The 115,343-nt window shown below is 52.3% G+C and carries 79 protein-coding genes and 1 tRNA gene (2 of these 80 only partly in view); 33 read left to right on the plus strand and 47 right to left on the minus strand.

All coding sequences use genetic code 11. The features are described 5' to 3' along the window. From SH668x_RS11995 to SH668x_RS12025, 7 genes are all read left to right on the plus strand, one after another. Window positions 1-2,327, plus strand: partial view of a PVC-type heme-binding CxxCH protein gene (locus SH668x_RS11995; protein ID WP_437185298.1) — the 3' portion only. 790 nt of this gene lie to the left of the window's left edge; only the last 2,327 of its 3,117 coding nucleotides appear in the window; its start codon lies off the left edge, out of view; its stop codon occupies window positions 2,325-2,327. Between the two features lie 399 nt (window positions 2,328-2,726). Continuing rightward, window positions 2,727-5,477 (plus strand): aconitate hydratase AcnA, encoded by a 2,751-nt coding sequence (gene acnA, locus SH668x_RS12000; protein ID WP_437185299.1) that lies wholly within the window; start codon window positions 2,727-2,729, stop codon window positions 5,475-5,477. Between the two features lie 293 nt (window positions 5,478-5,770). After that, window positions 5,771-6,619 (plus strand): hydrogen peroxide-dependent heme synthase, encoded by an 849-nt coding sequence (hemQ, locus tag SH668x_RS12005; RefSeq protein ID WP_437185300.1) that lies wholly within the window; start codon window positions 5,771-5,773, stop codon window positions 6,617-6,619. Between the two features lie 116 nt (window positions 6,620-6,735). Further along, window positions 6,736-7,047 carry a hypothetical protein gene (locus tag SH668x_RS12010; protein ID WP_437185301.1) on the plus strand — a complete coding sequence of 104 codons (312 nt, stop codon included), beginning with the start codon at window positions 6,736-6,738 and terminating at the stop codon, window positions 7,045-7,047. A gap of 476 nt (window positions 7,048-7,523) precedes the next feature. Next, window positions 7,524-8,144, plus strand: coding sequence for a sigma-70 family RNA polymerase sigma factor (locus tag SH668x_RS12015; protein ID WP_437185302.1), 621 nt, complete (start codon window positions 7,524-7,526; stop codon window positions 8,142-8,144). After that, window positions 8,134-9,672, plus strand: coding sequence for a serine/threonine-protein kinase (locus tag SH668x_RS12020; protein WP_437185303.1), 1,539 nt, complete (start codon window positions 8,134-8,136; stop codon window positions 9,670-9,672). The genes SH668x_RS12015 and SH668x_RS12020 overlap by 11 nt, the downstream gene beginning before the upstream one ends. A 272-nt stretch (window positions 9,673-9,944) precedes the next feature. Beyond that, window positions 9,945-10,757 carry a TatD family hydrolase gene (locus tag SH668x_RS12025; protein ID WP_437185304.1) on the plus strand — a complete coding sequence of 271 codons (813 nt, stop codon included), beginning with the start codon at window positions 9,945-9,947 and terminating at the stop codon, window positions 10,755-10,757. 116 nt (window positions 10,758-10,873) lie between these two features. Here SH668x_RS12025 and SH668x_RS12030 read toward each other — a convergent pair whose 3' ends face one another. From SH668x_RS12030 to SH668x_RS12045, 4 genes are all read right to left on the minus strand, one after another. After that, window positions 10,874-12,526 carry an Nramp family divalent metal transporter gene (locus tag SH668x_RS12030; RefSeq protein WP_437185305.1) on the minus strand — a complete coding sequence of 551 codons (1,653 nt, stop codon included), beginning with the start codon at window positions 12,524-12,526 and terminating at the stop codon, window positions 10,874-10,876. Between the two features lie 87 nt (window positions 12,527-12,613). Then, the gene (locus tag SH668x_RS12035; RefSeq protein ID WP_437185306.1) at window positions 12,614-13,873 is read right to left on the minus strand and encodes an NAD(P)/FAD-dependent oxidoreductase; all 1,260 of its coding nucleotides are present in this window, start codon (window positions 13,871-13,873) and stop codon (window positions 12,614-12,616) included. Window positions 13,874-14,012: 139 nt separating this feature from the next. Next, window positions 14,013-14,972, minus strand: coding sequence for a proline racemase family protein (locus SH668x_RS12040; RefSeq protein ID WP_437185307.1), 960 nt, complete (start codon window positions 14,970-14,972; stop codon window positions 14,013-14,015). Beyond that, window positions 14,969-15,913 (minus strand): dihydrodipicolinate synthase family protein, encoded by a 945-nt coding sequence (locus SH668x_RS12045; RefSeq protein ID WP_437185308.1) that lies wholly within the window; start codon window positions 15,911-15,913, stop codon window positions 14,969-14,971. The genes SH668x_RS12040 and SH668x_RS12045 overlap by 4 nt, the downstream gene beginning before the upstream one ends. A 361-nt stretch (window positions 15,914-16,274) precedes the next feature. Here SH668x_RS12045 and SH668x_RS12050 point away from each other — a divergent pair, with 361 nt between their 5' ends. Beyond that, window positions 16,275-17,018, plus strand: a complete 744-nt coding sequence (locus SH668x_RS12050; RefSeq protein ID WP_437185309.1) for a helix-turn-helix domain-containing protein — start codon at window positions 16,275-16,277, stop codon at window positions 17,016-17,018. 295 nt (window positions 17,019-17,313) lie between these two features. Here SH668x_RS12050 and SH668x_RS12055 read toward each other — a convergent pair whose 3' ends face one another. Both SH668x_RS12055 and ada read right to left on the minus strand, forming a co-directional pair. Continuing rightward, a complete protein-coding gene (locus SH668x_RS12055; RefSeq protein ID WP_437185310.1) occupies window positions 17,314-18,252 on the minus strand; it encodes a DNA-3-methyladenine glycosylase family protein in 939 nt (312 codons plus the stop codon). Beyond that, the gene (gene ada, locus SH668x_RS12060) at window positions 18,237-19,334 is read right to left on the minus strand and encodes a bifunctional DNA-binding transcriptional regulator/O6-methylguanine-DNA methyltransferase Ada (protein WP_437185311.1); all 1,098 of its coding nucleotides are present in this window, start codon (window positions 19,332-19,334) and stop codon (window positions 18,237-18,239) included. Before ada ends, SH668x_RS12055 begins: the two co-directional genes overlap by 16 nt. A 263-nt stretch (window positions 19,335-19,597) precedes the next feature. On the opposite strand from ada, the gene SH668x_RS12065 reads away from it, so the two are divergent. After that, on the plus strand, window positions 19,598-21,256 hold the full coding sequence (locus SH668x_RS12065; RefSeq protein ID WP_437185312.1) for a formylmethanofuran dehydrogenase subunit A: 1,659 nt from the start codon (window positions 19,598-19,600) through the stop codon (window positions 21,254-21,256). A 148-nt stretch (window positions 21,257-21,404) separates the two neighbouring features. After that, the gene (locus SH668x_RS12070) at window positions 21,405-21,680 is read left to right on the plus strand and encodes a hypothetical protein (protein ID WP_437185313.1); all 276 of its coding nucleotides are present in this window, start codon (window positions 21,405-21,407) and stop codon (window positions 21,678-21,680) included. Window positions 21,681-21,778: 98 nt separating this feature from the next. Here SH668x_RS12070 and SH668x_RS12075 read toward each other — a convergent pair whose 3' ends face one another. Further along, window positions 21,779-23,044 (minus strand): MFS transporter, encoded by a 1,266-nt coding sequence (locus SH668x_RS12075; protein ID WP_437185314.1) that lies wholly within the window; start codon window positions 23,042-23,044, stop codon window positions 21,779-21,781. Between the two features lie 377 nt (window positions 23,045-23,421). On the opposite strand from SH668x_RS12075, the gene bioA reads away from it, so the two are divergent. Beyond that, the gene (gene bioA, locus SH668x_RS12080; protein ID WP_437185315.1) at window positions 23,422-24,792 is read left to right on the plus strand and encodes an adenosylmethionine--8-amino-7-oxononanoate transaminase; all 1,371 of its coding nucleotides are present in this window, start codon (window positions 23,422-23,424) and stop codon (window positions 24,790-24,792) included. A gap of 27 nt (window positions 24,793-24,819) precedes the next feature. Here the strand turns inward: bioA and SH668x_RS12085 are convergent, their stop codons facing one another. Both SH668x_RS12085 and SH668x_RS12090 read right to left on the minus strand, forming a co-directional pair. Continuing rightward, window positions 24,820-25,215 (minus strand): Hsp20/alpha crystallin family protein, encoded by a 396-nt coding sequence (locus SH668x_RS12085; RefSeq protein ID WP_437185316.1) that lies wholly within the window; start codon window positions 25,213-25,215, stop codon window positions 24,820-24,822. A 4-nt stretch (window positions 25,216-25,219) separates the two neighbouring features. Next, window positions 25,220-25,693, minus strand: a complete 474-nt coding sequence (locus SH668x_RS12090; protein WP_437185317.1) for an Hsp20/alpha crystallin family protein — start codon at window positions 25,691-25,693, stop codon at window positions 25,220-25,222. A gap of 332 nt (window positions 25,694-26,025) precedes the next feature. Between SH668x_RS12090 and SH668x_RS12095 the strand changes: the two genes are divergently transcribed. Beyond that, a complete protein-coding gene (locus SH668x_RS12095; protein ID WP_437185318.1) occupies window positions 26,026-26,208 on the plus strand; it encodes a Flp family type IVb pilin in 183 nt (60 codons plus the stop codon). 202 nt (window positions 26,209-26,410) lie between these two features. Then, window positions 26,411-26,875, plus strand: coding sequence for a polyribonucleotide nucleotidyltransferase (locus tag SH668x_RS12100; RefSeq protein ID WP_437185319.1), 465 nt, complete (start codon window positions 26,411-26,413; stop codon window positions 26,873-26,875). 11 nt (window positions 26,876-26,886) lie between these two features. Here SH668x_RS12100 and SH668x_RS12105 read toward each other — a convergent pair whose 3' ends face one another. The 5 genes from SH668x_RS12105 to SH668x_RS12125 form a co-directional block, all read right to left on the minus strand. Further along, entirely contained in the window at window positions 26,887-28,293 is a 1,407-nt protein-coding gene (locus SH668x_RS12105; protein WP_437185320.1) for a sigma-54-dependent transcriptional regulator, read from the minus strand. 10 nt (window positions 28,294-28,303) lie between these two features. Next, window positions 28,304-30,424: a sensor histidine kinase gene (locus SH668x_RS12110; protein WP_437185321.1), complete on the minus strand. Its 2,121-nt coding sequence runs from the start codon at window positions 30,422-30,424 to the stop codon at window positions 28,304-28,306. 47 nt (window positions 30,425-30,471) lie between these two features. Then, window positions 30,472-30,807, minus strand: a complete 336-nt coding sequence (locus tag SH668x_RS12115; protein WP_437185322.1) for a hypothetical protein — start codon at window positions 30,805-30,807, stop codon at window positions 30,472-30,474. A gap of 196 nt (window positions 30,808-31,003) precedes the next feature. Beyond that, a complete protein-coding gene (locus tag SH668x_RS12120; RefSeq protein WP_437185323.1) occupies window positions 31,004-31,693 on the minus strand; it encodes a PspA/IM30 family protein in 690 nt (229 codons plus the stop codon). 101 nt (window positions 31,694-31,794) lie between these two features. Beyond that, window positions 31,795-35,436, minus strand: a complete 3,642-nt coding sequence (locus SH668x_RS12125) for a hypothetical protein (protein ID WP_437185324.1) — start codon at window positions 35,434-35,436, stop codon at window positions 31,795-31,797. Between the two features lie 1,549 nt (window positions 35,437-36,985). Between SH668x_RS12125 and SH668x_RS12130 the strand changes: the two genes are divergently transcribed. Further along, complete coding sequence (locus SH668x_RS12130; protein WP_437185325.1) at window positions 36,986-39,538, plus strand: response regulator; 2,553 nt, start codon at window positions 36,986-36,988, stop codon at window positions 39,536-39,538. A gap of 238 nt (window positions 39,539-39,776) precedes the next feature. After that, window positions 39,777-40,688 carry a GGDEF domain-containing response regulator gene (locus tag SH668x_RS12135; protein ID WP_437185326.1) on the plus strand — a complete coding sequence of 304 codons (912 nt, stop codon included), beginning with the start codon at window positions 39,777-39,779 and terminating at the stop codon, window positions 40,686-40,688. Window positions 40,689-40,890: 202 nt separating this feature from the next. On the opposite strand, the gene SH668x_RS12140 is transcribed toward SH668x_RS12135, so the two are convergent. The 5 genes from SH668x_RS12140 to SH668x_RS12160 all read right to left on the minus strand — a co-directional run bounded on the left by SH668x_RS12140 (window position 40,891) and on the right by SH668x_RS12160 (window position 49,649). Next, the gene (locus SH668x_RS12140; RefSeq protein WP_437185327.1) at window positions 40,891-42,318 is read right to left on the minus strand and encodes a DUF1501 domain-containing protein; all 1,428 of its coding nucleotides are present in this window, start codon (window positions 42,316-42,318) and stop codon (window positions 40,891-40,893) included. A 75-nt stretch (window positions 42,319-42,393) separates the two neighbouring features. Beyond that, window positions 42,394-45,174: a PSD1 and planctomycete cytochrome C domain-containing protein gene (locus tag SH668x_RS12145; RefSeq protein ID WP_437185328.1), complete on the minus strand. Its 2,781-nt coding sequence runs from the start codon at window positions 45,172-45,174 to the stop codon at window positions 42,394-42,396. Window positions 45,175-45,400: 226 nt separating this feature from the next. Continuing rightward, window positions 45,401-46,885 carry a LamG-like jellyroll fold domain-containing protein gene (locus SH668x_RS12150; protein ID WP_437185329.1) on the minus strand — a complete coding sequence of 495 codons (1,485 nt, stop codon included), beginning with the start codon at window positions 46,883-46,885 and terminating at the stop codon, window positions 45,401-45,403. Continuing rightward, window positions 46,885-47,418 (minus strand): sigma-70 family RNA polymerase sigma factor, encoded by a 534-nt coding sequence (locus tag SH668x_RS12155; protein ID WP_437185330.1) that lies wholly within the window; start codon window positions 47,416-47,418, stop codon window positions 46,885-46,887. Before SH668x_RS12155 ends, SH668x_RS12150 begins: the two co-directional genes overlap by 1 nt. A gap of 266 nt (window positions 47,419-47,684) precedes the next feature. After that, the gene (locus SH668x_RS12160) at window positions 47,685-49,649 is read right to left on the minus strand and encodes an ABC transporter ATP-binding protein (protein WP_437185331.1); all 1,965 of its coding nucleotides are present in this window, start codon (window positions 49,647-49,649) and stop codon (window positions 47,685-47,687) included. A 72-nt stretch (window positions 49,650-49,721) separates the two neighbouring features. Here SH668x_RS12160 and SH668x_RS12165 point away from each other — a divergent pair, with 72 nt between their 5' ends. Then, window positions 49,722-50,834 carry a cellulase family glycosylhydrolase gene (locus tag SH668x_RS12165; protein WP_437185332.1) on the plus strand — a complete coding sequence of 371 codons (1,113 nt, stop codon included), beginning with the start codon at window positions 49,722-49,724 and terminating at the stop codon, window positions 50,832-50,834. A gap of 109 nt (window positions 50,835-50,943) precedes the next feature. Here the strand turns inward: SH668x_RS12165 and SH668x_RS12170 are convergent, their stop codons facing one another. Beyond that, entirely contained in the window at window positions 50,944-51,828 is an 885-nt protein-coding gene (locus tag SH668x_RS12170; RefSeq protein WP_437185333.1) for a LysR family transcriptional regulator, read from the minus strand. Between the two features lie 393 nt (window positions 51,829-52,221). On the opposite strand from SH668x_RS12170, the gene katG reads away from it, so the two are divergent. Then, entirely contained in the window at window positions 52,222-54,414 is a 2,193-nt protein-coding gene (gene katG / locus SH668x_RS12175) for a catalase/peroxidase HPI (RefSeq protein ID WP_437188543.1), read from the plus strand. Between the two features lie 142 nt (window positions 54,415-54,556). Here katG and SH668x_RS12180 read toward each other — a convergent pair whose 3' ends face one another. The 5 genes from SH668x_RS12180 to SH668x_RS12200 all read right to left on the minus strand — a co-directional run bounded on the left by SH668x_RS12180 (window position 54,557) and on the right by SH668x_RS12200 (window position 61,921). Next, window positions 54,557-55,981, minus strand: coding sequence for a DUF1501 domain-containing protein (locus tag SH668x_RS12180; RefSeq protein WP_437185334.1), 1,425 nt, complete (start codon window positions 55,979-55,981; stop codon window positions 54,557-54,559). Window positions 55,982-56,070: 89 nt separating this feature from the next. Then, window positions 56,071-59,451 (minus strand): PSD1 and planctomycete cytochrome C domain-containing protein, encoded by a 3,381-nt coding sequence (locus SH668x_RS12185; RefSeq protein ID WP_437185335.1) that lies wholly within the window; start codon window positions 59,449-59,451, stop codon window positions 56,071-56,073. Between the two features lie 127 nt (window positions 59,452-59,578). Then, window positions 59,579-59,956 (minus strand): hypothetical protein, encoded by a 378-nt coding sequence (locus SH668x_RS12190; RefSeq protein ID WP_437185336.1) that lies wholly within the window; start codon window positions 59,954-59,956, stop codon window positions 59,579-59,581. A 212-nt stretch (window positions 59,957-60,168) separates the two neighbouring features. Next, the gene (locus SH668x_RS12195; protein ID WP_437185337.1) at window positions 60,169-61,149 is read right to left on the minus strand and encodes a DUF1559 family PulG-like putative transporter; all 981 of its coding nucleotides are present in this window, start codon (window positions 61,147-61,149) and stop codon (window positions 60,169-60,171) included. Window positions 61,150-61,297: 148 nt separating this feature from the next. Then, a complete protein-coding gene (locus SH668x_RS12200) occupies window positions 61,298-61,921 on the minus strand; it encodes a GntR family transcriptional regulator (RefSeq protein ID WP_437185338.1) in 624 nt (207 codons plus the stop codon). Between the two features lie 288 nt (window positions 61,922-62,209). On the opposite strand from SH668x_RS12200, the gene SH668x_RS12205 reads away from it, so the two are divergent. From SH668x_RS12205 to SH668x_RS12215, 3 genes are all read left to right on the plus strand, one after another. Beyond that, on the plus strand, window positions 62,210-63,241 hold the full coding sequence (locus tag SH668x_RS12205) for a succinylglutamate desuccinylase (RefSeq protein ID WP_437185339.1): 1,032 nt from the start codon (window positions 62,210-62,212) through the stop codon (window positions 63,239-63,241). 68 nt (window positions 63,242-63,309) lie between these two features. After that, a complete protein-coding gene (locus SH668x_RS12210; protein WP_437185340.1) occupies window positions 63,310-64,431 on the plus strand; it encodes a mandelate racemase/muconate lactonizing enzyme family protein in 1,122 nt (373 codons plus the stop codon). 361 nt (window positions 64,432-64,792) lie between these two features. Next, on the plus strand, window positions 64,793-66,256 hold the full coding sequence (locus SH668x_RS12215; RefSeq protein ID WP_437185341.1) for an MFS transporter: 1,464 nt from the start codon (window positions 64,793-64,795) through the stop codon (window positions 66,254-66,256). A 232-nt stretch (window positions 66,257-66,488) separates the two neighbouring features. Here the strand turns inward: SH668x_RS12215 and SH668x_RS12220 are convergent, their stop codons facing one another. Further along, entirely contained in the window at window positions 66,489-67,736 is a 1,248-nt protein-coding gene (locus SH668x_RS12220; RefSeq protein WP_437185342.1) for a DUF4832 domain-containing protein, read from the minus strand. 591 nt (window positions 67,737-68,327) lie between these two features. On the opposite strand from SH668x_RS12220, the gene SH668x_RS12225 reads away from it, so the two are divergent. The 4 genes from SH668x_RS12225 (at window position 68,328) to SH668x_RS12240 (ending at window position 73,068) form a co-directional block, all read left to right on the plus strand. Then, window positions 68,328-68,945, plus strand: coding sequence for a TetR/AcrR family transcriptional regulator (locus SH668x_RS12225; protein WP_437185343.1), 618 nt, complete (start codon window positions 68,328-68,330; stop codon window positions 68,943-68,945). Window positions 68,946-69,205: 260 nt separating this feature from the next. Next, window positions 69,206-70,780: a threonine ammonia-lyase, biosynthetic gene (ilvA, locus tag SH668x_RS12230; RefSeq protein WP_437185344.1), complete on the plus strand. Its 1,575-nt coding sequence runs from the start codon at window positions 69,206-69,208 to the stop codon at window positions 70,778-70,780. Window positions 70,781-71,512: 732 nt separating this feature from the next. After that, entirely contained in the window at window positions 71,513-72,436 is a 924-nt protein-coding gene (locus SH668x_RS12235; protein ID WP_437185345.1) for a DUF1559 family PulG-like putative transporter, read from the plus strand. Window positions 72,437-72,636: 200 nt separating this feature from the next. After that, window positions 72,637-73,068, plus strand: coding sequence for a hypothetical protein (locus SH668x_RS12240; protein ID WP_437185346.1), 432 nt, complete (start codon window positions 72,637-72,639; stop codon window positions 73,066-73,068). Between the two features lie 247 nt (window positions 73,069-73,315). On the opposite strand, the gene SH668x_RS12245 is transcribed toward SH668x_RS12240, so the two are convergent. From SH668x_RS12245 to SH668x_RS12280, 8 genes are all read right to left on the minus strand, one after another. Then, window positions 73,316-74,857: a DUF4080 domain-containing protein gene (locus tag SH668x_RS12245; protein WP_437185347.1), complete on the minus strand. Its 1,542-nt coding sequence runs from the start codon at window positions 74,855-74,857 to the stop codon at window positions 73,316-73,318. 285 nt (window positions 74,858-75,142) lie between these two features. Then, window positions 75,143-76,087, minus strand: a complete 945-nt coding sequence (locus SH668x_RS12250) for a bestrophin family protein (RefSeq protein ID WP_437185348.1) — start codon at window positions 76,085-76,087, stop codon at window positions 75,143-75,145. 79 nt (window positions 76,088-76,166) lie between these two features. Then, on the minus strand, window positions 76,167-77,039 hold the full coding sequence (locus SH668x_RS12255; RefSeq protein ID WP_437185349.1) for a hypothetical protein: 873 nt from the start codon (window positions 77,037-77,039) through the stop codon (window positions 76,167-76,169). A gap of 475 nt (window positions 77,040-77,514) precedes the next feature. After that, window positions 77,515-78,996 (minus strand): sigma-54-dependent transcriptional regulator, encoded by a 1,482-nt coding sequence (locus SH668x_RS12260; protein WP_437185350.1) that lies wholly within the window; start codon window positions 78,994-78,996, stop codon window positions 77,515-77,517. A gap of 2 nt (window positions 78,997-78,998) precedes the next feature. Further along, the gene (locus SH668x_RS12265; RefSeq protein WP_437185351.1) at window positions 78,999-80,567 is read right to left on the minus strand and encodes a sensor histidine kinase; all 1,569 of its coding nucleotides are present in this window, start codon (window positions 80,565-80,567) and stop codon (window positions 78,999-79,001) included. A gap of 448 nt (window positions 80,568-81,015) precedes the next feature. Beyond that, window positions 81,016-82,047: a DUF1559 family PulG-like putative transporter gene (locus tag SH668x_RS12270; protein WP_437185352.1), complete on the minus strand. Its 1,032-nt coding sequence runs from the start codon at window positions 82,045-82,047 to the stop codon at window positions 81,016-81,018. A 343-nt stretch (window positions 82,048-82,390) separates the two neighbouring features. Further along, the gene (locus SH668x_RS12275; protein WP_437185353.1) at window positions 82,391-82,552 is read right to left on the minus strand and encodes a hypothetical protein; all 162 of its coding nucleotides are present in this window, start codon (window positions 82,550-82,552) and stop codon (window positions 82,391-82,393) included. Window positions 82,553-82,609: 57 nt separating this feature from the next. Continuing rightward, entirely contained in the window at window positions 82,610-84,889 is a 2,280-nt protein-coding gene (locus tag SH668x_RS12280; protein WP_437185354.1) for a S9 family peptidase, read from the minus strand. A gap of 771 nt (window positions 84,890-85,660) precedes the next feature. Between SH668x_RS12280 and SH668x_RS12285 the strand changes: the two genes are divergently transcribed. From SH668x_RS12285 to SH668x_RS12300, 4 genes are all read left to right on the plus strand, one after another. Next, window positions 85,661-87,652 (plus strand): DPP IV N-terminal domain-containing protein, encoded by a 1,992-nt coding sequence (locus SH668x_RS12285; RefSeq protein ID WP_437185355.1) that lies wholly within the window; start codon window positions 85,661-85,663, stop codon window positions 87,650-87,652. A 247-nt stretch (window positions 87,653-87,899) separates the two neighbouring features. Then, a complete protein-coding gene (locus tag SH668x_RS12290; RefSeq protein ID WP_437185356.1) occupies window positions 87,900-88,100 on the plus strand; it encodes a hypothetical protein in 201 nt (66 codons plus the stop codon). A 13-nt stretch (window positions 88,101-88,113) separates the two neighbouring features. Continuing rightward, window positions 88,114-90,468: a PSD1 and planctomycete cytochrome C domain-containing protein gene (locus SH668x_RS12295; RefSeq protein ID WP_437185357.1), complete on the plus strand. Its 2,355-nt coding sequence runs from the start codon at window positions 88,114-88,116 to the stop codon at window positions 90,466-90,468. Window positions 90,469-90,500: 32 nt separating this feature from the next. Beyond that, a complete protein-coding gene (locus SH668x_RS12300) occupies window positions 90,501-91,898 on the plus strand; it encodes a DUF1501 domain-containing protein (protein ID WP_437185358.1) in 1,398 nt (465 codons plus the stop codon). Between the two features lie 260 nt (window positions 91,899-92,158). On the opposite strand, the gene SH668x_RS12305 is transcribed toward SH668x_RS12300, so the two are convergent. From SH668x_RS12305 to SH668x_RS12325, 5 genes are all read right to left on the minus strand, one after another. Further along, a tRNA-Arg gene (locus SH668x_RS12305) sits at window positions 92,159-92,232 on the minus strand. Window positions 92,233-92,519: 287 nt separating this feature from the next. Next, a complete protein-coding gene (locus SH668x_RS12310; protein WP_437185359.1) occupies window positions 92,520-94,520 on the minus strand; it encodes an acyl-CoA dehydrogenase family protein in 2,001 nt (666 codons plus the stop codon). An 88-nt stretch (window positions 94,521-94,608) separates the two neighbouring features. Beyond that, window positions 94,609-96,756 carry a 3-hydroxyacyl-CoA dehydrogenase NAD-binding domain-containing protein gene (locus SH668x_RS12315; protein WP_437185360.1) on the minus strand — a complete coding sequence of 716 codons (2,148 nt, stop codon included), beginning with the start codon at window positions 96,754-96,756 and terminating at the stop codon, window positions 94,609-94,611. A gap of 59 nt (window positions 96,757-96,815) precedes the next feature. Beyond that, on the minus strand, window positions 96,816-98,114 hold the full coding sequence (locus SH668x_RS12320) for a thiolase family protein (protein ID WP_437185361.1): 1,299 nt from the start codon (window positions 98,112-98,114) through the stop codon (window positions 96,816-96,818). Between the two features lie 120 nt (window positions 98,115-98,234). After that, complete coding sequence (locus tag SH668x_RS12325) at window positions 98,235-99,953, minus strand: AMP-binding protein (protein WP_437185362.1); 1,719 nt, start codon at window positions 99,951-99,953, stop codon at window positions 98,235-98,237. 642 nt (window positions 99,954-100,595) lie between these two features. On the opposite strand from SH668x_RS12325, the gene SH668x_RS12330 reads away from it, so the two are divergent. Together SH668x_RS12330 and SH668x_RS12335 are read left to right on the plus strand one after the other, a co-directional pair. Continuing rightward, entirely contained in the window at window positions 100,596-101,783 is a 1,188-nt protein-coding gene (locus SH668x_RS12330; protein WP_437185363.1) for a metallophosphoesterase, read from the plus strand. 628 nt (window positions 101,784-102,411) lie between these two features. Then, on the plus strand, window positions 102,412-102,765 hold the full coding sequence (locus SH668x_RS12335; RefSeq protein ID WP_437185364.1) for a Flp family type IVb pilin: 354 nt from the start codon (window positions 102,412-102,414) through the stop codon (window positions 102,763-102,765). A gap of 286 nt (window positions 102,766-103,051) precedes the next feature. Here the strand turns inward: SH668x_RS12335 and SH668x_RS12340 are convergent, their stop codons facing one another. Together SH668x_RS12340 and SH668x_RS12345 are read right to left on the minus strand one after the other, a co-directional pair. Continuing rightward, window positions 103,052-104,455: a sulfatase gene (locus SH668x_RS12340; RefSeq protein WP_437185365.1), complete on the minus strand. Its 1,404-nt coding sequence runs from the start codon at window positions 104,453-104,455 to the stop codon at window positions 103,052-103,054. Between the two features lie 416 nt (window positions 104,456-104,871). Continuing rightward, entirely contained in the window at window positions 104,872-105,186 is a 315-nt protein-coding gene (locus tag SH668x_RS12345) for a Rieske 2Fe-2S domain-containing protein (protein ID WP_437185366.1), read from the minus strand. Between the two features lie 259 nt (window positions 105,187-105,445). Between SH668x_RS12345 and SH668x_RS12350 the strand changes: the two genes are divergently transcribed. After that, complete coding sequence (locus SH668x_RS12350) at window positions 105,446-105,913, plus strand: GyrI-like domain-containing protein (protein ID WP_437185367.1); 468 nt, start codon at window positions 105,446-105,448, stop codon at window positions 105,911-105,913. Between the two features lie 65 nt (window positions 105,914-105,978). On the opposite strand, the gene SH668x_RS12355 is transcribed toward SH668x_RS12350, so the two are convergent. The 6 genes from SH668x_RS12355 to SH668x_RS12380 form a co-directional block, all read right to left on the minus strand. Beyond that, window positions 105,979-106,527: a Crp/Fnr family transcriptional regulator gene (locus SH668x_RS12355; RefSeq protein ID WP_437185368.1), complete on the minus strand. Its 549-nt coding sequence runs from the start codon at window positions 106,525-106,527 to the stop codon at window positions 105,979-105,981. Between the two features lie 52 nt (window positions 106,528-106,579). Next, a complete protein-coding gene (locus SH668x_RS12360; RefSeq protein WP_437185369.1) occupies window positions 106,580-107,809 on the minus strand; it encodes a Glu/Leu/Phe/Val family dehydrogenase in 1,230 nt (409 codons plus the stop codon). 232 nt (window positions 107,810-108,041) lie between these two features. Next, window positions 108,042-109,505 carry an aminomethyl-transferring glycine dehydrogenase subunit GcvPB gene (gene gcvPB, locus SH668x_RS12365; RefSeq protein ID WP_437185370.1) on the minus strand — a complete coding sequence of 488 codons (1,464 nt, stop codon included), beginning with the start codon at window positions 109,503-109,505 and terminating at the stop codon, window positions 108,042-108,044. Between the two features lie 66 nt (window positions 109,506-109,571). After that, window positions 109,572-110,912 (minus strand): aminomethyl-transferring glycine dehydrogenase subunit GcvPA, encoded by a 1,341-nt coding sequence (gene gcvPA, locus SH668x_RS12370; protein WP_437185371.1) that lies wholly within the window; start codon window positions 110,910-110,912, stop codon window positions 109,572-109,574. Between the two features lie 456 nt (window positions 110,913-111,368). Further along, a complete protein-coding gene (locus tag SH668x_RS12375; RefSeq protein ID WP_437185372.1) occupies window positions 111,369-112,340 on the minus strand; it encodes a hypothetical protein in 972 nt (323 codons plus the stop codon). Between the two features lie 219 nt (window positions 112,341-112,559). Further along, a complete protein-coding gene (locus SH668x_RS12380; protein WP_437185373.1) occupies window positions 112,560-113,174 on the minus strand; it encodes a hypothetical protein in 615 nt (204 codons plus the stop codon). 623 nt (window positions 113,175-113,797) lie between these two features. Between SH668x_RS12380 and SH668x_RS12385 the strand changes: the two genes are divergently transcribed. Beyond that, a complete protein-coding gene (locus tag SH668x_RS12385) occupies window positions 113,798-115,024 on the plus strand; it encodes an HD domain-containing phosphohydrolase (RefSeq protein WP_437185374.1) in 1,227 nt (408 codons plus the stop codon). Between the two features lie 161 nt (window positions 115,025-115,185). Continuing rightward, on the plus strand, window positions 115,186-115,343 hold the beginning of the coding sequence (locus SH668x_RS12390; RefSeq protein WP_437185375.1) for a hypothetical protein. 421 nt of this gene lie beyond the right edge of the window; only the first 158 of its 579 coding nucleotides appear in the window; it begins with the start codon at window positions 115,186-115,188; its stop codon lies beyond the right edge, outside the window.

A 115,343-nucleotide genomic window follows, 5' to 3' on the forward strand; every position in this document is an offset into this window, starting at 1 on the left:
TCGAGACGGGATACTACATTCGACAGGGTGGCCCCTATCCGCCACACACATGGCCAATGCGGTCGATTGTGGATCACAAACACCAGAAGGCAGCATTCTGCGGTATCGTCTGGTTCGACTCTGATGCTTATCCACCTGAATACAGCAACGTTCTCTACATGGGGAACATTCACGGTGCATGCCTCAATGCAGATATCGTCGAGCGCAATGGAAGCACATACAAGGGGCGTCCACATCCAGGATTCACTCCCAAAAAAGATGCGTGGAAGAACGATGAATATGGTGTGATCCGAAAGACCGGAGACGAATCGCAACCTCAACTCGCGGATCTGTTGTCTGCCAACGATGCGTGGTTCATGCCGGTGGCGCAAAAGGTGGGGCCAGATGGCTGCCTTTATGTACTGGACTGGTACGATCGATATCACTGCTATCAGGACGCGAACGCAGATCCTGAAGGGGTCGATCGTGCGAAGGGGCGACTCTACCGGATTCGCTATCAGGACAACCCACACGCGAAGCCATTCGATCTGAATCGGAAGTCGGACGATGAATTGATTGCTCTCCTGTCGAGTAAGAATGTCTATTTCCGAGAGACTGCTCAAAGACTCCTCGGGGAACGAAGTCGGCCAGAGAGTTTGAATCAGGTCATTCAGTTGATCAAAGATTCATCTCAGCCTGAGAAATATCGACTCTCGGCGGTCTATGCAGCCGCGGCGATGGGAATCGACTCAGCTCAGATCGCTGAGTTGAAAAAACTGAATGACCCCGCACTGAATCCCTGGTTGGTCCGGCTGTCAGCGACTGACGTGGTGGGTGTGGAGACTCCGGATGTTCCTTCACGTGACGAGCTGAAGCAGATCGCTGAAACCTCACCGAGCCAGTTTTTGCAGGAAGTGATTCGGATTTCAAAAATCCAGAATCCTCAACTTGCACTCGAATCCCTGTTGACGGCTTTGGAGGCATCTCCAGAGAACGACGTCGCGATTCACCAGATCATTTGGGAAAATCTGAACACCCGCATTCACTTGGATGCGTCAGCGTATCTCAATCTGCTTGTGGAGCATCAGGCTGAACTCGAGAACTGGGGGCCGATCCTTTCTCGCTCGCTGCTCGTCGTCTGTGAAAATCGCGGGATTGATGGCGTGTTGATTGGAAATGCGATCGCTGCCATTTTGCAGAACCAAGAAATTCCTTACGGAACGCGCGCAGACTGTCTCTGGATCCTCCGCAAAGCATTCGATGAAGGAGTTCTCGATCAGGATCGACGGGTCCAGATTCTGAACGCAGCGAAGACTTCATTTGATTCGCAGGCTGGATCACTTGCAGAAATCACCGCTATGGTGCGGACTCTGGCCGGTGATTCCGCTGCCACTGAAACGATTTTGAGTTACCTCAACGACCCCAAATCAGGCGTTGGTCTGAAAATCGATGCGCTGCGAAGCTTGGTGGCGATTCAGAATGCTCAGGCTGTCGATCAATTCGAAGTTCTGATCGCAAATCCTCAGGTCGAGCCTGGATCCCGAATCGCAATTCTTGAAACGATGGGACGCCTCGCTTCTCCGCGTGTCGCTGACGTGATGCTGAACCGGTTCTCGAATTTTGAACCGGATGTTCAACCCAAAGTGATCGAAATCCTCACGCAGCGTCCAATGTGGAGCCTCCCGTTGTTAAGGGCGATTGATTCCGGAAAAGTGGACAAATCGTTCGTGAACCTCAATCAGTTGATCCGGCTTCGATCATTCAAGGATGAAGCTCTTCAGAATCTCGTTTCGAAACACTTTGGGACAGTTCGCGAAGGGATGAAGTCTGACCGGCAGCATCTTTTGAACTCGATGCGAGATTTCCTGCACGGTACTCCCGGTGATCCGGAAGCGGGGGCTCTGGCATTCAAAAAGGTCTGCGCTCAGTGTCACAAGATCTACGGTGAGGGTGCAGACGTGGGGCCGGACATCACTCGAAACGGTCGAAATAACTGGGAACAGCTGCTCCAGAATGTTTTCGATCCATCGGCAGTCATTGGACCGGGGTACCAATCCCGCATGATTGCCACGGAAGATGGTCGTGTTCTGATCGGCCTGCCAGTTGAAGACAGCGAAGAGAAAGTTGTGTTGAAAATTCAGGGAGGGAAGCTGGAAACCATCCCGCGAAATCAGATTGATGAAGATAAGCTCAGCGACCTTTCTCTGATGCCTGAAGATGTTGAGAAACTGCTGACCCCTCAAGAGCTCGCTGATTTATTCGCGTTTTTAGCACTGGATCGACTTCCGAGCGATCCAGAAGCTCGAATTCTTCCGGGAGCACCGGAACAGAAACGCCGCGAAAAGTGAATTGAGATTTAATCTCAACGCCGAGTGGGTTGTCGAACCCGCTCGGCGTTTTTTGTTCGCTCTTGTCAATAGTTGTTGGATCTCTGCAATGGGCGAGATGTCGCAAGGATAAAAACGGGAATAAAGCAGTTCATCCACCGGTCTCTTCCAAGAGATCGAGGATCCAAAGCGGCAGCGAACTACTTTTCTGAGCGTCTTCGTTTCTCATTCGAGACAAAAAATTCAGTCACTCTCAAGCAGGGTTTGAAGTGGAGTGATGCAATGACGATAATAAGAATCTTTAGATGGCTTTACGGAAAAATCTACCTGCATCGTGCAGGGTCATGACGTGACGAAAATTTTTGCCAAGCCCTTGAATTTTGAATCAGCGCAGTCTGAATTCAGCGGAGTTGTCGATTTATGAGTGGTTCCAATCCTTTCGGTGCTGAGCAGAAGCTCCAAACTCTTGCTGGCGAAGTCGTCATCCATCGTCTTGGGAAGTTGACGGAACTTGGGAAAGGAGACGTTTCTCGTCTCCCCTTCTCGATTCGTGTTTTGCTGGAGTCTGCTCTCCGTTCATGTGACGGTTACATCGTCAGTGAAAAGGATGTTCAGAATATTCTGGACTGGCAGCCACACCAGGCTGAGCCAACTGAAATTCCTTTCATGCCCGGTCGAGTGGTTCTGCAGGACTTTACCGGTGTGCCAGCGGTCGTCGACCTCGCAGCGTTGCGAGCAGCGATGGTTCGGATGGGTGGAGATCCCAAGAAGATCAATCCACTCGTTCCTTGCGACCTCGTGATTGACCACAGCGTGCAAGTGGACGCTTTCGGTTCTGATCAAGCTGCCCAGATCAACGTCGAGTATGAATTCGAACGTAATCAGGAGCGTTATCAGTTCCTGAAGTGGGGTCAGAACGCGTTCCAGAACTTCCGTGTTGTTCCACCAGCAACTGGAATCGTTCACCAGGTCAACCTCGAATACCTCGCAGGCGTTGTTCTGACCCGTGACGGAGTCGCATTTCCGGATTCACTGGTCGGCACTGACTCGCACACCACCATGATCAACGGTCTTGGCGTTGTGGGTTGGGGCGTCGGTGGAATTGAAGCGGAAGCGGTGATGCTCGGGCAGCCGATTTACATGCTGCTGCCAGAAGTGATCGGCTTCAAGCTGACAGGCGAGTTGCCAGAAGGGGCGACAGCTACAGACCTCGTTCTGACTGTCACCCAGATGCTGCGTCGCCATGGTGTGGTTGGCAAGTTCGTCGAGTTCTACGGCCCAGGGCTCTCGAACATGTCTCTGGCGGACCGCGCGACGATCGCCAACATGGCTCCTGAATACGGAGCGACGATGGGCTTCTTCCCTGTCGACAAGCAGACACTCGTTTACCTCGAGCGCACCGGACGAACCAAAGAGCAGATCGACCTCGTCGAGAAATACTACAAGGCACAGGGAATGTTCCGTACGGACGACTCCCCAGAGCCAGAATTCACCGCGACATTGGCTCTCGACCTGTCCGAAGTCGTTCCATCGATGGCCGGTCCAAAGCGTCCTCAGGACCGCATTTTGCTCAGTGGAATGAAGAGCCAGTGGGAGCAGGATCTGGCGACCACTTTCGGAAAGGCGTCCATCTCTGCAGATTCGACACCAGCGCAAATGGCCGACGAAGGGGGAATCGTCGTCCCCAGTGCATCCGCGAGCGAACCCGGTCTGACTGGCGCTGAAGTCGAATACAATGGCCAGAGCTTCAAGTTGAAGCACGGCGCCGTGGTGATCGCTGCAATTACCAGCTGCACAAATACCAGCAATCCAAGCGTCATGCTCGCTGCCGGTTTGCTGGCACGAAATGCTGCCCAAAAGGGTCTGAAGAGCCAGCCATGGGTCAAGACCTCGCTCGCTCCCGGTAGCCGCGTGGTGACAAGTTACCTCGATCGCGCTGGATTGACTCCTTGGCTCGATCAGTTGGGATTCCAGCTTGTCGGTTACGGATGCACCACCTGCATCGGAAACAGCGGTCCGCTTCCAGATCCGATTGCAGATGCCATCAGCAAGAACGACATCATCGCGGCAGCGGTTCTCTCCGGAAACAGAAACTTTGAAGGCCGCGTGAATCCTCACGTTAAAGCCAACTATTTGGCAAGCCCTCCATTGGTAGTTGCCTACGCAATTGCAGGGACGACTGAAATTGACCTGACCACCGAGCCAATTGGCCTGGATCAGAACGGCAACGACGTCTACCTGAAAGACATTTGGCCATCTCAAAAAGAGATCGCCGATACAATTGCTGCAGCAATGTCTCCAGAAATGTTCGTTGAGCAATATGCTCAGGCCAGCAATGGTCCACCTGAATGGCAGGCGATTGAAGGTGGAACAGGCGACCTGTTCAATTGGGATCTCAAGAGCACCTACGTTCAGGAGCCACCGTTCTTCGTCGACATGCCAGCGGAACCAAAGCCGATTCAGCCAATTTCAGGGGCTCGGGTTCTCGTGAGCGTCGGTGATTCCTGCACAACAGACCACATCAGCCCCGCTGGCGCGATCAAGAAGGATTCGCCTGCAGGGAAGTTCCTGCAAGATAGTGGAGTTAAGCCTGTTGACTTCAACAGCTATGGAAGCCGACGTGGTAACGATCGCGTCATGACACGCGGAACATTTGCCAACATCCGCCTTCGCAATCTGATTGCTCCTGGAACTGAAGGGGGAATCAGCAAGTATCTTCCAGGTGATGAAATCACCTCGATCTACGATGCTTCCATGAAGTATCAGGCTGAAAACACTCCATTGGCGATTCTTGCGGGCAAAGAGTACGGAACCGGTTCATCCCGTGACTGGGCCGCCAAGGGAACTCATCAACTGGGGATCAAGGTCGTCATCGCTGAGAGCTTTGAGCGAATTCACCGCTCGAACCTGATCGGCATGGGGATTCTGCCGTTGCAGTTCCGCGAAGGGGAAAGCCGTGAAGCTCTCGAGTTGGACGGCACCGAAGTCTTCGACGTCGCAGTCGATGACAACGTGAAGCCAGGTCAAGCAATCGAAGTGACGGCTCACAGAGCCAATGGTGAAGATGTTCACTTCGTCACAACATGTCGAATCGACACTCCTGTGGAAGTCGAGTACTACCGCAATGGTGGTATTCTGCACACCGTGTTGCGTCAGTTGTTGAAGAAATAGTGGGAGAGAAACTGATGACCGAATGTGAGTGATGAACTCTGATGCCGTGTGACCCCGTCGTCGTCCATGTGACGAATCGGTAGCATGGCTGAAAGAAGCCCGTCACCGCACAGATGTCGGTTTCATGACTGTTTGAGTTCTTCGTATAGCCACACACGTGCAGTGTGTGGCTATACTTGTTGTTGAGATCTGTTTTTCCCTGTCCGCTTGCGCCTGTTTAATCGACCCGGAGACACACTTTGGTCGTGTGGCAGAACAGGTAGCTCGGAAGTTCAGACTGGCCAGAAAGTGAAATGATGAATCGTCCGTCACATGCACCTGCTCCGCTTCCAGAGCCGACAATCCACCTGAACGAAGGGTGGCACTGCCTTCATTTGTACTATTCCATCGACGGGTGTGCATTGCGTGCGCTTTCCGGCGCCGATCGTCTCGTCGGCATGGATGAAGTCTGCGACATTCTCAGTCCAAGTTATCACGGCGCTCCTGAGAGACTTCAGGTCTTCGCAGTCTCGGGGCACCGCAGCGACTTCGGCATGATGTTGATGGATAAAGACCCACTCAGACTCGACGCCATTGCTCAAGATCTGCGAGCAAGCCGACTGGGTGCTGCGTTTCAACGGACTGCCTCCTTTGTGTCGATCACCGAAGTCTCTGAGTATGTTCCGACCGTTGAGCAGTATGCAGAAAAATTGAGACAGACCGGAACGCCAGCAGATGACCCATCATACGCCGCTAAGGTGAAGGCATATGAACAGCGACTCCCGATGATGAACAAGCAACGTCTGTATCCGGACTTTCCTCCGTTTCCAGTTCACTGCTTCTATCCGATGAACAAAATTCGGCATCCGCATGCAAACTGGTTTCAGCTTCCATTCAGTGAGCGATCCCGCCTGATGTCTGAGCATGCGACTTCAGGGATCAAGTTTGCCGGAAAGGTTTCTCAGTTGATCACCGCTTCAACCGGGTTCGACGACTGGGAATGGGGCGTCACATTGTGGGGACGAAATCCTGAGTCGATCAAGGAGATCGTCTACACCATGCGATTCGATGAGGCGAGTGCCCGCTACGCCGAGTTCGGGCCGTTCTACATCGGGTACATAATGAGTCCGGAAGATCTCCTGAAGCATCTGCGCATCGGATAGTATCCCGAAGCCCCGGAACGCGTTGCTGTCATGACACCAGAATTCTGAAGCGCCATGCTGCGTCGTCGAGCGACAACAGGTGGCCTTCAATTTTGAATCAAGGTGCGGGAGATTCAATGAAGATTCAGTGCGACTGCGGAGAGTTCATTTACGATTCGACTGATGGTCTTCCTGGGAAAGCACGGTTGATTCCGGATCGGGAATGGTTGGGGCTGATTGACCGAATTGAAGAAGAAGTACTGGGGGCACTCTCAGAGAAAAGACAGTCATTCGAAGCGGCAGCGATGGCCCTGAGAGAGTGCCTCTTCGACGTTTCGCGTACGATGTATCAGTGCCAATCCTGCGGGACAATGTTCGTGAACGACCGGAACGGGAAGCTGCACAGCTACAGTTCGAATCCGGGGTCGTCGCCGTCAATTCTGTCCTAGAGACGGCGTTGGCTTAGATCACACGGAGCAGACTGGTGGAAATCTGGGCCAATTTCAGATGATCTAATTTGTCCACTCTACTGCATTGAGTTGACCGGAATTCCTCACAATCCAAGCGAGTCTGGATCATAATTGCTTCATTAATTCGGGAGGTATTCTTACCCGTGTTGGCGAGCAGGTCGAAATAATTCTCCAACAATCCACTTCCCGGCCCGATCCTGTCTTGATTGCTCGTGTAAGTCGTAATGGAGCCGCGGTTCTTCCTAAGCCGCGCATAGTTCGTGTGCGACTTGTTATGTGGCCGATTTCATGGTCGAATGACTGAGCGGTGCTCATTTGGGTGTGGCGTTTCGACAACCAAAAAAAAGCATTCGAAAGAGCTTTGGTCGCCACGCTCCTTTGGGAAACAGGAAAAGAACAAAGAACTTTGTGAAAACTGTCAAAAATAGCGTTCGGTTTTTCAGACTGGTGACGTCATGGGGAGTGGGCCGAACGAGAACTTCGTTCTAAATGATGCCGACCATCTCTGGGCTGAGGACCTGCGGGCTGATGATCCGCAAGTCCTCGGTCGGCTCGTTTCTTATTATCGCTTATACCTTCAAGGTTATGCAGCGAATCTCATCCCGGACGGCATGCAGGGTCGGGGAGATCGATCCGATCTCATCCAAGAAACGCTCATGCGCGGGTACGCTAGCAGAGACAAGTTTCGAGGGTCGACAAACGCAGAGTTGACCGCGTGGCTGAAACAGATTCTGCACCACGTCGCCGTCGATTGGATTCGCCATCACACCGCGGAAAAGCGTGATGTGAATCGGCAGCTGAAAAATGAATCTGAAGCAGAAAGCGAATCAATCTTCATCGACGGCGCTGGAGAATCTCCCAGTCAAAACTCGATGCGCCGCGAGGACGTTCAACGGATCTCCGAAGCGTTAACACAGTTGAGCAATGAACAACGAACTGCAGTTCAATTGCGAAGCGAGGGGCGCACGTTTCTCGAGATGGGCATTGCGCTGAACCGATCTGAGGATGCTGCCAGAATGTTGTGGGGGCGCGGTGTCGAGAGGCTCTTGTTGATACTGGGCGACAATGACAAGTGATTCGACAAACGGCGATCCCTCTCTCGGATGGGTACATAACGCGATCAACATTGATGAGTCTCTACGAAGTGGAGCTCCTACCAGATTCTCGCAATCGACTCCGAGTGATGGCAATCTCAGTTGGTTGCTGTCCAACTTGCAGAGGATGCACGCTCCGCCAGCGACGTCTTACCCCGCTAGGCTCATGACGGGGGCGCCGGAAAAAATCGGGCGGTATGTCGTTCGGAGAACGATCGGCTCTGGCGGATTTGCGGTCGTTTATCACGCTTTCGATCCCCATCTTCATCGGGAAGTAGCGGTGAAAATTCCGCTCCCTCTGAGATTGTTGAACGAGGAAGTCCGAACTCGCTTTGTGCAAGAAGCGCGGCTGGCTGCTCAGCTCGATCATCCGCACATCGTCCCGGCATTTGAAGCGGGCGAGGATGGACCGATTCCATTTATTGCTTATGCGTATTGTTCTGGACCGACATTGGCGGCATGGATTCAATCGCATCCGCAGTTGAAACCGCAAGCTGTCGCTGAGCTCATGGCACAGTTGGCAGATGCCGTTGAGTATAGCCATCAACAAGGGATTCTTCACCGAGATTTGAAACCGGCGAACGTCCTCTTATTTCCGACAAGCAAACCCATTTCAGACGATTTTGCGTTTATTCCACGTCTTGCGGATTTCGGTTTGGCGAAGTTGGTGGAAGCTGTCTCAACGGACACTCGTTCCAGTGTCATTATCGGGACGCCGTCGTACTTGGCTCCTGAGCAAATCGACGCGGTGAATCCCAAATCGATCTCGGCGACCGACATTTACGGGCTGGGAATCATCATGTATGAAACCCTGACCGGGCACCCTCCATATCGTGGAAAGAATGTCGTTCAGGTCTTGGAAGAGATTCGAGAAGGAACGATTGAGCCCCTGCGCGTGATCAATCTCCAAATCCCGAAAGACTTGGCGGTGATCTGCGAAAAAGCAATGTCTCGCGATCCTGCCGATCGCTACAGCAGCGCGGCCGACTTCAGGGACGATCTCAATCGTTATCTCCGAGGGGAGAAAATCACAGCACGCCCTCTCGGCGTCGGCGCACAGATTTTCAGGGCACTCACCGCCCCATCTCGGATTTCAGAAGCATCCGCGTTCCTGATCATCAGCTTCACTGCGATGGGGTTCTGGATGGCTTTGTGGCCCGTCGGAGGATTGCTGGGATTCGCTACAAGTTCTGTGATTCCAGCATCGGAGATCATTGGTTACACACTCCCATTGATGATTAACTCCATCATCGCGATTGTATTAGGCTGGCAAGTCGGTCGAGGAAAAGTGTGGGCTGCGGTTGTGGCAACAGTCCTCGGAGCCGGTCTATGCGGTATCGCGATTTCCGTGCTGTGCCAATGGATTCAACCATTCTTCCCGCAGGTCTACTCCGATCCGCGAACAAGAGAGATTGTCTATCTACTTTTGTTGTGCCTCTTTGTCTCTCAAACCATTCTGTCGGCTTGCGCGTGGGGAGCCATCCGCAGGCAGAGAAAGTTGACTTCGTAGCCTGTTTGTAGCGACGAGCGATTCAACCGCTCCTCTGTTCTTTCTACCGCCTCTGATCATACGAAGACTCTCGATAGCGGCGTCCGTGGAAAATGGGCGGCGATACGACACGATCACGACCAGACGGTTAGTTTCGGGGCGTAATCCATTGTGATAATCTACAGAGACAAGCGATCAGGCGAAAATCGAGCCTGAAGCTGCACGCGATGATCCACAGTTATCCGTCACCTTGCGGTTTTCAAGTGAGAGGTGCGGAAGGAGATAAGTTGACTATGTACTACATCGACCCGCATGTCCATATGGTGTCCCGCACGACTGATGACTATGAGCGGATGGCGCGAATGGGCTGCGTCGCAGTGAGCGAACCAGCGTTCTGGGCCGGATTCGATCGTGGAACCGTCGACGGATTTCGTGACTATTTCCATCAGCTGACTGATTTTGAGTCACGTCGAGCGAGTTGGTCGGGAATTCAGCATTTTACGTGGTTGTGCATCAACGCCAAAGAGGCTGAGAATATTCCGCTGGCGCGCGAAGTGATCGCGATGATTCCCGAATATCTCAATCGTCCTGGAGTACTCGGTATCGGCGAAATTGGACTCAATAAAAACACTCCTAACGAATCGACCATTTTTCGGGAACACCTCGATCTGGCTGCGAAAACTCAGGAGTTGATTCTGATTCACACCCCTCATTTGCAAGACAAATTCAAGGGGACGAACATGATCGTAGATATGCTCAAAGAGCGAGATGACATCCCTGTTGAGCGAGTCTGTATCGATCACGTTGAAGAGCACACTGTTCGTCTCGCTGTCGAAAACGGCTTCTGGTGCGGGATGACGTTGTACCCAACGACCAAATGCACTCCAGCCCGCGCTGCGGACATTATTGAGCGTTATGGCGATGAACGCATCATGGTAAATTCGGCGGGCGACTGGGGACCAAGCAATCCGCTCGCAGTCCCGGACTTCATTCAGGAGATGAAGCGCCGCGGTCATTCCGAGGCGAAGATTCGCAAGATTGTTTACGACAATCCGCTGACGTTCTTTAGTCAGTGCAAGCGATTCAACTTCACCCCTCCCGCATAATGGCAAAGGATATTTCCGCGGTTCGACTACAATCTCAAACTGCGAAAAATTCCCACTGAGCAGGCGTTCAGAATGAATCTTCTGAACGCGGCTCAGTCGAAGTTTTGCGGGGGAGATTATTTTCCAATCAACGACATCACTTGCGATGTGACGCCCCACGCTCCGGTGATCACGAAAGCGATGAACGACATGATGAGCGCCGCGTCCCAGGTCCAGTGAGGCTTGAGGCGTGGGTCGGTTGCGGTATATCTGAAATACAGCGTCCCGAATCCAATCATCGGGAGCATAATCGCCTGCATGAATCCGGAGATCAGGACCGCAAGAACCGGATCTGCTCCGAGCGCGAACATCGTAAACGCGAAGAGTGGCAGCAGCACGCACAGAATTGTCACCCAGCGGTTGTTCACTTTCTCGCTGTGTTTGTCGATCGCTCCACTGATCTTGAGGAAGTCAACGAACAGTCGCGCGTTCCCTGCGCTCGCGACGAGGAACGTGGAATAAAGGACGGCAACGGCTCCCAAAAGGAAGAGCCATTTAGCAGATTCACCGAAGATGGGGACGTACGCGCTGGCCAGCGTAGACACCATGCGAAGCCCTTCAGGATCGCGTCCTTCCCGATAAAGGACCGCTGCCCCCATGACGTAGAATGCCATCGTGGCGAGCGTGTACACGAGGAGCGAGAGAAACGCGTCCCAGTGCATCACGCGCATCCAGCCACGCGCTCGCTGGGCCCACGCTGCGTCTGGAGATCTTCGCCCGGTGTAGCGTGCATAACCTTTCTCGATGCACCAGTAGGGGTACACCAGCAACTCCATCGCTCCCACACCAATAATGCCGAAGGTGGCGATCGCAGTCATCAATGAACTCCAGCCATCATCTCCTTGCGGGAGATGAAAGGAGAGTCCGCGGATGAATTCGTCCGCTGTGAAACTCCAATCCCGAGTTGTCTGAAGTGCCAGCACATTTCCGATCGTCGCGATGGTGAAACCAACAACGAGAATTGTCGCGAACGTCTGCAAGAGTCCGTAACTTCCGCTGTAAAGCAGAGCGATGGTGAGCGCGGTCACGATTCCCGCCCAGATTCGGTCATCGAGTGTCCAGGGGTCGACCTGCTTGGCACCGGAACGGACCGTTTCAAGAGCTTTCGTGCCCGTCTCTCCCGACTTCTGGATCTGTTCTTTCAGCCTGGCGTGTCCACGCTCGATTCGCTGCTGTTCGTCAGCGCTTTGCTTTCTGAACTCTGCACGCGGTCCTGAGAGATCGTCTTCCCACTTCTGGAACCAGGCAAGCTCAGTCGGCGAAGGGATCTCAATAGCTGCTTTGTAGTCGCCCGTGATTGGGAAACTGATGGAGAGCGACTGACCAACTCCCCCAACGATTCCTCCTAGCTGAAGCGTGCTGGTCGTCAGCATGATGAGAAAGAACCACAGGATGAAATGAACTGGCCCGATTCTTCCGGGGAGTTGATTGAGCGCGGTTAGCGTGGTTTGTCCATGCGTGATGGAATAACGGCCGAGTTCAATCTGTGCGAAGACTTTGACAACACACCCAATCATGATCAGCCAGAGAAGCGTCAGCCCTGCCTGGGCTCCAGTCTTCGTCGTCGCGATCAGCTCGCCGGAGCCGACGATACTGGCAGCGATGACGAGGCCCGGGCCGAGCTTCCTGAACGTCCCCATGAAGGATGTGGGGGGCTGTTGAACCCCCTCATCGCTGCGTGGGTCACCCGCAGCGATGGCGTCAGGATTATCTTCAGGAATATCTGCCATGAATAAGCTCCGTTTGATCGGCCAGAGGACTTATAACGAAGTCCTGATGGAACGACAATCGGGAGCGATGGCGCATTTCGAACGGTTTTAGAATCGGCTTGGAGAAAATGGCTTCGCATCAATGTGCGTTGTCGTGCGATCCATGATTTCGCGAATCAGCTTTCCTGTCGCCGTCGCCAGACTCATTCCCAGCATGTTGTGGCCTGTGGCCAGATACGAGTTCTGGAGCTTTGGGACCGCGCCGATGATCGGGAGGCTGTCCCAAGTCATGGGCCGCCAACCGCACCATGCCTGGCTCTCACCCGTCGTATAGGGTGTGTGCAGATAAGGTTCAGCAGACCGACGAAGTTGCTGGATTCGACGGTCGGGAATGGAATCATCGAACCCACAGAATTCCATCATCGAGCCAAGCCGATAGCCATTGTCGAACGGAGAAACCCCAACTCGATGTTCCGGGAACAGCATCGGGACACTCGGAGCAGGATTCGGCTTGGACATCGTGACCGAATAGCCTTTTCCAGGCTGAACGGGGATGCGGCAATTCAGCATTGTTGCAAGTTTGGAGCTCATCGCTCCAGCTGCAAAAACGATTTCAGCGACCGGCATTTTCCCGGCGGAGGTGGTGATCTGTGTAATTTTTCCCTGTTCTCTGGTGATTCCCTGAATGTTGCAGTTTTCCACAAACTGAACCCCCTGCTCCTTCAGGAAATTGACCCAAGTTGAGTTGAGCCGATCGGGACGCACAGAGGCATCCATCGCGTAATGGAATCCTCCTGCCAATCCTGATTTGAGCGACGAGTCGAATTGTGGCAGCGACTCCCCTTCGATTCGTGTCGCCCCGACGTCAAAATGTTCCGTCATGAAGTCGACGTGCTCAGCGAATTTCTGCATTCCTTTTTCCGACTGCAGAACGTAAAGCAGACCGGTATGCTTCCACTCACAATCGAGCTTCGCGTGCTCGATGAGGTGCTGATACTCTGCCATTGAGGAATTCAGAATCGCTTTGAGATGCACTCCAGCGCTCAGCATTTGAGCGTGTGTGCAGCGTCGGGCGAACTGGAACAGCCACTTCCACAGGGGGGGATCGAACGATGGGCGAATGCGAAACGGGGCATCCGGGTTGAATAGCGATTTCAACCCCTCCTTCAGAGCACCCGGTTCAGTCAATGGGAGTACATGGCTGGGGCTAATGTAACCGCAATTGCCGTATGAACACCCGGCAGCGATCTTCCCCTTTTCAAGAACGGTGACTGACCTTCCCGTTTGTCTGAGATAATGAGCACAGGCGATTCCGATGATCCCGGAGCCGACAACGATCACATCAGAACCACTTTTACTTGAATTCATGGAATTCCTACGATCAAACTGAACCGCGTCAATTCGCTGGCTTCATCGCGCGAGCGGCGATGGTCTGGTCTTCAACCGTAATCTTCGCGTTTCAGTAACGGCGACGGGAAATATAGCCTGGGCTGGCGCGTCCATCAGTTTATTCTGGAGTAATTCCGTGAGCAAATGGGTCCCCTGCCTGTTGAACAAGAGTTCCTTCGTTGCAGATAAATGCTCGACCGGTGATCCGAGGAATGATCTCGTTGGCTGCGTTGAGTCGATAGCTCGCGGTGAAACGACTGCCGATAATGCTTTCCTGAATCCAGTTTTGGCCGGAAGCAAGCTTTCCCCGAGCGGCCAGACAGGCGATTTTGGCACTCGTCCCCGTGCCACAAGGGGAACGGTCGTAGGCGCTCCCCGGACAAAGAACGAAATTGCGGCTGTCAGCGTCGGGATTAGGAGAGTCTGTGAAGAACTCAATGTGATCGATGTAGCCGTTGTCTCTCCCAGTGACCCCGGCTGCAGCTAACGCATCACGAATTTTAATACCAGCTTCAGTCAGTCTCTTCAGATTACTCAGATTCAAAGTAGCTGGGGACTGGTGGGCCAGAAAGAACCAGTTTCCGCCCCAAGCGACGTCTCCGGTGATGACTCCAACATCGGGAACATCAATTTGAACGTCTTGCCGGTAAAGGTCGCTGGGGACGTTCTCGATTGTGACTTCGTTGGGTGAGAGAAGATCAACCGAAACGGTACCGACCGGGGTTTCGAGCAAGTGGGTACCGGTGTGAATTCGGCCGAGGTACGCAAGCGTAATAGCGACACCGATGGCACCATGTCCACACATCCCAAGATAGTCTTCGTTGTTGAAGAAAATGACTCCCGCCACACATTCGGGAAGTGTGGGTTCAACCAACAACGCGCCGACAAGTGCATCAGAGCCGCGGGGTTCCAGAATCGCTGTTCGACGAAATTCGTCGTGCTTTTCACGAAAGAGCTTCACCCGTTCAGCCAGGGGGCCGGTTCCTAATTCAGGCCCGCCAGCGATGATCACTCGCGTTGGCTCCCCCTCTGTGTGCGAATCGATATAGCGAATGGATGGAGATTTTGCGTTACTCATGTTCGTGATCCAGACCAGTTGTTCCACCATGTCTTAAACTGATGCCATTGAGCATCGATGAAGTGCTTCTGGCTGGGGGAAAGCTTGTCGAACTCGTTGAAATGGGTCTCGTATTCCGGGTTTCCTTCGAGGACCATCAGCCGCTTATAGTAGAGAACCAGGTCAGGTCCGTCATCGTACTTCGACAAGACAGCCAGCGCATTGTCGAGTTCTTCAGCGAGTTGACGGGCAGTTGCGTCTCCCGCTGCTGCCTGCTGACAAAGCTGAACCAGTCGCAACACTTCTCGCGGAAGAGCGTTCCCGATCCCGGTGATGGCGCCCACAGCGCCACAACGAATAAACCCGTGGAACACCTGCGTATCGACTCCGACCATCAAAGCGAGATCGGGATTTCCGTAGGTAATGTTTTCGGCGGCATAAGTGAGTGCCTCTTTTCCACCAAACTCTTTGAATCCGACCAGATTGGAGTGGGAATTTCGAAGTGTGAAAAAGAGATCCGCCTTAGTCTCGTACCCATAATAGGGGCTGTTATAGATGACCGCCGGCGTATTGGGGGCCGCAGAAAAGACGGCATCGAAATGTGCTTTCTGTGCCGCTACAGATGTGCCTCGTGAAAGGAGACGAGGGATGACCATCAACCCGGCAGCGCCGACCGACGCTGCGTGGGCGGCATGTGCTGCGGCGATTTTTGTGTTCTGAGCACCGGTTCCGACGATCACGGGGACACCTGCTGCCACCAATCTCGACACCCCTTCCTGGCGTTGCTCATCCGTCAATAGCGGCCAGTCTCCCATCGATCCGCAATACACGACGGCCCTCATCCCGATCTCAATGAGTTCTTTTCCCTTTCGCACCAGCGACTCATAGTCAGGGGTGCGATCCGGGAAAGATGGGGTCATGAGGGCAGGAATCGTTCCAGAAAAAACTGGTGGGTTCGACATCGCGGCAACCTTGAACTGAAAGCTTTTGATGTTGCTGTAGGGACGATTAAGTGCGATCTAAGTGCGATCTAAGTGCGATCGGAGTTGAGTAAAACTGTCAACATTGTGTACCTGCGGCGTAAGTCTCACCCGTACAATAAATGGACTCTCTTTGGTGAAAGAAACGACAGGTTGCACTCAACAGACTCGACCGGATTGAACAACGGAACGATCAACAGATTTTAACAACTTCGCAGATCAAAATCATATTGATTAATGATAGATGCGAATTGATGTTTCCGCTCTGTTGAGTATAACATGAACTTGCGACCTTCGCATCCTCGGCAAACTCAAGGGAAATTCAAATCAGCGCATAGGGGCCATGTCTTTTTCAACCGCACGCGAAATCCTTGGAATGCTGGACACTCCGTTTACAGGAGAGCCACTTTTCGATTGTCTTTCAGATATCGTCTACTTCATTAAAGATGCGAAATGCCGATATGTCGTCGTCAACAAGACACTTGTCGAGCGATGTGGATTTTCGAGCAAGGCGCAGCTGATCGGGAAGACCGCGGGCGAAACGCAGCGGGCACCACTCGGTCCGGGATTTGAAGATCAGGATCGGGCAGTCTTGCAGACTGGTGTCCCCTTAATCGCGAAGCTTGAGCTTCACATTTATCCGTCTCGTGATGTCGGCTGGTGCCTGACTCACAAGCTTCCGTTACGAAACGCAGATGGCGACATTGTGGGCATCGTCGGGATGTCGCAGGACCTAAGAATGGTTGATGCCAATCACAATGAATATAAGCATGTCGCTGTTGCCGTTGCCTACGCCGAGTCGAATCTCTCGCCCCCGCCAACGATTGCAAAATTGGCTGAAATCGCGGAGATGTCTCCTTATCAGCTTGACCGAAGAATGAGGAATGTGTTCGGATTGACCACCGGACAATGGCTTCTGAAATTGCGAATTGATCTCGCTCAACGGCTTTTGCGAACGACAGAAGAATCGATCGCACAGATTTCTTTGCTTGCAGGGTATTCAGATCAAAGCGCTTTCACGCGCCAGTTTCGAAGAGCAACCGGCCTATCTCCCAGCGACTACCGAAAAGGTGTTCCGATTCCTTAGGTCGGCTCCCATTTCGACAGGTGGCAGTACGTCGTCGAGTAGCAGCGGACTTGGCGGCGTCCACTCCAATGAGTCTAAGCTCCCGCGACATCGCGTGAGACTGGTTGTGTTAAGAGTCCTTTAAACTTTGCCGATCGTCCGAACGCTGGACCTGATGTGTATTCAATGGCTTGACACTTAAGGGAGCCTGTTGTCAGCTGTGCCTTATGCACTGAAAGCATTCGGATTTCAGACCAAATCTGAATACGATTCAAATTCAAATTTGCGCAGAATCGGTATTTGGATTTTTGCGAGTTCAAGTGTCCGTTTTCAATTCACGGCCGCCTGTTCGGTCCGAGGTTGGTGGTGTGGCATCAGGCTTCATCACGTTCGAAGATCGCCAGAGTGCAAGAGCTGCGAATCCTCGAAACGGTTGACACTCTGCGAGGTCGGTTTGAACGGGAATTCCCGTCTCACTTTCGAGATGCAGCAACCTCCTGCGGATGATCAGATCCGAAGCCGGCCAGGAATCGTAATCACCCAGTCCTCGCAGTGCGAAGTACTCGACTGTCCAGGGGCCCACCCCGCGAATCTGACTGAGGGCGTGGCGAATTTCGGGGATATTTTGAGGACTGTTCAAGTCGGGGATCGTTCCATCAGCAACGGCGTCTGCAACTCGTTTCAGCGTCTCAACCCGTCGCCCCGGCATGCCGATCTTGTCGAGGTTTCCCTCTGCAATCGCTTCGGCTGTGGGAAAATAGTGCGAGAGCGTCGAATCAGGATCTCGGACAACTCCTAATCGTTCGACGATTCTCGCGGTGATTGTTGTCGTCGCTTTCACTGTGACCTGTTGTCCAACAATGGTCTGGACGAGCATTTCAAACGGGATACACGTACCGGGGATGCGCGGCACGGGAGTCATTTTGAGGATGGAGCGTAAGTGACGGTTTCGATTGAGAACTCGATGAATCTCTGCAAGATTGACCTGAATACATAGCATCCGCTGCACATGAGGCGTCAGTTCTTTGATCCGCTGACTGACTGATCCTTCGACAGAGAGTGTGACTTCATTTCGGGCAGATTGGGTAATCTTCAAGATTCCCTGCTTTCCGCCAAAATTCAACGTGCGGCAGTACGTCTTATCCGAGACCGATTCCACCCGCCGGATGCCCCGTCCCGAATAATGTTGCAACGTGTCGTTCCAGTTGAAATCACCCTGAAACGAGATGACCACAGTTCTCACTCGCGCGGGCATGGTGACTCTCTTTGCTGTTCCATTTTGATGAGTTTCTGCTTCCGCTCAATTCCCCAGCGATACCCTGCCAGTGAGCCATTGGCACGAACGACCCGATGGCATGGAATCGCAATGGCGAGCGGATTGGCAGCACAAGCCGCAGCGACTGCTCGCACTGATGCGGGTTTTCCAATCTGCTGGGCAAGTTCGGTATAAGTGACCGTCTTCCCTGCCGGGATATCTCGAAGTGCCGCCCAGACCTGCTGCTGAAACAACGTTCCACGAATATCGAGCGGAAGATTGAAAGGAGGAGTCAAATTCTCAACCGCTTTCAGGACAGCCCGAATCGATCGTTGATCGTCTTCTGTAGCGGAGATGATTTCCGCCTGACAGAAGCGTGATTTGAGGTCGTCGATCAACTCTTGATCCCGATCGCCAATCAGAATCGCGCAGGTTCCGAGTTCCGTGGTGGCAATGAGAACTCTCCCGAGGAAGCAGTCGTTCACTGCGTACTGAATCTTCATGCCGGCGCCACGTCTTCTGGCAACGGTTGGCTTCATTCCGAGTGCCTGTTTCGCCTGCTCATAGAATCGACTGTTTGCTTGAAATCCGGATTCATAAATCGATCGAGTCACTGAAACGCTCTGGGGAAGTCGCTGCTTAATTTTTTCGATTCGGATGAAGTTGAAGTACTGAATTGGGCTCCGTCCAGTTGCTGCCTTGAACATTCGTTGAAGATGGAACGGACTCATCGAGAATTTATCTGCGAGAGAATTGAGGGTCGGACGTTTTTCAGCGAGTTCCAGATCTCTGCAAATTCTGATGACAAGTTCCTCATTTCTCTGGGAAATGGACATGCTCTCGGGAGTACAGCGGAGACAGGCTCGGAAGCCATCCGCTTTTGCGAGTTGCCACGTTCTGTAAAACCGAACGTTCCTGCGAAGCGGCCGGCGCGCAGGGCAACTGGCGCGACAGAAAATTCGCGTCGTTGTCACAGCGAAATAGAATTCGCCATCGGCTGAAGGATCTCGCTGCAAGACCGCATTCCAGCATTCTTCGTCTGAGCCAAATGGCAGGCTGTTTGATGGGGGTGTGGGTGGCATGCTCATATTCTCGCTGCCTGAACTAGATTTTTCCTGATGAAACGTTGCTCAGTGCAGTTTATCCCACGGCAGTTGTCTAAAAACTCCGGATCTTGCTTTCAAACTCAATCAATTCCAAAGGGAGTTGAGTTGAATCGCACCAAAGCGAAAGGAGTCATTTCCCTGTTTCTGGATGGGGAGAATGTTATTCTACTCGGCAGCAGTCACCGCGGATATTTTCCTGTTTCCTTCTGTGAACGTCGCTGGAAAGAAATTTCTGAACCATGTCGCTGTTAAAAATCTCGCAAGGAAAAATCTACGATCCCCTGAATGGTATTGATGGCGTGATTGGTGATCTGTGGATTCGCGACGGGAAGATTGTCTCTGCGGAAAGTGTCGCTGGCGAGAAACCACTTCGGACCATCGACGCGACCGGGTTAGTCGTCATGCCAGGCGGCGTGGATATGCACTGCCATATTGCGGGGTCGAAGGTCAACGCTGCAAGAAAGATGCGACCGGAAGAGAAAAGGACATCTGCTCCGATCGTTGCACAGGGAGAGTTTCGATCCGGGACAGTCGGAAGTGTTCCGAGCACATTTGCGACGGGCTATCTCTACGCTGGTTTAGGTTACACAACAGCGTTCGATGCCGCGATTCCTCCTCTGTCAGCGCGACACGTTCACGAGGAGTTTCAAGATACCCCCATCATCGACAAGGGGTTTTATGTCATGCTGGGGAATAACCAATATGCCATGCGGCAGATCGCCGCCGGAGAAGATGAGCGTCTGCGCAATTTCATGGGATGGATCATCGGCGCGACGAAGGCGTACGGTGTGAAAATAGTGAATCCAGGAGCGGTGGAACTCTGGAAGCAAACCGGTGGAAATATCCACTCGCTTGACGAGTCCGTACCGTACTTCAACGTGAGTCCTCGTCAGATTCTTCAGGGGATTACCCGGAGTGTCGACGCGTTGGGAATTCCCCACTCGGCTCATATTCACTGCAATAATTTGGGGATCCCGGGGAACTGGCAGACGACGTTGGCCACGATGGAAGCTCTTGAGGGGGCACGCGGGCATCTGACTCATATTCAGTTTCACAGCTATGGTGGCGACGCTGACGATCAGTCAACATTCAGCTCCAAGGTTCCTGAACTGGTCGATTACGTGAATCGGCATCCCAATCTGACTGTTGATGTGGGGCAAGTGATCTTCGGTTCGACGACATCCATGACCGGAGATGGTCCGCTCGGTTACTTTCTGCAGAAGGTTCTCGGCGCCAAGTGGTACAGCGCTGACGTCGAGATGGAAGCAGGCTGTGGTGTCTCCCCGATTGTCTACAAAAACAAATCGCTGGTGCATGCACTTCAGTGGGCCATCGGCCTGGAGTGGTATCTTTTGATGGAAGACCCTTGGCGGATTGCCATGAGTACGGACCATCCGAACGGCGGAGCGTTCCTTGCGTACCCACAGATTATTGCCCTGCTGATGGACCGAAATCGCCGAGATGAACTGCTCCAGGCACTTCCTGCCGCTGTGAAAAATTACTGTACGCTGAGCGATATCACTCGAGAATACTCGTTGTTCGAGATCGCCATCATTACACGCGCATCGCCTGCCAAAATCCTGGGCTTGCAACACAAGGGGCATCTGGGGCCCAATGCGGATGGGGATGTCACCTTGTACCAACCAGATCCCGATTTGCAGCGAATGTTCGAGCTTCCGCGATTTTTAATCCGTCGCGGAGAAGTCATTGTGGATGACGGCGAATTGCGTTCTCAGTCTGAAGGAAACGTGCTCCACGTCGCCCCGAGCTTCGATGATGGAAGCCTGAAGCACATCGAAGGATGGTTCAACGAACACTATTCCTTGCAGTTTTCTAACTTCGGAATTGAAAATGATTTTTTAAGATCACAAATTCAGGTTGAGTGCCAACGGGTTTAGGGGCACAATACGGGCTGCTGAGCAGAAACCACTTTGGGCAAGTGGGGTCTTGCCGTTCCCAATCAATGGAAATTGATTCTCCTCCCTTGGCCTCTGCCACCTTCGGTGGAGCACAGTCGCCAACTCGACATCGTAGAAGGATCTCGAAATGTACACACTCAGAATCCCCGGACATCAACACGTACTTACTGCGGACCCGAATCCAACTGGGACAAAGGAAGAAATCGCCAAGAAGCTTTTGTTCCCGAATCCGGATAAGGATGTGCATGGGATTCGTCGGTTGCCACGAGATACGGACTGCATTCTCGAAGAAACCGAAACGATTCAAAAAGGTAAAATCGCTCGTCAGGAAACGCACCAGGTGGGACGCTGGACGATCGGTCAGCTACTCCCCCAGGGAACCCTCAATGATTTGATATCCTGAAATATCAGACATGGAGGGTTTCACTCTCCCGAGGTGACGAAGTCCGGGGCATTCCGTATCGGCTGTCATCAGTTGGTCTGAATCACCACATGGCAATGTCAAACCGGCCCCTCCTCAGATGCGTCGAGATCCGCATTTTGAGGAGGGGTGTTTATATGGCGGATGTTGGGAAGTAGTATCGCCACGGCTCCGGTGAGTGGCAGGAAGCTGCAAAGCCAGAAGACGTATGACAAACTGGTTTTGTCGACAAGCTGACCGAGCACCGCCGATCCAATCCCGCTAATCCCGAACGCGAACCCGAAGAACATTCCTGCGACCAATCCGACATTCCCCGGAAGCAGGTCCTGGGCGTAAACGATGATCGCAGAAAACGCTGAGGCGATAATCAAGCCGATCAGGAATGTGAGCACGATCGTCAGCTCAAGCCCGACATAAGGAAGCGCGAGCGCGAATGGTGATGCTCCGAGAATGGAGAACCAGATCACCAGTTTCCGTCCAAATCGATCTCCAAGCGGCCCCCCTGCAATCGTCCCTGCTGCGACCGCAAACAGGAAGATGAACAGACAGATTTGCGACGTCTGCACTCCGAGATGGAAGCGATCCATCAAATAAAACGTGTAGTAGCTACTGAAGCTGGCGGTGTAGAAATTTTTGGATATCACCAGAGCAACAAGAACAGCGATTGAAGAGACAACCTGCCAGCGAGGAAGCGATGATGCGGGTCTTACGCTCGCGTTGCTTCGATTCAATTTCTGCACTTCCAACTGCTGGCGATACCAGAATCCAATTCGAGAGAGAATTGTGATTGCCACCAGTGCGATCACGGCAAACCAGGCGATGACCGGTTGCCCACGCGGTACGACAATCCACGCCGCCAGTAATGGTCCCGTCGCACTTCCGAAATTCCCCCCCACCTGAAAGATCGCCTGTGCAAATCCATGCCGACCTCCAGAGGCCATTCGCGCAATGCGCGACGCTTCTGGGTGGAAGATTGAAGAGCCAAGACCGATCAACGCAGCTGAAATCAGAATGACCGGAAACGTATTCGCAAAAGAAAGCAACAACAGGCCGATCAATGTCGATCCCATGCCAATTGCGAGCGAAAACGGGCGAGGTCGGCGGTCGGTGTACATCCCAACAATCGGCTGCAACATCGACGCTGTCATTTGAAAAGTCAGCGTGATGGTGCCGATCTGAGCGAAACTTAGAAAATACTTCTCTTTCAGAAGCGGATAGAGAGCAGTCAGCAAAGATTGAAGAGTGTCATTCAGCAGGTGCGCCAGACTGATCGCGACGAGGACCCCGATGGAGGCTCGTTGAGTGGTTGAGATGGCTGCCGTTGTTGCCTGAGGAATTTGGTTCATTCAATTATTTCAAATCAATTTGTCTCTGTGCTCCCCACAGAGGGTGAGACGTTCACTATCCCAGGTTTGCGGGAATGGGAAACGCATTTCTTCGGTGCCGCGAACTCGATCGCTGATGGAATATCAGTCCAATTTCAGTATCCCCAGCCTGCCGTCGAAATGAATGACAATACCCAAACCGAAATGTTCGCATTCAATCCAACTTCGTTGTTGTCTCTGCAGTTTCAATTGGAAGTAATTTCTCCCGATACATCTGAGTTGCACGAACTCAACGGCGTTGATGTGACTGGTGAGTCTGTTGGATTTCTCCAAAGACGTTACGATTCGTTACTGACTGATGAAGATTTCGGAAAAGCGTTCGCTTCAAGGACAAACCTGTGCATCAAGACTCTCCCAGTGCAACTCAGCTTCGTCAATGGGACAATGACCATGTTTGGCACCCGTTTGCTGCGATGCAAGCTTATCGTGAAGAAAACGCTCCGATCATCACCGAGGCGGAAGGGTTTGAGCTCGTCGATTCGGATGGAAATCGCTACCTCGATGGCGTTTCGTCATTATGGTGTAATGTTCACGGGCATCGAGTTCCCGAACTGGACGAGGCGATCCGTCAGCAACTTGATCGAGTCAGCCATTCGACGCTGCTCGGTTTATCCAGCCCGCCATCCATTGAACTCGCAGCCCAACTTGTCAGTCGAGTCCCTGCCGGTCTGAATCATGTCTTTTACTCGGACAGCGGATCGACGGCAGTTGAAGTCGCGTTAAAAATGGCATTTCAATATCACCGGCAGAAGTCGTCCGGCCGTGAAGACCGGAAACTGTTTGCAACTCTCTCCAGTGCTTACCACGGGGACACGATCGGTTCGGTGAGTGTGGGGAATATCGATCTGTTTCACCGAGTTTATGGGGAGTTACTGTTTCAGACGGTTTCAGTCCCAGCACCTGTGGCCTTGCGGACTCCAGAAGGGCAGAGTTCCGAAGCATATATCGAGCATTGTTTTCAAGAAGTGGAACGCATCGTCGCCCTGCACGCCAGTGATCTGGCGGCCTTTATTATTGAACCTCTCGTCCAGGGGGCCGCGGGCGTTCTGGTGCATCCTCCGGGATATTTGAAGCACGTCCGAGACATCACCCGGAAGTACGGAGTTCCGCTGATTGCAGATGAAGTGGCAGTCGGGTTCGGCCGCACTGGGGCGATGTTCGCCTGCGAGCACGAGGGGGTCGAGCCTGATTTTCTGTGTCTCGCAAAAGGGTTGACAGGAGGCTATCTCCCGCTCGCAGCCACAATGACGACCACTGAGATATTTAACGCGTTCCTCGGCGCGCCCAGCGAAGGTCGAACCTTCTATCATGGACACACTTTCACCGGCAATCCTCTCGCCTGTGCCGTTGGACTCGCGTCTCTGGAACTTTTTGACAAAAACCGAACGTTGGAAAACGCTCAGCGCAATGCCATGATTCTCACGGAAAAACTCTCTGCACTGGCGGACCATCCACATGTCGCAGAGGTGCGGCAGAAGGGAATCATGGTCGGAATCGAGCTGGTTGAAAGCAAAGAGACCCTTCAGCCCTACCCTTCAGCGAGAAGGACCGGGCACCTTGTGACACTCGCAGCGCGCAAACGTGGCGTCATCTTCCGACCGATCGGTGATGTGATCGTCCTGATGCCGGCTCCAGCGATGCCTGCAGATGCAGTTAAACGCCTATGCGACGTGACTATCGATTCGATCAATGCAACAACAGGCCGCTGATCACGTTGACCAACAACAGATTCACGACTACTGCACTTTTACGGAGATCTTGCGAGGCTCTGTGCGTGGAGTTCGAGGAAGCAGGACTTCCAAAACGCCCTGGCTCAACTTGGCAGAGATGCGTTCATGATCAACGTCATCGCTCAAGATGAAGGAGCGAAGAAAATCCCCTTCGTGGTACTCCTGATGAATCAGGAGAGCATTCTCCGGAGCGGGTGAATTGACCCGCCCAAGAAGCGTCAACCGGTTGTCCTGAACCTGAAGTTCAAGACCATCGACGTCCACACCCGGCAGGTCTGCTCGAAGGACGAGACCCTCATCGGTTTCAAAGATGTCGATAGGGGGTGTCCGGACCCAGCGAGGTGCCCCTTCCGCTGGTTGCTCGAAATCCTGGTTTACAATGTCTGGTGTCTCTTCGGACATCGGATCATCTACCCTCTGAATTCGTCGGCTCTTGCCGAATGGTTTCCGAAATCTTGATCTGACGAGGAGCGGTCGCCGGGAGTTTCGGCAACCGCAATTTCAAGAGACCGTTCGTGAATTCAGCGCGGATCGCAGATTCGTCGACTCTTTCAGGAAGAGTGACTGAACGTTCCCAGTTTCCCGTGGGTCGCTCGCTTCGTCTGAACCGTTCTTCGGGGATTTCGCGGGGAAGGGCTCGTGAACCAGTGAGCGTCAATTCACCGTTCGAAACATGAATTTCGATCGCATTCGGATCACAGCCCGCTAGTTCCGCTGTGATCAAGTAAGCATCTTCAGTGCTGTAAACGTTCAGCGCTGGCATCGGACGTCCCAGGCGCAGGCCCTCGAACGCCAGATCCATTCTTTTCATCCACCGATCCATCTCTCTTTCGAGATCCGGAAACGCGTGTAGTGGATTTCCCCAACGGAAAACGGGCATTGGAAATATCCCATGACTCGGAAACGAAGATGGTTCTAGCTGGCGTGACAATACGTGCAATTGCTGTACCGCTTTCTAGATACGACGACTGTCGTTCGTCTGTGGAGTTTCTCGTCTATAGGGTTATGGCAAATCCTCCGCTTCCTTTTTCTCTCATTTCTCACACTGAGTTCTGTCAGAATGGCAGAATCAGGAACAGAGTAGGATTTACTGGATTGCACCTGCTCCCACTTCGGATTTCACTGAAAGCTTCAAAATCTTTTGACAGATCCACCTTGCGACCTAGCTTTCACTGGGCAGAAAATCCTCTTTTTATGTTTTAGAAACATCCAATGAACACAATCCGTCGGTTTCTCACTGATGATGATGGTCCAACCGCTGTTGAGTACGCCGTCATGCTGGCGATGATTATTGGTTCATTGATCGTCTCGATTAAGCTCGTGGGCTCCAGCACCAGCGGGATTTGGGCCGAAAACAATTCAAAACTCGACCAATCTGGCTTCAACAGCCCTTAAAGGCCGGGCTTCCCACGACTTTCGGAAAGCCGCGAGTCATTTTCTGGTCAAAGTATCGCTCTCAAAGACCAGTTTCGGCTGATCCGGTGCATTTTGCTGACAGGTTCGAAAGGTCCGGGCCAGTGACCAAATTGATCTTCCTCGAAATTCCATCCGCTGATAATTCTGCACGCCGTCGGGCAGTTCAGGGGATAATCGCAGAATGCTATTTCGTCGTCGTCAATGGTTTCTTTCGTGCTTTGCGATGGCTGTTTCCGTAATCTCACCAGGTTGCGGAACTGTTCTTCACCCGGAGCGGCGCGGACAACGTGGCGGCAGGATCGATTGGAAGATCTTCGCCCTGAACGGAATCGGACTCCTCTTCTTTTTCATCCCCGGGGTGATCGCATTTGCCGTCGACTTCGCCACAGGAGCAATTTACCTCCCATCCGGTGAAGTTCCCTGCGAACCGGACTTTCAGTCGAAGAATGAAACGGATCGTCCGAAACTGCGACGAGTCAAAGTGGCACGCAGCCAGTTGAATCAACGAGGCATTGAAGCGGTCATCGCGAAAGAAATCGGCAAACCGTTGTCGCTCGACGACGAAAAATGTGTCTCACGTGAAATCGATCAGATTGATGACTTCTGGACTGCCCAGGAAGAGTTGCATCGATTGCAGGCAGTCTAAAAGCAGCGACTTCATTGGACCTGCGGATCTGCTTTATCAGGTCGAGCGAGTCCGAGTTGCGTCATTTTTTGTTGAAGGCTTTGCCGGTGCATGCCGAGACGCCTCGATGCAGCGCTGACGTTGCCCTTCTCCTGATTCAATGCGAGAGTGATCGCCATTCGCTCAAAGTCTTCAGTGAGCATCGACTTTGCTACGGAGAGCGGAAACATCAGGTAGCGGTCGAACTTCCCTTCCTCGCTGTCCGTTCTGGCTGGATTAATCCCCAGATCATGACTGTGAATCTGATCATCCTCGCTCATGGCGCAGGCGGAAAGAACCGCGTGTTCGAGTTCGCGTACATTCCCCGGCCACGGGTGTGACAGGAGTGCCTCGATCGCATTCTGCGAGAACTCTTTCATCTCGTTTCCGGTCAACCGCCCCGCTCTTTCGAGAAATGAATTTGCAAGAAGGAGAATGTCCTCACGACGCAGTCGAAGCGGTGGGAGTTGAAGTTCGATTCCTTTCAGTCGATAGTACAAATCCTGTCGGAATTCCCCTGCTGCAATGGCTTCGTCAAGGTTTTGATGCGTCGCGCTGATGACTCGCACGTCGACTCGTTGTGATTTCGTACTGCCAATCGGTTGAATCACCCGCTCTTGCAGGGCTCGCAAGATTTTCGTCTGGGCAGCCAACGGCATGTCACCAATTTCATCGAGAAATAAGGTGCCCCCGTTGGCTTGTTCGAAGACGCCAACATGATCTCGGTCCGCCCCCGTGAACGCCCCCTTACGGTGCCCGAAGAGTTCACTTTCTGTCAGAGTTTCGGGGATCGCTGCGGTGTTCACAGCGACGAATGGTCCATCTGGCCGTGGTCCCATCCGATGAAGTTCACGGGCGACCAGTTCTTTTCCAGTACCGCTCTCTCCACGAATCAGAACATCGACAGGGAACTTTGCAATCTTTCCCATCTGTTGAATGAGAAGTCTCATGGGACGACTCAGGCCGAGGATCGCGCCACTCGCGTTTCGTTCGTCGAGTTGTCGCTGGAGATCTGCGACTTCCTGTTCGAGTTGCAAGCGATCTTTCACCCGGCGAGCGATTGATCGAATCTGTTCGACCTCGTAAGGCTTGGCAATAAAGTCGGCTGCCCCCAGGCGCACACATTCGACCGCTTCAGCGATGCTGTTATTCGCGGTGACCACGATCAATTCCTGATTGCGAACCTGAGGTCCCAATGCACGCAGCAGTCCCTTTCCATCGAGTTGAGGCATGTTGAGATCGAGGAAGACGAGATCAGGCTGATGTGCCTGAATCATTTCGAGTGCCTGCTGGCCATCCTCTGCTTCGATGATCAATGCCCCCTCCAGCTGTAGCGCTCGCCGCATCCCGAATCTGGCAGGGGCTTCATCATCAGCGATCAGGATGCATAAGGATGGCATGACAAAGTCCTTAGTTCAGCTGAAGTGAAACAGATGTCGTATGGGCAGGTAACGTGACGGTGAATGTTGTCCCGGCTTCTCGGGAAGAGACGAATTCGATTTTTCCACCAGACTCGACGACGCGTCGTTTGACCACGTACAGACCTAATCCCGTTCCTGTTGATTTTGTTGTGATAAACGGCTCAAAGAGCTTTTGTTGAACATCGTGTGCCAGCCCTGGGCCTGTATCCTGAATCTGCACGATGAACGAATCTTCACGGGCGAACCCCTGCACGCGAACCGTTCCTCCTCTCCCTGCTGCCTCGATCGCATTGGAAATCAGGTTGAAGAAGATCTCTCGTAATGTCCCAGTGGACGCTTGAGAGAGTCCATTGAAACGTTCGATTTCACTGTCTAATGTGACGTCAAGCTGGCGGGCAAGATGCTTGAGAAGCTGGGTTGTCTGTTCTAGCGACTCGGAAATTGATCCCCCTCCGATGCCCCGCTCTGCTGGGCGTGCCACCTCGAGTAGCTGAGCAATCGTTTGTGCGAGACGATCAATCTCATTGACGATGAGTCGCAGATCTTCCTTATGAGGACTCGCTTCTCCAAGTTCCTCCCGCATGACTGTGGCAATGGCTTTGATGGAAGAAAGTGGGTTCTTCACTTCATGCGCAATCGAACCCGCCATCAATCCGATGGATGAAAGTTTTTCATTCTGAAGAGCGAGGCGTTCTGCTTCTGCGCGGTCTTCAATCAATCGGCTGTTGTGAAGTGTGGCCTGCAACTGCTCGACAAGAAGAATCAGCGCTGTCAGCTCTTCATCACTCAGCGACTGTCGAAAATTTTGAGAACCGACGAGTATCAGGCCGTTTTGTGGAACATTGTCAATTCTGATCACAGCTGTGAGGTTTGCATCCTGCATCAAATCCAGCACCTCCTGATTGGGGGCGTCATAACGGGTGCAAACCTTTTTTTCGAGCGTTTCGAGCACGTTGATTAATCGCCGAACATCGTCCGGAAATTCCTGAGTGTGAGGGGGCGTAACTTGTGAACTCGAAATTGAGTAATGGGCGAGCGCTCTATCAGAGTGATAGAGGATACAGGCGACGGTCTCGACCTGAAATGACGTGCGGGCCGCTTCTGTAAACCAATCGAGGATCGACTCCGGTGAATCTCCAGTGCGAGCTGCCAGTTCTACAGAGATCGATCGGTTTTTCCCGCGACGGGAGGACGATGATCCAAACAGATAGCGGAGCGCTTCGGAAACACGGTCTCTCAACGGTTGATAAAATAGAATCAACCCCATCACCGCTACTCCTTCGACGATGCCAAAGTTGATGCCGTACTCGTCCTGAAACGACTCCACAATATCCTGCATGACCAATTGATGCAGCAGCATTGCTCCTGCGAGAATTGCCCCGTAGGTGAGTGTTCTCTCAATCACGATTGGCAACAACTGAAATCGAAGAACGTAGTAGGCGAAGATAATTGTTGGCAGGCAGGGGGTGAGTGCGACGCTCATCAACTGATAGCGGGCACACCACGGCCACAAGTGCACTCCAAACGCCAATACAAAGACATTGAAGAGAGTGATCCCGACCAATGTCAGGCACATTGCGTGATAGAAATTGATTAGGCTGGGGATATCGGTGTGTTGCTTCAGCCGCCACATTCCTACAGAGACAATCAAGTTGGTCGCTCCCATGAAGCAGACATACGGCCAGAAGTAGAGCGAAAGCGCATCGACAAAAAGTTCGCGTGGCGCAACTCCAAGCTGAGCGCTGATCGGAATGATCATCAGGATCGGCGTGTAATACAGTGCCAGCCAGGGGTTCGATCGTACAGCAACTCCAATTCCTGTTGTCGTGAACCGATGTAGCCCGTGTAACATGGCGCATGGCATCAACAGCAATCCGAATGCCATCACCGATTTACTCATCCAGAGCCCACGGTCTGCATGCGGGCTCATTGATCGTGACAAAAGTGCCTGCACGAAATCCGCGGAGTGCCACACCCAGACTCCCGAGGTCAGCAACAACATCCAGACGGTGACGTACTTCCAGTTTTGGCGTTCCAGCATGCTCAGCAGGAGCACGATGTCCAGTACAGCTGCCGCTCCGTAGGCAAAGAGCTGCACATTGTCAGCCATTGAAGCACTCCACAGAATGAGAAATTAATTCATCAGAGTATCTCGATTCAGCACCAGATTAGCACGTCTTCCGGGGGATATTCCACGCTTCCTTCCGTTGTTGTCCAACGAAGACTGAGGACTTTTCCCAGATGATTTCCGGTCACCAGCATTTCGCCTCGCTCGCCATCCCCTTCGTCGACGCATCCATACCGCTTGACGATCGGTGATTCTGAAACGATCCGCTGGTCACAGATTCGAATGTCTCGACTCCCCAAGGTAATAAGACTTCCTTCCTTCAATGACCACAGCCCTCCTTCAAAGGGAGACACACGGATTCGATCACTCTTCCACCAGCTTTCAATCAATTGGGTGAATGCGTTCAATGTCTCGGTCAAACACATCTCGATCCCTCCTTTTTACTGCAAACGGGGCGACTACGGAGCCTGGTGTACTTGCAACTACAGATAAGACGAATAGAGGGACGAACGGAGATTCTCACAGTAGGACACGTTCCCCTCATGCCAGAACGAGAGGCCCGGGCGCGTTCGCTGTCATGAAGGGAAGCGTGTCTGGGAAGGGTGAGAAAGTTCGTCAACATTAAGCCTCATTCGCCCCGTTTCGAAGCTGCGATTTCAGCTGTTGCAGTTCCTGATCCAAACGGGCGTTCCGTTCTTCAACTTCAAATTCTCTGGCAAGCTCTTCTGCATCTGGGTCGCGCCCATCAAGTCTGTCAAACGCTTCCGCCATCGCTTCCGAGTGTTCGACTTTGGATTCCAGTCGACTGAACTGCGCAAAGGCGGAATTCCCGGTTGCTTTATCCAACGCGGAATTGATCTTTTGCGAACTCGATGCGCGGTTCATTCTGGCCAAGAGAAGAGTCCGCTTCTGTTTCATTTGGCGAATTTTCTCTTCCATGTCATGAACCTCGCGTCGCAATTTCTCTGTCTCCGCTTTCTGGCGTTGATGTTCTCCTTCCAGTTGATCTGCACGCTCTTCGGCGAGATTTTTCTGCAACAAGGCTGCACGTGCTCGTTCATCGTCATTGCGATTGAGTGCCTGAGATGTTCGTTCCAGCCACTCTTCAACCTCTTGTCGTGCTTTGGAGACACGCTTTTTCAAAAGAATTTCGTCCGCAATCGCTCCAGCAACCGACTTGCGCACCGATTCGAGTTCTTCTTCCATATCGATGACAAGTTGTTGCAGCATCCGTTCGGGGTCTTCGATCTTTTCTCGCAGAAATGTGATATTTGACCGCATGACGAGAGAAAATTGTTCTAACCAGCTCATGGGAGATTCCTTTTCAAATCAGGAGGAGTATTTCCAGCGGGCGATTTGCCAGCCAGAGAGAGAAACAGTCGCGAAAGCACTGTAAGTCCGCAGCGAAACGATTATTTCCAGGACTCGAGGTCGGCCGAAATCAGCCGAATACGAGACAGAATCGATTCTCTGTATTTCTCGCAGTAGGCAGCGAGAGCGATGATTGAGAATCCAACGACCAATCCGACAATCCAAAGTAGATTGGGATTTGTCATCGATCCGTGGACGACAACCGCAATCATGTCTGCGACGAGAAACGCTGTCGCACAGTACATGGTGGTTTTCATCCGTGCCCCAATCGACACAACGATCATGAGTACGCTTGTCAGCATCAGCGTCAGCATATGCACCCAACTACCACCAAGAATTTCAAACGTAGGCGAAGCGAGGATGCAAAGGGCTCCTACGATGCGGTAGTGACGCTGCAGATTCGGTTGGATTTCCTTGTGGAGCAATTCCACGAGGAAGAGAGTTGTCATACCGACGGGGATCAGGAATAGCTGGAGATCGGTCCACTTAAGGTTGATCCAAAGCAAGGCGAGAGAGGTATTGCAGATCGCAGCAGAGATCGTCCAGCACAGTTTCCGGTTCTCTGTGAGTCCTGCCCAGAAGTACCACGCTGCTGCGATGAATGCCGCAAGGCTGTTCAGACCGGACCAGTCGGAGTTTTTCCAGCCAAAGTAGTAGGAAACGGCAATCACGAACGTTGCCAATGGGAGCCGGAATCCAACGGTTTGAAACGGACCGCTGAGGATACTGAAGCGCCGGGAATTCCTGACGATTGATGCAATTTTGCAAAGGAGGGCTGCAATTACCAGCAGGACGAACAACCCTGCTCCATGTCCAATGTTAATCAAGTTGAGCCAATGAAGCTGAATGACTCCCTGGCCGACTGCCAATAAGCCGCCCCAGACAACTTCTTTGCGCTGCATTCGACCTGCTAGTAAGAAAAAGGTTGTGGCAATGAACAGGTGACATGCGATGAGCAATGAACAACTCGCCATGTCGAGAGTCTCATGCTGCGAACACGTTACTCTTCCGATCTGAGCGATCGCGATGGTCAGCAGAAGACCACCATGCACAAAATCAGTCTTCGAAAAAGACTTCTGGCGGAGTGATCGAACAACTTCCCAGAGGAGAAGTGAGAGGCTGCAAACCACAGCTAAAAGCAGAGGACTCTGGAAATCAATCAGGGCTTGTGCCGTTAGCGTGGCGTGATTCGATTGCGGAAGAAAAGGAATAAGAGTTGCCACGATCACTTGCCAGTTGAGGATTGGCATGATCGAGTTTCTGATCCATTGTGTGTTTCCATTTCGCGTGACTAACCAGAGGCCGCCGACGGAAATGCAACCTGCCAGTTGCACCAACCAATTCGACCAGAAGAGCGTTCCGACTGAAATCGTCATTAACACGCAGAGTGTGGAATATTGGACTTCACTGAATGGAACGAGTGCCTCGGAGACCGTCTTGGCCAACCGACTCTGGTGACTTCGTTTACTGAAGTAGGTGAGAACGAGCATGAAAAATTCATAGAGGGCGATCGCCAGGCAGGCCCAAAGGATGATTTTTTGGTTGCCAAGATTTTCCTGACCGATGAATTCTCGCACCTGAGCGTCCATCGCGAACAGCGTTGCGAGAAACGCAATTCGAATGAACCCCTTTTGGGTCGTTTGAATGCCAGCAGCGTAACACCACAGCACCATCATCATGCTTGTGAAGATTAGTCGAGACCAACTATCTGATTGATAATGTGGGAGTCCAATTGCGAGTGCGGGGATGGCAATAAAAATCGCCAATAGAAGCAGAATTGGGGTGGATACCAGTAACAGTGGTCGCCCGAAGACTGCGACTCGGTTGGTCCGAAACACGTAGGTGACAATCACTCCCGTGAGCCACTGCATCAGCATCACGGCCATTGAGAGAGTGAACCAGTCCACTGTTGCGATGCTCAATGACCGTCGAAACGCAAGGAGCATGAAGATTGCATTCAAATTCAGCGTGGTGATCCAGGCGATCCCTTCGCTTCGCCGGATGAATGCTTGGAAGATCAGAATTCCGGCAGTGAGTGCTGTCTCGGTCAGAAGTTTTGGCTTTCCTCTGTCCGCGTAAAGATGGCCTAGAAGCAGCAACGCCACGGCGAATGTTGTCCAAAAGCTGAAGCGTTGGAAGATCTTTGCAGATGTCATCAACCCTTTCCGGGCGGAGAGTGTCGATTTCGATCCGATTGCATTCAGAATTTCGCTGACGGCAAGCTGAATCGCTGCGAAGATCAGAATCCAGAGCCACTCTGTCTCAAAATAGAAATTCGGGGTGGAGACCGCGTTTCTGAATGAGAGAAAACCGGTAGCTGCTCCCAACAGGGAGACGTTCATCGGGATCAGTGGCCTCCAGTCTTTTTCCAGCAGCGTTTTGAGCAGAAATACCGAACTGATGGCCACGCAAACAGGGAAAGTCGCTTTGACATGACTCAATGAAACGATCAGAAGCACAATGGCCAATAGGGTTGAAATCGTGCTGAGTGGGGCACTCAGAAAGGTCAGTTTCTTTCGATTGAACCACCAGGCAGCGACCGTGAATCCGAAGAGGACAGGAAGATATGTCAGCCCGTAAAACGCGTATGGAAGCTTTTGTTCCTGAACAGCAGCGGCCCCCGCCTGAACGAGATTGCGGGCAACATCAAGGAAGAAGAGTGGTGAAAACTGGTAGCCAGCGAGCAGGCAGAACAGTGCCCCCCAGGTAAACGCCGAAACGCGAGTCCTCCACGCAACTTGAAAGAGTGCACACGCACCAAGGAATGAAGCCGGGACCATTGCGTAAGGTCGAGGAAGACCACTCAGCGTCAGACCTATTCCCGCTGCGATTAGCAACACGCCGGAGATCAATGGAATGATGATGTGAGCAGGATAAGGGCGAAGTAAATTTCCAGTTCGCTGTATGAAGACGCCAGCGACGGTATTTGCGGTCGCCAACACAGGAACTGAAATCAGAACGCATCCAAGTCCCCACCACTGAAGTTCAATGTGGCGAGCGAGGTTGACTCCAAACACACCTAGAAAAAGTGCTGCAAGGAGAACAACTGGAAAGAATCCGAAGACTCGCGGAAGGCGTTCCTCCTCCATCATCCAGAAGACATGGCGATTGACTTTGACGACTCCAATCGTAAAGACCGCCCAAAGGACCATGGCGGTGAATGGAGCCCACTGAGCAGGCAACGCGGATACCAATGCCCCTGCAAGGCAGAGCGTCATGTAGGCAGCCACAAATGTGGTCTGTTGGGTACGCAGAAAATGCTTGAAGATGTTGAGTGCGGCAAATGTGCTGAGGGCCAGATTGACCCCGAGCAAAGCTGTCATTCCGAGATGTTTACTAAGAGTCGCGAGCGTCCATGCATCGCTGGTTCGAACCCAATGGAGGGCGAAAAACGTAAGCGGGATCAGCAACACGGTCAGGGACATTAGAAAGGTGCCGGTCCGTTGCAGCCCCATTCGAAAGTAGATCAGCTGACTCGAAACATAGACGGCGCCTGTGTACCCGAGCAAAATCGCATATTTCCAGGTCGGCGTGTATTCCACCCAATGTGTGGAAACGAGTCGGATCGACGATCCCAAAAGGATGATGACCCCAACCCCGAGCAACCACTTGATGTTCTTTTCATCCAGAAAGCTGTCCAGAAATCTCAGAACGATCGAATTGGATCTTGCGGGGGATTCCATTTGCAGGGTTCCACTGATGTCAGTTGTTTAGGGGCGAACTCTCGCGATAGACGTCGCCTAAATCACTTCCAGTGCCAAACCGAATGGATTCCCTGTTAATCGTCGCAAGTGTTTTCTTGGAAATAGCTTGCATTTCTGTTTCCAATTCCGAAGTCTGCAAATCGACATTGAGATCGCAGTCATTCACCTGCAGGGATCGCAATGCTGTCGCTGCACTCAGAAACCGGTCTCGCGGGGAGACTCTGCTCAGTGGATCATCTCAAAGAATCGTCGGAGGATTGGACTCCGAACGCTGCAGCGTCCTAAAAAACGGGACAGCTCAGTGCCCGTCGACAGAGGAAAAAAGGTTCATACGTCGACACAGCAGAGATCACCATCTCGCGAGGCGTTGCGAGAGCGAACATTCGCTTCAAAAGTTTTCACCCAAATTCAACAGGGATCGCTGCATTTAAGGGAGATTCCCCGTTGTTTTGTGTCAAATTACCACCCAGGAATGAATGGGGAGATATTTTTCAGAAGAGCCAGATTTTGCTGAGTCACATTCGACTTTAATAGTATGTTTCGCATTGAGGCAATTCGATCTTTTCTGAGCGCCGTTCCCTGGAACAGGACCGGGCTTAGATTTGCGCATAATGACTGGTGAAATGGCGATTTCGCAATTTCGACATAAAGGGTTGAAGTGAATATCACTAAGTCGATTCGACGAGGGGTGATCGGACGTTCGCAGATTCCCGCGATTGTGCGCGGCGTCTGGCGCTTCGCGAACCAATTCAAACACTTTGCCTACGCATTGATTTGGATCACGTCGATCGGACTCCTTGGATTCATTGTGCTTCAATACGAACTTTCACCGGGTCGTGTGAGATGGGAAACGACAGTGTTTCCTCAGCACCCGTCTACCAAGCACAAATCGCACCTCATCCTCCTCCTACACCCTCACTGTGCATGCTCAGAGGCGTCGCTGATCGAGATCTCCAACCTTTTGAAAAATCCAAGCTCTGATAATTGCGATCTGGAGGTTCTGATCGCTACGTACGAAGAACTGGGACCAGAACAGAATCATTCAAAGATCTCAACGCTTGCGACAGAGATGTTCCCGGAGAGCGTCAAGTTTGTCCCGCAGTCGGAGATTCAAAATCGGTATGGCGAATTCCCTTCAGGGACGACTCTGCTGATTTCACCTGAGGGTCGGCTCCGCTTCGCAGGCGGAGTCACACCACGACGAGGACACGTTGGAAGCAACAGGGGAACTGAAATAATCCTCTCCCTTCTCAACGAAAGCAAAAACACGCTCAGCGAATCCACCCACTCGGCGAAATCAGGCGGTGTGTCGCATCGTACAACGACTCTCAATCGCACCGCCGACGTGATGCAGTCTCCTGTTTTTGGTTGTCAGCTTTAGTCCTTTATCCATCAATTCCAGACGAGTTCCCGGGTCCAGACCACTATGGAAACGACGAGTGCCCTGACACCAGGCCAATCTTTTCAAAGCCGTGTGAAAACACTGCTGAAGGAGGACTGTCGGCGAGTTTACACGTGGACGGATCACATGTTCTTCCGTCTCTTATGGCTGCAATGGGGGCTTGCGGTGACGTACGCCTTACTTTGGACCCCGTACTCATGGAACGGAGCAGAGCGTTCCATCAACCCGCATGTTTACACAACCATTTTTCTCGGCGGCTTGGTCATCGCGTTGCCACTCTGGATGATTCAAACTCACCCCGGAACGACGTTGACGCGACATCTGGTCGCTATTGGTCAAATGCTGCTGTCGGCAATCCTGATCGACCTCACCGGTGGCCGAATTGAAACGCACTTCCATATTTTTGGATCGCTGGCCTTCTTGAGTTTCTACCGAGACTGGAAAGTGATTCTCAGTGGCACAGCGATCGTTGTCGCTGATCATGCAATCCGCGGAATCCTCTATCCAGCGTCTCTCTATGGTGTTGTCACGGGAGCGGAATGGCGGTTTTTGGAGCATGCCGGGTGGGTCGTCTTCATGGATTTCTTTCTCATTTATGGCTGCATCAAGAGTCAGAAAGAAATGCGAGACGTTGCAGAACGCCAGGTGGAACTTCATGACCTGAAAGATTCATTCAAAGAAATTTCAGAGCAGGCAGTGAAAGCCAGTCAGGCGAAAAGTGAGTTCCTGGCGAACATGAGCCATGAAATTCGCACCCCGATGAACGGAATTCTGGGGATGACAGAAGTTGTCCTCGAGACCCCGCTCGCACCGGATCAGCGAGACTCACTGGAAATCGTGCAATCGTCAGCGGAATCGCTTCTGGTTGTGATTGATGACATTCTCGACTTCTCCAAGATTGAAGCTGGAAAACTTGAGATCGATACGATCCAGTTCAATGTTCGTGAACTTGTTGAAGACACGTTAAAACTATTGGCGATCAAAGCACACTCGAAAGGTCTCGAGCTGAATCTGGATTTCCATAATGATGTGCATGAGCACATTTACTGTGACCCCCATCGACTGCGTCAGATTCTGATCAATCTCGTCAGTAATTCGGTGAAATTCACGAAGTTTGGGGAAGTCTCGGTTGTCGTGAAGCAGGTCGGAGAGAGCAAAGACAACGTCAAGCTGCGGATCTCTGTCATCGACACTGGCATCGGTATCAAACCCGACCAATTAGAAAAAATCTTCCTGCCATTCTCTCAGGCTGACAACTCGATCACCAGAAAGTTCGGAGGAACAGGGCTTGGCTTGACGATCACCAGCCAGCTTGTGTCGTTAATGTCTGGACAGTTGAGCGTGGAGAGCGTCGTTGGTGAAGGATCAGTCTTCACACTGGAAATCGATTTCAGAAAAGGGGAAGCTCCCCAGCGACGCGAGAACGCCGCTGCGATTGATCTGAAAGATCTTCCAATCCTCGTCGTCGATGACAACCTAACGAATTGCAAGATCTTTGACCGAATTATTCGCCAATGGGGAGCCATCCCGAAGACCTGTACCTCGGCTCATGACGCCTTGCAGGAGTTAAAGCGAGCCAAGCAAGGGGGAGTTCATTACCCGTTGCTGCTGATCGATGCCCTGATGCCGGGGATGGACGGCTTCGACATGATTTCCGAACTAAAGGCCAGCGATCCTGTCGACGCTCCGACCATCATGATGCTGACTTCGTGTGATCAGCGAGGGGACTCTGCCCGATGTCGTGACCTCGGAATAGCGTCCTATCTGATCAAACCAATTAAAGCGAACGAGCTGCGAAATGCGGTTTCTTCCGCACTGAAAGCGACCCCTGTCATTCAACCGATGACTCTGGTGGAAAAGGACTACTCACCCGTGACATCTACAACCTCAAGTTCGACTTCGTTTAAACCATCCTCCTCCATCCGAGTTCTTCTCGTCGAAGACAACCCGATCAATCAACGGGTCGCGTGTCGAATGCTCGAGAAATTTGGGGTGACGGGGCACGTGGTCAATGATGGAGTGGAAGCGTTGGAAGCCGCGACCAGCCAGAGTTTCGATGTCATCCTGATGGATATTCAGATGCCACGAATGGATGGACTCACTGCGACAACCGAAATCCGCAAACGTCTTACATCCGCAGCAGATCGCCCTTATATCATTGGAATGACTGCACATGCCCTTCAAGGCGATCGTGAAAAATGCCTTGAACGCGGGATGGACAATTACGTCTCCAAGCCGGTCCGCATCGAAGACCTGCAGCGAGTCTTGACCGAGTACGAGGCACAAGCCTCACCGCGACGTTCAGATTCAGCTCAGACAAAATCGAAAGTCAACCGAAGCGGCTACACATACGAATCCGCCTTCAAGTTGTCCGGAGAAGACAACGATCTTCTCTGTGAGTTAGGGAAAGTGTTTTTGGAAAGCATCCCAGAACAGATCGAAGAGCTTGGTGCATCGATACGATCGAAAGACCACTTCAAGATCGGTCGAGTCTCTCACAAATTGAGAGGATCGCTAGGTCATTTTGGAGCAACAACCTCCATTTCGACGATCGAGCGGATTGAAGCCGCCGCGGAAAGTGCAAATTTATCGTCCACGCCTGATGACTTTGAACAGCTGAAAATTCAATTGGATGATCTTATCGGTGAGATTTCGCAGCTTGTCGCACAAGGTGCATAAAGGAGTCTAACGGGCGTGAGGCTTGATCCTCAGTGCTGAAGTAGGTTGAGACCATCGCACGGTTCGGAAGTTCTCTGACAGGAATCTGAACCGCATCACGGCTTAACGGCCAATCAAATCGATGCGATCAATGGTTTGTGGAATTCGTTTACGGGCAATTTTTTCACTGAGTTGAATGTGACGATTGGCATTGATGCCCACGGGTCCATTCTCTTGAAAGTTCGATTCTTAGTATCAAATGAATATTCTCATTGCAGATGACGATCCAATTTGCCTCAAACGCCTGGAGCACTTTTTTCGCTCAGGTGAGCATCAGCTATTTTGTGCGACGAACGGGCAGGAAGCTTGGGATATCATTGAGAGTGAAAATCTGCAGATCGCAATTCTCGATTGGGAAATGCCGCTGATGAGCGGGGTGGAAATCTGTAAAACGTTTCGAGACAAAAACGGGATGGATTTCCTTTACATCATTCTTCTGACCAGTCGAAACAGCCGTAATGATATCGCAAAAGGGATTGATTCCGGAGCAGACGACTTCCTTTCCAAACCGGTCGATTTTCAGGAACTCACTGTCCGCCTGAGAGCTGCAAAAAGAATCATTCAGTTCCAGGAAATGATTTGCAAAAATGCGATGATCGATGCTCTGACCGGGGTCCTGAACCGTAGGGCGATCTTTGATCAAATCGCAAAGGAGCACGATCGGACCCTTCGCTCGGGGGGAAGTTATTCCTTCGTTCTTTGCGATATCGATCACTTCAAGAAAATTAATGATGTCTATGGGCACCCGTCGGGAGATCATGTTCTGCAGGTCGTCGCGAAGCGAATGTCGGAAGATCTGCGTGGCTCAGACTGCATCGGCCGATACGGCGGGGAGGAGTTTCTGATCATTCTGCCGGAGTGCAAAGAAGACGAAGCGGCGCAGATTGCAGAGCGTTTACGGATCCGAGTCAGCGAAGCGAAGATTGATTTGGGTGGCTCCAACATTTCGGTGACAACGAGCTTCGGTGTCTGCGAAAATCAGCGAGCTCTTTCAGAGATCGGAGTCGCGTTGAAGCATGCGGATCTCGCACTCTATCAATCCAAACATCAAGGGAGAAACTGCGTCACACGCTTCGAGGACCTCAGAGTCATGGACAGCACCACACGCTGAGGAAGTACCTTCCTCGCGTACATCTGACTGGATCGTAGTGCTTCAATGAAACAGATTGGCGTTCTGCTCTCTTAATAGAAGTGAGCAGGACGCTTCATTTTAGACACTCAAGTATCCCGCGATGTGCTTGCCTGCCGATGTCGAACATTAAGTGATCGGCGACCGATGGGGCGCTGACTCACAAGGTTTACTCGCCCTCGATCTACGCGAGAATGTCGTGAATCACATGGCCCTCAACGTTGGTGATTCTTCTCTGAATCCCATTGTGCTCGAATGTCAGTCGTTCGTGGTCGAGCCCCAGCAGATGCAGAATGGTTGCGTTGAAGTCATAGAGTGGATGGATATTTTCCACGGCTTTGCTGCCGAGTTCATCTGTACGCCCATGCCGTACTCCGGGCTTCACTCCTGCCCCTGTCATCCAGCAGGTGAATCCGTCAGGATTATGATCGCGACCGAACGCATCCTTCTGGAACATGGGGAGTCGTCCGAACTCTGTACACCAGACGACAAGCGTGTCATCGAGCAGCCCACGTTGTTTGAGATCGCGAATCAAGGCTGCCACTGGCTGATCCATGATGGCTGCATGCCGAGTGTACTGTGTTTTCAGTGCGTTATGTCCGTCCCAATTGAGTTCCCCACCGCTGGCATAGGCACCATTAAATAGCTGTACGAACCGAACCCCTCGTTCGACCAGTTTCCGCGCCAGGATGCAGTTTCTGGCAAACTCCGATTTGAGCGAGTTCTCAGTGTCGTCCGCGCCGTACAACTTCAAAATGTGTTCTGGCTCGTTGTTCAGGTCCATGATCCCGGGAACACTGAGTTGCATTCGGGCAGCGAGTTCATAACTCGCGATGCGCGCCCGATAGCGATCTTCCGCCGGTTGCTGCTCAGCGTGCCTTTTGTTCATTCGTTCAAGCAGTTCGCGGGCGGCATCATCTGCTCTTCGTTCAACGCCAGGAGCACTCAGATTTCGCACAGGTGCCTTGGTTCCAAGCAGCGTCCCTTGAAACGCTGCCGGCAAAAATCCCGGGCTCCAATTATTGGATCCAGCCTGAGGAACGCCTCGCGGATCGAGAATGGAGACAAAAGCGGGGAGATCCTGATTCTCGCTTCCCAAAGCGTAACTAATCCACGCTCCCAGACTGGGAAAGCCGTCGAAATTAAACCCCGTCGAAAGAAAGTTCTCAGCCGGACCGTGAGTGTTGCTGGTGCTTGTCAGCGAGTGAACAAACGCCAGTTCATCCGTCAGTTCAGCCAGATGAGGGATGAGATCGGAAACCATCATCCCGGTCTCCCCCCGCGGTCGAAAGTCGAACTGTGGACGAGCAAGATTTCCTGACGGTCCCTGAAAAGTGACCGCTGGACCACCCGGCATCGGCTGGCCATCCAGCCGAATCAATTCCGGCTTGTAATCCCATGTCTCGAGTTGACTGACTGCTCCCGCGCAGAACACCACGATGACATTCTTGGCCTTGGGGGTGAAATGTGGTTGTCGAGGAAAGTATGGGCGTGCAGGATCAATCACTGGTTTGTCGCTGGCCAGTAGCTGATCATTCTGAAGCAGGTTGAGCAGCCCAATACCTCCCAGTGCAGAAGCAGCGTCTGAGAGAAAGTGTCTTCGGTTCAGCATTTCGGCTCCAGATCTCAATCCCGTGATCAGGTTGTAATGAAGTCTCAGTTGACTTGGTGTGCGACGACCATTCAATCATGGAATGAATAGAAATTCGTTGCTGTTGAAGATCGCGCGACATAACAATGCGACCCCGAATTCATCCGCGACACGCATCGCATCATCCAATTCTTCCTGTGTCGGTGCCCGGTTCAGGGTAATCTGCCAGAGACGCTCAATCTGTTTCTGCTGACTCTCCGGAGAATCCTTTGTCAGTCGCTCTGCAAGCGCTGCCGATTCCTCAAGGACGAACTTGCTATTGAAGAGGTTCAGAGCCTGAATCGGTGTGGTCGATTCGGATCGGCGGGCAGCACTTTGCCCCCCATCGGGCCGGTCGAATGCTCCGAACACAGCATCACGCTCACGTCGGACCATATGGGCATAAATCAAACGTCTCCGCCCATCGGGAGTAAACGATTCCACCGGAATGAACCCGGTCAGTCCGCCCCGAAGATTGAACAAATCAAATCCTGGTCCACCCATACGGAGATTTAATCGCCCGCTGCATGCAAGAATCGCATCGTGAATCGACTCGGCGTTCAGTCGCCTGGGCGGATACCGCCACAAGTAACGTGAGTCGACATCCAGTTTGGCGTACTCTTCTTTGTTTGCCGAAGACTGACGATAAGTGGAGGAAAGGACAATCAGCCGGTGCATTGCTTTGATCGACCAATTTGCCCGAATGAACTCTTCTGCGAGATAATCGAGTAACTCGGGATGAGTCGGTGGGATTCCGGTGCGTCCGAAGTCGCTGGGTGTTTCGACAAGTCCAACACCAAAGTGACCTTGCCAAATACGATTCGCCATCACCCGGGCAGTAAGTGGGTTTTCTGGACTGGAAATCCATGCTGCAAGTGCCTTGCGGCGATCAACATCGCCAGCGTCGACAGGTAACGTCACCGAACTGAAAGAACTGAGAATCGTCGGGATAATCAATTCTTTCGGCTGCTCCGGGTCACCTCGGGTGAGTAAGTGAATTTGATCGGGAGTTCGAAAATTGCCAGCGAAGGCGACGAGCTTTGCTTCGACCCCGGAGATCTGACTGTGTAGTGTTCGCTGCGATTCAATTAGTTCATCTGCCTTGGAGAGAGCATCCCCCTGAAAGCCAAACGCTTCTGCGATCGTCAATCGTTCCGCTGCAGGTTGTTTGCGAGTTGTCTGGTCCGCAATGACGAGCCAGCTTCCATCTTCCTTCGCAGCTTCGACCAGATATTCGATTGCCAGTCGGTCGCCAAATTGCTGATGTCGGTCGCGTCCCCAATTGATGCGGACGATCTCCTGAGGCGCAGGGAATTCGACAATCACCCACCCCTTGCCGACTTCATTCGACATCCAGCTTGATGAATTGCCATGTCGTCCATCGTTCAGGTATTCCAACTGATGTCTGCCGGGTGAGACATTACTTCCTGATGCCGTCACTGTTGCGCCAGCAGTCGTCAGAGCGACATTCTCCCCTGAGGCGTTGATCACTTCGAGTTCATCGATACATGGCTCATATAAGTTGGTGGATTTGATTTCGAAGCGAATCTTTTTCGTGACAACTGATGGAATTCGCTCTGTATTAAACGCGGGGTTAATCGCAGGTCGAATCTCGGACTTCAATGGGAGTGGAAACAGATTCGTCAGTTCTCTTTCGACCTGCTGCAGATCTTCGCGGAACTTTTTTTGTTCTTCCTCGCTATAGAGCTTGACCGGCGAGCCGACTTCTCGATCTTCGTATTCAACTCCAGCGACAAACGACTGCATCGCGTAGTAATCGTATTGGCTGATCGGATCGAACTTGTGATCGTGGCAGCGGGCACAGCCAACGCTGAGTCCGAGAAAGGATTGCGAGATGTTGGTCACAATCTCATCAATCGCATCTTGTCTAGCGAGTCGTTTAGAGGCGTCGTCCGCTCCGACCTGACCAGGGAGCAGAACGGAAGCAGTAATCAAAAATCCTGTCGCAGCTTCCTGCCCCAGTTGATCACCGATAATCTGCTCACGAATAAACTGATCATAAGGGGTGTCGTTGTTCATCGCCTGAATGACATAGTCTCTATACGGCCATGCATTCGGTCGCTCTGTGTTCACCTCGAAGCCGTGAGTATCTGCGTAGCGAACGACGTCCAGCCAGTGCTGCGCCCAGCGTTCACCGTAACGAGGAGACGCCAGTAATTCATCGACGACTCGAGAGTACGCGGATTCAACATCACCCTGCTCCAGTTCTGCAACGAACTTTGCGATCTCTTCCGGAGTGGGCGGCAGTCCGATCAGATCGAAATACACTCGGCGCATCCAGACGATGGGACTCGCTACTGGGCTGGGGGAAAAGCCTTTGTCGCGGAGTTTTTCTAGTACGAACTGATCGATTGCATTTCGTGACCAACTGTCGTCAGTGAGTTTTGGGGGACTCTGAGCTTCGCGTGGTTTGAAGGACCAGTGATCGGTTTTATCCACGACGACAGACAGGTCGATGCCATCCGGCCAGACTGCTCCTTCCGCCACCCAGTTTTTTAATACTGCGATCTCGCTGGCATCAAGACGGGAGTCCGGGGGCATTTGTAGATCAGCATCGGGGTTCTCGACGAATTGAATCAACAAACTGGCGTCCGCATTTGCTGTGTCGATTGTCTGACCGTAAAGCTCGCCCCCTTTGAATGCCTCGCTGCGAATATCGAGACGGAAACCGCTTTTCTGCTTCTCTGGCCCGTGACAGGAATAACAGTGCTTTTCGAATATCGGTCGAACGTCATGAATGAAGTCCACTTCGGCCCAAGCAGGACTGCAAGTGAAAACAAATAGCAGCAGCGAAAGACTTCGTGTAAGTCGCATCATTCGTCCCTGTCTGGTCGCACTCAAACAACCGCGTTCTGATTCACTGTTCTGCCCGACCTTCAGCGGATGTGAGAACTCTTTCGACATCGCGCGAACATTTGGCAATGCACGTTGACTGACCTCACGACCATCTTGAATCAATCACTTTAATTTCCGCAGTGTATTGTCTTTTTATGAGAGAATTCACAGCTAAGCACACTTTCTTAAAAAGTTGCGTTGACTGATTTCACTGATAAGGGTTTCCAGCTTCGAAGAGATCTGAAATCTCCTGCTCGGAGAGATCACGTCCCCAGATGAGCAGTTCATCGATGCGGCCACTTAATTTCCGGTCATCGATGTTCCAGTTACCGATCTGAGCAGGGCCTAACCGAGCGGGGTAAGCAGGTTCCTGCAGAACGACGTTGTCGAACTTGCCATCAAGATAGAATCGCATCTGCTTCTGATCCGAGTCATACACGACAGCCAGGTGTGTCCACCGCCGTGGGCTATCCGGGATGCTTGTCGCGGAATCCGCTTCCCATGTTCCCCGGAGTTTCGGATCGGCCATGTCGTTCCCAAACAGAGCAAGTCTCATCTGGCGTTTCTCCGTCACCATCCAGTGAATCTGGCCAAAAGCTTGCGGATTACTCCACCCGTCCGTGTGAAGCAACGACTGGTAAAGATCACCGAATCGGTCGAGTCTCACCCAGGCGGCCAATGTCAATTGATTGAATGTTTGGCCTTCCGCGACATTCAGCTGCATATGGTCTCCGATGTTGATGAACTCTGGGGCCCGTGATCCCGGCCATCTCCCCTGAACGATGCTGTATCGGCCAGGCGGATTTTCATCGGATTCAAAATTAAGCAGCGCAATCAGCGAAGGATCATTGCGAAGGCGATCGAGAGCCTCTCCCGATTGAGTCGGCTTTCCAGCCTTAATCGCAGCGTGGAGTGACGTGACTTCATCCGGCCGGATAAACGCTGCAGATCGCAAATTTCGCGGGTGACCACCCCCAGCCTGCAGCTGAAAGGCGTCTCCATCGAACAAGTTCTTTCGAAGGCCCCCGTCCGAAGATTCTGCAATGACCTCTCCTTCGAACACATGGATCTGCGATTCCCCCTCCAGAGGAACATCGACACCGAATTTCGTGCCAATGTCGACCGCGTTCCCTGTTGGGGTGACAACCGTAAACTTGGTCGCTGATGCTGGAACGTCTGCAGCCAGTCGACCGTATTCAAGCTCGAGCTTTTGAGCCGTATGGAAGCGGAAATGAGCCGGTGCTTCGAGAACTAGATGCGCCCCTGTTGCGGTCTTGAGTTCGAGCACTCCGGAGTCGATCTGGTGCCACCGGTTGCCCAGTTGCGTGCTTTCCGAGTGGGATTTCACACCGGTCGCACTGACGATGGAAGCAAACTGCTTCTCGGGGAGCGTGAGGTAAATCCCAATGCCGAGGAGCACAGCTGCGCAGAGACTCACGAGTCCGATGGTTCGTTTGTATCCCGGTTTTTGTCGGTGATACGACGTAATTTGGACTTCTCGCGTCAACCCAGAGGAAATCCCATCATTCGCCACCAAAGCCGCGAGTGCCAAATCCTGATCCATCAACTCGATGAATTGAACACGCGCCTCTGCATCGCTTCGCAAAATCTGGTTCAAGTGCTCCAGATCTGCTTCGCTGAGGGAACCGTCAAGATACTCTTGATAAAGCTGGTGAAGTTGTTTGTATGACATTAGGAAATGACCTCACGCTTTAACTCGCGCTGAACGCACTCCTGCAGCAACAGCCTCATTCGGTACAACCACTGGTAGAACCCAGAGACTGTTCTTCCGCTTTCAATCGCGACTTGCTGAATCACGGCGTCTGGCTGATAGGCGCGGGAGAGAATTTCACGATCGTGTGAAGGAATCTTTTCAAAACAGATTCCCAATGCATCCCGCTTCTGCTGAAGTTGCTGATCAAACTGCTGCCCATCCTTGGCGATCAATTCTACGACGTCATTTGCCAAAACAACCCTGCCCCGGCGCTGATCTCTGATCCAGGACAGAACTTTGAACTTAGCAATTTGAAACGCCCAGACTCGAAATTCGCAATCGAGACGGAACTCATCGAACTTCTCCCAAAGCACGACAGCGACATCCTGCATGATGTCGTCGGCATCGCTCCTCAGTGGAACGAGGCGACGAACGTAAGCACGGATCGCAGCCTCGTTTGCGGTGAATAGCCGCAAAAACGTTTTGTGCTGATCGTCAATTTGGGGGGACATTCGGAAGCTCTGCGAGGCGGGACACTTTGCAGGTCCATTTCGGGAGTCGAGGCCATTTTCGTACAAAAAATGCCTCTCAGTCTCTGTTTCCAATTCATTTGACGATTTAACGCAGAATTCACAAAGAATCCAGAAGTAGGCATTCTTTGTCCAGCGTTCCTCTGCCCATCGCCCTAATGTGAGTGCGCAGAGCGAGGCGGCGAACCGCGGGGAGCGATTCAGTATGGACTCATCAGCGAGGTTTATGCAGAAACCAAGGTCTTCGCTTAATCTTTTGCAGGAGCGGTCTGCATCTCGACCATCCGACGATATCGCCCATCAGCAGCCAGAAGTTCTTCGTGTGTCCCTGATTCAAGAATCTTCCCGTTCTCGATCACCAGAATGAGATCTGCATTCTGAATGGTGCTCAGCCGATGTGCGATGACGAATGAAGTTCGATCTTTCATCAACCCACGCAAACTGATCTGAACCAGCCGCTCACTTTCGGTGTCGAGATTGCTGGTCGCTTCGTCGAGAATGAGGATACGAGGGTTTGCCAGAAGCGCTCGAGCTATCGCCAACCTTTGTCGTTGCCCTCCGCTCAGCTTGACTCCCCTCTCACCGATCCGCGTTTCGTATCCGTTCGGAAACTGACGAATGAACTGGTCCGCGTGTGCTGCTCTGGCAGCGTCTTCAATTTGGCTTTGCGATGCATCGCGAACTGCATACGCAATGTTCTGAGCGATTGTTCCATCAAACAAAAAGACGTCCTGCTCCACAATTCCAAGCAGTTGGCGATAACTTTCCACATCGATTTGCTTGAGATCGATTCCGTCGATCAAGATCTGACCCTCAGTGGGATCATAAAAGCGAGCAACCAAGTTCGAAAACGTTGTCTTCCCTGCTCCGCTTGGTCCAACTAAAGCGACGACATTCCCTGCAGGCACAGAGACGTTGATATGCTCAAGTGCCCAGTTTCCGGTCGGCTGATATCGGAACGAGACGTCTTTGAACGTGATCTTCCCTTGAATCTCCTCCGGAACAATTTTCAACGCTCCCGGCTCACTGGGCATTTCTCGTTCTTCAGCGAGTGCATCTTCAACTCGATCCAGTGCGGACAAATTACTCTGAAGCGACGCTGCACTTTCTGCCAGAATCGCCAACGGTTCCATGAGCATGACGAGATACACCAGGAACATCATCAGGTCGCCAGTGGTCAGTGTCCCCTGCAAGACCTGATGTCCGCCGTACAGCAGTAACGCTCCGGAACCGATCGGAATCATCAGGTCCCAAAGCAATTCGACTGCCCGCATCCACCACCAGACATAGAGCTCTTGTCGCCCCATCAGGTGGTTCTCTGTCATAATTCGTACCGCTTCAGTCCGTTGCCGACCGAATGCGCGGACGATCCGAATGCCAGCAAACGCCTCTGTCGTCTGCCCGTCAATCTCCTGTCGACGACTCCGGACGTCCCGCGATCGTGGTCGAATTTCCCGAATCCACGTCCGATGGGTCAGGTAGATGACGGGGAGAATTGTGATCGCCCCTAACAGGAGGCGCCAGTCGACAAAAGCGAGGATGATCAAGCTTCCGATGAGTTGAACAATCGCCCGCCAAGGGTTGTAGAGAAGACCGAAAATCAGGTCGCCGACACTCCCTGTGTCTTCTCGTAACAGACTCGCGATTCCACCGGACTTCAGTTCGTGAACTCGAGGCAACGGGAGTCGAATCGTGTGTTCAAAGAGTCGTTTCCGGACAGAGAGCTGAACTTTCTTCGTAGAACTTGTCGCAATCCACCTTCCGAGAAGACTCAGGGCAGATTTCATGAATGACACGAGTGTCACAGCGATTGTGAGGCTGATCAGAAGCGACCAGCGGTCGCGCGGGAGGTAAGCCAGCCATCCTGAGTTGGGGAGCACCTGATCGCCCAGAACATAATCCACCACGAATTTCGTGGCAGCTGGTGGGAGAAGCCCCATCAGTGTCGCGCAGGTCAAACAGAGAAGCGCGACCAACACTGGAACGCGTTGCTTTCCGAGAATTTTCCAGAATGCTCTCAGAAGCTCAGTCGTCGTCCGACTACGTGATGTCGACGTTGTTGACGTCGAACTGTGAGGCCGTGTGACGCCGTGTTGACGAGGGCGTTTGCTCAGCTCTTGACGGTACTCGCTGAATCGTTTTCGACTCGATCTGGAAGTGAAGCTCATACAGGAATCATAGACGAGTCCTCGTAATTGTTTAGAGCGGGCCATGACATTTTCATTTTTTGATGCGTTCCAATACCTTGTGGGAGACCGGCATCGACTTCTAACTGGATGATCTCAATGAGAACGACGCATTCGATCCGCAATGGACTCCTCATTCTGTCAGGAATCCTCGTTTGTTCTGTCACGGGTGCTTCCGAGATGGAACGAATCGACGTCAGGGAGAATCCATTCGGTTTTGTGACGAGTGTTTCGCGAGAATCGTTCGTCCCCTGGGGGCATAACTACGCGTCGGCTGACCTGCTGGAGAGGGTTGCTAAATCCCCCGATCGAGTGGCGCGCGAATTCGCTGAGATGAAATCTGCCGGGACAAACGTCGTTCGCATTCACCCCGAGATGCCGTTGCTTTTGAATGGTCCGACTACTCTCAACCCGGAAGGTGTCGAACAGCTGAAGTTCGTACTCCGCCTGGCAGAGAAAGAAAAAATGTATCTCAAGGTAACGGGCCTGGCCTGCTACAAGATGTCCAACCGCCTCGATTGGTACGACAACGTCTCGGAAGAAGAGCGGTGGAAAATTCAGGCCTTTTTCTGGGAGGAAGTCGCAAAAATCTGTGCCGACAGTCCAGCGGTCTTTGCGTACGATCTCGTCAACGAACCCGGGGTGTGTCTTCGCAATCGTGAAGAAGAGCCAAGATGGTACACCGGGCAAATGGGAGACGTCGAATTCTGTCAGTGGTTGACACTGGAACCTGGTGACCGGACGAACGATCAGATTTTCACGGACTGGGTTAAGCTGATGGTGGGGGCGATTCGCAAGCACGACTCAGATCGACTGATCACAATTGGGATGCTCCCTTTTCCTGGGACGTATCGAGTGATCGCAGAGCAACTCGATTTTGTGTCACCGCACATTTACCCACACTTAGAGAAGGTTGATGAAGCAATCGACTCGCTGAAAAAGTTCGAATGGAACAAACCAATCGTCATTGGCGAGACATTTCCACTCACTTGCACGGCCGAAGAACTCAAAGAGTTCTTTCTGGCCAGTCGCGGGATCTCTCACGGCTGGATTGGACATTGGCCAGATGAATCACCGGTCGAGCTTGCACAGCTGAAAGCAGATGGAAAGGCGACGATCCAAAATCTTGTTTGGCTCTCTTGGGTGGACCTTTTCAAGGAAATTGGAAAAGAGATGACGACGCCCCCCGCTGAATCTGCTCCGGCTCCATAGCCTATGACTCTTGGACAAATGTGGCAGCTGAACGGTCACCCATTCAGAACTCGCACGTTTCCGCCGCTGGCGCGTAATTCAAGAGGCGTGTGAGATGTCTCGATAACGGTTACGGGAGCGTGTGATTTCCATTCCGCAGCAGTTCGCGTAAAGCTTTCATCAGTCGACTCTGAAAGCGGTATGGGTTTGAAACTACGGCGATGGTACGCGTCGGTTGGTTCGAAGTGAAAGACCGGTAGACGCGGCGATCACTCTGATCTCGTTGACGCGCCATGGCGGGGATCAATGAGACACCATGATCCAAAGATACGAGTTCCTGCACCATCGCGAGTTGGCTTGTCCGCTCTACCGTGACGGGGTGGACCGACTGCTGTTGGCAGAATGAAACGATATTGTCTGTCAAACAGTGCGCTTCGTCTAACAGAACAAACGGGTAGGGTTCGATGTCCGTTACGAGAAGGGGCTTCTTCTCAGCCAGCGCATGCTTCGGGGGGAGCACGAGTAACAATTCTTCAACGAAAAGCTCTTCGACTTCGAGGTACTTATCAGTGACTGGCAGTGCAACGATCGCAAGATCAATTTCCCCCTGAGTGCATCCACGCAGGAGAGCGTCGGTCGTTCTCTCCTGCACCTGAATCGACGCGATTGGGTATTTCTGTGAAAACGGCAGAAGTACCTGCGGGAGGTAGTACGGGGCGATTGTGGGAATCGCCCCGATGCGAATTCGCCCGCTTTTTCCGTCGTCCGTGATCTGCGCCTTCGTGTCATCGAGAATCGTAATGACCTGTTGCGCACGAGACTGCAGCAGCGTCCCGGCTTCCGTCAGCGCCACCGATCGGGACCTCCGTTCGAAAACTGGTTGTCCGAGTTCTTCTTCCAGCTTTTGAATGGAACGACTTAAAGCCGACTGGGAAACTCCGAGTTCTTCTGCGGCACGCGTGTAATTCTGAAGTTTTGCCACCTGAAGAAAGTAGCGTAACTGATCCAGATCCATATTGAGGTATCCCGCAGTGATGCATGATATGCATCGCAGATAGAAGGAAAATGCATTGGAAGTATCGACAAGTGGGATGCATAATTCAATGTGTCAGGTGAACGGGCGCCTTGTGAGTTTCCTCGTTGAGGGCTAAGTGCATCTTTCCCCTTCATCGCGTTCATGAACAGGAGTTGAAGAATGAGACTAAGGTCTTGGTACAGCTGCGTTGCAGGGGGAGCCTTGCTGGTCACTTCAGCAGGCTGCATGGTGCAAAACGGAGTCGCCGCTGGAGATGCGGCATCTAAAAAGAAAACTCCACAGAAAGTGTCGTCACCGCAGAAGTCGACTGGACAACCCAGCGAAGCCAAATCCCATGAATCTTCAGGAGGGACTTGCCCGGTTCTCGGGCACATGAATCCCCCATCCGCGAGAAATACAGCGGCCGGAGCGATGTCGAATCGTGATTGGTGGCCAAACCAGTTGAATCTCTCGATTCTGCATCAAAACTCTGCAAAGGGGAACCCGCTGGGGGCAGATTTCGATTATGCAGAAGAGTTTAATAAACTCGATCTGGCAGCTGTCAAAAAGGATCTTGCAGAGTTGATGACGACTTCGCAGGACTGGTGGCCTGCGGATTATGGTCATTACGGACCGTTTTTCATCCGCATGGCTTGGCATAGCGCCGGGACCTACCGCGTGAGCGATGGTCGCGGTGGTGCCGGCTATGGCACACAGCGGTTTGCTCCTCTGAATAGCTGGCCGGACAACGGAAATCTGGACAAAGCTCGACGGCTCTTGTGGCCAATCAAGCAGAAATACGGCAATCAGATTTCGTGGGCCGACTTGATGGTGCTCACGGGCAACGTGGCACTTGAAACGATGGGCTTTGAGACCTTCGGTTTCGCTGGAGGACGCGCTGACGTCTGGGAACCCCAGGAAGACATTTACTGGGGACCAGAAAGCGAATGGCTTGGCGATAAACGTTATACAGGTGATCGCCATCTCGAAAACCCATTGGCTGCCGTGCAGATGGGATTGATTTACGTCAATCCGGAAGGCCCCAACGGAAACCCTGATCCGATTGCAGCTGCCCGTGATATTCGTGAAACATTTGCCCGAATGGCGATGAACGACGAAGAAACGGTTGCGTTGATCGCAGGGGGCCACACGTTTGGCAAGGCGCATGGTGCTGCCAGTGCCGATAACGTGGGGCCGGCTCCTGAAGGTGCTTCAATCGAAGAGCAAGGTCTGGGGTGGAAGAACAAATTCGGCACCGGAAAAGGTGGTGACACCATCACCAGCGGTCTGGAGGGTGCTTGGACAACCACGCCGACTCAGTGGTCGAACGGTTATTTTGATCACCTCTTTGAATACGAGTGGGAACAGACGAAGAGCCCAGCGGGCGCCACACAATGGATTCCGAAGGAAAAGTCTGCCGAGGGAACTGTTCCTGATGCACACGATCCAGCGAAATCGCATGCCCCGATTATGTTCACGACAGATTTGGCGCTCCGACTCGATCCTGAGTACGCGAAGATCTCGAAGCGGTTCCACGAGAATCCTGAAGAGTTCAAAAAAGCATTTTCAAAAGCCTGGTATAAGTTAACTCATCGTGACATGGGGCCTTACTCCCGACTGCTCGGGCCAGAAGTTGCTCCTCCACAGTTGTGGCAGGACCCTGTCCCGGAAGCGACATTGCCAGTCATCGAAGCTGCTGAAATTGACTCGTTGAAGAAGCAGATTCTCGCATCTGGTCTGTCGACCTCCGATCTGGTCTCGACCGCTTGGGCATCCGCAGCGACGTTCCGTGGAAGCGACAAACGCGGAGGAGCCAACGGAGCACGTATTCGACTGGCACCTCAGAAAGACTGGGCAGTCAACGACCCAGCTGAACTGGCTCAAGTGTTGAAGACTCTCGAAGGGATCCAAAAAGAGTTCAACGACAAACAAGCTGGAGCGAAAGCGGTTTCACTGGCAGATTTGATTGTGCTTGGAGGATGCGCTGCCGTCGAAGACGCAGCGAAAAAAGCAGGACACGACATCAGCGTTCCGTTCGACCCTGGTCGAACTGATGCGACTCAGGAAATGACCGACGTCGAGTCCGTCGCATTCCTCGAGCCTAAGTCCGATGGCTTCCGCAACTATGCCGCCCGTGAGATCGATCGTCCCGGTGAAGAACTCCTGGTTGATCGCGCACAACTGTTGACGTTGTCCGCACCAGAGATGGCGGTGCTGGTTGGAGGACTTCGGGTTCTCGAAGCAAACTCTGGAAGTGGTCCGTTCGCCGAACTGGGTGTGCTCACAGAACGCCCGGGAACTCTTACTAACGATTTCTTCGTGAATCTGTTGGACATGAACACCGAATGGCAGAAGTCTCCGATGTGCGAGCACTTCTTCGAAGGGAAGGATACGGCCACAGGAAAGACGAAGTGGACAGCAACACGCGTTGATCTGGTCTTCGGCTCCAACTCTCAGCTTCGGGCAATCTCAGAGGTCTACGCTTCTGAGGACGGCGAGCAGCGTTTTGTAACGGACTTCGTCAAGGCCTGGAACAAGGTGATGAACCTTGACCGATTTGACCTGGCTCCAGCTAAAGGAAAGTAACACCTTCAGCGTTTCGGCAGCCGTCGCCTGCCCATAATGAGAAGAGAGCCCGTCGCACACATGCGGCGGGCTCTCTTTGTTTTTTGTCTTGCCGTCTGGCAGAAATTGATCGTTGAAACACTGAAGGTTCCGACGTGTCTCGTTAAGTCAGGATATCGTGAAGGACGTTGCCGAAGACGTCCGTGAGTCGGAAGTCCCGTCCTGCATATCGATAAGTCAGTTTTTCGTGATCGAAACCGAGGAGATGCAGAATCGTCGCGTGGAGATCGTGTACGCTCGTCGGTTTCTCGACAGCTTTGAACCCGAGTTCATCCGTTGCACCGTAGGTCGTTCCCCCCTTCACGCCGCCACCAGCCATCCAGACTGAAAATCCGTAATGGTTATGGTCGCGTCCCAGTTGAGACATTCCCCCAGCGAGTTCAACGGTCGGAGTTCGTCCGAATTCACCGCCCCAGATAATAAGGGTATCTTCGAACATTCCGCGTTGTTTCAGGTCGGTCATCAACGCTGCAATTGGCTGGTCGATCTGAGTTGCCAGCTCACGGTGGTGTGTGGCGAGGTTAGTGTGGTCGTCCCAGGGTTGGCCCGCACCATGCCATAACTGAACATACCGAACTCCCCGTTCCAACAGACGTCGGGCAATGAGAGTTTGCCGAGCGTGAACTCCGGTTCCGTACATATTATGAATATGCTCAGGTTCCTTCTCGACATCAAACGCTTCTGCTGCTTCCATCTGCATGCGAAACGCCAGTTCAAACGATTGAATTCGCGATTCAAGTCGGTCGTCCTGCCGCTGTGCTAGATGTTCCTGATTGAGTATCTGCAGCAGATCCAACTGGCGCCGCTGGATTTCAGTCGTGGCATGATTGCTGCGAATATTTTCAATCAGGCGTTCGATCTTGGTGTGCTGCGAGTCGACGTAGGTCCCTTGGAACGCACCCGGAAGAAAGCCCGATTGCCAGTTCTCTGCACCCTTGACCGGAAGGCCGCCTGGGCACATCGCGAGAAATCCGGGGAGATTTTCATTCTCGGAGCCCAGACCGTAGAGCATCCATGATCCGACGCTGGGCCGAGATAGAACGGAATCCCCGCAGTTCATCAGCATCAGCGACGGTTCATGATTGGGAACCTGCGCATACATCGAGCGGATTACCGCGATGTCGTCCGCGTGGGCAGCGGTTTTGGCGAAGAGTTCGCTCACTTCCAACCCGCTTTGACCATACTTCTTGAATTCAAACGGGCTCGGCATCGCAGATCCCGTTTTTCGTTCGGTGGTCAAGCTGACAGGTGGTGCTGTCCCTTCGTACTTTTTGAGGTCCGGCTTCGGGTCGAAGGTGTCAACGTGTGACGGGCCTCCGTTCAAAAAGAAGTGAATCACACGCTTCACTTTGGGAGTGAAGTGCGGTTGCTTGGCTGTGCTCGCCTGGGATGCAGACTGCTCGCCGGTCGCAGCCAAGCTACTCTTGTCGAGCAGTCCAGCGAGTCCGAGCGCACCGAAGCCCATTCCCGATCGCTTCAAAAGAGTTCGTCGAGAGAGATTCATCGCATCAGAAAAGGAATGATACATGTCAACACTCCATCATTCTTCAATTGAATTTCAGTGCCAATTTGAAGTCAACGGAGATTACTTCCCCGTTGACTTCAACGGGATGACCTTTAGTCGACGAACAAAAACTCGTTGGAAAGGAACAAGACTTGAGCCAGTTGCTCCAACGCATCGAGGTTGACCGTGACAGTGTTATTGAAGTCGTTCACGGAATTCCACTTTGAAGGAGCCCCTTCAACAGGTTGCTTTGCAGTGATGTCCACGCTCCAGAGGAACTGGTCGTGCCCGAGTTCTCCCTTCACATCAACGATGAAGTCGATGGTCTCACCAGCCTCGACGGTGATGGGATCGAACGTCGTGACTTGCGATGAGTTGTGCAACGGGAACTGTGTAATCGATCCGGTTCTGCTTGAAATCACCGCGAAGAGAATTCCACTCCCATCGGGCACTTCATGACGGGCGTTCGATTGAATTGAAATCTGTCCCGCGGTCGGAGCCTTCCATCTTCGGACCACTGCAAACTCGCTGGTATTACCGGGATGTCCCCCTTCAGCTGTGAGCTGCGCCCAGCCGAGAGCCGCGTCTGGCCATGTTGCTCCCCCCTGCCACGCAGTTCCGTTGAAGAACGGAAGGAGTGCGAAGGACTCGAGCTTCTTTCCATCGTCGCTCAGCTTGCCATAGCCGTACTCCCAGGACTTCTGCTGCATCGTTGGAGGAGGCGCCTCGTCCGCTGGAGCACTCTCCAGGAAGCTGACCGCCATTTGTTTTTGGGCTTCCGTGGGTTGTCGCTGAAACACTGCGGAATAGAGAGCCTCGACCTGTTGTGCTTTTGTCAGGCTCTCATCCGCCTGAATGACTTTCGCCATCTGACGAGCGCGGGTTGCGATGAACGGGTGATTCATCGAGAACAGCGCCTGCTGGGAGACCGTCGTTTCAGATCGGGTTGGCACGTGCAAATCTGGGTTGGCAAAGTCGAACACTCGATATGTGTCTGGAAGTCCCTGACGATCGATGTAACCGTAGAGTGTCCGGCGATGGTGCTGATCATTTGTGGTAAACAGCTGAGTCGATGGACCGCTCAGAGTCAGTTCGAGGTCAGATGTCGCTGCCAGCATGGCATCGCGCATTTCTTCAAATGACAGACGCCGCGGGTTCATCTTCCACAGAAGTTGATTCGTCGGATCGATGATTCCTGCCTGCTCAAGAATTTCAGGTTGAGCTGGGCCGGTCGACTGCTGTCGGTACGTTGATGACAGGACGATCAAGCGATGGATCGACTTGGTGCTCCACCCGTTGTCGATGAGTTGCAATGCAAGCCAATCGAGCAACTCGTGGTGCTCTGGTTTTGGAGCTCGAGTTCCGAAATCACTCGGAGTGGGGACGATGCCGACCCCGAAGTGATTTTGCCAGATGCGATTCACCCAAACGCGTGCTGTGAGTGGATTACTGCTAGCGATAATTCCTTCTGCGAGCTCTTTACGCCCACTTCCCTGCTGAAATGGCTTTCGTTCCGCACCAGCGACGACGACGGGGAACTGCCTAGGGACAACATCCCCTTTCGTAGCAGGGTTTCCACGTCGGAAAATTCTTGGCTCCTGCAGAATTCCTTTGTCAACCAATCGCAGTGCATGTGGGTCGATGTGAGGATTGTCGATCAACCACCGGTCGATGTCTGCATCGAGTCCCCACAACGCTGTGACAGTTCCGATGTCAAAGAAATACTCTGCTGCGACCATATTATGGGCAGGCAGACTACAAGGGGATGTCGGACCATAAAGTACAGTCCGGAGTTGTTCTTGCTGCTCATTCGCAAAGCCTGTCGGCGCTGGCAATTTTGCCTCTTCAGCCGACTTCAGCGCCGCCCGCCATTCCGCTTCAACTTGCAGGAAGAGATCGCCATATCGTTGTGCGACTTCTTGAAGCGATGCGGGTGGTGTTTGAAAGGCAGCGGCAACACGAGCGTGGATCTCGTGACGGCGCTCTTCTTTAAGTGAACGGGTCACCTCAACTGCGCGTTCAATAAACTGGTCGTTGGGAATCTCCGCATAGAGATGCCAAGCGAGGAAAACGGGCTCTCCTTGATCTTTGCTTTTCGAGAGAAAATCGACCCAGCGATGAACGTAGCTCGGCTTGATGTCATCCGGTTCAAGAATCTGGCTGAAAGATTCACCCGGATATTTATCAAGTTCAGTTTGTGCCATGAGGTGATCAGCGACTCGCGCTCTCACTCGTGCAGCAGCCTTCTCGTGTTCTTCATCGAATCGACGATTAAAGGTGTCTTGCTTCTCTTGAAACTGCGCGAGTGCAGCTTTGTGCTCTTCTAACTGGGAAGGTCCAGCGTTGACGCGGTGGCGTTCCTCAACACAGTTCTGGAAGACCCCGTACAACGAATAGTAGTCAGCTGTTGGAATTGGGTCATATTTATGATCGTGGCATCGTGCGCAGCTGATCGTCAGTCCCATCGTCGTGCGAGAGAGTACATCGATTCGATCATCGATGATGTCCGGAGTGTTCCCTAGGAATCGGCGGCCAAGAGTCAGAAACCCTAACGCGGCCTGCGCAGCAGGATCATCAGGAGCGGTTTGATCGGCTGCAATCTGAAGTTCCAGAAATCGATTGTATGGAAGGTCGTTATTGAGTGCGCCGACGAGCCAGTCCCGATAGACCCACGAATGAACAAAGCGATTTTCTTCACGACCAAAGGTGTACCCTTTTGTGTCAGCGTAGCGTGCAAGATCCATCCACTTCCTCGCCCAATGTTCTCCGTAATGCGGAGAGGCGAGAAGTCGTTCGACAAGTCTCTCGTAAGCGTTCGGGTCAGTATCTGCCAGAAACGCATCGACCTCTTCTTGTGATGGAGGGAGTCCTGTCAAGTCGAAAGTGATTCGACGAATCAGCGTGCGGCGCGAGGCTTCATCTGAAGGAGTCAGGCCCGCTGCATGCAGCTTCGACAATACAAACTGGTCGACAGGTGTTTTGCACCACTCAGGATTCGTGACCTGTGGAGGGACGCTTCGAGACATCGGCTGAAACGACCAATGCGTCCGGAAGAGTTCTTCCCGATCTGCAGCGGCCGAGGTTTCCTTCGGCCAGGGAGCCCCCATTTTCACCCATTGCTCAAGAGCGTTCACTTCATCAGCAGACAACGGATTGTCAGGAGGCATCTCCAGTCCGTCCAATCGCCGAACTGCTGAAATCAGAAGGCTCTGTTCAGGATCGCCGGGAACAATCGCAGGACCGTTTTCTCCCCCCTTGAGAATGGATTGTGAGGAATCCAGACGCAGCTCTGCCCACTGCTTTTGTGCACCGTGACATCCATTGCACTTCGCGATGAAGAGCGGGCGCACATGCTTTTCGAAGTATTCCACTCCTTCCTGATCGTTCGGCATGTCTGCTCGAACATCATTGATGGAGGCAGCGGAGTAAATGGCTGTGACTGCGAGCGTGTGTACAAACAGACGATGCAGAAATGTTCCAAGCGATAAATTCACTATCGGCCCCACTATACTTCTACAAGTTGGAAGGGATTCAAGGTGAAGCTGATCAATGCCATCCAAATCAGGCGACGATGCCGCTGGAGCAAGATCCAACTTTTACCCAATGCTGATCGGCGTGACTTTACTTCTTCGAGGTCAACTCGAACTTTGCGGGCGATTGAACCGGGTTAGTGACCTCAAAGGACAACTCAGTTTTTCGATTATACTTTGGAGGGAGAACTTGCACTGTGGCAGGTTTTCCATCTGGGCCTTTCAGTTTATCCGAGGGCTGAAAGGATTGAACTGAGACGTTTTTCTTCCCGACAGACGTCGACAGGGTAAACTCACCGTTGTTGATCTTACTTTCATAGACTCCACCGACCCCATCGGCGGGAATGAACGTGATCGTTCCCGTTGAAAGTGGCTCTGAATTGAAAATGACCTGACCTTTCAGTTCAACCAGCTGAGGACCCTGATTCGAGGAACCACAGCCAGCAAACACCACGGCGAACATCAACATTACTGCAATTCTGAGCATCTCTAAAATCACTTCACAGGAGGCCATCAGAGTTGAAAAACGAGGAACGTTCTGAAAGCTGATTCCGCTTGTGCGAACGATCCTACCCTGGGGAGATTGGCGACATCTTCGCCCATCGCAGCCCTGAATTGCGGGAACCGCTAAGTGTATTCTAACGTCGGTTCCCGCGATTTCAGGATCTGGCAAGTCACAGACTAGAATTCGCCTGTCACTTCACCTAACGATTTCGAACCAAGGGCTCGGAATGTCGCTGTATCGGTATTCTCGGAGATGAATCGAACTGAACCATCTGCCATGGTGAAGTGTGCACCACCGATGTGATTGCTTCGAGCAGAAAGGTTCATCCCTTCTGCAGCGTTGACGCTGACTGGTGCGCGGGGAATCTCTGAGCAGACGGCATACCCGACAATGTCGGCAGCTTGCGTGTTTGGCGGGTAGAATGTTGAAAACAGAGCCGTCATATGCACCGCGTTCCAGTACAAACCACGAAGGTCAGCATTGGAAGAGCAGCCTTGTCCCATCGTGCCGTTTGCGACAGTCAGGATCTCTCCCATCATGATGGTGTTGGAAGAACCATCTGTGATCGAATTCATGCCGGTCTTCGAGCGAATATGGAAAATCCCGTTCGGGGCTCCCTGATCGATGTCGGTAACGGAATACATGCTTCCCCACGGCTTTGAACCGCTACATCCGAGGTAGTTCCCCAGAATACCGTCATTTGGATGACTGAACCCTGCGCTTGGATCCGATGGACAGAATGCCATTGGAACCTTCACCGATGTGACGTCCGGGATATTCCAAGGGTAAACAATTCCGCCCCCCACTTGTTGAATCGATGCCCAACGATTGTAAAGAGGCGCTTGGTCAATGTACGGCAGCACCATTGCGAAGAAAGAGACGCGGTTGGTTGTGCCCGCTTGGCTTTCGTATGGTTCGCCATAGCCATTGATTACGTTAAACATCCCCGGTGGGAATGTGTTGTGTGAATCGTGATAGTTGTGCATTGCCAGCCCGAATTGCTTCAGGTTGTTCTTGCACTGTGAGCGACGGGCAGCCTCACGAGCCTGCTGCACTGCTGGGAGCAGGAGCGCAATCAGAACTGCGATAATGGCGATCACCACAAGCAGCTCAATCAGAGTGAACCCTTGCTTGTGAAAATTCTTCAATCGAATCATGTGAACTCTCCCTGGAAAAACAAACAAACAAATAACCTGAGTATGCACAAGACACCTGAGGCCAGAGATCTTGGCGCAGCGAAATACACGTCCGCGATTACAAATGCAAAGCGGTGAACCCAAATGTGAAAATAACGCTTACTGAGGACTAGTCGATTTTGTCTTTAAGTAGTCGGCAGGCATCCGCAAGCGAACCTGTGCGAAACGTCTCCAGCAATTGGAGGTGCTCTTCATAGAGCTCCATGACGTTTGCGCACCGACGTCGCTGAGTGCGACGAAAATGAGACCGGATCCGACCAACGAGGATTTCCCAGATCATTAAAAGATCAGGCTCCTTGGCGCAGACCAGCAAGTAGTGGTGGAAGGAAATATCCGCTTCTGCAATGGCGTAGTAGTCTTCATTTTCACACGCCACCTTCATTTCTGCGAGGACGGTCTCCCAATGTGCAAAGTTTGCAGGAGTGAGCTCATCAAAAATCTGCTCGAGAGCGTGGACCTCCAGCGTTCGGCGAATGGTCACGAACACGGCACGTGTTTCTCGCCGAGCCATTGGAGCAACGACTGCTCCGCAATTCGGGCGAGTCTGAAGCAACCCCATTGAAGAGAGCCTCTGAACTGCTTCACGTGCTGGGCCCCTCCCCACCTGAAATCGCTTTGTGATCGCAGCTTCAGTCAGCCTAGTCCCCTCGAGGAGCCTGCCTGACAGGATCTCCTTCTTCAGCTGCTGAACAACTTCCGCGGGAACATGCTCTGAGGACTGGCTGTGATCCATAACAGGTGCTTCAGCTTAAGAACAAAACAACGATGTGTTGAAAGGTACACCTATCTTACAAATTCTCCGCTTGTGTGTGAATTCGCAAGCCGATTGTAATAACTGTCGACGGGATTGTCAACAATTCAGGATTTGTTTATCGAGAATTAATTGTCGAATTAGTTGCACCGATTGTTGACAATTCAGCAAGTCCTTGCTATCAATCCATCCACTCATATGAATGTATTCAGCACTTCTGAATGTGTTTACGGGTTCTGTCTGAATTTCCCCCGATAGGAAAGTTGGAAAATGAGTCGAGTCATTGTCCGTCCGTCACAGGTTGATCTAGATTCACCGGGAAGACGTGATTACTGGATCGCCCTGGAACACGACAGTATCTGGGGAGATCATCTGATCCCTCTGACCGTCTGGGTCGGTCCAGAAGCGAAACCAGGCCAAGGGCTTGCGTCATTTGGTTCGAATCACGGTAACGAATACGAAGGACCGTGCGTTCTTAAGAACCTCCTCCGCGAAATCCGCACAGAAGACGTCCTCGGTCGCGTGATTTTCATTCCCGTTTTGAACCCATCTGCCTTCCGTGCAGGGACCCGCGAGAGTAGCCGTCTCGACGATGGAGTGAACCTGAATCGCGCGTTTGTTGACGACGCCGGGAAAGTCCCGTCACTCAGCGGAATCACGCATCGAATCGTTGCCTTCGTTCGCGAATATATCTGGCCACGAGTTCACATCGTTCTCGACCTTCATTCAGGTGGAAATGTCGCTCGGTTCTCCCATTGCGCGAACTTCCACCCTGTCGATGATCCAGTCCTGTCGGCGAAAATCGAAGAGACTGCACGCTGGTTCGGAACGCCAAGCCTGATGGTTTACCAGAATCAGACTCCAGGTCTGCTGCCAAGCGAAGCAGAACGGCTCGGCAAGATCACCGTCGGTACCGAACTCGGTTGGGGATGCGCGGTCGATCCAATTGGTGTTCGCTACGGCCGCCAAGGGGTGTTGGCAGCACTGATCAACAACAACCTGATGAAGGGAAGCATCGAGCCAATCGCGTTCCACGCTGAAGGGACTCAAAAGAAGCTCGAGATGGTTGATCGCGAATGCTTCTCAGTTGCCCCGTTCGATGGTCATTATGAACCATTGCTCGAATGCGGAACCGTTGTGAAGAAGGGTGACGTCGTCGGCCTGCTTCACGACTTTGATCACATCGACATGCCTCCTTTCGAAGTGAAGGCGGGAGTCGATGGGGCTGTTCTCGCTCAGGCATGGGTTGCACCAATTCCACGTGGCCAGCATATTGTCGTGGTCGGTCGAATTCTCGACTAAGCCTTGTGTCTCGACTGTCGCATCTGAGTAAATCTTCATTCGCAAGTTGACTCCGGAATATTTTCAATATGAAAATCACTGAAATTGTTTGCCAGATTCTGCGTATCAAAAACGTAGAAAGTAAAACCGCGAGCAGCCAGGACTCTGTGCTCGTGCGAGTTCGAACTGATAATGGCCTCGAAGGGGTCGGAGAAGCCGACTCTTCCCCGGAAATGGTGAAGGCCGTCATTGATGCCCCGTTTAGCCATAACGTCGCAACCGGGCTACGATCACTCCTGATCGGTGAAAACCCTCTCGAGACAGATCGCCTCTGGGAGAAAATGTATCGCCGAACAATGTACTGCGGTCGTCGTTCGACAACCATTACTGCAATGGCTGCGATCGATATGGCTCTGTGGGACATCAAAGGAAAGCATTTCGGCGAGCCGATCCACCGACTCCTCGGCGGTAAGAAGCACGACCGCATTCAGGCCTATGCGTCCATCCTGTTCGGAAAAGATGGGGATGAAACCCAGCGAATCGGCGAACGATGGCGCGAGTATGGTTACAACGCCGTCAAATTCGGCTGGGAGCCAATGGGGCAAAGCGAATCGGTTGACCGCGACCTCGTTCGTGGAGCACGAAAAGGCCTCGGTGACGACGCGACATTGCTGATCGACGCAGGTTGCGTCTGGGATGCACGCACTGCACTGGAGCGAGCGAAGGCATTTGCCGAACAGCGAATTGGTTGGCTCGAAGAGCCTTTGCACCCAGATGACTACGAAGGCTACCGATGGCTTCGCGACCGTTCACCAGTCCCCATCGCTTCCGGTGAGGAGGAGTGTGGTCGGTTTGCATTCCGTCCGTTGATCGATGGTCGGTGCCTCGATATTTATCAGGTCGACCTGTCACGAAACGGCTTCAGCGAGTCGAACTACATTCGTCAACGCGTTGAAGAAATCGGTGCTCGTCTGTGCAACCACTGCTACACCAGCCCTGTGACAGTGGCAGCCAGTATCCACTGGTTGAGCACCTGCCGCGATGCGTTCATCTTCGAAGACTGCGTTGAGGATTCACCTCTCCGTCACGAGTTGACTCACGAGAAGATTCAGGCTGTCGATGGTTGGATTTCTCCACCTGAAGCGCCGGGTCTCGGCGTGACGATCAACGAAGACTTTGTGAAGTCGACTCTGATTTCCGAGTCGCGATAGTCAGAATGAGATGCGGCGGTGAGGGAAATCCTGACCGCCGCTTTTTTATGATGTGCCCCAATTTCGAGCGGCCATCACATTGGCCCGAAGTCGTTAATCGGTCTTTGGCGAATTTCTTTTCAGCAATCGCCCTTCCGCTCTGAACTGGCGAAGGGACTGCCTCTGTGACTCGGGCATCTGAATTTCACGCAGCAAGACGTCGTGAAACAGAGCTCCCAAGGAGAGTTAGCTGTTTGCGATCGGCCCAGACCGATCTTCAAACGAATTCCGCCGCAATGGCCTTTAAAATGAGTTCAATTCTCTGTCTTGACGCGGGCGTACGTGACGGCAGTGAGCTGAGATCTCGGAAACGGAGCTTCTTGTGTCATCTGTCTCGGATCCTTCACAAAGTACTCAGCAGCCCGTCCCCGTAGCGGAGCTTGGTTCGGCTCGGACGACCGGAACGTTTCAGTTCTCTTCGAGCCAGATCATCGTTCTCCTTCTGGTCTGTACCCTGTCGATGATCACGTATCTGGACCGGGTGTGCTTCGGCGTTGCCGCTGGGTCAATCGCAGCGGAACTGGGGTTAAAGGGTGTCTCTGAATTGAAATGGGCCTTCACCGCCTTTTCAATCGCCTATGCGTTGTTCGAGATCCCAACCGGTTGGTGGGGAGACCGAATTGGACCTCGTGCGATGCTGATTCGCATTGTGATCTGGTGGTCGGCGTGTACTGCTCTCACAGGAATGATTGGATGGCAGTACGGAGGGTGGACCTTCGGCGGCCTGGGGACACTCATCGTGTTGAGGTTCCTTTTCGGCGCAGGAGAAGCGGGGGCTTACCCCAATATTGCAAAGGCGATTTATAACTGGTTCCCGAGCCATCAATGGGAATCTGCTCAGGGATTCGTCTGGATGTCCGGGCGATTGATGGGCGGCCTGACCCCATTGATTTGGGCCTTGCTTGTCACTGGAACGAGTTTTAGCACTCCTCTGGTCAGTTGTCGCGGGGCGTTTTTAATCTTCGCAGGAAGTGGGCTTGTCTGGTGCATCGCTTTCTGGAGTCTGTTTCAGAACCTTCCCAAGAATTCTGATCGAAATCTTTCAGTTGAGTCATCTACAAAGTCCGCACAAGGACATCGTGTTCCGTGGAAATGGTTGTTCACCAACTCTGAACTGCTTGTACTTTGCTGCGTCTATTCGCTGTTGAATTACGGATGGGCCTTCAATATTTCGTACCTTCCCTCTTACGTCGCGAACCGATTCCCGATGGAAGAGTTTGCCGATCTACGACCAATTTATCTGGGCGCGCCTCTATGGGTGGGTGCGATTGGCTGCCTATGCGGCGGGCCGCTTGTGTCGTTGCTGGACCGATACATTCATAATCGTCGACTCTCTCGGTGTGTACTGGGCGTCTTTTCAATGCTCGGGTGTGCGATTTCCTGGGGTTTGGCCACGCAGGCGGACAACATGCATCTGTTCTGTATCAGTGTTGCAATGGCTGCGTTTTTCGTTGACATCACACTCGGTGCAACATGGGCGACATGTCAGGATATCGGGCAGGAGCATACCGCGGTCGCTGGCGGATTCATGAATACGATCGGAACGATTGGTGCTGCGGTCGCTGTTTGGACAACAGGAACGATCGTCGAGGTTGCTATCTCCGCGAGAGCGACAATCGAAAATGTCGTTCCAGATCTTCTGACCGACGAAATCCGCCTTCAGGCATCGTTGGATGGATACCAGTCCGTGTTCACCACCTATGCAGCGGTTTACTTGCTCGCAGCCATCGGCTGGGGCGTCATCGGTTGGGTTCAACTCAGAAACCGTCGTGCAGAGGCAGCCTAATCAGACTTCGAGCGACCTCAGTCATCTAGATATAAAAAATTCGACTCTCGGAATCCGTATTTGAGTTCGAGTGTCTCGATGACGCTGCGATGTCAGATCACATTTCGTGACTAAGCAATTCTTGCTTGTCGCAAGAGAGTCCCGACCGCAGGTTTGTGTTTCATGTGGACGCTGCTTGATCCGGTCACGCGGGCCGTCGAATTCACTTGCGCTGGTGTGCCGCAAAAATCGACTACTTCAGATCAGCGTCAAACTCGATTGTTTGCTCAGGAAGTATCCGGTCGGACTCTATGGTCAAGGTCGGCGACGTTCCGCCTGCGTTCACTTCGCAGATTCGTTTCTCTCCGGGGAGCAGATGCTTGAGCGACGTCTTTGAGCGAACTCCGTTCACCGCAGGGAAAGCATCCACATAGATGGGGGCGATTCCGGTGTTTTTGATCTCAACGCGAGACTCATTGGGTGACGTCAGAAATTCGGTGACCTCGAAGCGGTACCCCAACGCCATACTCGCTTCCTGGAACCGTTGACGAGGCTGCAATTTGATCTGCGCATCGCCGAGGATAAACGAGATATGGAATTTGGCAGCCTGCTCTTCAAAAGGAATTCCATGCGGGCCTTTGGGAGCCAATGCTTGCTTCTGATCTTTCGATTCGAAAAAACTAAACTCCCCACCGGTCGGAGCAAGTTTCCATCGATCAAGTCGAAGCGTTTGCCAGTTTGGTTCGTTGTACTTTGCATGATCCTTGTGATTGAATGAGTCGTCGAAAACTCCAAACCCGAGCGAGAGAAGTGCCTCGTTATTCACAAATGGGGCGTCTTCACTTGCTGCGTCGACAGATATCATCCAAGGAGTCTGCTTCAATTGTTCAGCGAGGTGTCTTGCGAACTTCGACTGATAATCCAGCGAGGGAAAAGTTTTGCCCATCGTCATCGGCCCATCGTAAATATGGTATTCCGACCACAATCCGAAGCCGACCTGAACAAACGCGATCCGTGGGTCTCCATCGTACTTCGAACTAAAGGCAGTCATGAACTCGAGTGCAAATTCCTGCAGCTTGGGATGGGACCAGTCTGGAAAGCCTGTCGGTTTGCTTTCGCTCTCCGCAGTGACACCTTGATAATCCGACAGTTCTCGAATGTATTTGGGAACTCCGGAAGGCTTTCCGACATAGGTGTCGTACCATCTTAAAATCAGTTGATGTCCACGCCCGGAGACATCGTCAAGAATCTTTTCCAGCGGCTCCCAATGGAAATCACCTTCCCCTGCCACGACCTGATCGTAAGGAAGATAGATGAACTCTAGTTGGATCGGGGCTTTTCTGACCGCTTCATTCGTCGTCCACAAGGTGATTCCGGTCATCGGTTGCACAGTTGTGATGTGCGATTGGAGCGGAACTGGCTGCATTTGTGCTTCCGCGAACGCCTGCCGTTGAACACACAAGGCCACTGACAAGAAGAGAAGTGTGAATCTCAAGGACATAGTGGCTGTCATCCAGATGCTGTTGGGGATTTCCATTCTTTTTAGGCGGCGACCGGGAAGAATACAATTGACTCAAACGCTCGGTCCGAAGCCGAGTCAACTCTCTATCGGGCTGACGAATTGAAACGCAGTGTCTTCGACAAGCGAGATTTGACGTTGTGCCACGGCCGATGAAGTTAAAATCGACGAGAACAAAACAATTGCGGAAACTCGAATGAGCAATCCCGTTGTGTGGGATGAATCGCAATATCCAAGGTCGAGTTGTTCATTCTTGAGATCACCCATGATTTCAAAAACTCCAGCGTGTCACCATTTCACTTATGTACCACGAGTCGGGGAGATGAGTGAATGGGGTGTATTCAAAAAAAATGGGCTTGGTCAGGTTGCAGTCGTTGCCCAATCAGTGGCAGACTGCCTATCGAGGAACTTGCCAATTTATTAACTTCCAATTCAGAATTGACGATCGTTTGAAATCCTTTGACAGTTTCAGCTTGAAGTCGATCTCTCATTTCTCAAATGCAGTCTTACACTGACAGGTGTACACACTGAGGCCGTAAAGTACACCAAAAGGTTTAAAGTGGAGTTTAACAGATGGCGGAGGCGATAAAGATCCGGCTCACCGACCGCAAGCGGGAATCCATTTTGGATGCTGCCGTTCAGGAATTTGCGTCGTCCGGGTTTGACAACACCAGCATGGACCGCATTTCGGAAGTCGCAAAGGTTTCCAAGAGAACGGTTTACAACCACTTCCCCAGTAAAGAGGACCTATTCGCAGCGATCGTTGAGCGGCTTTTGGCTCGCTGTAATCCAGTCGAACAGTACTCCTACGACCCACTGCTTCCGCTTGAGCCCCAACTGCTGTCAATCGCGCAAAGCCTCGTAGAACTGTCCGATTCTGCCGAATTCCTCGATCTTGGCCGCGTGATTCTGCCTCGATTTCTTCAAACTCCTGAACTCTCTCGCCAGCTTTTGGGGGATTGTAAGCCGGGTGAACGTGCTTTGATTCAGTGGATTCAAACAGCGCAGCGAGCAGGCAGACTCAAGCCGATGGAACCCGAAGTTGCTGCCCGGCAGTTTCATGGTCTGATCAACACATTCGCTTTCTGGCCCCAGATCCTCGGGGCTGCTCCGCCGCTTTCACCTGAACAAAAACAGGCAGTGATTCAAAGCACTGTCTCAATGTTTCTGGACCACTATGTCGTTCGATAGAGAGCCCTCCCGCTAGGTCAGCGACGGTGAGAGCTCACCCCCCCGTTCGCCTAAATGCGTCCGGAATCAATCAACTGATGCTCATGTCACAGGCCGCCTCACGACGGCCATCCTGCTCACGCAACGAGTTGATGCTCGGATACTCAATCCCAGCGGCTATTGAAGTCGATCACTGAATTCAGTGCGACAAACGACTTCGAAGTAACTAGACTCTAAAAATTCAACCAGACACGATTCTAGGCTTTCTCAGGGATTCTTCAGTGCAGGATTACATCCGCAAAATTCTCGAAGCTCGTGTCTATGATGTCTCAATCGAAAGTCCACTGGATGCCCTTCCCCGGTTGTCGACACGGCTTGGCGTGGATGTTCGCTTGAAGCGAGAAGATCTCCAACCGATCTTCTCTTTCAAAATTCGCGGGGCATACAACAAAATCGCCCGGTTAACTGCAGAAGAATGTCAGCGGGGCGTGATCTGCGCATCTGCCGGAAATCATGCGCAAGGAGTGGCCCTCGCTGGTCGCAAGTTGAACATTGCAACTACGATCGTCATGCCTCGGACGACGCCAGAGATCAAAGTGGCATCTGTCCGCAATCTCGGCGGACGTGTGATCCTGCACGGTGAGAGCTTCGACGATGCCTACAGCTATGCTCGGAAACTCGAAGTCGAAGGCAATCTGACATTTATTCATCCGTACGACGATCCCGACGTCATCGCTGGACAAGGGACAATCGGGATGGAGATCCTCCGCCAGCATCCCGGAAAAATTGCAGCGATCTTTGTTCCCGTTGGCGGCGGTGGACTCGCTGCTGGTCTCGCGATCTACACCAAATTCCTGCGGCCCGAAATCAAGGTCATTGGAGTGGAGCCGGAAGATGCTGCGTCAATGGCGGCAGCGATCGAGAGAAATGAACGTGTCGTTCTGGATCAAGTCGGTTTGTTCGCAGATGGGGTCGCTGTCCGACAGGCCGGGGCGGAGACGTTCCGTATCTGCAAAGAACTTTTGGACGGCGTGATCACGGTGACCTCCGACGAAATTTGCGCCGCGGTGAAAGACATCTTCGTTGACACTCGTGCGATTGCAGAGACGGCAGGAGCGGTGAGTCTCGCTGGCCTGAAGAACTATGTCGAGGAGCACGGTAAATCTCACGAGGGCGCACTGATCGCAATCAACAGTGGCTCGAACATGAACTTCGATCGACTTCGCCACATCGCAGAACGTGCGGAGCTTGGAGAGAATCGGGAAGCGTTACTCGCCGTCACGATTCCAGAAACCCCCGGGAGCTATCGCGCGTTGATTCGACTGCTCGGTGGCCGCGCCATCACTGAATTCAACTACCGATATACTGACCCGAAGAATGCGAGAGTCTTTATCGGAGTCCACATCAACGAGGGAGAAGATGAAAAAAAGAAAATCATCACTCGACTCTCGGACGCAGGCTTTTCCGTGTTGGATATGTCTCACAATGAACTGGCAAAACTGCACATCCGCTACATGGTCGGGGGGAAAGCACCAGGGCTTCGAGATGAAGTCATTTTCCGCTTCCAGTTTCCCGAACGTCCCGGGGCACTGATGAAGTTCCTCAGTAGCCTGTCGACTGACTGGAACATCTCCTTGTTCCATTACCGAAATCATGGTGCGGATTACGGGCGAGTCCTCACAGGGATTCAGATCCCTCCCAACGAACGGGAGTTGCTGCACGAACGCCTGAAGGCGCTTGGGTACCCGTACTGGGACGAAAGCGAGAATACGGCGTACTGGTCGTTCCTCTCCCCGGACCACTCGAATGAATCAGGGTTCACGACTGCCAATTCGAAGTCCCCCGCCGACCACTGATGTGGACGCGGAGGGGCGTGCGTCGCCTGGTCTTCTCGACGACCGCAACAACTGTCTCTCTTTTCAGACTCCGAAGCTACGCAGCGAACGTGAGGTTCTGTTTTGATGGTCTCATCTTGCGTGATGGGATCTCTGTATTTCTTTCCTGAAATCAACCGATCGAAGTCGCTTTCGTGGGGGTCGATTCCATTTCTCTTTCAGCCGCTTCCTTGATTGGTGGGGATTGAGCAATGCGCTGAAATCGAGGCTTGATGGCATCGGTTCGACCTCGAAAAATGGTAACTAATCCCACGCGACGCATTACCTATGCTCACTACGTCACGTGATATTATCAGATCATTAGAGTCGCATCTGTCTTAAATGCTGATTTTTCTTTGGCTTGCGCATATCGAACTGTATTTGAAACGAAAACTCTAATAGTTCGCAGTATTGTTGGGTGAATTGAGATCCCAGCTCTTTCTCATAAAAGTCAAATTTTAATAAAAGTTCGCTTTTCAAACGTCGACAGGGTGTTAATCCTAGTAGTGTTTTCACGGTCGCTAACATGTAACTAAGTTTTATAATTCATCATCAGCACTCTTCCTGCCGGAATTCAAGTTGGCAGAAACCAATTGATTCTAACGACTTAATTGCAGACGTTCTTAATAAATCCAGCAATTCACTTCCGTTTTTTTGTCAGGATTCGTCCTCCTGAAAATTCATTTTCACCTCCCATCTGAAGAGGAGATTCGAGTGTTAAGCCCATCTGACCATCTGCTGAAAGCAGGCTCGCGCCATCGTCGCGGATTTACTCTCATCGAGTTGCTGGTGGTAATCGCGATTATTGCCGTGCTCATCGCCCTGTTGCTGCCTGCTGTGCAGCAAGCGCGAGAAGCCGCTCGTCGTAGCCAGTGCAAAAACAACCTCAAGCAAATTGGCTTGGCTCTGCACAACTACCACGATGTACACAACATTTTCCCAATCGGTGCAGTTCGACACCTCCACTACCAGGACGGCTGGAACCCCATCGCATGGTCAACGCTGATTCTCCCGCAAATGGATCAGACAGCCATCTATGAGGCGGTCAAAACGGAATCGCAGAACTTCGGTACGGAAGCTAGCTATGCTTCGAATGCTGTCGGGCGGACGCCAATTCCCGTTTACATGTGTCCAACTGACCCAATGCCAGCTGCCAATTCTTACTACGAAGACGGTCCGATGGCGAAATCAAACTATGTCGGTAATGGAGGACATATTTTCGTGAATGATGGAGACTACAACGTCGGCAACTTCAAGGGAATGTTCGCAGTGAACGGAGCCTTCGGCTTCAAGGATATGACTGACGGTTCTTCCAACACAATCATGGTTGGAGAGCGCGACGGCGGAGTCGTCACAGGGTCTCCACGAACTGCACGAACCGCTTCATGGTGGCTTGGTTCTGACCATCTTTCGTGGCACGACCGAGTCTTCTCCTTCACACCCCGCCAGTATGCGATTAACTCAACCGGCGGCTTGGGTGGAGCATCGCAGAACCGTATTTTCGGAAGTTTCCATACAGGTGGAGTTCACTTCCTGATGGGCGATGGTCGCATCGTTTTTGTGAGCGACAACATCAGCGGCGATACCTACGAAGCTCTTGGTAGCCGAGCAGGTGGCGAAGTGCTTGGGGAATTCTAATCACTGACATTTGCTCTGATGACGCAAACAAGCGTTATCAGAATCGGATTAGAACCTTTCGAATACTCGCAAGTCGAGATTTTTGACTTGCGGGTATTTTGTTGTCCTCCGGCCAAAAAACACCGGTGAAGGACATTGCCACTCATCGCCAATTCTTCGTTGAGATTTTCCTTTAAGTTGTTGTATAGGTGAGTAACGTCATGAAATTTCAACTGCTGTCGATCGCATGCCTTGCTTCGTTCCTTGTCGGCTGCGGAGGCTCTGATATTCCTTCTTTGGCTCAGGTTCGCGGAAAAGTTGTCATCGATGGGAAACCAGCATCCGGTGTCTATGTCGAATTCTCTCCGGAGAAGGGACGCCTCTCCTCAGGCACGACCAATTCAGAAGGGCAATACAGCTTAACCTACTCTCCACAGGCAAACGGAGCACTTCCGGGGAAGCACACAGTTGCTTTCAGTGTTCCCCCAATGCCGACGGCAAAGATGCCAAAGCTCAGGGAAGGGGCCAACGAGGCTGAAATCAAGAACTTCAACGAGCGGTATAGCCAGCCCGTACGGATTTCCTACACAGAAGCAGTGGAGGTCAAAACCGGCAATCAGGAAATTGATTTCGATTTGACTGGCAAGAAGTAACCCGATCACTGAGTCGTCGTACCCACAGCTATCGCCTCCCGGCGATTCGCTCCAACGAAAATCCCCACTCACAAGGGGATTTTCTTTTTTTGGTCTCATCGCCATTCAGTGAATTCAGAGAGGCGTTCCAGATCGCCAGATTGGAGAGAGCTCACACTCCCATAAACCGCGGAATCACCGGGCGGGATGCACCAACACTCAATCAGCTGGCAGCAGCCAATTGAAAAGCCCGAGGTCAAACGGATCGTTACTGCGCCATCGGATCACCCTGGAGGTGTCGTGACTGACGCGCCGGAAGCCGGTTTCGCTCTGGATGAAGATCTCGCGGAGAAGGAAGAATAAACCGTCGAAGGAATTTCGGCTGGTCCTCTCGCCCCCCGCCCGTGTAGTCCATCCAGATCGTTTGGGCAACGAGTTCTTCATCTCGACTGAGCTGAGTGGTTAAGTACTCAAACACCAGTTCTGCGAGACGAGGCAGCGGGATGCCATGTGATCTTTGGTCTTGAGCGTAAATCCAGTTGGCGATACCCATCACGGAGTTGAACGGAGACTCGCCCCCGCTCCACAGCAGTCGTTTCGTTCTCACGAAATTTCCACTATTCGCGATCAGATCCCAAAATCTCGCGAACCGCCGCAATTGATAAATCTGCTCGAAACTGACGAGACTCGTCGAGAGAATCTCATAGGGCGGGAATGGGCTATAGGTCATTTGGAACGGAACATCGTGACGCACAATGGGAGTTCCGCGGAGCCGTTTGAGAATTCCAACCTGAATCTCTTGTGGATCAAGTGCCACGAGTCGGTCGAACCCCGCTGCGAAGCTCTCAACGCTTTCCCCCGGCAACCCGACGATTAAGTCAGCATGCAGATGGACTCCCGTTTCCCGCCGTAAGAATTGGAAATTGTCCGCGAGTTTTGAGTTGTCCTGCTTCCGGCTGATCAGTTCACCAACGTCGTCGTTGAATGTTTGCACGCCAATTTCAAATTGAAGAGCGCCCGCAGGAAATTTCTTAATCAACTCTCGAAGTGACGCTGGAAGGCGATCCGGAATCATCTCGAAATGCAGGAACATTTCGGGGTCATAGCGATCGAGGAAGAACTGAAGAATCGCCTGACTGATGCGCAAATTGAGGTTGAAGGTTCGATCGACAAATTTGAACTGGCGTGCACCACGATCCAACAGCGACTGCATCGCTGCCAAAAACTTCTCCAGGGAGAATTGTCGAACTGGGATCTCTAACGCGGAGAGGCAGAATTCACAGGTGAACGGACAGCCACGCGAGGCCTCCACATAGAGCACGCGGTGTGAAATGTCCGCATCAGAGTAAAGGTGGTACGGCAGATTGACTTGATCGAGTTGCGGAACGGGTGCCGCAATAAACTTTTCTTCCGGCCTAGCTCCCTTGAGAATCTCACGACAGAGTTCGGCAAATGCCATGTCCCCTTCCCCGCTGATGACGTAGTCGGCAAGTTCGACAATCGGCTGGCCGATTGCTTCATAACTGACCTCCGGTCCCCCGAGCACCACAATGATCTCAGGTCGAACTCGTTTGAGTTCCGCGACCAGACGGGTCATCGGCTCGACGTTCCAGATGTACACGCCGAAGCCGATGATCTTCGGATTACGCTGTACCACCTGAGTCAGCATGTCGACGCTATTGTCTTTGATCCCGAATTCCAGCATGCAGGTCTCGTCGGACAATTCCCCCATATTGGCAAGGAGATACCGCAGACCAAAAGCTGTATGAGCGAAGCGAGCGTTCAGTGTCGCAAGAACAATTTCCGGCATCACTGCACTTTCAGAAAGTCGCTTCGATCGAGGAAGGTTCGCTCGCAGTGAGACTCACTCGCTGACTTACAACGCGGAATACCGCAAACTCCCGTGTCGGTGAGTTCTCAGGTGCGGCAATGCGTTTGCGAAGTAACGGAGTCTACTCGAATTCAGTTCTGATTCAAATCATTTCGGCTCATCGAAGAAGCATCGACTGATGAGACAACTGCTTTGATCGCAGCCAATGAAAAAAGGGTCTCCCTGCAGTGCGCGGAGACCCTGAACTCCTGAATTCGGTGGTTCCTAACTGACAGATTGAGGAACCTGATGTGCAATGTACTCGTCGGAGTTGTGGTCCTTCCAGTCTTCGATTTCCGCCTCAGAATTGACCTCAAGCAACTCGAACAGGTTCTCCTGAATCGTTTCACAAATCTGGGTCAGCGGGAGATGGCTTAATCGGTTTCTGGAGAACGGATTCTCTAGCTCCACCCCAATCTGATCGAGAGAAAGCAACGGGAAAGCCACAAGGATCGTCAGCAGTGGCGTAAAGCCGCCTGACCTGTCGACAATTGCAAGTGGGAGCACGAGGAGAAACAGGAACAAAAACTTTCGTACTTTGACTGAGACAACGCGGGCGAGTGGTGTCTTGAGAATTCGTTCACAGGCCCCCAGATGATCAATCAATAGGCAGCGTTGATCTTCCGCCTTCATGTACGCGAACCCGTCCATCGCATGTTGGTCTCGCGCCACCCGTAGGAGTTGAGCAACTCGGGCTGAGGCATAAATCGCGTAATGCTTCACGTTTTCGAGCTCCTTCAGTTCGCTCGGTTTCAGAAGCCCCTTGAGATCGGAGAGGTCTCGCTCGCCGCGAAGACCGTGTCTTGATAAATGAGAAAACGCAACCACCCAACGTACAAACGCTTCTCTCCACGCGCGATCGTTTGGTCCATAGGAAGTTCCTATCACCCCGAGGTTGCGGGACTGATTCACAATTCCGCCCCAGAGTTTTCGGCCTTCGTACCACCGATCGTACCCGGAGTTGGTGCGCAGCACGAGCAGCAGTGCCATCACAGCACCAATGATCTCATACGGGGCGACACCCAGTTCGATCTGGATCCGCAAGACATGTGTTGCGAACCACCAGACGAACGCTCCCCAGGCACCGAATGCCATCACGCGGCCCATCACCAGTGGGGTAATGGTTTGTGTGAGGGTAACAACATCAAGCCAAAAGTTACGTCGCTCCATGATATTCCAAACAGCATTGAGTCGAAGGAGTGTTGCGAGGCAATCAATTCCATAAAGCGGGTCGAGCAATCAGTGACGGCTAGTAGACAGAGTAGATCGCGGCATCAGTTCTCTTCAGAACTCGGCGCACTGCCCGTCCCTGAAAGCGTCGGAAAATTGACGATCTTCTCTCAGTTCCGATCACAACCAGGCCTGCTTCCCACTGCTGGATGAAATCGGGGAGAATCTTGTCAGCGGTACCAATTTGATACCCCACTTCGAGGTTGGGGACCCGGTCCTGAATCTGATCGACTTGCTCTCTGAGCAGTTGCTGGGATGTAAACTGATCTCCACCAATGGCCAGCAGTCGAACAGCTGCATCCGGGAATAAATCCTGCGAAATGAATGAGGTAATCGCCCGGCTCGACTCCTGAGTTCCATCCTGAACGAGCAGGATGCGCGGCGTCAGTTCGATCTTTTCTCGCAGGACGATCAGAGGTGAGACGCCGCCGAGAACCATCTCGACAATCTGTTCGGGGGTCAGCTCGTTCTTTGTCTTCTCTGATTTTGAACTCGGAATCGAGGTCACAGTTAAATCATGGAAACGGGATTCCCGTTTGAGAACGTTTGACAATGGCCCTTGTCTTCGTTGCAGATCGAAGTCGAGTCCGGCATCGAGACATGCCTGTGAAAAGTCGACACGCACTTGCTCACGCTGAACTTTGCGGTCCGTAATTCGCTCGTACTCGTAGACAGCGAAGGCTGCTGATTCCACGTTTGTGAACGAGCTTTCCAGGTTCTCGGTATTGACGAGAGTGAGCCCACGCAGGCTTGCCTGGAATTGTTGAGCAATTCTCACCGAGAAACGAATGAGTTCTCCCGGATCGCCCTGCTCTGGAAAATGTGCAAGGATGCGAGAGAGCTTGCTCTGCTTGCTTCCGAAGATCGGCTTCAGGTCTGTGTGAAACGTCATCCGTTAACATCTCCTGCAGATCGTGATACGCCGTCAGCACTTTTGGGTGAGGCTGACGAGCTGAATGGAACGATCAACCCGGAACTGAATTCATCGAGCTGACTGATGAAGTCTCGTGAACGGGTCCGTGCTCACGGATGGATTCGCCAAATGCAGCGACATCCAAATGGCTAGATTGATTCAGCCTGAGTTAAAATTTTCGGGGTCGAACAACTTTTGAACGAGAGTTGTCCACAGCACCGGAGTACGAAAAGAGTATTCGCAATGACTGTGCCTAAGTGGCTGCACTCAGCAACGGAGATGATTGATGGTTTCGTAAGTCGCTGAATATTCAGCTCTTGCTGATCCTAAAAATTTTTAACTCGTCACTTCACACCGGAAGCCAAACGAAGTTACAGGAAGCGAAACACCTGGCGCCATGGCTAGATTCATTTCACCTCGACCAAAAATTGGTCAAGAAGCAAATCGCGACAGGCTAGTCGTCCAGATTCTGGTCAGCCCCGTCAGAAACTGAACAGGGTGAGCGATCGCCGGGGAGTTCAAGCTCATTGAGTCGAGCCCGTAAGGTGGTCCGAGAGATTCCCAGAACTTGTGCAGCCTGCACCTGACTCCCATCCGCAAAATCCATCACCTTATTCAGCAGGATTCGATCGACGGATGAGTGGATGTTGCGATAGAGATTCTGGCTGTTTCTCGACAACTGTGAGGAAATCAGTGCAGCAATACTGAGTTGCTCTCCGTCGATCACGCTAGCCTGATCGTTCGACCGAACATCGCCTCGGATATGCGGGGGCAAGGAACCAGATGTAATCGTGTCTCCAACGGCGTACAGCAGCGCGTATCTCATGGTCGACTGCAGTTCGCGAACATTGCCGGGCCAATGATACATCTTCATGCATCGCATCGCTTCTTCCGTGATTGATTCAATGCTCTTCCCCAGTTCCTGATTGAACTGCTTAATGAAGTGCATCACGAGCGATTCGAGATCATCGAGTCGGTTTCTCAAAGGAGGAATCTCGATGACAAACCCCCGAAGCCGGTAATAGAGATCTTCGCGAAAGACGCCCTCTGCAACCATCTTTTCCAGGTTGCGATTCGTCGCTGCGATGACTCTCACATTGGCTCGACGCGTCTCGTTACTCCCAACTGGTTGAAAACTCCCGTCCTGAAGAAGACGCAGAACTTTCGCCTGCGTTGCGCTGGACATATCTCCAATTTCGTCGAGAAAGAGGGTTCCTCCGTCAACCTGCTCGAATTTCCCGATTCGGGCCCGATCCGCCCCCGTAAAGGCCCCTTTTTCGTGGCCGAACAATTCGCTTTCCAGAATCGTTTCCTGAATCGCTGCACAGTTCATTGCCAGAAACGGCCCTTTCGCACGCAAGCTGTGCTCTCGGATCGCTTCTGCAACGAGTTCTTTTCCGCTTCCACTTTCGCCTTGAATTAAAACCGTAATGTCCTGCGGGGCAACGCGGCCAATCGCTTTAAAGACTTCCTGCATGGCAGGCGATGATCCGACGATCTGCTGATCAGGCCGTGGCTCGTAATTGGGGTGTAAGCTTCTTGAAGATCGATCACTCCGGCTGATTTCCAGTGCTCTGTTGACCAAATCCTTCAAGACGGCCAGTTCGATCGGTTTCAGCAAATACTCGTACGCGCCTCGCTTCATCGCTTCAACGGCAGTTTCCATCGTCGAAAATGCCGTAATGATGATCACCGGCATGTTGGGAATCATCTTCCGAATTTCGTCGAAAACATCGAGTCCATAAGCATCCGGAAGCCGGACATCCAGAACAACGGCATCAGGCTTTTCCAGACGAACCTTACCGAGGCCCGCGGCGGCGGTATCTGCAGTAATCACTTCAATGGAATCACGCTTCAAGGCTTTGGCCATGGAATAAAGCAGATTCGTCTCATCGTCAATGATAAGCAGTTTTTGTGGCGACCCTGAGTTTGGCATACTCAATTATTTTCGATCAATTTTTTGACGTCACTTTGTGGCTTTGACTTCGTCATTGGGAGTACCACGATAAAAGTGGCCCCACCAGTCCTCGGGCCCAGTAAAAGCTCACCACCGTGCAATTTCACGATCCGCTGACTGACTGGCAGCCCGAGACCTAAACCGATTTCTTTGGTACTGAAAAATGGTTCGAACAAACGTTCTTCAGTCACATCACCTAGTCCCGGTCCGTCATCACTTACCTGCAATTGGCAGACCAACCTCCCATCAATTCTCGCCTGTTTGACGGAAAGCCTGACGAATCCGTTCGGGGGTGTGACCTGAATACCGTTCAACATCAGATTTAATAACACTTGTCTGATGCGTGCCTGATCGACGAGCAGCGAAATCGGAACGTCGGGTAAGCTGCATTCTACATTGACGTTTCTGGCATCTGCCAACTTTCTGACCAGTGCCAACGTCCCCTGAGCGAGTGAACGAATATCCACGACCGCCAGGTTCAATTTCTGGGGCCGAGCAAAATCCAGAAAATCGTCCAGCAGGATTTCAAGCCGACAGATCTCGGCGTCCAGGATGCTCAGATCCTGTTCATCCAACCCCCCAGAATCCGGCGCCAACGCGTGCTGAACCAGTAGCTTCATCGACATCAGGGGATTGCGAATCTCATGCGCAATTCCCGCTGCCAATTGACCGGCAGTCGCGAGTTGTTCAGCGTGAAGGATTTCCTTGTGACGAACATGCAACTGCTCAACAACTTCGTTCACTTCTGTTGAGACCCGCTCCAGTGCAGGACTGAGGTCTGCCAGATCCAGCTTTGTGGAAATCATGACTGTGCGGGAAACTTCGCTGAGCTTTCCTGCGACGTCTAACATCGGAATCTGAATCTGAATGAGCGATTTGCTGATGGTTCGAGCCAATAGATAGCCACCCGCGAGTGCTGCCAGAGACCCAAATATCCCGACCAGCAAAAGGATCTGAACAAGACGACGCGATTGAAACGCAGCGTCGTCAAGACTCGTCTTCAGGAGTTGCTCGTCAATGCTAACGATTTCTCTGGCGGGGATGCGAATTTCTTTCTCCAAAATGGTCGCTGCCAGTTCAGCTTTGCGTCCAAGTTGGTCCGCCCCAACAGTGGAATCGTCCAATTCGTCGACAATTTCATAAAATCGATCGAGCCCTGATCGGATCTTCGAGAGAAGTTCCCGCTCCAGATCAGTACTCGCGACTTTTGCTGCCTCGCGGTACCAATGAACGATTTGCGATTTGACGAGCATCGTCGATTTCGCAGCCATTGCGACGGTCGTTCGATCGTTCGAAGGGGAAGTGGTCACAGACAGGATACGGTCCAGCCAATATCGGAGTTCCTGGACCTGAAGCTCCAATTCAACAGCAGCCTGGATACTGATGACTTTCGTGGAAAGAAGCTTCTCGGACTGCTTCTGAATACGATGAACGTGCCATGCTCCAAAGCTGGCAACCGAGAGCAGCAATAAACTCGTTCCAATTGCGAGCACGTTTAGTCGACTCGCAGTATGGAGACGCTTTCCCGCCTCGCGAAACAGAGATCTCATGATTCACCGCGAAAACGACACCGACGTCAATCGGAAGTTCTGCACCGATTTTTCGCAAGCCGTCCCCACATACAAGGAAATAATGAAAGAGCGACAATTTCAAAGTGCCAATGTTACGGATTCGAACGAAAGTTTTCACACTCCTCGGTTCGAATTTGCCCGTTTTCTTCTTCCGCAATCAGACGGAAAAGCGGATCGATCGACAGGTTTTGACGACGCCGGGCAAGCAATTCGAGCAATTGTCCATCACATGCGTTCATCCGTGGGTAGAAAAAGTGCGAGCCCCGACGGACTGTTCCATCGGGGCTCGCATAGTGAAATGCAATGAAAAGTGACCTGAGTACCGCAAGCTCCCGGCCATCACCTCTGTAGACAGTTATGAGGGGAAACAACTTGTCGTGCGGCCGAGTTGCTCGCTCCGGAAATCGTCGTAGTCACGAGTTGCCTGTTAGAATTCTCCCACTGGGACGCCGTCGTCGGCGATGGCCAGATGTCGAAGTGTATCGAGATTCACGTTATCGCTGATCATTCCAACGTGACCGTCTGCAAACAACGCGTGAATACCGCCTGTATGCTCTGAATTCAGCGGGTTGTTCGGCCCGAAGTTGACGTTAATTCCCGGTTGATCATAGTTGCGGGTATTGGGAGGGTAATGGACAGTCGTGATGTTGAACGCTCTGTATTGAGACATGACAGAAGTGCCATCGCCACTTGTGCCCATCGACCAGGAATGTGGCCCAGAGCCACCAATATGAATTCGGTTCCCCTTAATCGTATGAGGATGCTGACTCGCAATCGCAGCAGCATGAGACGTGTTGGCAGTAACTAAAGATCCGCCAACTTCACCAACGATGATTGTGTTGGAAGTACCATCAGTGCAGTCTTTCATCGATTTCGTCTTGTTCCGCACCAATAGGCCGCCGCCCGCCGAGATCCCGTTTCCTGCTGACCCGCGATCACCGCAGCAGTCTGCTGCGCTGTTATTCACACGGCTTTCAGGGAACGCTGCTGTCGGTGTTCCACCTGCAATCCCGATGTAAGTCGAACGTCGCTGCCAGTCCTGCGGCTGCGCCATTGTTGACGATGGACAGACCATGATTGGAATCGGTGTCCGCATTGCCAATTGATTTTGATCATGGCTGAACCCACCTGCATATGCGCCATGGTCCCATGTTGCGAAAGAATTTGCCTGATCCATCGATGGAAGCAGCCCGACCCACCACGTCTGGCCGAACCAGCCAGTGTGGTCAACTCGCGATCCAATCGGAAATGAACCGAACATGTCATGGTAATTATGCAGAGCAAGACCAACCTGCTTGAGATTGTTCTTGCACTGCGATCGTCGAGCGGCTTCGCGCGCCTGTTGCACTGCTGGTAACAAAAGTGCAATCAACACGGCAATAATGGCGATCACCACCAATAATTCAATAAGCGTAAAACCTCTTGATTTTCGTCGATGCGGTGAAATTACAGAGCTCATTTTAAACGATTCCATAACGGCCTCCAAATAAACGCCCACAGAAAAAGAACACAGAGCAAAAATTGTCGCTTGCGAATGACTTCCACATAGACAAACCAACACAAAAAAGCATCAGTATCCTTTTCTGTGTACGGAAATTGGAAAGCCTGTTCAATGACAATATTGTGAGACAAATAGATTGATGCGCATTTACTGATTCCGGCTAAGGAAATAGCACAAATATAAAATTCAAGCAGGAGGCATCGATATGCAACCACTCGATCGGCAACCGATGGAGGTGGTCTGCGATCGAACCACTAACAATCGCCCGACAGAGAGAGTACTCCGAGGAATTCGGAACGGTTCAAATCGCGATCCCGATCTCGCAGAAGCGTCGAGTTCTGGCAATTGGATGCGTTGCTACAGTTTCATTGAATCGCCAGCGAGCAAGTCCCAAGCCGACTGCTCCCTCTTGCCGATGTACTGCCGCTGCCGAGAGAATCGCCAAGAGAGAGCAGAGATCCATCCAGAGTTTTTCCTCTCTGACAATAGCTGAGTGAAGAAGCCCTGCCGATTGATTTCCTCATTTGGGTTCAGCGGCAGTCGTCTCCTTTGGAACATCTGCATTCGTGGGGAGATTTGCGTGGAGGTAGCGTGTCAATATTTCGTAGAAGTGGGGAACGGTGTTGGTGCCCTCACTCAAGCTATGTGACCTTCCTGGATATGGCATTTGAGAGAAGATGCGGTCGTGGAGGATCAGTTCATTAATCAGTTGCTCGGTCACTTGGTAGTGGCAATTGTCATCTCCGGTTCCGTGAACAAGAAGCAGATTGCCTTTCAGATTCTTCGCGAACGTGACGGGAGATCCTTGCTCATAGCCATCCCGATTGTCGTCAAGTAACCCCATGTACCGTTCCTGGTAAATCGTGTCATAGAGACGTTGATCCGCCATGGGGGCCACCGCGATTGCGGTCTGATAAATATCGGGATATCGAAAGATCGCATTGAGACTCATACTCCCGCCGCCGCTCCACCCCCAGATTCCGACCCGTTTCGCATCGATCTCAGGTCGACGTAGAAGGAATTCGCGAGTGGCCTCCGCCTGATCCTGAGAAGCGAGAATTCCAATTTGACGATACACACACTTCCGCCACGCACGTCCCTTTGGAATGTTTGTCCCACGATTTTCCATGCTGACAACGATGTAACCTTGCTGCGCGAGCATGAAATGCCAAAGATTTCTTGCCCCCATCCAGCTATCTCGCACAGTTTGACCATGCGGTTCACCGTAGACATGGATCAGCAATGGATATTTTTGATTGGGATCGAAATCGTTCGGCTGAATACACCAGCCATCCATCTCCGCGTCAGCTGTGTGAATCTTAAAAAACTCCGCCTTCGGCAGACCAAGTTCTGCGAGTTTCGCTTTGAGTTTTTCATTCTCTGTAATCACACGAACCACTTCGTGATCTGGGAAGCGAAGAAGTCTGATCACTGGCGGGGTCGTGAACGTCGAATACGAATGGACGGCCCATTTCGCGTTGTTCGAGAACTGGTACGTGTGCCACCCGGACTGATTCTCATCTGACAGCCGTCTTGTTTTACCGCCATTAACGCTGACGCGGTAAAGATATCGCTGCGTCGCGTTCGTTGGGGACGCGGAGAAATAGATCCATCCGTTGTCGTCATCAATCGCCTCTGGCTGAATCACGTCGAACTCACCTGAGGTAACGGGCGTCAATTCGACTTTGAAGTCGACTTGGTCCCGAAATTCAGCCCGATACAGATGACGCCAGCCATTTCGTTCACTCATCCAGAGGAATGCCCGGCCATTCTGAAGCCAACGAAATGGATTGTCGTTCTCTAACCAGGCATCATCTTTTTCAACGAGGATCGTTCTGACGGTTCCATCATCAGGTTCACAAAGGATGACTTGATTGGTATTTTGCAGGCGGTTCATTTGCTGCACCACCACTTTTCGGGTCCCCGGAATCCACTCCACCTGAGCGATGTAATGCTCACGAGGATCCCCGGGGAGTTGAAACCAGTTTGTCACTGCGGTCTCAAGGGACACAACACCTGCTCGCACGGCAGAATTCTGTTCTCCAACCTTGGGATACGGAAAACGAATGATCTTTGGGTAGTTCCCGGTTGAATTGTCGATCATCTCGAAGTGCCGAACATTCTCGGTGTCAAATTGCCAGTAAGCAATCTGGCGACTATCGGGGCTCCATCGAAATGCATCTCGAATAGAAAGTTCTTCCTCATTGACCCAGTCTGAGGTTCCGTTAATCACTGTCGCTGAACCATCGGTTGTCAGCTGCCGAATCTGATGATTCTCTAATGATTCTGCGTACAGATTGTTCTCTCGAACGTAAGCAACCCATTTCCCATCGGGAGAGAACTTAGCGAACAGCAACGAAGATGCAGGTGAATCGCCCCCCAGTTTTGAAAGCTTCCTGCTGGATCGATCGAAGACCCAGAAATCGCCTCTGGTATTGTGCCGCCAGACACGTTGGCTGTTTGTGAAAATCAGAATCTGGGTTTCGTCTTCGGAGAGCTGAAAGCTTTCGACATTCAGCGGCGCTGACTCCGTCGAGGGAATCAACTCGGCAGCCTTGATGATCACCTCCTCTTGCCCAGTGCTCAGGTCGTGTCGAATCAGTTGACTCTCAATTCCCCTCTGATGCATTCGGAAGTAGGAGTCCTGAGACCTGCTCCAATGCATTGGGCGAACAGGATCGGATGAAAATTCATGGTCTCGAAACAGCCGAGCAACGGTCAGCCTCGAGGAAGATGAGTCGTCCCCAAGCGTGATCGTTGTCAGCAATGCCGTGATCGCAATCGACAAAAAATATTTCATGTGGCAGCCTGAGCAAGAATCCTGAATGAGGGTGAATCGGTCGTATCAACTTTATGTGCATCACTTAGGAAAAAGAGACACAGGGATTTCAGCACTGGTCCAATTTAAGTTGGTTCGGAAGTGATCATCTGACGTGAAACCGATCTTAAGAAAAGTTGCCTGCTGAATCACAGTATGATTTTCATCGAAATTCTTTAATTACATCCCAGATACTCGGCTTGGAGAATCAATTTCGTCCTCCAAATTGATCCGCTTTTTATATGGTGATCCGAGGCTCTCTCGGCAACAGAAAAACGATCGTGCGCAAATCTCAGTCTGAGATTATGAAGCATCAGATTCATGATGTTTCTCCTGATATTTCTTGTGCTTGCCCCTTTCGAAACTCGTCAAGTAATCCTTCAATGCGTCGATGGATTACTACAACCGCTGACGTAGATTTGATGTCACTTGCGTTGATTGGTCGCCGGAAGACAAAGGGACCTCGCTACGAACTCTGACCACCAATGCAGGTCGCGCGAAGAAGAAGGACTAACCCGCTTCGCTGCGAGCCGCAAAAAATGGATGAGCAACAGAAGTGACAAAGATGATGGAATTTTCCACGTAGCAACTTAACAGGAAACAACCTTAACACATTCCAATTGATCCTCGAGCCAGAGACGAATTCTCTTGGACTGAATTCGTTCGGGCCTCAGGTTCAGTCATCTCACGTTTGTCTCGGAGAGTTTTGTGTCGCCTACTTTTTTTCGATTGATGAGCTGTGGAGTATTGTGCGTGATAATCGGTCACCAGTTGCTAGCTTCCCCGCCTGAAACATGGCCGGAATACGAAAAACGCCTACGAGACATCTATCAGGGCAATGAATTTCGCGAAGAGCAATACGAAGCAAAATGGAGTCGCGACAGCCAGCAACTGGTCATCCGTAGGCCTGCATCATCACCTGAAATATCGGTGATGCAGCTTGTAGATGGAGAATGGGCGAACACTGAGGGACCTCCGGCTGATTTAGAAGCGACAAATGGTGAGTACACGCTCTTCATCAAAGATGGCAGTCTATGGGCGAAGAATCGTTCCACCCAACGCGAACATCAGATCGTCAAAAACGATCGCCCGGACAATATCCACCTGCATTCACTTGAACTCAGCCCGGATGGGAAGTTTGTCTCGTTTGTAGAAACGGACTACTTGCATGTTCCGTTGCGTACAACACTCGAGAAGTCAGACCCGACCTACCCGAAAGTGAAGTCGGTCCCATATTCCCGCATTGGAGAACGCCTTCCAGATCTCCGTGTCGGCGTCGTTGATATTGAAGGGAAACACGTCAGATGGCTGCCGCTTGCAGTACCACCAGAGGGCTTTCATCTCGGGTTGGTCAACTGGGCTGACAACTCGGAAGAAGTCTTCATCGAGAAGCTGAGCCGGTATCGCGATCGCCGTGAATTTTTACTTGCGAACACGAAAAATGGGCAGATCCGATGCATCTTTGAAGAGACGGATCCTGCCTGGGTGGTCGCCAGTATTCAGGTCAACATGGGGATTCAGTGGGTCGACAAAGGAAGCAAATTTGTAGTGATCCACGAAAACTCAGGATGGCGACAGGCGTATCTTTACGCTCGCACCGGGGAACTGATCCGTCCGATTACCCCCGATGGCATCGACATCATCGAACGATGCTGCATCGATGAAGAGAGGGACTGGTATTACTACTATGCGTCTCCTGAAAACGGGACACAAAAGTATCTCTATCGTGCCCCATTGACAAAGGCAGGTGAGGTCGCCCGCGTCACTCCGATTGGACAGGCAGGGACGCACGACTTTGTCTTCTCACCTGACCGAAAATGGGCATTGCATACTTTCTCGTCCTTCGACGTTCCCCCAGTGACGGACTTGATTGAAGCATCGAGTCATCGCTCGATTCAGGTCCTCGTGAAGAATGATCGACTTAAAGAAAAAGCTCAGGATTTCCAGACTCTCCCGACCGAGTTCAAGCGAATTGACATCGGCGAGGGAATTGAAATGGATGCCTGGATGGTCAAGCCCGCCAATTTTGATTCGACGATGAAATATCCCGTGTTCGTTTACGTCTACGGGGAACCGCATGCGCAGACGGTAATCGACAAATGGGGCGCAGCCCAGTCTCTCTTCAATAAAGCTGTCGCGGAACTCGGTTACATCGTTGTTTCGATTGATAACCGAGGAACTCCTTGCCCGAAGGGGGCAGCGTGGCGTCGTTCGATCTTCGGAAGTCTGGGACCGCTCTCCACCGAAGAACAGGCTGCAGGCTTGATCGAGTTGGCAAAGCAAAACCCATACATCGATCTCAACCGCGTTGGAATTTGGGGTTGGAGCGGAGGAGGTTCGAACACGCTGAATGCGTTATTCCGAAAACCAGAGTTGTACAAGGTGGGGATTGCGGTTGTGCCGAAGCCGCAGCCTCATCTCTACAACGCGTACTTCCAGGAAATCTACATGCGAGACCCGGTCGTGAATCCGGAAGGATACCGGAAGTCGGCTCCCATCAATTTCGCTGAAGGATTAAAGGGTGACCTTTTGATCCTGCATGGCGGCGGGGAAAACAACACGCACATTCAAATCGTTGAAGGGCTCGTCGACCGACTGATCGAGTTGGGAAAACCGTTCGACTATATGGTTTATCCGCACCGAGACCACGGCCTCCGTGAAGGCCCCGGAAGCTTAGTTCACGTGCGGATGCAGATCGCTCGCTATCTCGTGAAGCACCTTCAACCGGGACCGTTGCCTCAGTAGATCCCGGTTGTCGAAAGTCGATTGCTTTGTCTCGCGTTCAATGGCGTGCAGCACGTTTCGCCCCACGCTGCACGCCATGCGGGGTCGATTGGGACTTGTGAATATCTCGAATTCGCGTTCACCATCTCAGGTGCGCAGACCAGCTACTTTTTAGGCATCATTCCGGATGGAGAGGCGGGCGAACGGCCATCAGTTATGCGCAACATCACATTAGGATTTCTTAATCCGCACAGGTGGCTGATATAAAGTGGAACGACCGGAATCTGGAACAGGGAATGCTGGCAAAAAGATTGGACGCTTCGCTAAGATTAAGGAAGCCCGATATGGCTCCTCCCTCAGCATCACACGAATCGATCACGATCTTCCAGCCTCCGGCGGTGGGTCTCCAGCCAACCTGAATGTGACGTTCTCCCAATTGAACTTCACCCTGCCCGTTTTCACCCCCTGAAAATCAGGACCGCATGATGAACAAACGTCTCAGCTGGTTCATCGCTCGTTTCTCCAGTCTGGTCGTCGGGGCATTTTTTGGCTGTGAAGCGATTCGTGCTGACGATGCCCATTCTCCAGAAGACCTGAAGTTTTTCGAAGAGAAGATACGTCCTGTTCTTGTCGCTCACTGTTACGAATGCCACGCAGGGGATTCCAAGATCGTTCGGGGCAACCTGTTTCTCGATAGTCGCGATGGAATTCGAAAAGGGGGCGACAGCGGTCCAAGTGTTGTCCCCGGCATGAGCGAGGAAAGCCTGATCCTCGATGCACTCAAACACGAAACGTTTGAAATGCCCCCTCGTGAAAAACTTCCGGATGAAGTGATCGCCGATTTCGAAAAATGGATTCAGAATGGCGCTGTTGACCCCCGCGATCAGGGTCAGGGGGAAATCAAGAAACGGGATCTCGAGGAAGAACGCAAGCATTGGTCCTTTCAGCCGATCCGGGAGCCAGAACTCCCGTCCGTAAAGGATGAGTCATGGGGCCGAAACCCGATCGACACATTCATTCTCGCCAATCTCGAAGCACAGAATCTGAAACCATCCCCGCAAGCGGAAAAGGAAGTTTTACTTCGCCGAGTGACATTTGATCTTACCGGTCTTCCTCCGACACGCGACGAAGTGGAAGCGTTTCTCGCAGATACCAGCCCCGAAGCATACAGCAACGTCGTTGATCGTCTGCTCGCATCGCCCAAATACGGAGAACGTTGGGCCAGGCATTGGCTGGATCTGGTCCGATATGCCGATTCGAACGGAGCCGACGAAAACCATTCGCATACCGTCGCTTGGCGTTACAGAGATTGGGTCATCGAGCAGTTTAACAAAGACCTTCCGTTCGATCAGTTCATTATTCAACAACTTGCGGGCGACCTGCTCCCGCAACCGGGCAACGAAAAAGAAGCGGGTGACCTCATTCGTGCGACCGGAATGTTGGTGCTTGGCCCGAAAATGTTGGCTGAGCAGGATAAAGAAAAAATGGTGATTGATATTGTCGATGAGCAGCTTGATACAGTCAGTCGGACCATTTTGGGCCTCACCGTTGCCTGTGCGCGTTGCCACGATCACAAGTTCGATCCTATTTCAGCCCACGATTACTATGCGCTGGCTGGAATCTTCGCCAGCACAAGATCGTTAGAACACAAAGATTTCGTGTCCCAGTGGATGGAGCGTCCACTCCCTTCGGCTGAGATCGAACAAAAACGTGCGGAAATCCTGCCTCAAATTGCGGAAGCGAAAGAGGAGATGATTCGTCGTGAGCAGGCACTGAAAGAGGCGACCGATGAAAATCGGGAATCCCTGCAGAAGAGTTCCGATGAACAGAAAGCAGCGGTGGAACAGCTAGAAAAGAGTCTTCCCGCATTTCACCGAACGATGGCTGTGGAAGAAGGACAGCCGCACGACCTTCCGATTCATATTCGCGGCAGCCATTTGACGTTGGCTAAGGAGACGACCTCCCGTGGCGTTCCGAATGTGCTGACTCAGGCTGCCCCGTTCTCAGGTATTCCAGCTAACGTCAGCGGACGTCTTGAACTGGCTGAATGGTTGGTATCGCCAGAGAACCCACTGACTGCGCGTGTCATGGTCAACCGCGTCTGGCAATGGTATTTCGGAGAGGCGATTGTCCGATCTCCATCGAACTTCGGTCTCATGGGACTGAAGCCGACCCACCCCGAACTGCTGGACTGGCTCGCGATTGAGTTTTATCGAAATGGAAAGTCATTTAAGGCTCTGCATAAAACGATCCTGCTCTCATCGACTTACCAGATGAGCTCTCAAGCCTCGCCAGTGGCAGCCTCGTTCGATCCGGATAACCTTCACTGGTCCCATCAGAACAAACGTCGACTGGGAGCGGAACAGCTTCGTGATGCGATTATCGCTGTCGGAAACGATCTCGATCAGACTTTCGGCGGAGAAGGTGTGGGGGGAGAGTCCAAACGCCGTTCGATCTATCTTCGCGTCGATCGCTCCAACACATTTGAACTCTTCACGATCTTCGATCTTGTTGAAACCGGGAGCCACATCGAACAACGCCCGTCGACGATTGTCCCACATCAAGCATTGTTCCTGATGAATAACCCCTTTGTTTTAGACGAATCCAGGAAATTTGCCGCCATAATCTGCCAGTCTTCGACTTCCAGCGAAGAACGGATGACAGAGCTGTACCTCACGATGCTCGGAAGAAGCCCCTCTGAAGCCGAAGCGGAGATCACCCGCGAATTCCTTCGCAAGGTCGAAGCTGCCAAGGGGGTCTCCAGCGACTCACCTCAGGTTTGGGAAACGCTCGCTCTTGCCATGTTTGCTTCAAACGAGTTTGTCTTTCTGGACTAAAACGACATCGTGACTAGAAGAGGATACGGGCGATGCTCAATCGAAGACAATTGATTCAGAATTGCACTGCTGGCCTGAGTGGAATTGCTCTCAGCGGATTACTCACAAAAGAGCTGAGCGCACAAACTCCCCCTGCGTCCAGCCCGCTTGCATCGAAGGTGCCGCACTTCCCTGCTCGTGCCAAGCGAGTGATCTTTCTGTTTATGCACGGGGGGCCATCGCACCTCGACACATTCGATTACAAGCCGATGCTGGCCAAACACCACGGACAGCCGCTCCCTTTCGACAAGCCACGAGTCCAATTCTCGCAGACCGGCAACCTGCTGAAGAGTCCATGGGAATTCAAACAATACGGAGAGTCCGGGGCGTGGGTCAGCGATCTGTTTCCTCATGTCGGGGCGTGCGCTGACGACATTACGTTTCTGAAGTCCATCCACGGTTCCAATGAAGCCCACGGTGGAGCGTTGCTCAAGATGCACACCGGATCGGACACGTTCGTCCGCCCGAGTATGGGAGCATGGATCAGCTATGGGCTCGGAACTGAAAACGAAAATCTCCCGAGCTTCATCACCATCAACCCAACGCTCGGTCACGGCGGGATCCGGAACTTCGGATCAGCGTTTCTCCCTCCAATTCATCAAGCCACACGGATCGGGTCCAGCGGGCAGTCGATGAAGAATGCCACCATCAGCAATCTTTCCAATTCGGAAGTGACGTCAGATCTGCAGCAACTTCAGCTCAGCTTCATTGAAGAGCTGAATCGCTCGAAACAGGACAGTGTCCAGTCCGAATCCGATAAGGCACTGCAGGCACGCATCGAATCGTTCGAACTTGCGTTCCGAATGCAGTCCGTCGCCCCGGATCTTCTCGACTTGAGCAAAGAGACGAAGGAAACCTTCGATCTCTACGGAATCGATCAGGAGGGGACAGATAATTTCGGGCGTGAATGCTTGATGGCACGTCGCATGGCGGAAGCGGGTGTTCGATTCGTACAGGTCTCTCATGGTTACTGGGATCAGCATGGGGATCTGACCAAGATGCATCAGTCGTTGGCTCGTGAAGTCGACAAACCGATCGCAGGATTGCTGAGAGACCTGAAGCAGCGCGGTTTGCTGGATGATACCCTGGTGATCTGGGGCGCGGAATTTGGACGAACTCCAACCGCACAAGGAGACGATGGCCGCGACCATAACCCGCACGGATTTACTTACTGGATGGCTGGCGGCGGTGTGCGTGGGGGCTTCAGCTTTGGAGAAACCGACGATTTCGGATTCTACACAGCCAAAGACCCCGTTCACGTCCATGACTTACACGCCACGATCCTGCACTTGCTCGGAATTGACCACGAACGACTGACCTATCGTTATGGTGGCCGCGATTTCCGACTGACCGACGTCGAAGGCCGGGTCATCAATCAGATATTTACCTAACCCTAATCCCATCCTGCCCGGAATTGATGTCAGGGACAGAAACGGTCACCCAAAACGTCGCTGATGGCCATCTACCATAGATGACGTTCACTACGAAATGAGATGGAGGCATTGAGGCCGGTTTCTTTGCGCAGCCTTTATGAGGGTTGTCGGATCAACTGCCGAATTGGCAAGTTCAAAAAAACACCCCCTGCACTGCAGAGGGTGTCATTCAGGAGAGTTGGACTCCTAGATTGATATGAACTGGATTGACTTGAAATTGTCCCCGGCGGGATTCGAACCCACGACCTTCAGTTTAGGAAACGGACGCTCTATCCTGCTGAGCTACGAGGACCACAGCGATCAGACGCCATTGGTTGACCGTCGCTCTCAGGAGTTTAGCGTTGTTTGGTCAGGAGGAAAACCATCGACGTCTCACCGTCGCTGGGATCTTTTGAGAGATATTCACTGGGTCAATACGTCGGCAGGCTTTAACCGCCTGAATTGGCCTTGCTGGTCGGTTGGGGGCGGGTCGGGAGCAGCACATCTTCCCCTCACTTTCTGGACAGAAGACCAAGGACTGGAAAGCTCGTGATCGAACTCGAGCATTTCCATTATTCGTCAGGAGTTGAAAAAGGAAAATCAGTTTTTATAGGTCATCAGGATTTCGACCACAGGGACCCCTGCGATCTCTTCAAAGCCTCCTTCTGCAACTTTTGCTCCCAATCTCGTTAAAGATTGAATTTCTTTATCGGAAAGTCGCTTTCCGTCGAGTTGATGTCGGAGTTTGATGCATGCGATGTTTGCAGCATCCCGCGTCAGACCGCTCGCGTGCCGTGCCCCGTATAGGGACGTACAGAGCATCACAACGGCTGTCTGAACTCTCATGGACAGTTCGGCCATCCGACACTGACGGTCCGGAAGTTTCAGCTGATACGTCCGCATGATTTTTGAAATTTCGAGTCGCGACTCACGAAGGAATTTCGTGGCGAACCGAAAGTGTCCACGAAGGTGCTCCACACTGGCCTGATCCGTCGTTTTTACGCGGTCGAACACACTTTCGTCGGTGGAAGCAAACGGCATTGAGGCTGTCTGTGCAACCAACCATCGGCTGTAGTGCATCAGCGGTTTTCTCAGCGCCCATGCGTGGGCAGGATTCATCAGATTCGGGTTTTTGATGCCACTTTCATGAAGAGTCTTTCCAATCTCTTCGAAGTACTCTTTTCCATGCTCTTTGACGAGTGATTTGAAGAACGCCATTCCCAACATCTCTCCTTCCCCTTCATAAATGCAGGGGGCGAGAAGGTCGTGGACATTATCGCCGAACCAGTGTCCGTGCAGGAAAGAACGACCACCGTGCGTCTTCATGGCGATTTCAATGGTCGACTCTTTGAGTGCTTCGCTGCCAAAAATTTTGGCAATTATGCACTCCATTTCACCACGATAGCCCAAATCCAACAGGCCGGCGGTCCACTGGGTGAGAGCGTCGGACGCCACGATGAGCCCCGCCAAAATTCCGACCCGGCGACGAACCAGTTCCCGTTTTACAATCGCTTCCCCGTAAGTGTGGCGAAATTCCGCCCAAGGAAGGATATTTGCCAGCATCATCCGCATCGTTCCAGCAGCATTGGCGCATAATGCAACACGCCCTCGGTTCAATCCGTGATAGGCAATCGTCAGACCATCACCATTCCCTGCATCCAGCAGATTCGCAGCGGGGACACGCAAGCCGTTAAATACGATTCCCTGGTTGTAGGCATGCTTCAGGGCGTACAGGCCATACTTCTTCAAATGAAATTGTTCCGACTCTTCTTTTGGAAGATCCACAATCAGAACCGCAGGCTTATTTTCGATTAGACAGACGACTCCTACCGTTCTTCCGGGGCGAACATTCGTGATGAACAACTTCTCGCCGTAAAGAACGTATTCGTCCCCTTCACGGACAGCCTCCGTTCGTAACGCTGTCAAATCAGATCCGGCGCAAGGTTCCGTGAGAGCAAATGCGGAGAGAGCCTCACCCGACGCAAGTTTGGGAAGGAATTGATTCTTTTGCTCCTCGTTACCGAACGCCTGAACCGGATCGACTGCGCCGATGCAGGCGTGGACCGATGCCAGTCCTGCGATCGTAGGATCAACCGTCGCCATGCGGGTCAGAAACGTGGCGAACTGAGTAATGGTCGCACCGCTTCCCCCGTACTTTTCGTCGACAAGCAATCCCCAGTAGCCGACTTGTGCCAGATCTTCGAATACCTGATCTGGAATCTTGCCGTTGTCGGGGTCAATCATCGTCCGATTGAGAACGTGATTTCGAACGATCTGATAGGACCGTTCCATCACATCCGCAGCCTTTGCGGACTGAGCAACGGGAGGATTTTCGAACCCAAACAAATCGATTGGGGCTGTGTCCCAAACGGCTCGATGCACCGGGCTGGCTGCTGTCTGATACTTACGTTCAAACAACTCTTCGACCCGTTCATCTGCTGCATCCACTGCCCCCATTCTCCGGGATTCTTCTTCGGACTTCCCGCCGAGGCGCATCGCTGTCTCAGCGAACGAAGGAGCGTTCGGATTAAATGGTTCCGTGACACGGACACCGGTTGTCTCTGCAGGATTCTGTCCATCTATTCTGGATCGAATCGACATGATGTTGCCTCCTCTATTGATCACTCTTGTGACAGTCGGAAGTTGGCATCTGTGCGACGCTCGTGATTGAGGCTGTCAATGAACGGTGCTATTGAAAGACGCTTTCATTCAGATTCACGGTCGGTTCCGGATCGAATCGATTCCCGTATCGCTCTTTCAGTTTCTCCAACCGGCGAACGACTTCGGTTTCGGTCCAGGACTGAATGCACTGCATTGGTCCTCCACGAAACGGTGCGAATCCAGTTCCGAGTACCATCCCCAGATCCACCATCCATGCTTCCTGGACGACTCCCTCTGCCAGGCAGCGACGCGACTCATTGATCATCGCGAGGAAGAGTCTTTGCTGAATGTGATCTAGGCTTTCCCCGTTGACGTTCCAATCGTTCATCGGCTCCTCCTTCGCAATGCTCACTTGCTCGGGGAGTGGAGCGGCATCTCCTTTTCTTCCGCTGATCCAGCGATAGAAGCCTTGTCCCGATTTTTGACCTCTATGGCCAGCATCGACCATCTTCTGAAAGAGAGCCGGAATTGGGCTCTCCTGCTTGGCAAGCGGAGTCAATGTTTTGGAAACATCCAAAGCCACATCGAGACCGACAACATCGAGAAGTTCGATCGGCCCCATCGGCATTCCGAATTTTCTCGCACTCCTGTCGATTTCCGAAAGCGAGTACCCTTCCAAAGCTAACCTTGCCGCTTCGTCCAAGTAGGGAAACAGGATCCGATTCACTAAAAATCCTGGGGATTGCTTCACAACAATCGGCGTTTTGCCAAGTGCTTTGGCGAGTGCGACGAGCGTTGCAATTGTTTCGTCGCTGGTGTCTGGAGCGCGAACCACCTCGACCAACGGCATTTTGTGAACCGGATTGAAAAAGTGGAGACCAGCCACTTTGTCGGGGCGCTTCGTGGCTTGTGCCATGTCGCTAATGGGGAGTGCCGACGTATTCGAAACCATCAATGCTCGGGGTGGCAGCGCAAGATCCGCTTGTAGGAACAGCGACTCTTTCACTTCCAGCTTTTCGACAATCGCTTCAACCATCAGATCAATCGAATCATCGGACCTCCACGCTGTCCGAGATTCAATATTCTTGAGTGCCGATTGAGCGGCCTCTTGGGTCATCGCCTTCTTGGCAACCGCTTTCGTAAACAAGGAGCGAATCGTCTCCATGCCACGGTCAACGAACTCTTGTTGAATGTCCTGGAGCACAACGGCCAGACCGCGAGAGGCTGCAAGTTGGGCAATCCCTGCCCCCATGGTCCCCGCTCCGATCACCGCGATTTTGCGTACGGGCAATGGCTCCATACCGTTCATCCAGCTACTCCCTTTCTTGGCTCGTTCGGTATCCAGAAACAAGTGAATGAGATTTTTGGATACCGAACCCAGGGCGAGCATAGTGAACGCGTGGCGTTCTACAAGGAGCCCCTCTTCTGTCACATCCGAGGTCTCCGCACCAATAGCGACAGCTTTCAGGATTTCCGGAAGTGCGGGATAGTGAGAAGCGGTTTTCGCGATCGATTTGCGAGCGAGATTCAACACCAGTGCCCGACCGACTCCGTTTCGATCAAGCAGCCATCGAGTCCACGTCGATGATGGTGCCGCCCGCTCTCTTCCGGACAGTTTTTCTTGAACAAATTGATTCAAAGCGTCGTCAATGTGAGTGGGATCGATCAGTTCGTCGACCAAGCCGTTTTTGAACGCAGCCGACGCGGAAATCAACTTCCCTTCCAGCACCATCGGCAAGGCCTGACTCAGACCAATCTTCTTCGGAAGCCGTTGAGTTCCTCCCCATGCTGGAATTAAACCGAGCTTGACCTCTGGCAAACCGAGTTTGGTTTCAGGTGAATCGACGGCCAGGCGGAACTTGCAGGAGAGTGCGAATTCCAATCCACCGCCGACGCACGCTCCATGGATTAACGCAAGAGTCGGAATCGGTAGGTTCTCAATTCGATTGAAAAGCGCCTGCCCGTGCTCAATGAGTGCGGAAACTTCCTCTGCGGAACTCAAGGTTCCCAACCGCTGGATATCAGCACCAGCGAGAAAGCCTGCCGCTTTTCCGCTTCGAAAAACAATAAAACGCACATCTCGCGGGGACATCTTTTCGAGTTCACCGACGAGAGCCGTCAAGTCCTCAATGACCTGTTGATCAAACACATTGACAGAACGTTCGGGGACATCCAGAACGGCTGTCAACACTTGATCAGAGCTTGTCGACACTCGAAATGTTTTGAGATTCAACATTACGTTTTCCTCTCGATTCCAATTCCTGACCGCCCGCACATTGCAGAAAAGACGTCAGGTTAGGAGGGATGACTTTCGATCCACACCGCCATGCCCTGACCACCGCCGATACACAAACTGGCTAGTCCGTGACGAAGCCCTTTTTCCTGTAAAGCGCGAAGTAACGTGAGCATCAATCGGCTCCCAGACGCCCCCAGAGGATGCCCCAGAGAGATGGCCCCTCCATTCACGTTCAGTTTTTCTTGTGGAATGCGTCCGATTGCCTCTTCGCGATGCAAATGTGTCCGACAGTATTCATCAGACGCCATCGCTTCCAGGCAAGCCAGAACCTGTGCAGCGAATGCTTCATTGATTTCAAACAGATCGAAATCAGAAAGCGACCGCTTGGTACATTTCAGCAACTGATCGATAGCAAAAACCGGCCCCAAACCCATTCTTTTCGGATCAAGGCCGACGACGGAATAGGCGTGAATTGTACCGATCGGTTTCAGTCCAAAGTGAGTCGCTTCTGCATCCGATGCGATGACAATTGAGCACGCTCCGTCAGTCAATTGCGAGCTATTTCCAGCGGTGACCGATCCTCCCTTTTTGAATACTGGATGCAATTTGCTCAATGCTTGCATTGTTTGATTGGGGCGGATGCCGTTGTCTTTCTGAACAGATTCTCCCTCGACAAGAACCGGGAATACTTCCCCGTCAAAAAAACCTCGTTCCCACCCTGATGAGGCGCGTTGATGGCTTTGCAGCGCAAACGCATCCTGTGCCTCACGAGAGATAGAAAATTCTTCTGCCAAAATTTCGGCTGTCTCTCCCATGTTCAAACCGCAGGTCGGGTCAGTCAGCCCTACCTGCAATGCAGAGATCGGAGCCAACATCGACGGTCGAAGGCTCAGTAAATGCGAGAATTTCGCAAGCCCCCGCTTCCTTCGCCAGTCCAGCAACCAATCCTGAAACTCGTTCCCGAATTGAATCGGGATATTCGACATGGACTCAACTCCACCTGCGCCGACAATTGCAGCTCTCCCATCGTTGATCGCCAGGCATCCAGACAGAACCGCCTCCATCCCTGAACCGCAGTTTCTATTGACCGTAAACGCTGGCGCCTGCATCGGGACGCGGGCTCGAAGTGCGATCACGCGCGCGATATTGGCAGCGTTTGCGGGTGTCGCCACATTACCGAACACGACTTCATCAAGTTGATCTGGACCAATCCCGGAACTGATCATCGCCTCTTTCAGAGCGAGCGATCCAAGTTGGACAGCGTCAACAGAATTGAAGACACCAAACGCCTTCTCAAAAGGAGTTCGCATACCGCCGAGTATCTGGACAGGGCTGAACGTATGTAAGGGAGTATTCATGATGTTCTCACGAGTTGAGGCTGACGTCGTGATCTGTTGTAAGTCATTTGGAGGTGATGCAACCGATGTTCATGTGAATGAATCAATTCCCGCACGCCTCGATACCTTGTACATTTTGGTCTAGTTTCCGGTTCCAACCCCCGAGTTTCTCAGTTCTCTCCGCAGTACTTTTCCTAAAAAGTTTCTTGGAAGATCCTCTTTCCGTTCTTCGATCAAATGAGGTCGCTTCTGGGACGAAAGATGTTTCTTCAGGAAAGCATCGAAGTCTCGCTGATTTAGTTGATTCCCTGGATTCATCACAACAACTGCCTTGACCACTTCACCCTTTGCTTCGTCCGGGACTCCGACAACCGCCACGTCCTTAATGCCCGGATATTTTCGCAGCACCTCCTCAACATCTCCCGGATAAACATTGAATCCTGAGGTGATGATCAGATCCTTCTTGCGGTCCACAATTCGGAAGAAGCCATTTCCATCGCAGGTCGCCAAGTCCCCGGTATGCAGCCAGCCATCTTTTAACGCAGCGTCGGTAAGATCCGGCCGATTCCAGTAGCCGTGCATCACTTGCGGGCCACGAATAACAAGCTCGCCCACTTCTCCTGTCGGCATTTCTTCAACACCGGTTGTCGCATCGACGATCTTTGCCATGGTGTCTGGCAGCGGAAGCCCAATCGTTCCGGGAATCGCGGTGCCATCCAGCGGGCCGGCGTGCGTCACAGGACTGGCCTCTGAAAGACCGTAGCCTTCGACAACGGTCGCGCCGCTCAGTGCGCTAAATTTTTCAGCGACAGACGCAGGAAGTGCAGCACCCCCTGAAATGACCTTTTGAATCAGTTTCAGTTCGGGAACCGGATTTCTTTCCAGCACGGGATTGAGCGCTGCCAACATTGCGGGGACGGTCGGAAACACGGTCGGTCGATGTTTCGCGATTAATCGACAAACTGAAGCGACGCGAAATCGATGATGGAGAATCAGTGTCGCGCCGAGGGCGAGTCCGTTCGTCAGGCATGTGGAAAGACCGTAGCTGTGGAAGAACGGAAGGACGGCAAGCAATGTTTCCGTTCCCTGATGATTCCCGGCCCAATGAGAAATCTGCCACGCGTTCGACATCAGGTTTCCATGCGTTAACGCAACGGCTTTGGGTTCCGATGTCGTTCCACCTGTTGGCAGGATATAGGCGAGATCGCTGGGGCTCATTTTTAACGGTTCGAATCCGTCTTCTTTCAGACGCCCCGCTTTGGTGACGTCGATCAAAGAGATACTTTTCCCTTTAGGATTGATCGAACTGAATCCCAAACGCATCAGACGAACCCATGCGTAGCCCAGCCCCTCGAGACGGCTGAGTCGATCGCCTAACGAAGAATAGATGATAATTTCAGGCTGATCGTCCCCGTGACACACGAGCGGAGTCATCACATCTAGCGTAATCACAATGCGACACTGCGTCGTCTTCACAAATGCGCCTGCTTCCTCTGCAACTGAGAGTGGACTGAGAGCGACCGCAACGCCGCCAGCCATCCAGATTCCATTCAGTGCGAAGATGTATTCAGGACAATTGGGAAGCAAAATCCCGACCCGATCCCCCGATTGCAATCCTTGTTCAATCAGCCACATCGCAATACGGCGGGCACGTGAACAGATTTTGGGGAACTTCAGCTCATCCCCATAGTAGATGCAGCCAACCCTGTCCGGCCATTTCGTCGCAGCCCGTTCAAGTAACCAGTAAAGTGGTTCCTGTGGATAACTGAGCGTCGGGGGGACATCCTGAGGATAGCTCTTCAGCCAGGGGCGGACACTGAGATCATCCGCTAGTCCGGAAATGACTTTTGCCGTTGTCATAGTAGCCTCCTCTAACCTGATGAAGAGGATCGCCTGCAACGCTACATCAATTCAGCAATTTTCAACTTGGACGGAGAGATGACTCACAGGAATGAATTCAGGTCATTTCACAATTGCGTACTGTTAATGTTCTGATGTGTCTTGCTGAATTTGTTGTCAGGTCCAATTCTCAGAGGTGATCCGGGATTGTGATACCTACCTTCTCAGTGACATTGCTATTCTTCGCGTCGTCAATTTCTTGGTCAATTGGAAATCGAATCCCGATTTTCAAAGTCATTCAACTTGTTTTTGTGAGCTTGAAATCGCTCTGCAGGCAGTTAGAGCAAGGCTCATGCCGCCTTTTCTGAAAAGAACAGGGATCAACGCGACATTCGCCCGGTTTTGAACCAATCTATGAAGTTTCTCATTACTATAAGGATTTTGCGGCGTACAAACACACATCCTTCTAGTTGTCGCTGGGATAGCTGACTGGTTGTCTTGCGCTCAAACCATCCCGTGAACGAGTCGATCATCAACCAGCGTGAGTGGACGTACTTGATCGACTGTGCTCTGCTCGAGATTTCGTTACCTTCACGTTCGCTTTCCGCTTTCCTACTCAAAATGAACGTTCCGACTTCTGTTTGACTACCAGGCTGCCAATCGATGACCGCAATCGGAAATTTGCTGCTTCTCGGAGTCTTTGCCATTGGAAATGCAGCGATCTGGATCGCTCTGGTAAATCGACTGCATGGACTTCGATTGCGAACGACAACACTGAAACGGATCCGTCATCTTCATGACATCCTCATTCTGGGCTTTCCGTTTTTGGTGATTGGATGCCTCGGGTTATCCGGGCCCAAGCTACTTCTGGGAGGGGAATGGAGCGACGTCTCCCCACAGTGGAAAGTCATACTTTTCTGCAGCTGCTGCGGAGTGGCAGGCTTCCTCTTCAAGATCTTCCAGAATTTGACAAAACGTGTTCCTGTCCAATTGGTCTCTTCTGAATCAACACTTATCGACATTCAGAAGGAGCTTGGATTTCGTCCGATCCAACCTGGCCCGTATTACGGCCTCGCCAGACTCCCGATGAACGATCAGTTTCGACTGGAGCTCAACGAGAAGCACATTCAATGCGATCAACTTCATCCGAGTTGGGATGGTCTTTCCATTCTCCATCTCTCAGATCTTCATGTGCTCGGTACATTGACTTTGGACTATTACAAACGGGTCTTCGATCATCTGAAGTCCTCTTCTTTCGACGTGATCTGCTTCACAGGCGATCTGATCGATAATGAGGATCTACTCGATTGGATCTCTGAAACTCTCGGGCAACTGGAGGCCCGGATCGGAAAGTACTTCATCCTTGGAAATCACGACTGGTACCAGCATCCAGATCTAATTCGCCAGAAGCTCCAAGCATTGGGATGGCAGGATGTCACTAGACGGAACGTGGTGATTGAGAGAGAGGGACAGACGATCGAGATCGCCGGAGATGAGACCCCGTGGATGCCTCCGCATCCGATGTTCGACCACCCCAACGCGTTTCGCCTGCTGCTGAGCCATACCCCTGATAATCTCTCATGGGCGCAAAAGGCCAATGTCGACTTGATGCTCTCGGGACACAATCACGGAGGGCAGATCAAATTGCCTCTCCTCGGCCCGGTTTACTCTCCCAGCACACATGGCTGTCGGTACTCAGACGGGTCATTCTATCAGGCCCCAACGTTTCTCCATGTTTCGCGAGGCATCGCAGGCCAGCACCCATATCGATGGCGCTGTCCCCCCGAGGCTACTCGTCTGATCCTCCGATCAGGTGAGAATTCTCTTCTGATTAAGACGCCGGAAATTTGAAACAGGCTGACAATGTCAGTTGTAAACCCCTGTATCAGAGCTGAAACACAACAATCCGCTGCTTTCACGCAACACCCCCGGCAATCGATCTCCACAAAATCCTCGCAAATCTTTACTGAATAGTCATTTACGACCTGAGAACATTTGTCATCACCCGTTGAGTTGCGTTGATTTTTCGAAACGGGCACCACTCCTGCTCAACAGTTTATTGCGTTCAAGTGTTGCCGGCAGTGTGAGAGACTGACGGTTTTCCCGCACTTGCCACGTTCCTGTGACCCGAATTTCGACCTTTCACAGGTCGAATTCGGTTTTTCAGTCAACCTGTTCGCTCGCATTGACGTTCTGAAAATCCCAATGCGAATTTTGGTGAACATTCTGCTCCGTGGTTGAATCTCCTCCCGGGACGAAAATTTCGACGCAACATGTTTCTGTCCTGAATGTTGCATTCGGACGCAAATTCGTCTTCCAGCATCTTTGGCACTCAACCTGCGTAAGTTCAGTTCCGTGGAACACTGTTTCACAGATTGGTCGCATTCAAAGCGACAGGCCATTTTCCAGCACCAGCTCTCACCGGTCGGACGATGTGCAACTTCTCTCAAATCACAGGAAATTGAAACGGGAATTAGAAATGCAAAAAGTATTTGGCGCATTGCTGCGCGATGAAAGCGGCTTCATTGTCTCCGCAGAACTCGTCCTCATCGCCACGCTGTTGGTCATCGGATTGATCGTTGGACTGAGCGAAGTTCAACACGCAGTTGTCGAAGAGCTTAACGACGTTGGCGATGCCATCGGATCTCTCAATCAAAGCTACTACTTCAGTGGCTTCTCCGCCAAGAAGAACGGCGGACATTTGAAGTCCAGCGTGGCAGGAGCATCCTTTGTGGATGCTGTCGATTCATGCGACAACAACCAGTGCGAAATCGCCTGTAATCCGCCGACTGCAGAAGGTCGTAAAGGTGGACACGGCGGCGGTAAGTACTAATGCTGACCTGAGACGAATGTGGCGTTCCTGGGGGTTCAAACCCTGAACGTGTTGATCTCCCAGTCGTCGCCACATTGTACAGGAAATCAGGATTTAGAAATAACGAAGAGCACAAGGTGCTCACTTCTGTGAAGCGAATTTTGAGCACGATCGACGATCCTGCCTCTTCACAGCGATTGAAACAAGTTCCTTCGGGATTTGTACTCTCTGCGAGAGTTTGATTTGAGAGAACCCCAGCGGGTGGTGGCCCGCTGGGGTATTTTCATTTCAGATTTGAGACAAACTTTTAGGCCTTAGCTGCGGGCTGATTGTTTTGATTCTTTTTCCCGCCCCCCTGCCCCTTCTTGCCACCTTGCCCCTTGCTAGGGAGAGGTCGCCAGGCTGGTTCTACCAAGGTTTTGTTCCACTCATTCCACTTCTCCTGAAGCGCCTTGACGCGTTTGGGTTCTTGTGATGAAAGGTCGTTCTCTTCGCGGATGTCATCTTTCAAGTTTATCAGAAGTGGAACTTCCGTCTGTGGGCCCTTCACCAACTTCCAGTCACCATTGATAATGGCGGTCTGCTGATCGAATCGCCAATAAAGGTACTCGTGAGGAGTGCCAGAGTTCTCGCCATTCAGATAGGGAAGGACGTCCACACCGTCGATCTGGTCTGCTTCTTTCACTGGATTGCCCGCCAATGCGAGCGCCGTTGGCAGAATGTCAATTTGTGCGATCGCTTTGTCATAGACTGTTCCGGCGGGGAGATGTCCCTTCCATCTGAAAACGAAAGGAACACGAATTCCGCCTTCCCAGGTTGTGGATTTCTGACCACGCAGCGGGGCGTTGCTTGCTGTTGTGCCCAATGGCCCACCATTGTCCGACAAGAAAATCACGAGCGTATTCTCATCCAGCTTTTTCTCGTGCAGTTTCGCCAGCAATTGACCGACGCCGCGATCCAAAGCGACGAGTAACCCTGCATACGACCGCCGCTTTTCATCCTTGATGGAGCTCAGAGCCTCTAAATCGGCTGGGCTCGCCTGCAGTGGACTATGAACTGCGTTATAGGCAAGGTACAGAAAGAAGGGATCTTCGTTTTGACGATCGATAAAGTCGACTGCTTCTCTGCTGAACGCATCCGTCAGGTACTCTGTCTCCTCGACCGGTTCCGTTCCACGAAAGATCGGGGCAGCTGACGCGTTATTTTCAGGCAGATAAGTCCTTGCACCTCCCAGGAAACCGAAAAACTCATCGAATCCGCGTTTCTGAGGGTGGAATCGTTCCGCATTCCCCAAATGCCACTTTCCGACCAGCGCTGTCTTGTACCCAGATGCCTTCAACCTGTCAGCGATGGTGATTTCCTTCAGCGAGAGCCCATAGTCATCACGATCACCATTAGCACCGGGGTTGAGCTCGTGACCAAAGCGTTGCTGGTAACGACCCGTAAGCAACGCTGCTCGCGTCGGGCTGCAGTAAGGGCCCGTCACGTACCCGGAAGTAAGCCGAACCCCTTCACTGGCAAGTTGATCGAGATGCGGGGTCGGGATGTCCTTGCCCCCTTGGAATCCGAGATCGCTGTAGCCGAGATCATCGGCGACGATGACGACGATATTCGGCTTCTTCGCGTCGGCGGCATCGACGACCTGGGCAACGTTCACAATCGAGAGGGCAGCTCCCAGCGCAGCCACCCAGTTCCTGTTTAAGCGAGTCATTTCAGCAATCCTGAAGGGGGTAGAACTCCAAATCGGACATACTACTACTATCTCAGTCGTGCTTAATTCAACCGTACAGGTTAGAAATCGCAAGCGATCATAAATTGAGGTTTGGGTGCATCCAGAAGAAATCTCCTAAACCTTTACCACAAAGCAAAAAACACGGACTTCGATACGAATCCCGTGTTGCGAGCGATGATTTCAATTGTGGATGGACTCCCTCTCACTCCGTGTGGAGACGCCCCTGAAATGAGAAGAAGGATTAATATCGCCCTCGTTTCTTGACCGCTCTCATGTCGTGAAGCCCAGTTGCGAGATCTCATCGAGAGCGACTCTCACGAGTTTGTGTCGTCCCGGCGAAAATAAACACAGCGTATTTTGCCTGCATTCACCGCCAGACTCCCGTGAGACCGTGGCTAGTCAATTTGAACGTAGATTCCGTCAACCCGAACATCCACCGGAAAGACACGAATCGGCTCGGTCGCGGGCATGGCAGTTGGCGCACCGGTACGAATATTGAAACTCGCTCCATGTCTTGGACAGATAATGTCCTCTCCAGACAATTCGCCGTCCGTTAATGGCTGGCTATCGTGGGTGCAAACGTCTTCGACGCAGTAATACGCGTCATCCACCCGGATGAGCAGCGCAGGAATCTCGTCATCCAGAACCACAGAAATCCGCCCCAGATTGGGGACATCATTCACACCAGAGACTCGTTCAAATTTGGACATTCAGAACTCTCAGGACTTCAAAAAGAGCTTTTTCAAATGCACGGCGGCGATCTGAAATTCAACGTATCGTGACGAACCTCAGAGTATGCTGAAATTTCTCTCAGCTTCACAGCCAGATCGACTTTTTCGAGTCGTCCATATTTTTATTTCGCTGCTCTGCAATGTCGAATGGGCGAACGTTCAATCGACAGTAGGATGAAGCCCAACGGATTTCGAACAAATTGGGCCAAAACGTTGAATTTCAGACGGAGTCAAAATCATGCTGATCGATCCCCCTCAATTAACCAACGTCGCAGAATCTCACGCTGCGTCCATTTATGTCAAAACCCCTCGGGAACAAATCACACAGGTGATGGGACCGGGAATTCACGAGTTGATGGATGTTCTCAACGAGCAGCAGATCAGCCCGACCGGTCCGTGGTATTGCTATCATCTGACGTGCCCAGCCGAGAATTTCGAGTTCGAGATCAGCCTCCCTGTCACGCAGGAAATCCGACCATCCCGTCGCGTAGAGAATCGGTTTCGCCCAGCTCAATTCGTCGCAAAAACGACATACCGAGGTCCTTACGAAGGGCTTCCAGATGCCTGGGGAGAATTCCAGAAATGGATCCATTCCGAGAAGCTTCAACCTGCAGGGCATTTCTGGGAGGTTTACAGCCAAGGCCCGGAAACAGGTCTTCCCCCAGAACAATGGGTCACCGAGCTCGTCCAACCGCTGATTCGGTAGTTCACAATAAAAAGGCTCCGAAGAGGCGGTGTCGTTCCTCGGAGCCTTTCGTTTTCTCGTCCTGTTTATTCAAACAGCCCGGTATAAAGCTTGGACCGGAATTCCTGCCATTCCTTATGGTGAACACCATCCCCGCGTTCTTCCACGAGTGCACAGGTCCATTCATCCATCCGACGCAGACGATCGGCGAGGATCCTCACGATATTGACACTGATCTTCTGTGCGGAACTGGGGCAAAGTGCGCAGAGATCATCGTACTGATCACGTAATACGCGGATCGTTTCCACGTGATCGACTGCTCGCACACTTGCGGAATGGGTTACTTCGTCGAAAAAGGACATCTCTCCGAAGACGCTGCCGGGCTCCAGAAGAGCCAACCGACTGTCCTTCTTCGCCCCTTTCTTGACGACTTCACAGACCCCGCTGAGACCGATCCAAAGGCCTTGGTACTGCTTTCCTTCGGTGAGGATCTCTTCGCCGGGTTGAAACGATTCAATCTGTACGCGATTGAGAAACGCGTGCATCTCGCTGGAGGTCAACCCGTTGAGCAAAGTGCATTTATCCAGAACAGACTGGTGATCATTCAGTGCGATGACAGGATCACATTCGTTCATTTTTTCCTCCTGAGCTTCAACAGAGGGGCTGCCGCTGTGAGGGCGATTTCAATCAGATCCCGGCAAGAACTGTCGCTCGACCGACTCGTCCAATCCCGAGTACATACGCGGCTGTCCGGAGCGGAATCTTTTTCTCGACGCCGATTTTCCAGACGCGATCAAAACTCTCGATCATATTCTTATCGAGTCGCTTTCGAACTTCTTCCAGTTCCCATTTGAAGTGCTGGCGATTTTGCACCCATTCGTAGTAGCTCACCGTCACTCCGCCTGCGTTCGCAAGAATATCCGGAACGACCAGTAGCTCCCGTTGTTCAAAAATCTCGTCTGCTTCCGGAGTCGTTGGATTGTTCGCAGCCTCAATAATGACCTGAGCTCGAATCTCTCGCGCCACTTCGGCGGTAAGAACCCCGCCCAGCGCTGCTGGAATCAGGACATCGATCTCCAGTGTGAGGAGGTCGTGATTGGAAATCTCCTTGACCCCGGCCGCTTCTTTAATGGAGCGTCCTTCTGCGACGAGAGTGAGCAGATTCGGGATGTCGAGTCCTTCAGGATTGTAGATTCCGCCCTGAACATCTGAGACCGCAACGATCTTTGCCCCTTTCTCGTGAAGGATCTTTGCAGCGAAGCTCCCAACGTTTCCGAACCCCTGAATGGCGATTTTAATGCCGGCCACAGGTTTCTTCAGGCGAGCGAGTGCTGCTTCCGTGATGATCGCAACCCCTCGGCCAGTCGCTTCTTCACGACCTTCCACCCCGTGAAGTTCCACAGGCTTTCCAGTAACCACAGCAGGATTGAAACCGTGGTACTTCTCGTACTGGTTCATGATCCATGCCATTGTCTGTGCGTTCGTTCCCATATCGGGTGCTGGGATATCCTCATCCGGACCGATGACGTCATGGATTTGATCCACAAACTTTCTGGTGATCCGTTCAATTTCACGTGCGCTGACAGTTTTTGGATCGATCGAAATTCCGCCCTTGGCTCCACCGTAGGGAATATTGACCACCGCGGATTTCCACGTCATCAGCGAGGCCAGCGTGAGCACCTCTTCCGCGTCCACTTCCGGATGGTAGCGCAGCCCTCCTTTGAGCGGTCCACGTGCATCGTTGTGCTGAATCCGATATCCGATAAACGTTGCAATCTGGCCGTCATCCATTTCAAGTGGAATCTGAACCTTCACCTCGCGCATCGGGGTGAGCAGCAGGGTCTGCATATTTTGCGACAGCCCCATGACGTCAGCTGCCCGTGAGAAATAGCGGTCGGATTGTTGGTGAGCACTCATCGCCGGATCTCTGCTGAAGAAGAGTTCAGTCTACTGCACGCAATAGCGGTCAGAGCAAGTCTCTTCGAATCTTATGGCAACGATCAATGCAGGGCGATGCTTTTTTTCATGATTACAATCGAATGACAATTTCAGCAGAATTCGGCTGATTTCAACACAAAAATCGGCAACACATCTGGTGCGTTGCCGATATTCGCGAAATAACAAGGTCCGACAGACTCATGGAGTCGCTTTAGTCTTTGACACAGGCCCGCGCTTTCAGAATCGGATTTCGTGCCGCCGCCACTTCGTCTGGACGACGAACTGGCGTGTTGTGCGGAGCTTCCTTCAGCATTGCAGGGTCTTCTTCGACGATCTTCTTGATGACGGCGACAAATGCGTCCATCGTCTCCTTCGACTCCGTTTCGGTAGGCTCGATCATCAGCGCTTCAGGAACAACCAGCGGGAAGTAAACTGTCGGTGCGTGGAATCCGAAGTCAAGAAGACGTTTCGCGATCTCCATTGCACTGATCCCCTTGTCGTCCTTCAGCTTCTTGGCTGACGCGACGAACTCGTGCATGCAGTATTCGCCATTCGGAACGTTGAGAACATCTTTGAGCAACGCTCTCAGGTAGTTCGCATTCAGCAGAGCGTGTTCCGAGACTTCTCGCAGCCCCTTAGCGCCGAGCGTCCGCAGGTAGAAGTACCCACGCATCAGAATTCCCACGTTGCCGAAGAACGAGCGAACTCGACCGATCGATTTCGCAGGGTTTGAAAGTGCGTACTCGCCATCTGTCGATTTGGTCACAATTGGACCGGGGAGATAGTCGGCGAGGAAGTCACGCACTGCAATTGGTCCGGCCCCTGGACCTCCCGCACCGTGTGGTCCGGTGAAGGTCTTGTGAACGTTGTAATGCATCATGTCACCACCAAAGTCACCGGGACGGGTGATTCCCAGGATGGCGTTCATATTCGCACCGTCGATGTACACCAGACCTCCCGCCGCGTGGAGGATCTCGCTCACCTTGGCGATGTCTTTTTCGAACAACCCCAGTGTGTTCGGGTTGGTCACCATGAACACAGCAGTCTTGTCATCGACAAGTGTCTTGAGTTCTTCGATGTCGACGAAACCATTCTTGGTTGGTTTCATCTGCACACATTCGAATCCGGCCAGTGCAGCGCTCGCTGGGTTCGTTCCGTGAGCACTCGCAGGGAAAATGACTTTGGTGCGTTTCTCCCCTTTGTCACGGAAGTAAGCAGCCGCAACGAGCAACGCTGCGAATTCACCTTGCGCCCCTGCCGCTGGTTGCAGTGAGACAGCAGGCAGCCCCGCGATTTCCCCAAGCATTTCCTGCATTTCGTACAGAATCGCGAGCATCCCCTGCGAATCCTGCGGACGGCTGTGAGGATGCAGGTCCCCAATTCCGTGAACTCGGGAAAGACGCTCGTGACGCTTGGGATTGTACTTCATCGTACAGCTTCCCAACGGATAGAAGTGCGTATCGACGCACATGTTTTTCGTTGAGAGGTTGACGAAGTGACGAACGACATCCCCTTCCGCCAGTTCAGGCAATGCTGGGGCTGATTCGGAAATTGATTCAGCTGGCAGCAATTTCGACAGAGGTTGAACGGGCACATCACAAGGAGGAAACACTGCCGCGCGGCGGCCTGATACTGAAATTTCGTAAATGGATTGGGTTGCTTGTTCGTTTCGCATGACGGATTTCCGATGAAGTTGATCGCAAAAAATGAAAGAGATCGACGCGACGCAGTGAAGCTCTGCTTACTTCAGAGCAGCGACCAACCTGTCGATTTCATCCTTTGTCCGTGCCTCAGTCACCGCGACCAGAACACCATCCCCCAGTTCCGCTGGGAGTCCGGAAAGTCGGCTCAACTCTGGACCGATATCGAATCCAGCTTTCGCCGCTTTCTCAATCAATTCACCAGCCTGAATTCCAGTCACCTTGATCACAAACTCTTTGAAAAACGGCGAGTCGAACATCAGTTCAATACCGTCAATTTTTGTGAGCTGTTCGGCAGCGTAGTGTGATTTCTGAGCACACAATTCCGCCGCCTCACGAAGTCCCTGCGGTCCAAGTAGCGACATATAGACCGTGGCCCGCAATGCCAGAAGCCCCTGATTCGTACAAATGTTGCTTGTCGCTTTGTCCCGGCGAATGTGTTGCTCGCGAGTCTGCAGTCCCAGCGCGTAGCAGATCTTGCCATCGCGATCGACTGTCTGTGTAATGAGTCGACCGGGCATCTTGCGAACGTACTCTTCGCGGCAGGCGAGAACTCCCAGATATGGGCCGCCGTACTGCAATGGAATTCCGAGTGGCTGACCTTCAGCAACAGCGATGTCCGCTCCGTAATCCCCGGGGCGTTTCAGGACACCAACACTGAGTGGGTCAAAGGAGACGACTGCCATCGCTCCTTTACGCTTCGTCAGTTCGCAAAGTGCTTCTGCATCTTCAAGGCAGCCGAAGAAGTTTGGATGCTGGAAGACGAGGCATGCTGTCTCTTCATCAATCAGTCGTGCCGCTGCCTCGAGATCTGTTTTACCGTTCACGACAGGAATCGTGATGACTTCAGTGGCGAGATCGCGTGTGTAAGTTTCGACGACCTGCCGATACTCGGGATGGACCGCTGCAGAAATGGCAATCTTCTGATGACGACCATTTGATCGCATCGCCATGAAGGCTGCCTCGCTGACCGCAGTTCCCCCTTCGTAGAGGCTCGCGTTGGAAACATCCAGACCAGTCAGCTGGCAGATCAGTGTCTGGAATTCAAAGAAGGCCTGCAATGAACCTTGGCTCGCTTCTGGCTGGTATGGCGTGTAGGCAGTGTAGAACTCTCCACGGCCGGTCACTTCATCAACAACCGCAGGGATGTAGTGATCGTAGGCTCCGCCACCCACAAAGCAGACACGGCTGGCATTATTGCGCCCAGCGAGTTTGCGAACGTGCTGTTCCAGTTCAAGTTCAGTGAGCGCGGGAGGGAGATCCAACTCTCGCTTCAATCTCAATTCATCTGGAACCTGCTGCAACAAGGTTTCCATTGAAGGGACACCGATGGCCTGCAACATTTCTGCCTGTTGAGCGGAGGTACTGAATAAATAGGCCAACTTGTCGTGCTCCTGAATGGGTGCAACCGAATTCCATTGATCGGGTTACAGAAAACTTGTGGATTCGAAAACAGAAACCGAATGTTAGATTAGATGCTAACATCGAAAAATTCGATTCTCCAAACAGGATTTCTCTCGATCAATAGAAACGGAGCGTCCTTCGCCGCCCCTCCCAACCATCAACAGGTCAAGATGTGATGCTGGGACTCGATTTCCTTTAATCGATGCGCCCTGCTGGGCAACTCAGGCAAACTCTCGCAATTTATGCTTCGCGGTCGAGAGAATGCAGGAAGAAATGGGCCATGACGAATGTAATTCAATGGCCGAATGGTCAGCGATTGTGCGCAATTACGAATCCACCCAGAAACGCTTGATCTGCGCACATCGCAACGATCAAGAACGCCAGTGGACTTTGGAAACTTCGACCGCAGATGGGGAAAGTGACTTATCGATTGATTACGCTGCTTTCCGCGGGTTCTTCAGAAGGGTCATCTCTTCCTTCTGAATGATTTGACCAGCGGCAAGCCCCTGACGTGTGGCTGCAACGCGTCTGCGAATCGCTTTGCGTACTGCCCCATGATAACTCACTGTCATGGCGAACATGGTAATCAGGTCCAGGAACTGAGTGTCCTTTCCCAGTTCTGCATCCCAGACGTGGATATGTGCGTTGTAGCCGAAGCCGAAAAGTGCTCCGTCGATTTCGCCAACTCGCTGGCCATCTGCTTCAATCACAAAGTCGACGCCGAACGAAAACCACATTCGCTTGATATTCACGTACCACAACCGGTCTTTCCCGGGATCGTAGTAACAAAACGAGTACATGGCTGGGATCCGGTTCCACTTATGATTTTCCTGTACCTCTGACAGGAAACTTCTCCCATCGAGAGAAGCCGACATCGACAAGAGCGGTTTCCTAGCGCTCAGTGACTTGTGAACTTCGGTCGTTGTCATCTCTTCAATAGAACCGACCCAGCGAAGCTTTTCCGTAGAGCGAAAAAGTTTCATCACCAGTCGACGTCCCTCGATCTGAGAGGGATGCAATCGCATCACCCGATCGCTCATCATCTGCTTGTGCAAGCGGTCCGATTGGGACACCGTCAGAGCGCCCGTCGGCTTGATCTTTCGCCGCAAGAATTCGAGGCGTTCTTTTTGAAGGACTTCGAGTTGCCGCTGCTGTTCTTCGATGAGTGGCTTCCACGCATCGGTCCGAATCCCGACAAGATGGGAAGTGATCCACTTCTCGGATTTTCCATCCTTCTGCATGACAGTCCCGGTCACGTCCATATTCGCGCCGAATTGCCGATCATCGCCCATTTTGAGGCGCTGAACGATTTCGATGTTGGAAGGATGGACACCGGGGAATGCCCACATATCGAGATAGCGATGCGCACCAGTTTTCTTCAAAGCGCGAATTGATGTGGCCGACATGAAAATCCTTCCAACCTGAAATCCGATCTCCAACAACGGTGAGATGATCGGAGAGACTCCGTCCCTGTGGGACTACATCGTCAGTCAAGGATTTCCAGCTTGCGTGACAATCGAAATTCGCCCGCATAGCTGCAGAATCGGCCGATCACCAGCCCAGTTCCGGCTGCAGAATATTCGCCAGAATAGAAAATGTCCGGCACAGATCTCCCAAACATCCAGCTACTTGTTGCCGAACCAGAGAGGGATACGGAAACGTCCACCAATACGCATCGTGCTCGGTACGACAGTCGCAGCAGGCGCTGAAGCCGTTGAACCATCGCAAGGTTCCGTGACTTCATACATCTCGTATTGCTCGATCGAGGCCGACTCAGGCTCAGGCTCTGGAACGATCAATTGGGAAGGGAGATGCGAGTTCAATTGATCCGAATCGTTCTGGGCAACGCGGTTCTGAGAAGGAGGCTGAAGCAGAGGCATCATGAACTTCTGCTCTGGCTCTTCGTAGCCAGCGATCGATGGCTTTGACGCGTTATCCCCGACAGCTAATGAACTCTGGTTCTCCGAATCATCCCAGGAACCTGGACGTAGCGTCTTGAGAAACCGTCTTGCTGATGGAAAGAACGTCCGTGGCGGATTCGGTATTTCCGAACGGTTCAGCCTTTCATCTGACGTTGCAACGATCGCTGCATCTCGACTTGGTTCAAGTTCTTCGATTTCAGGCGACAACGTCACCAGTGGCTTCGCAGCCGGTCGCGAAATCGGAGGAGCAGCGAAAGAGCCTTGATCACAAAGGTGAACGGCTAGTCCGACTGACAGGAGAGCCAATGAGGAACGCATGTGATGGCTTCAATTCAAACCTGTTACAGAAGAGAAGATGAACGTCCATTTTCTCCTCAGCAGTCTGCATCGGTCTGAATCCGCGACAGTCTTCATCTCCTGCAAGCCACCGAGGTGAAGTGCGTTTGATTCGGCATGGGGGTGGTCGACAATTACGATTGATCGTTGCGCCTTACCCGAGTCCGACGAAGGGAATGATCGGACGAAGCGTTAAAATACTTTCAACTCTCCAACTCATTTCAATTGATCCGTTGCCACTTGTTTGGGGCGACCAGACAGCACCCATTCCATCGCAATTGATGCATCTGAGATGTGGCGTTCACGCAACATCTCAGATGACGTAACTGTTTTGCGCAATGACTTTCAGGAAATGTCACATTTACAGGCAGATCAGTTCCGAAGCGTCGCGACCGGGCGTACCAACCTCGCAATCTCAGATGTGCGTGAATTCACGTGTCCAATTTTGAGGACTGCATCGAATTTAACCTTTTGATCCGTTTCGTCACTCCAGCGCACTACAGTAGGACAATTTTTTTCGCGTTCCGGAAAAATAGAAAGCGACCTAACACGTAGGAAGTTAAATGATTCAATGTGGGCACGAGTAAGAGAGATTGGCCGAGTCTATGATCACTGGTACTGAGTCCGCCGTTGCGTACCGCTCGGCGTTGGGATCTCAATTGGTGAGTGTCTCTTCGCTTCAGAGTACCCTCGATTCTTCGATCAACCGAAAATTGAGTTCAACGAAATCATCCCGCCTGCTCATCATCGACGATGAACCGGCCAATGTGCGGACGCTGAAGCATCACCTCGGAAACGCCGGGTACTCCAATTTCTCATCAACTTCCGATCCTTCCGAGGCAATCCTGCTGATTCGCAGCGAGGAGCCAGATCTGGTTCTGCTTGACGTCGCCATGCCTGAAGTCAGCGGGATCGACATTCTCCACATGGTGAGTGTCGATTCCGCTCTGAAGCATGTTCCGTTCATCGTGTTGACTGAAAATGCCGACCGGGACGTGAAACAGGTCTGCCTGGAACTGGGGGTTTCTGACTTTCTTTCCAAGCCGGTCGATCCGATGGACTTGCTCCCTCGTGTGCGAAACCTGCTCCAGAACAAGAGCTATCACGACCAACAGGCCAGCCATGCTGTCTGGTTGGAAGAACAGATTCAAAAGCGAACATCTGAGCTTGCTGCCTCAAGAGAGGAAGTGGTTCACTGTCTTGCGAGAGCGGGCGAATTCCGCGACGACGACACTGGCAACCACGTGGTTCGTGTCGGCAAGTATGTCGGTGTCATCGCCCGTGAACTTGGATTCAGTCAATCGCGAATTGAAATTCTGGAGTTAGCTGCCCAGTTGCACGACATCGGAAAAATCGGAATTCCAGATGCGATTCTGCACAAGCCAGGGAAACTCGACCCTGAACAGTACGCCGTAATGCAAAGTCATTGTGCGATTGCCAAAGACATCATCCAGCCACTTCCGCCGCAAGATGCAAAGCTCCTCAGGACGCATCCCCGTCTTGGCGCCAGCATGTTGCATGTTCCAAGCTCACCCCTGCTCATGCTGGCAGCCCGCATCGCGCAAACCCATCATGAGTGGTGGAATGGAACGGGCTATCCACTGGGGCTGAAGGGTGAGGACATTCCGATTGAAGGGCGAATGACTGCAGTTGCAGATGTCTACGATGCACTCAGCACCCGTCGCGCGTACAAGGATGCGTTTCCAAGAGAAAAGTGCTTCGAGATTCTCGAAGAAGGACGCAACACTCATTTCGATCCCAAAATCCTCGATGCCTTCTTTGCGAGAGCAGATGAGATCGTGAATATTCAGCTCGATTTCATGGATCGATAACTCAGATTCTCTGCTGGAATTCAATCCATTTCAGATGACGATTGGCTGAACTTGCGGGCGACTTCGCGTTTGATTCCCGCGGACATCAGATTGCAATCGTAATTGTGCATTTATCTGAGTCGCATCGTTGCTTCTGGTCACCTACAATGGCTGTGTTATCAATGGCACAGTCTATTTCAAACTGGATGGCCAGATCTGTGAATCCACACGATGAACTGACGAAGCTTACCTCTCTCTTCTCACCTCCAGGGGCGTTGATCGCCCGGGCAGAACATGTCCCGGCCGCGACGACACCCGAGCCCTATCACAAGATGCTTGT

The sequence above is a fragment of the Planctomicrobium mucosum genome, from assembly GCF_051466335.1.
GTDB lineage: Bacteria > Planctomycetota > Planctomycetia > Planctomycetales > Planctomycetaceae > Planctomicrobium.

Coding starts and splice junctions, on each gene's coding strand:
- acnA (WP_437185299.1), top strand. CDS start 2,727: ATGAGTGGTTCCAATCCTTTCGGTGCTGAGCAGAAGCTCCAAACTCTT.
- hemQ (WP_437185300.1), top strand. CDS start 5,771: ATGATGAATCGTCCGTCACATGCACCTGCTCCGCTTCCAGAGCCGACA.
- SH668x_RS12010 (WP_437185301.1), top strand. CDS start 6,736: ATGAAGATTCAGTGCGACTGCGGAGAGTTCATTTACGATTCGACTGAT.
- SH668x_RS12015 (WP_437185302.1), top strand. CDS start 7,524: ATGGGGAGTGGGCCGAACGAGAACTTCGTTCTAAATGATGCCGACCAT.
- SH668x_RS12020 (WP_437185303.1), top strand. CDS start 8,134: ATGACAAGTGATTCGACAAACGGCGATCCCTCTCTCGGATGGGTACAT.
- SH668x_RS12025 (WP_437185304.1), top strand. CDS start 9,945: ATGTACTACATCGACCCGCATGTCCATATGGTGTCCCGCACGACTGAT.
- SH668x_RS12030 (WP_437185305.1), bottom strand. CDS start 12,526: ATGGCAGATATTCCTGAAGATAATCCTGACGCCATCGCTGCGGGTGAC.
- SH668x_RS12035 (WP_437185306.1), bottom strand. CDS start 13,873: ATGAATTCAAGTAAAAGTGGTTCTGATGTGATCGTTGTCGGCTCCGGG.
- SH668x_RS12040 (WP_437185307.1), bottom strand. CDS start 14,972: ATGAGTAACGCAAAATCTCCATCCATTCGCTATATCGATTCGCACACA.
- SH668x_RS12045 (WP_437185308.1), bottom strand. CDS start 15,913: ATGTCGAACCCACCAGTTTTTTCTGGAACGATTCCTGCCCTCATGACC.
- SH668x_RS12050 (WP_437185309.1), top strand. CDS start 16,275: ATGTCTTTTTCAACCGCACGCGAAATCCTTGGAATGCTGGACACTCCG.
- SH668x_RS12055 (WP_437185310.1), bottom strand. CDS start 18,252: ATGCCCGCGCGAGTGAGAACTGTGGTCATCTCGTTTCAGGGTGATTTC.
- ada (WP_437185311.1), bottom strand. CDS start 19,334: ATGCCACCCACACCCCCATCAAACAGCCTGCCATTTGGCTCAGACGAA.
- SH668x_RS12065 (WP_437185312.1), top strand. CDS start 19,598: ATGTCGCTGTTAAAAATCTCGCAAGGAAAAATCTACGATCCCCTGAAT.
- SH668x_RS12070 (WP_437185313.1), top strand. CDS start 21,405: ATGTACACACTCAGAATCCCCGGACATCAACACGTACTTACTGCGGAC.
- SH668x_RS12075 (WP_437185314.1), bottom strand. CDS start 23,044: ATGAACCAAATTCCTCAGGCAACAACGGCAGCCATCTCAACCACTCAA.
- SH668x_RS12085 (WP_437185316.1), bottom strand. CDS start 25,215: ATGTCCGAAGAGACACCAGACATTGTAAACCAGGATTTCGAGCAACCA.
- SH668x_RS12090 (WP_437185317.1), bottom strand. CDS start 25,693: ATGCCCGTTTTCCGTTGGGGAAATCCACTACACGCGTTTCCGGATCTC.
- SH668x_RS12095 (WP_437185318.1), top strand. CDS start 26,026: ATGAACACAATCCGTCGGTTTCTCACTGATGATGATGGTCCAACCGCT.
- SH668x_RS12100 (WP_437185319.1), top strand. CDS start 26,411: ATGCTATTTCGTCGTCGTCAATGGTTTCTTTCGTGCTTTGCGATGGCT.
- SH668x_RS12105 (WP_437185320.1), bottom strand. CDS start 28,293: ATGCCATCCTTATGCATCCTGATCGCTGATGATGAAGCCCCTGCCAGA.
- SH668x_RS12110 (WP_437185321.1), bottom strand. CDS start 30,424: ATGGCTGACAATGTGCAGCTCTTTGCCTACGGAGCGGCAGCTGTACTG.
- SH668x_RS12115 (WP_437185322.1), bottom strand. CDS start 30,807: ATGTGTTTGACCGAGACATTGAACGCATTCACCCAATTGATTGAAAGC.
- SH668x_RS12120 (WP_437185323.1), bottom strand. CDS start 31,693: ATGAGCTGGTTAGAACAATTTTCTCTCGTCATGCGGTCAAATATCACA.
- SH668x_RS12125 (WP_437185324.1), bottom strand. CDS start 35,436: ATGGAATCCCCCGCAAGATCCAATTCGATCGTTCTGAGATTTCTGGAC.
- SH668x_RS12130 (WP_437185325.1), top strand. CDS start 36,986: ATGTTCTTCCGTCTCTTATGGCTGCAATGGGGGCTTGCGGTGACGTAC.
- SH668x_RS12135 (WP_437185326.1), top strand. CDS start 39,777: ATGAATATTCTCATTGCAGATGACGATCCAATTTGCCTCAAACGCCTG.
- SH668x_RS12140 (WP_437185327.1), bottom strand. CDS start 42,318: ATGCTGAACCGAAGACACTTTCTCTCAGACGCTGCTTCTGCACTGGGA.
- SH668x_RS12145 (WP_437185328.1), bottom strand. CDS start 45,174: ATGATGCGACTTACACGAAGTCTTTCGCTGCTGCTATTTGTTTTCACT.
- SH668x_RS12150 (WP_437185329.1), bottom strand. CDS start 46,885: ATGTCATACAAACAACTTCACCAGCTTTATCAAGAGTATCTTGACGGT.
- SH668x_RS12155 (WP_437185330.1), bottom strand. CDS start 47,418: ATGTCCCCCCAAATTGACGATCAGCACAAAACGTTTTTGCGGCTATTC.
- SH668x_RS12160 (WP_437185331.1), bottom strand. CDS start 49,649: ATGGCCCGCTCTAAACAATTACGAGGACTCGTCTATGATTCCTGTATG.
- SH668x_RS12165 (WP_437185332.1), top strand. CDS start 49,722: ATGAGAACGACGCATTCGATCCGCAATGGACTCCTCATTCTGTCAGGA.
- SH668x_RS12170 (WP_437185333.1), bottom strand. CDS start 51,828: ATGGATCTGGATCAGTTACGCTACTTTCTTCAGGTGGCAAAACTTCAG.
- katG (WP_437188543.1), top strand. CDS start 52,222: ATGAATCCCCCATCCGCGAGAAATACAGCGGCCGGAGCGATGTCGAAT.
- SH668x_RS12180 (WP_437185334.1), bottom strand. CDS start 55,981: ATGTATCATTCCTTTTCTGATGCGATGAATCTCTCTCGACGAACTCTT.
- SH668x_RS12190 (WP_437185336.1), bottom strand. CDS start 59,956: ATGTTGATGTTCGCCGTGGTGTTTGCTGGCTGTGGTTCCTCGAATCAG.
- SH668x_RS12195 (WP_437185337.1), bottom strand. CDS start 61,149: ATGATTCGATTGAAGAATTTTCACAAGCAAGGGTTCACTCTGATTGAG.
- SH668x_RS12200 (WP_437185338.1), bottom strand. CDS start 61,921: ATGGATCACAGCCAGTCCTCAGAGCATGTTCCCGCGGAAGTTGTTCAG.
- SH668x_RS12205 (WP_437185339.1), top strand. CDS start 62,210: ATGAGTCGAGTCATTGTCCGTCCGTCACAGGTTGATCTAGATTCACCG.
- SH668x_RS12210 (WP_437185340.1), top strand. CDS start 63,310: ATGAAAATCACTGAAATTGTTTGCCAGATTCTGCGTATCAAAAACGTA.
- SH668x_RS12220 (WP_437185342.1), bottom strand. CDS start 67,736: ATGTCCTTGAGATTCACACTTCTCTTCTTGTCAGTGGCCTTGTGTGTT.
- SH668x_RS12225 (WP_437185343.1), top strand. CDS start 68,328: ATGGCGGAGGCGATAAAGATCCGGCTCACCGACCGCAAGCGGGAATCC.
- SH668x_RS12240 (WP_437185346.1), top strand. CDS start 72,637: ATGAAATTTCAACTGCTGTCGATCGCATGCCTTGCTTCGTTCCTTGTC.
- SH668x_RS12245 (WP_437185347.1), bottom strand. CDS start 74,857: ATGCCGGAAATTGTTCTTGCGACACTGAACGCTCGCTTCGCTCATACA.
- SH668x_RS12250 (WP_437185348.1), bottom strand. CDS start 76,087: ATGGAGCGACGTAACTTTTGGCTTGATGTTGTTACCCTCACACAAACC.
- SH668x_RS12255 (WP_437185349.1), bottom strand. CDS start 77,039: ATGACGTTTCACACAGACCTGAAGCCGATCTTCGGAAGCAAGCAGAGC.
- SH668x_RS12260 (WP_437185350.1), bottom strand. CDS start 78,996: ATGCCAAACTCAGGGTCGCCACAAAAACTGCTTATCATTGACGATGAG.
- SH668x_RS12265 (WP_437185351.1), bottom strand. CDS start 80,567: ATGAGATCTCTGTTTCGCGAGGCGGGAAAGCGTCTCCATACTGCGAGT.
- SH668x_RS12270 (WP_437185352.1), bottom strand. CDS start 82,047: ATGAGCTCTGTAATTTCACCGCATCGACGAAAATCAAGAGGTTTTACG.
- SH668x_RS12275 (WP_437185353.1), bottom strand. CDS start 82,552: ATGGATCTCTGCTCTCTCTTGGCGATTCTCTCGGCAGCGGCAGTACAT.
- SH668x_RS12280 (WP_437185354.1), bottom strand. CDS start 84,889: ATGAAATATTTTTTGTCGATTGCGATCACGGCATTGCTGACAACGATC.
- SH668x_RS12295 (WP_437185357.1), top strand. CDS start 88,114: ATGATGAACAAACGTCTCAGCTGGTTCATCGCTCGTTTCTCCAGTCTG.
- SH668x_RS12300 (WP_437185358.1), top strand. CDS start 90,501: ATGCTCAATCGAAGACAATTGATTCAGAATTGCACTGCTGGCCTGAGT.
- SH668x_RS12310 (WP_437185359.1), bottom strand. CDS start 94,520: ATGTCGATTCGATCCAGAATAGATGGACAGAATCCTGCAGAGACAACC.
- SH668x_RS12315 (WP_437185360.1), bottom strand. CDS start 96,756: ATGTTGAATCTCAAAACATTTCGAGTGTCGACAAGCTCTGATCAAGTG.
- SH668x_RS12320 (WP_437185361.1), bottom strand. CDS start 98,114: ATGAATACTCCCTTACATACGTTCAGCCCTGTCCAGATACTCGGCGGT.
- SH668x_RS12325 (WP_437185362.1), bottom strand. CDS start 99,953: ATGACAACGGCAAAAGTCATTTCCGGACTAGCGGATGATCTCAGTGTC.
- SH668x_RS12330 (WP_437185363.1), top strand. CDS start 100,596: ATGACCGCAATCGGAAATTTGCTGCTTCTCGGAGTCTTTGCCATTGGA.
- SH668x_RS12335 (WP_437185364.1), top strand. CDS start 102,412: ATGCAAAAAGTATTTGGCGCATTGCTGCGCGATGAAAGCGGCTTCATT.
- SH668x_RS12340 (WP_437185365.1), bottom strand. CDS start 104,455: ATGACTCGCTTAAACAGGAACTGGGTGGCTGCGCTGGGAGCTGCCCTC.
- SH668x_RS12345 (WP_437185366.1), bottom strand. CDS start 105,186: ATGTCCAAATTTGAACGAGTCTCTGGTGTGAATGATGTCCCCAATCTG.
- SH668x_RS12350 (WP_437185367.1), top strand. CDS start 105,446: ATGCTGATCGATCCCCCTCAATTAACCAACGTCGCAGAATCTCACGCT.
- SH668x_RS12355 (WP_437185368.1), bottom strand. CDS start 106,527: ATGAACGAATGTGATCCTGTCATCGCACTGAATGATCACCAGTCTGTT.
- SH668x_RS12360 (WP_437185369.1), bottom strand. CDS start 107,809: ATGAGTGCTCACCAACAATCCGACCGCTATTTCTCACGGGCAGCTGAC.
- gcvPB (WP_437185370.1), bottom strand. CDS start 109,505: ATGCGAAACGAACAAGCAACCCAATCCATTTACGAAATTTCAGTATCA.
- SH668x_RS12375 (WP_437185372.1), bottom strand. CDS start 112,340: ATGTCGGCCACATCAATTCGCGCTTTGAAGAAAACTGGTGCGCATCGC.
- SH668x_RS12380 (WP_437185373.1), bottom strand. CDS start 113,174: ATGCGTTCCTCATTGGCTCTCCTGTCAGTCGGACTAGCCGTTCACCTT.
- SH668x_RS12385 (WP_437185374.1), top strand. CDS start 113,798: ATGATCACTGGTACTGAGTCCGCCGTTGCGTACCGCTCGGCGTTGGGA.